Genomic DNA, 115,343 nt, shown 5'->3' with positions numbered 1-115,343 from the left:
TCAGAGGGCGCGGAGCGTTAGGGTTAATTGACCGAAAATGCGCAGGTGACAGAGGTAACATGACAACGCAATCTACGCCAACAGAGGTCTGGGTCACCGCAATGGCGAGAGTTGCCAGCTATTACGGCAACCCCGCAGATGTGAACTTTCTTGCCCAGCAAATGCGCTGGTTCGAGCAATTAAGTGGTTTACGCCAACTGGAGCGACTCAGTGGGCTGCTGGGCTTACAGTCAAATGTAATGCCATTGAAAAAAGTCCGCTGGCGCAATGAGTTACTGCCGGTGTTGCTGGAGTTAGAATCCGGCAGTGTGGCGGTGTTGGAGCACCTGTCTGATGATGGGCTGGTGAGTTATTGGCTCAGTGATGGCGGCGATGTGGTGCGTGAGGCGCAGTTGCAAGAGTTACTGGCGCGTAGTCAAGGCCGGGTGATCATGGTGGGGGTTGCCAATCGTGGCCGGGATAGCCGTATTGATGAATTTATCCGCCCCTACCGCAAGCATTGGTTTTGGCAAAATTTCCGTGGGGCGGAGCGCAAAATTGCGGAAATTTCACTCGCCTCGGTGCTGGGCAATGTGCTGGCACTGGGCGGCATCCTATTTTCAATGCAAGTTTACGACCGGGTTATTCCGGCGCAATCATATGCCACATTGTGGGTGCTGTTTTTTGGCGTTTTACTGGCCGCGTTTATGGAATATATCATCCGCCTGACGCGCACTCAGATCTCTGATTTGATGGGCAAAAAAATCGACCTCAATGTGTCGTCGATGCTATTTGTCCGGGCGATGGCGATTAAAAACGAAGCGCGCCCAAAATCCACCGGATCATTTATTTCCCAGCTACGTGAAATTGATCAAGTTCGCGAGTTACTGACCTCCACCACCGTCAGTGCAGCGGCAGATATGCCTTTTGTCTTACTGTTTTTGGCTATCATGGCGTTTATTGGCGGCCCACTGGTGGTCATCCCGCTGTTGGCGATCCCACTCATTGTTATCCCCGGTTTATTGATTCAATTCCCGCTGGCGAAACTGGCTAAAGAGGGCATGCGCGAAGGGGCTTTGCGCAATGCGATTCTGGTCGAAACCATTGAAGGTATTGAAGATATTAAAGCTTTACAGGCCGAACCTTACTTTCAGCGCCAATGGGAGCAAACCCATGAAGTGAGTGCCGCGGTAGGGATGAAACAGCGGTTATGGGGCGCTCGTCTGACGGGGTGGGCATCGACCGTCTCGCAATTGACTTATGCCGGTATGCTGGTTTTTGGCACCTATTTGGTGCTGGCCGGGGAGATAACCACCGGCACGCTGGTCGCCAGCAGCTTACTTTCCTCCAGAACTATCGCGCCATTAATGCAACTGACCATGGTTTTCTCGCGCTGGCAGCATGCCAAAAGCGCCATGGCCGGCTTGAATGAACTGCTCAAAAAACCATTGGATCGCCCCGAAGAGGGGGAATTGGCGCATTGCCCGATCCTGAACGGCCACTATCAATTGCGTAATCTGCAATACACCTACGACGAAGAAAAAGGGCAAAGTGTGGTCACCATCGGCGCACTGGACATCAAGCCGGGGGAAAAAGTGGCGATTCTGGGCAAGGTGGGGGCGGGTAAATCCACCTTATTGAAATTATTGGCCGGTCAAGCCAGCGCCACACAGGGCAAGGTAGTGATTGATGGGGTTGATATCAAACGCATTGAACCGGCAGATTTACGCCGCCAACTGGGTTTTTTATCGCAGGATTCCCGCCTGTTTTTTGGCTCGCTGCGGCAAAACCTGATGCTGGGGCACCCTCATGCTACGGAGCAGGAAATGATTCAGGCGCTGCGGATCAGTGGCGCGATAGCTATGGTGCAACAGGACGCGGCCTGTCTTGACCGGATCATTAATGAGGGTGGGCAGGGGTTATCCGGCGGTCAGCGGCAAATGGTATTGCTGAGCCGGATGATTTTGCGCAATCCGCAAGTGGTGTTGATGGATGAGCCGACGGCATCAATGGACGAGCAACTGGAAGATTATGTTATTAGCCAGATGCATACCTGGCTGGATGGTCGCATGTTGGTGTTAGTGACCCATAGGCCGGCGTTATTAAAGCTGGTGGATCGCATCATTGTTATGGATAACGGTCGGGTGGCGGCGGATGGCCCACGGGACCATATTCTCAGCGCGATGGCGAATAAATCTCAACAGGGTGCCGCCTAATAGGAGTGAGTCATGGTCAATTTGAGCTTGGAGCAAGAGAGGGCACATCAGGAACGGCGCATGTCAGCCATTGTTTGGCTGATGTTGGTCGGAATGATTGTGATGTTCATCTGGGCGTATTTCGCCATTCTGGATGAGGTCACAGTGGGGACTGGGAAAGTCACGCCATCGAGTCGCGCGCAGCTAATAGAAAGCCTTGATGGTGGGATTATCAATGAGTTGCTGGTACACGAAGGCGCCATCATCAATAAAGGACAAACTCTGGCTCGCCTTGATCCCACCCGTTTTCAATCTAATTATGGTGAAGCCGCCGCGCGAGTGCGAACGTTACGTGCCTCTTCCGAGCGCCTAAGGGCCGAATTGACGGGGGCGGCATTGGCTTTCAGTGCGGACACCTTAAAAGAGCCGGAGCTGGTGGCGCGTGAGACGCAATTTTACCTTTCCCGTCGGCAAAACCTCAATGAAACCGTAAGCAACTTACAACAATCGCTAAAACTGATGCAGCAGGAATTGCGCATGACTGAACCGCTGGTGGCTAAGGGCGCAGCCAGTCAGGTCGAAGTGATTCGGTTGCAACGCCAAATCAGTGACTTGCGCGGTAAAATTGATGAAGCTCGCAATCAATATGCAGTGAGAGCCCGCGAAGAGCAGGTTAAGAATAATGCAGATTTAGATGCACAGTTGCAGGTAGTTTCTGGCAAGCAAGACCAACTCACCCGGACAACACTGATTTCACCGGTGCGGGGGATAGTAAAGGATATTCAGGTTTCAACCGTCGGGGGCGTGTTGCAACCTGGCGGTAAATTGATGGAAATTGTCCCCATCGAAGAGCAACTGTTGATTGAAACACGGATTAACCCGCGAGATATTGCTTATATCCGGCCTGGGTTGTCAGCGACAGTTAAAATAACGGCTTATGATTCATCCATTTATGGGAATCTGGAGGGGGTAGTGGAAACTGTATCGCCGGATACTTTGCAAGATGAGGTCAAGCGAGATCAATTTTATTATCGGATTTATGTTCGCACTAATCGGGCCGACCTGACCAATAAGGCCGGTAAATTATTCCCCATACTACCGGGCATGGTGGCCAGTGTGGAGATTAAAACGGGTCAGAAAACTGTTTTGGATTATCTCATCAAGCCGCTGAATAAAGTGAAAGAATCATTACGAGAGCGCTAATATTATGGCGCATTTTTTCACCTTTATTTGTGCCACATGGTGGGCGCATCCTAGTATCATATGGCTATATATATGAATAAAAGCCAATGAGCAGCAGGATTATAGTTAGTCGATAAAGCTAACTATAATTCTTAATCATCTGAACTATTTGTGCTTAAATATAAGTGTGAAACTATATTATTCATCTATAATTTAATTGTGTAACTATAGTGAAAATTATAAATATATTTTTGACTCTATGTCGCTGGCAATAAAAAGCCGGTCAAAAGACCGGCCGTAACACTAACGAATTATCTGGCTGCGCGAGCCACAATGAAGGAAATAGTAAAATAATGATGATAGCGGATTTATTATAGTTCTTGACTGTTAGATATTTCTTATCAATTTGTGCTATGTAATTATTTTACTATCTTATTGATTAATATGGTAAAAATTATTTATTGATTATGTATGCTATATTTTTTAGTGTTTTTAAATTCTGTTAAAGTTCGCCAATATTAACATATTGAAATACTTTATAGACATATGAAACATTATCCGAAACTTCGTAGCATTTTCTGTATAGATTAATCCTAATATTATTACCACAATAGAATAACCCTATTGGGAAAATATGCTCATAAGAGCAGTGGCATAGTTAGATCTAATAATTAGAGGATAATAACGATGAAACTTCGAGTTCTTTCCCTGCTGGTTCCTGCTTTATTAGTTGCCGGTAGCGCAGGCGCGGCTGAAATTTACAGTAAAGACGGCAACAAGCTGGATCTGTACGGTAAAGTCGATGGCCTGCATTATTTTTCTGACGACAAAAGCAAAGATGGCGACCAGTCTTACATGCGTTTTGGCCTGAAAGGCGAAACACAAATTAGTGACCAACTGACCGGTTACGGCCAGTGGGAATATCAAGCAAATCTAAACAAAGCGGAAGACCAAGACCAAGGTAACTTCACCCGTGTTGGCTTTGCTGGTTTGAAATTTGCTGATTTCGGTTCTTTCGACTACGGCCGTAACTATGGTGTGCTGTACGACGTAACTTCATGGACTGACGTACTGCCAGAATTCGGTGGTGATACTTACGGTGCTGACAACTTCCTGTCACAACGTGGTAACGGCATGGCGACTTACCGTAACACCAACTTCTTTGGTCTGGTGGATGGCCTGAACTTTGCTCTGCAATATCAGGGCAAAAATGGCAGCGGTACTGAAACCAACAATGGCCGTGATGTACAAGGTCAGAATGGTGACGGCTATGGTATGTCCGTTTCTTATGATTTGGGCTGGGGCGTGAGCGCATCTGCTGCGATGGCCAGTTCTAAACGTACTGATGACCAGAATAAACTGGCATTTGGCCATGGTGATCGCGCTGACGCGTACACCGGTGGTTTGAAATATGATGCGAACAATGTCTATCTGGCCGCAAATTATGCCCAGACTTACAACTTGACTCGCTTCGGTAACTTCAACAATGACACTGACTCAGGTTTTGCCAACAAAGCACAAAACATCGAGTTAGTGGCTCAGTATCAGTTTGATTTCGGCCTGCGCCCATCCGTGGCTTACCTGCAATCTAAAGGTAAAGACCTTGGCAACGGCTATGGTGACCAGGATCTGCTGAAATATGTTGATGTCGGCGCGACTTACTACTTCAACAAAAATATGTCCACCTATGTTGATTACAAAATCAACCTGTTGGATGAAAATACCTTTACCAAAAATGCCGGTATCAACACTGATGATATCGTAGCGGTTGGTTTGGTTTACCAGTTCTAATCCTGCTGACAGGGTGGTTCTGATAAAACGCGGTCATTTGGCCGCGTTTTTTGTACCCGCGTTTTGTTGTTAGTCGGCTGAACTCCCCATTCACACATGGGCGCATTTTTAATCATTTTGCTTTTTTTTGACCACTTTTGGCATGAACTTTAACCAAACGAACTAAAATTTCATTTTTTTTGAATGAAACACTAGACATATCATCACGCTATAGATGATAATCCCGCTCATTGGAAGGATGGCCGAGTGGTTTAAGGCAACGGTCTTGAAAACCGTCGACTGTAACAGGTCCTAGAGTTCGAATCTCTATCCTTCCGCCAAATTACGCCGGCATAGCTCAGTTGGTAGAGCAACTGACTTGTAATCAGTAGGTCCCGAGTTCGACTCTTGGTGCCGGCACCAATTAAAATCCCGTTATCTGAATAAGATAACGGGATTTTTGCTTTCCGACAAATTTGCATCGCGGCAGGATTTCTCACTGCCGCTGATTGAGTCAGCTATTCTTCGCTAACTGCGCGACCAACCGATTCACGCCATCACTCATATTGGTGAATTTCGTCAGTTGCGTGCGGGTGACCACCACGAAAACTGCAATATTCTTCTCGGGGATCATCGCCATATAAGTAATAAATCCGCCACCGCCACCGGTTTTCTGCATGATGCCCGGCAGTTCAGCATTTGGTGCCATGTAGACCCAGCCTAGCCCCAGCGCATCGGCCTGACCGGCAACATCCATCCCTTTTAATGAAACCAAATCGCGACGTTGGAAATACAGCGCTTGTTCACGTTTGGCTGTGCTTTTACGTGCGTTGTTATTGGAAGCTAAGAATTGCTGCATCCAGCGCTGCATATCTTCTGGTGTCGAGTAAACCCCGCCACTGCCCGCCGCCGCTATGGTGTTTTCACAGCGGCTGCTGCCCACGCCGATCATCAAACGGCTACATTGCTCTGCCGTTGGGGTGAGGGTGGTGTTTCGCATACCCAGCGGTGCGGTGATTTTATCTCGTAATAAGCTGGTATAAGGTTTCCCGGAGGCGCGTGATAGCGCGTCTGCCAGCAAATCGTAAGCCAAATTGGAATAAGCCGCTTTCACACCAGGGGGCACAGTCATATTGGCCAGTTTCAACCATTGCCAGCGGTTATCTTTGGTCGGCCAGGTAAACACCGGCCTTTTTTGCGGGCCACCGGGCTGTTCACGAGGCAGGCCGCTGGTGTGGCTGGCCAGATTGAGCAAAGTCATCGGCTGTTTCGCATTATAAGCTGGGACTTTGGCTCCTTTAGGGGCCCATTTTTGCAAAGGGTCAGTTAATTTTACTGTGCCATCCTCAGCCAGTTTTACCATCACCTCACTGGTCATCAGCTTGGTAATAGAGGCAATGCGGATCAATGAATCTGGCCGTGGGCGCAAATTGTTACCGGGCTTGGTTTCGCCAAAACTGCGGTTAACTACTTGATTATTATCAATAACGACCAGCGCCATCCCCATGGCCCCGCTGTTATAGAAGATATGTTCGGCATATTGATCAACAACTTGTGATGTCAAAAGCTCGGTGTTGGCGTAGCCGTGCAGTGGGATAGTGAACAGAGCCGCGGCCAGTAACGGGGAAGAAAAATGTTTCAGCAATCTTTTGTCCATGATCAAAAAGCAAAATAACAGTCATAGACTTATAGTAATCGGATATTTGTATAAAACATGCTGAAATTTTCAAACAGACGAATAATTTACATTACGGGGATAAGGACGGGGATAAAAAACCGCAGCGGGCAGGGCCGTTGCGGTTTGGGGTAACTATCGAGATTAATTAACTTTCAGTGACCGGCTTAGGGATCACATTGGATGATTCTTTCATGCCAAGCGGGTTATTCCCCCAGCACTGCTCATACTTCCAGCCGGTGAGCTCTTCCGCTACCGCTCTGGCATGAGCCGGAATATCTGCCATGGCACCACCGTTTTTAATCCGATCAATTTCTTCCAGCAGAATCTTATGATTTTTGCGGTCCAGTTTCATCTGCGTAGTGTAATAGATTGCCACCAGTGCCAGTGAGATAACGCCGATAGCAAACACCCCGACAATGGCTTGCACTGCCATTTCTGGCTGGCTGGATTGGCCGGAAACAAAACCAAAGTGGCTTAATGTCCAGCCCATAGCGAAGACAATAATTGAGCGCACCATTTTGCCAGCGAATGTCATGGCGCCAGCATAAATCCCTTCACGGCGACGCCCCGTCAACACTTCGTCCACATCCGCCAAGAAAGTATAAACCGTCCATGGAATGTAGTAGATACCGCCGGTGCTTAAACCGAAAACAGCAGTGATGCAGAACAACACAATCACTGTCGTGGCTTGAGACCAACCGGTGAAATAGAGCGCCGCATAGGCAATCACACTGACAATCACCACTTGCAAGGCAATGCGGAACGGGCGAGCAAAGCCCATTTTGACGCAAATACCGATAAAGATAGCGGTAGAAATCAACTGCATGATTGAACTGAAACTGTTGAGCTGAGAAACCAGCGTTGCATCCTGGCCCAGACCAAAAATAATAAAGTATGTGAATGCAGACGCGAACAACCATTCAGCACCAAAACCGAACAGGTACATGCCCAGATGTTTGCGGAAAATACGCAGATGGAAAGTGGAGGCCATATCCACACACATTTTTTTCAAGGCTTGGCCCAAACTGCTAGTGGTTTCTCTCACCACTTCGCTGGCCGGGCGCTCCCAGGATGAGCTGTAAAGCCAAATCATGGCGCAGCACATAATCAAGCCGTAGGCGATACCGGTATAGAGGAAAGGCGTTGCGGAATCTTTACCATAAATAGCAATAAACTGGCCGGGGATAAAAGCCGCCAGGAAGTTGGCGACCTTGCCGAAAATAGCTTTAGAACCGGTTAATTTTGAGCGTTTGGCAAAATCAGTGGTCATCTCGGTCGCCAGTGTTTCATACGGCACCATGATGGAGGTATAAATCAGTTCAAACAATGCGTAGGTCAGCAAGTAATACCAGAAACCAAATCCGCTCATCCACAGCATTGGATAGACCAATACCAGTGGAATACCCAGCAAGATAAAGAAGCGCCGGCGGCCAAATAGACGGCCAAGTCGGGTATTGTAAAAGTTATCAGTGATATAACCCATTACCGGGTTACTGATTGCATCGAGAATACTGGCGATTGAAAAAATAGTGGCCGCCTCTACCACCGACAGCCCGCAAAAGGTGGTGTAGAAATACATCAGCCAGGCACCACTGATTGCCAGCGCCCCGCTCCCCAGTAAGTTAGCGCTCCCATACGCCAACGTATGTCTTGTTGTAATAGCTTTACTCATTCTTACCGCCACCTCAAATTAAAACAATGTTTCATTAATAATGGATAATCGTTTTGTTTATAAAGGAGTGTTGCCGTTAAAAATGAGCGTTGGATCACGAAAAAGGGTTTTGTCGCCAGAAATAGCGCGTATCACAGTAAAAATTGATATGAATCAATTTAGTAGAGAGGTGGAAATATTCAGTAAAAAACAAAATATCTATAAGAATATGAATGAGTGATAATGCCTGCTTATGACAATCGTGACCGTGATAAGTGTGGCAAGATTTAAATCAGTTTTCTGAAATATCATCATTGGCATTAAATCTTATTATTCTGACAACTTGCCCACCGGGTGAAAGTATTCATATTGGGCAAGTGTGAAGTGTGAAGTGTTACGGGCATGGCCCATGAATGAATTCTGGCTGCAAGAGTGGCTAGCAGTGAAGGACGTAAAATGGCGAAGAAAAACCCTTATTATGATGCCAGTAAGCCACACCATACAGAGTTTGGATTTCAGAATCTGGAGCCAGTTGTCCATCATTCGCAGGATCTGAAACGCTGGCGTGAGGAGCGAAAGCGCCAGTCCTTACCGAAACCCCCGCAGCAAGGTTATGCACAGTTTGTCACTGACTGGTGGCAACCGGCAGATTTCAGCGGCCAACAAGATGCTTTGTGGTGGCTGGGACATGCTTCGTTATTATTGCGTGTAAGTGGCAAAACTGTGCTGTTTGATCCCGTGCTGTCCAGCCGGGCTTCGCCGCTCAATTTTTACGGCCCAGAGCGCAGGACACCTGCACCTGCCAGCGTAAAGGAGTTACCGCATATTGATGTAGTTGTGATTTCTCACAATCATTATGACCATTTGGATGTCAGAACCATTACCCAATTATTATGCCGTTTCCCCGACGTGACTTTTTTAGCGCCACTGGGGCTGAAAAGTTGGTTTCTGCAGCATGGTGCTCGCCATGTTCATGAATTAGATTGGTGGGATAGCCATCTTGCCGCCGAATTTGAGTTTCATTGTGTGCCCGCGCGGCATTGGAGCATGCGCACACCTTGGGATCGTAACCAAAGTTTGTGGTCGGGCTGGGTGGTTAAGCGCGATGAAATCAATTTCTATTTCACCGGTGACACGGGGTATAGCCCGCAATTACTGACCATTGGTGAAAGATTGGGGCCATTTAACTATGCGGCATTGCCGATTGGTGCTTATGCCCCGCGTTGGTTTATGAACGCGCAGCATATGGATCCGCAGCAATCAGTGCAGTTATTTAAACAATTACAGCAACCTGTGACGGTGCCTATCCACTGGGGGGTGTTTGAGTTGGCCGATGAATCTCTGGATGAACCGCCACAACAGCTGAAGCTCGCGTTGACAGAAGCCGGGATTGCGCCAGACAATTTCGCACCGCTTAAAATTGGCGCGCGGATAGTGCTTGAGTAGGATAATGCTTGAGTAGGGCGTTGCAGCGGGTTGAATGTCACTCGCTGCAACGAAAGGGCATTAGATCTTGAATTGGTTCACGGCACTGGTCAAATCAGCCGCCTGGGCTTGTAATGCAGCAGAGGCCGCGGTTGATTCCTGCACCAATGCGGCATTTTGTTGCACCATGGTATCCAATTGAGTCACTGCGCTATTTATCTCATTAATACCGCGCATTTGTTCATCTGCCGCATTAGTGATTTCTGACATAATTGTCGTGACATCAGATACACTGCTCACAATCTCGGTCATGGTATTACTGGCTTGCCGCACCTGACCGGAGCCAGAGGCAACACTGCTCACCGTCGAGTCAATCAGGGTTTTAATCTCTTTTGCCGCTTGTGCGCTGCGTTGCGCTAAGGTGCGAACTTCTCCCGCCACCACGGCAAATCCACGACCTTGCTCACCGGCGCGCGCAGCTTCTACTGCCGCATTCAGTGCCAGAATATTGGTCTGGAAAGCGATGCCATCAATGACACTGGTAATATCCCCGATTTTGCCCGAAGCCGCCTCAATAGACTCCATGGTCGTGATAACTTTCGCGATAACTTCGCCACCACGAGAAGCATCATTGGCGGCTGAGAGAACCGCGGTATTAGCTTGCCTTGCCGCACTGGCAGATTGCGCCACGGTTGCTGAGATTTGTTCGAGTGCTGCCGAGGTTTGTTGCAAACTGGCAGCGGCTGACTCTGTTCGGCCAGACAAATCCTGATTACCTGCCGCAATTTCATTCGCCGCAATGCTGACAGATTCGCTGGTATTGCGGATCTGCGCCATAACGCCGCTGAGTTTGTCAGCAAATTTATTGAATGAAATGGCTATTTTGGCCATTTCATCACGGCCTTCTACCGGCAAGCGCTGGGTTAAATCTTCCGAGCCAGAACTGATAGCATCCATAGCCTTATGGACATGATTCAGTGGTGTCAGGGCGCGCTGGGTAATCAGGCTAATAATGACAATGGCAATTAAGATGATGACAATCAGGGTTACCAGGGATGTGGTCAATAATGAGCGCATACCGGCAGTGGCGTGGGCTTTGTCCAGCGCGACGACAGTAAACCACTGAGTGCCGGGGACCGCTTGTGCAAGTAACAACTTAGTGCTGCCATCAATCTCAGCCGCGGTAGGGGCGGTTGCGGTCAACAGGGCTTTAAGATCCAATGTCGGCGCGATTTCACTCAGCGGTTTTAGGGTTAATTGCACGTCTGGATGGGCGATAATTGTGCCGTTAGCATCAATTAACATACCAAAACTACCCTCTGTTGGATGGATAGATTTTACGTTTGTAATCACGCTGTCCATGGTGACATCGGCAGCTAATACCCCTTTCACATTGCCATCCTGAATAATAGGCAAGGCAAAAGTCACGACTAATTGATTAGTTCCTGCATCAATATAAGGGGGGGTCACCACTGGGCTACCCGCTTTCACTGCTTGTAAATACCAAGGGCGACCGGTGGGATCATAGTCAGCAGGAATGCCATCTGGATTAGAAAAAATAGCCGTCTTATTTGCGTAACCGATATAAACGTTAATAAAGTTACCCGCCGCAGCCACTTGGCGTAAAGCTGCAATAGGGTCTGCTGCCAATGCGCTTTCTTTAAGCGACACAATCATCTGTGTTTTCATCGCCACCCAATCTGCAATCCCAACCCCATGGCTGGCAGTTACCGCCTTCAAGGTATTATCGATAGCACTATTGTTATATTTGTTGGCAACGGAGTAGTTAAAATAAGTATTAATGGCAAGCGAACCAGCCACGATGATGATACAGGCAGCCAGAATACGTGAACGAATGGAATCAAGCATAGAGCGTCCTAAATGTAGGGGAGGGCATAATTCAAGTAACGGCGTGATATAGAAAAACTTGAGGTGAGTCACAGTAACAAACTTCCATTTATGCACCATTGTTAATTCTTCTTTATGTAATGGTGACAAGGTAGGAGAATTTTGTTGAGAATGATATTCAATAAAAACAGAAACTTGACTATTCTTGCAAACCTAACGTAGCCGTAAAAATTAAAATAAAGTTGAAAAAAATAGTGATATTTAAAATACAAAATCAGCATCAATACCGCTGAAATAGGCTATTTCACACGACACTGATGCTGATGATTTGTTATTACTTGTATATCGATGGGTTAAAAAGTGTACAGAAATCCCATGGCGATAGTTTGATTTTTCTGCGCGATGCTTGAGCCATCAAGATTATTTTGTGATGTGCCGGTATTCCGGTTGAGGATTTGCGTTGTTCCTTTCCCTTCGGTGTATTGATTCCAGGCAGCTTCTACAAATAATTTGGTCCTTGGGGTGATATAATATCCCGCATCCACCACGACTGCGTAATAGCGCGAGTTTTTGCTGCTGTCTTTGAAGGAAAGTTTGCGTGAATAATGTTCATCCTGTGCATTGGCATTGACCCAACGGCTATATTTCAGCGAGGTATTAAACTCAAATTTTTGATAATGATAGCTTCCAGCTAAACCAATGTAGGTCATATCAAAATTTTGTTTATAACCGATTGCTGCAACGGTATCTGAAGCTGTAAAAATATTGTTACCATTGTTGTAATGATAGTTTCCACCATAGGCGGTCCAATCATTGTTATTACGTTGATAGCCACTCATCAAACCAATACGATAATTGTCTTGTTTTAAAAACCAAAACTTTGCATTCAGATCAATTTCGTTAGCATAGTTCAAATGGGTTTTTTCATGATGAGACCAATCCGTCCACTTGGTTTGGTTTGTCTGATTCCAATCATAATCATCCATAGTGCCTTTGCTTGATGATAATGTAGACCACCCGCGAGCGGTGAAAGTTAAACGTGATAACACATCCCATGAGATATCTATTTTAACAATCGGGGTATTCTCAGCTTTCCAATCTAACTGACTTATTTTTCGGCTGTTTCGGTCATAAACATATTCATTTGATTCTGTATTTAATAACCCCAGTGAGGTACTGACAGTCAAACTATCAGTTATCTTAGTATGATAACTGGCTACCGCAGAGTGAGATAAGGCGAGTAGCATGAATATGCTGAGGTTTTTTTTTACTGTAATATTAACTTTCATTATTAACCTTTAATTTGTTTAAAGCTTCATGCGGAAGTTAACATTGAGAGGGATTTAAAATTGTTAATTAAAGATTAAAATAAAATTAAGTGTTTAAATATAATTAATTATAACGATGACTGATCAATTAAAATTGATATGAGCCGGGCTGGGTTACCCGGCTTAATCGGGGTTAAAACTCACTCACTAACCATTGATCTGCTTCATCAAACATCTCTTCTACCAAACGATTGAGCACAGATTTCTCTTGTTTACTCGCATCGGTATTAATGCCATTAGCTTGCATTGGTTTGACCTTAACCTCTGCATTGGGGAACACTTGGTGTACGCGCTTGGTCAATTCTGCTTTGATCATTTCATTGGCGTTAGCCAGGCCGGCGACATTCCGTTTGTCATAAATTAATTCAACTCGCATCGCTTCTTTCCTAAGTTAAAAATACTGTGTTAATATACAGTTCTATTTTGTGTAAAACAACCTGGTTTTCACCATGTTAGTGCAGAATGAGGTTAAATAATTGTTTTTAGATGATATCTTATCTACTTGTTTATACTGGTAATTATTTTGGCGTTAATGGCTTCTTTTTCATGAGTCAATTTTATTACCGTTAGCAATAATATCAAATTACCTGCGGTGCTGAATGTGAAACTAGAAATGAACCCGCTGATAGAAAACTTACATATTTATGAAAAAACATTAACGTGGCCTGAAAAAAGTGTATTAGTGTGATATCACTGGTTAGTTACACACTGATTGAATAACAGGAAAGCCCCGCATTGCCGGGGCTTTCCTGTTTCTGTTAGTCATACACGCCAGTGTAATGGAGAGAGGTCATAAATGAATGAACAAAGTCAGCTTCCGTATTGGTGGACTGGGTCACTGGCATTATTCTCGGCCCTGAGTTTACAAGATTATATCTTTATTCTCGGCACCGTGATTAGCATGATTTTTACTGTCAAAACCTATTATGTTAATTTACGAGAAAAAGACGCAATAATTAAAGAAGAACAACGTAGAACTGAAATGTTACGAGATTTTCTGCGCAATAAAACAGTAGAAAATATTCCAGCCGCCATTGCGGTATGTTATGACGCATTACACAAAATGGAGGACTGACATGACCCCAATGCGACGCAAAAAAGTTGTTGGGGCGGTGGCGGCGTTTCTATCAGTGACTTCAATGACCAAATCAATGCCAATATCGTGTGTTAATTAGCAACTGGCGATGATAAAGAACAACTCACAGCATGGAAAACTTATCGTGTGCTATTAAGCCGAATCGACCTGTCAACCGCCCCTGATATCAATCGGCCTGTCACGCCACAGTAATAATGCAGGATTATTTACTGTAATAGACCGGGCTGAACGGCCCGGTATGTTCACTCGCCGCCCCCCCTCCCCATTCCCGCATAACGCCCTCGTGAGTCCGCTCATTTCATGCTAAATTTACCCATCTCAAGCCATAGCATCGTTTCAGGTACCAGTATGTTTACATATAAAGAAATATCATCGCTGAACGAACTGGAATTGATCGTCTATAACTACATCATAAAAAATACTGATAAAGTGATGTACATGACCATCAGAGAATTGGCGGATGCTGCGGGAGTATCGACGACCACGGTTTTACGTTTCTGCAAAAAAATGAATTGTGATGGTTACTCTGAATTCCGTATTCGTTTTAAACTGTATTTAGAACATGATGAAAAACCACCTGTTACTTTTGGTATCAGTGAAATAATTAGCTATTTTAAAAGTATCAATAATAGCGAATTTGATGAGTTACTTGATACGGTAGCAGCTCAAATAGCCGCTACACGCCGAATAATTTTTGTTGGAATAGGAACATCTGGTGCATTAGGGAAATACAGCGCACGTTTCTTCTCTAATATAGGTAAGTACAGCACTTATATTGACGATCCCTATTATCCGATTAATAGTGACATGTATCAGGATGCGATTGCGATTATTTTCTCTGTCTCTGGTGAGACCGAGGAAATTATTCGTATTGCTAATCAGTTCAGCTTGCAGAATTGCAAAATTATTAGCTTAACCAACAGTGATAACTCAACATTGGCTAAGATGGCGGATTTAAATATTTCCTACCATATGCCACCTATTGTATTGGAAGGCCAATATAATATTACCACTCAGATTCCAGTATTATATATTATTGAGACTATCGGTAAGAAACTCTCCAAGTTAATTAATAAAAACACTCGATAAAACAGGGTGTTTTTTACATGTTACATATTCCAAGTCACGGTTTTTGTTATATCGTGACTTCGCTTTTCTTTTTGTTAAACTTCAGCCTCAATCGAAAAAGAATATTAATAATAACCCGGGAACACTCTGTTTATCTTATACTCAGCACTCGTGGCAGGAGACTAATAATGGCAATTGATTACTCATTGACCGCCCAAGAAATTATTAAATATATCGGCGGCGATAATAATGTGATTACCGTCACACATTGTGCAACGCGTTTACGCTTTATATTGAAAGATAATAAAGCTGTCGATAAAGAAAAATTAAATCGTGTTAAAGGGGTTATTACCGTCATTGAAGCGGGTGGGCAAATGCAAGTGGTTATTGGTAACCACGTCGGTGATGCTTATAAGCATGTGATGAACCTGATTAATATTGATGAAAGCGCGCCGGTGGCAGCACCTAAAGTCGGTATTGTTAGTCGCTTAATGGATATTATCTCGAGTATTTTTGCGCCGTTCCTTTATCCACTGGCTGCTTGCGGTATTTTACAAGGGATTATTTCTTTCCTTGCCGCGATAGGTTGGATGGATGCCGCCAGCGGCACTTATCGTATTCTAAACTTTGTTTCCTGGACCGGTTTTACCTTCCTGCCAGTGATGGTAGCCTTTACTGCCGCCAAGAAATTCAATGTTAACCCTTTCACCGCCGTTATTACTGCATGTGCGCTGATCAGCCCAGATTATATGAACATGCTCACGGCCAACAAAATCGTCACGGTGAACTCAGCCGATCCTGCGGTTCAGCAATTGATGCATGAAGCACTGAATAATCCGCAGGTTGCCCATATTTTGAATACCATCGCCGGTATTCCTTTGTCATCACCTACTTTGGATTTCTTCGGTATTCCCGTGCAATACCTGAGCTACACCGCCTCGGTTATCCCGATCATTTTGATGGTTTGGGCGATGTCTTATGTGCAGCGCTTCTGTGAAAAAGTGCTGCCGATGGTGGTGCGTAATCTGTTTACCCCGATGTTCTGTATTGCCATTATGGTGCCATTAACCCTGCTGGTATTTGGCCCGGTGGGTAACTTGATAGGTGGGGCTATTGGTGGTGTTTACAATACACTTTATAACCTCAGCCCAGCGATAGCAGGGTTTATGGTTGGGGCATTCTGGCAACCATTAGTTACATTGGGTGTTCATTGGGGTATCACCCCAGTCACTGTGGGTAACTATGCTACATTGGGTTATGACACTTTCACTGGTTTGCAAGCCTCTGCGGTCTTTGCTATGGCCGGAACCATGTTCGGCGTTTATTTAAAAACGCGCAACAGTGAAATGAAAGGAATTTCATTGTCAGCAGGGATTACGGCTTTATTCGGTATTACCGAACCGGCTATTTACGGTGTGGCATTACGCTTAAAAAAACCTTTCTTATGCAGTTGTGCTGCTGGGGGGATCGGCGGGGCTATTGCAGGGAGTTTTAATGCTGTGTCATGGAGTTATTGCCTGCCCGGTATCGCAGTACTGCCAGTCTTCTTTAAAGAAGGGCATATGACACAGTTCCTGGGATTCTTGCTATCAATCACTGTTGCTTTCGTCTTGGGTGCCGTTTTCACTTGGTTGGTTGGGTTTACGGATGAGACAGAAAATGTTGCACAATCAAGCAGTGCTAAAACATCCGATGCACCACTTGTTCAGGCGCAAATGAATCAGGGTTAAAATATTTAATGTTCGGACGGGCTATCACCCGTCATTGATTTCCATTTTCAGGGTGAACGATTGCCCGCAGTACTAAGGAATAAATTTATGAGCCACAAACAATTACCGAAAGATTTTTTATGGGGCGGCGCAGTTGCAGCGCATCAGGTTGAAGGCGGCTGGGATAAAGGCGGCAAAGGTATAAGTATTGCCGATGTATTGTCCGGTGGCTCACACAGTGTTGACCGTGTGATAACTGATGGTGTGCAAGACGGTTATCGCTATCCAAATCATGAAGCGGTTGATTTTTATGGTCATTACAAAGAAGACATCGCAATGTTTGCTGAGATGGGCTTCAAATGCTTCCGAACTTCCATTGCCTGGACGCGCATTTTCCCGAAAGGTGATGAGCAGCAACCGAATGAGGCTGGTCTGCAATTTTACGATGATATGTTTGATGAGCTACTGAAATACGGTATTGAACCGGTGATTACGTTGTCTCACTTCGAAATGCCATGGCACTTGGTTAAAGAATACGGTGGCTGGAAAAATCGGAAAGTGGTCGACTTCTTCGTGAAATTCAGTGAAGTGGTCATGGAGCGCTATAAAAGCAAAGTCAAATATTGGATGACATTCAATGAGATCAATAACCAACGTAACTGGAAGTATCCGTTATTTGGTTATTGCTGCTCTGGTGTGGTGTTCACTGAACAAGAAAACCCTGAAGAAACAATGTATCAGGTTCTGCATCATCAGTTTGTGGCCAGTGCCAAAGTGGTCAAACTGGGCCACGCCATTAATCCAGAATTCAAAATTGGCTGTATGGTCGCGATGGTGCCGCTATATCCATTCTCTTGCCATCCAGATGACATGATGTATTCAGTAGAAGCTATGCGTGAGCGTTATCTATTCGGTGATGTTCATATGCGTGGTTACTATCCTTCCTACATTCTGAATGAATGGGCGCGTCGCGGTTTCACTATTAATATGGAAGAGGGTGATCTCGACATTCTTCGTGAAGGTTGCGCGGATTACATGGGGCTGAGTTATTACATGAGTAATGCGGTTTCTGCAACCCATCCGGGGAGTGGACATTCTCTTTCCGGCTTTGAGGGCAGTGTACCTAATCCTCATGTTAAAGCATCTGATTGGGGATGGCAGATTGATCCTGTCGGCTTGCGTTATTCACTGAGCGTATTGTATGAGCGTTACCAAAAGCCGCTATTTATTGTTGAAAATGGCTTTGGTGCTATCGACCACGTTGCTGATGACGGCATGGTTCACGATGATTACCGCATTGCGTATCTCAAAGCCCATATTGAGCAAATGAAAAAAGCGGTGTTTGAAGATGGCGTGGACTTGATGGGGTACACCCCATGGGGCTGCATCGACTGTGTATCATTCACGACAGGTGAATACAGCAAACGTTATGGCTTTATCTACGTGGATAAAAATGATGATGGGACTGGCACGATGGCGCGTTCGCGTAAATTGAGTTTTGGCTGGTATAAGAAAGTTATTGCCAGCAATGGTGAAGAACTCTAATTCCTCGACAAGCTTTTTATCAGAGAAAGCCGCTCAACCATATGGGCGGCTTATAACATTGCCAGAATATTGTTAGCTTGAAACCCGCATTGCGCAGCAATTTGTTTAGGGGCAGCTCGCATTTCCAGGAATATTTTTTCTTTAAACCAAGTGAAATGATGGAACATATAATCAGACAGTAGAAACAATCAGTTCATTACTGACTTAACCTCGACGTATGTAGTTGGGGCTTTACCATTTTTTTACCATCACCAAACCCCACAAACAAAAAAACCAACCCTAACGGATTGGTTTTCTTAGGGTATTTTGGTCGGCATGAGAGGATTTGAACCTCCGACCCCCGACACCCCATGACGGTGCGCTACCAAGCTGCGCTACATGCCGATACAGTGGCATTTATACTACATTTTGCAGTGACTAATGCAAGACTTGTCAAAATCGTTTGCTGGTTTTTTAAGCGCCCATGGCTCGGTTTTTAGAGCTAGTTCGCAATAAAACGTTTTATATCAGTCAGCACTTGCAACAGTAATGGGAGTTGTGGTTTTTCATCTTTAATTTCATTACCTTGCTCGTCATAAGCCCGGTATCCACCATTATTATCTAACACAATCGTTTGTGTTGGTGTAGTGATAACCAGAGTGCCATTATCGCCCGTCGCTACCCAGTTGTTGTTGCGTTGTGCGGCGAATAAGTCTTCCCCTTGCGAATAATCCTCTGCTGCGGTTTTAACGTGCAATAGCCGCTGCATCAGTGTGGTCATAATATCTTCGTGGTTGGTTAACTTGTTCACTTTCTGTGCGGGCGTGCCCGGCCAATGGACGATTAACGGGACTTGCAACTGTTGACGATTAAAGCTGCTGCCAGCCCCCCAGCTATCATTGCCGCTATCATTAAATTCGACACCATGGCTGGCAGTAATAATAACTACGGTTTTATCGAGTTGTCCGCGTTGTTTTAGCGTATCCAGAATGGTCGCAATCTGCTGATCCACATCTTTTGCACCCGTTTTATAATGGCGAATAAAATCGGCTGGCGTGGCAACTTTATGACCAACAACAGGATCTTGCGCTTCAATTGACCCGTTAAGGTTAATGTATGAGAACCACGGCGTATTATTATTCAGTGTGGACAGCCATTGTTGCCATTGTGCTGTAGTTTCGCTGTCAGTTTGTTCTGCCGGGGCAGGTAAGGTGAAATCAGATAACAACGCCTGGCGATAGAGCGGCGAGGCAAAACCATCGGATGAGAACAATCCAAACTGATAGCCTTGAGCACTCAATGACGTGATGAATGCAGAAGGTTTACGTGAAGAAAGAACACCATCTAAATAGGTTGGGGAAATACCGTAAAACAGCCCAAACAGCCCGGTATCCTGACGATTACCCGAGCTGTAATGCTGGTCAAATTGGATGTTTGAATGGCCGAATTCAGCCAAAACTGGCATGTCTTTTTGCAGGCTATTGGCACGGATGCCATCAACCACAATTAATAACAGATTATAACCGCTGCCTTTGTCGCTAAAGGCGATCGGGCTGAGGGGATATTCAACGGTCAATGCATCTGGATTACCTTGTTCTACCAAGCGCCGCTGATATTCCTCTTGGTCAAGCAGACCATGTTTCTCAAGGAATTTACGCGCTGTCATCGGATAGGAGAGCGGTAAGTTCGCGCGCTGCATACTGATGGGGCGATAGAAATTAGCATCTGCCCAGATATAAATCAGATGTGAGGCAAAGAAGGCGGAAATAAACACGGCAACCAGCGGCTTTACAAAGCGCTGTCGGTTGAGACTGCGTAGTTTTTGCCATGCCCAGGTACCGAAAAGCATCTCGACAAGAAAAATGACCGGCACGGCAATAAACATCAATTGCCAATCACGCGCCAGCTCAGTTTGATCCGGGTTAACCACTAACTCCCATACTACGGGGTTAAGATGCAAGTGGAAGCGGGTGAAAACCTCGGTATCTACCAGAAGCAGGGTTAAGCCCGCAGTGGCAAAGGCGGCGGAAAGGAAACGGAGTAGCCGTTGCGACATCACCACAAAAGTCAGTGGGAATATCACCAATAAATAGGCAGCAAAAACAATAAAACTAAAGTGCCCAAGCCAACTGACAAGGGCATAGACACGGCCAATCAGCGATGAAGGCCAATCGGAGATAAACAAATAGCGGCTACCCAGCGCCAAGCTGAACAGGATGTTAAACAGGGCGAACCAGTGCCCCCAGCTGATCATCTGGGAGACTTTTTCACGATAGCGCTGACGATTTGTCACCATATTGAGATTGTAGTCTTGGCCGGTAAATTAATGAGCTTTATCTTCACGTACTGAAGCTTGGAGGGCTTCAGCGAAAGAACGAGCCAATACTTTGCGTTGCGCAGGAGCAATGCTGGTATTGATCAGATTTGTTACCATATTTCCCAAAACCATCAAAGAAAGATCGGTTGGGGTACGGTGTTTTTCCAGTACGCTGACTAATTCTGACAGCAATTTTTCAACGTGTTCGTCGCTATAACGGGATGATTGTGGCATAGAAATTGTGCTCAACACCTGACAAAGTCCCATATCTTACCGTATAGAGACGCGCTTTTCCGCTATTTTATAGCATTAAGAATCATTAGCCATTAATTGGGGGCCGAGATAGCTTTTGAGTTGCAGCTCTCAGGCATCAGTGATTGAATACGGCCCTAGCCAAAAGGAGTATTTATCATGAGTCTGGATATTGACCAGATAGCCTTACATCAGCTTATCAAACGTGATGAACAAACGCTTGATGTGGTATTGCGCGATTCGTTGTTACCAGCCAATGCTGTAGTTGAAGAAATGATGGCCGAGCTGCATCGGGTTTACAGTGCCAAAAGCAAAGCTTATGGGTTGTTTAATGAACAAAGTGAGCTGGCTGATGCGCTGAAACGGAGCCGTAAGGGTGATGAAGATTTCCTCAGCTTTAGTCGTGCGGCAACCGGGCGTTTACGCGATGAGTTAGCCAAATATCCGTTTGCTGAAGGTGGCGTGGTACTGTTTTGCCAATACCGCTATCTGGCGGTGGAATATTTACTGATTTCAGTGCTAAGCAGCTGTAATAGCATGCGGGTGAATGAGCAACTTGACCTGAGCACGACTCATTATCTTGATATCAATCGTGCTGATATTGTGGCCCGTATTGATTTAACTGAATGGGAAAACAACCCGGAATCAACCCGTTATCTGACTTTCTTGAAAGGGCGAGTAGGGCGTAAAGTATCTGATTTCTTTATGGATTTCTTGGCCGCAAGTGAAGGTCTGGATACTAAAGCGCAAAACCGTGGTTTATTACAGGCGGTTGATGATTATTGTGCGGATGCCGAGCTGGGTAAAAATGAGCGCCAGGCTTATCGTCAGCAGGTTTATAGCTATTGTAATGAGCAGTTGCAGGCCGGTGAAGAAATTGCCTTGCAGGAGCTTTCGCAAGAGTTACCAAAGTTGGGCGAAAAAGATTTCCAACAATTCTCTGCTGAGCAGGGTTATGCATTGGAAGAGAGTTTCCCGGCAGATCGCAGCACTTTGCGTCAGTTGACCAAGTTTGCAGGTAGTGGCGGTGGGTTGAGTATCAATTTTGATGCGTTGTTACTGGGCGAGCGTATTTTTTGGGATGCGGCGACGGACACCTTGACCATTAAAGGCACTCCTCCCAATCTGCGTGATCAGCTACAGCGCAATGCGGGTAAGAAGTAATTGTTTGCACCATGACTTTATTCAGCTAATAAAAAACGCCGCAGAAGCGGCGTTTTTTATTTCGGCGTCCCGAATATCGAAAGCGACGCGATTAAACGCGAACGAAGTCGATATGAGTCAGTTTTGGCTTGAAAGCGTGACGCTGAACAGCCTGTACTTTAACTTTGGTTTCTTTACCGTCGACAACCAAAGTCAGTACTGAATCATAAAAGCCCGGTTTCAATTCAAGGTTCTTGGTGGTGTCATGATCAAGAGTGATAGCGATTGCTGCCTCTGAACCACCGTAAATGATTGCCGGAAATTTATTTGCTGCACGCAGGCGGCGGCTCGCACCCTTACCCTGGTCGTTTCGTACTTCTACATTGATAGTGGTCATTTTGTTTTCTCTTAAAGAAAATTAACCCTGCTACAGGCGACCCAGCAACAGGTTCGATACTCGGCTTTACTTGGGTAAACCCAGAGCAAAGCGGGCGACATTCTAGCGAAATATCGGCCAGACAGCAAACGAAACTATGAATTTATCAGGCTTAATGCGGCTTAGGCGAGAGAGTCAGCCCGCCTAAAACGTCCCTGATAATCGAAAACCTTTTCCCTGATTTGCCACCATTGTCCACGGCGGCGGGCGACCACAAAATCCGGATAACGCAGTAGCGCCTGCTGAGCGATGATATCGGCGGCAGTTTGCCATTTCAGTGTAACCCCAGGCGCCCGTTGATGAGGGCGCAGGAAAACTTGCTCAAATGCCATCCGCTGGGCGGCGGTAGTTAAGCGAAAACGCTCACTGGTATCGGTGCCATCTTCGTCGTAATAAGTGATTTTTAGCCATTCGCCTTTTACATCCTGGCCACTTTCCAAACTCATTCCACCGCAACGCAATACCAGCGCGTCCTTTAATTTCAGGGCAGCTTTCAGCATATCATCGGGGTCGACCAGCACCTCCTGACACTGATGACAGCGGCGGGCGGCAATATCATTTTCCGCCCCGCAATGTGGGCAGGATTTAAAGCGGAAGCGGTAATCACATTGGGCTCGTGCGCCATCATCATCTTCAAACCAGCCCTGACAGCGGCGGCCATAATGCTCAATAATCTCGCCGGATTCGGTGCATTTTCCCCAGAAAATATTGGCAAAACCGCAGTCTGGGCAAAAGACTTGTACTGGCTGGCTGCCGGTGTGGGGTTTGCTGGTACCCACTTCTGGGGTGAAAAGGTCGTGGGGATTGCCGGCATAATCCAGAATCAGACAATCTTCTTTGCCCGGCGAGAGCCGCAAGCCGCGCCCAACAATTTGTTGATACAAGCTGACGGATTCGGTTGGGCGAAGAATTGCAATCAAATCAACATGTGGGGCATCAAAACCGGTCGTTAAGACCGCCACATTCACCAAATAATGTAATTTCTGCTGCTTAAAAGCAGTGATTAAAGCATCCCGCTCGGCGGGGGGCGTTCCGGCACTCACCAGCGCCGCCTGGCCTTTGGGGAGTAGCCCGTAGACTTCTTTGGCATGTTCGACAGTGGCGGCAAAAATCATCACGCCACGGCGATGGGCGGCATATTCAACTATCTGACTAACAATATGTGGGGTGATTCTTTGCTGCTGTTTAAGCTCGCGGTCTAAATCCGCTTCACGGAACATGCCGTCGCTATTGCTGGTCAACCGACTGAAATCATATTGCACGACCGGCATATCCAGCCGCTCCGGTGGCACCAGAAAACCGTGCTTAATCATATAACGCAGGGGCAATTCATAAATACAATCGCGGAATAGGGATTTCCCATCACCTCGAGTGATACCGTGATAGTGGAATTGGTAAATCCAGCCTTTGCCCAAGCGGTAAGGGGTCGCCGTCAGTCCCAGCAAACGTAAACGCGGGTTAGTCGTGCGTAAATGCTGAATAATTTGCTGATATTGGCTGTCATCTGCGTCACTGATTCGATGACATTCATCGATAATGAGCAGCGAAAAGGCACTATCAAACAGTGACAGATTCCGTGCCACGGATTGCACACTGCCAAAAACCACTTTCCCCTCACTTTGGCGTTGTTGCAGGCCAGCGGCAAAAATATCGGCCTCTAAACCGTCTGCTTCTAAACCATAAGCACAATATTTGGCATGATTTTGCGCCACCAGTTCTTTGACATGCGCTAGTACCAAAACACGCCCACGCGCCAGTTTTGCTAATTCAGCAATAACCAGACTTTTACCTGCGCCAGTGGGTAAGACAATGAGCGCCGGTTCGGTATGGCGACGAAAATAAGCTAGCGTCGCATCCACCGCTTCTTGTTGATAAGGGCGTAGTGTAAAAGCCATTAATGCGCCTGCCAGATGATTTTTGTCATTATTCTCAATTGGTTAAACTCATTCATTGCTTGCGGCACTTTCCTGTGACGTAACATTTACTTTCAACGTATAAGTGCCATTTATCTTCAAGGTTTTCTATTATTATCTTCAAGGCTTTCTATTATTATGCCCGTGTGTGGCGGCCTGCGCGAGGGGGCGATGCCGTGCAGATAAGCTGTTTCTCAATAACGGCTTTTTGCGTAACTGTTCCTAGGATGATAGGGCAACCGCCGCTATACTGTTTAATTAATTTCACACCGTATTATTAGCATTCTGTCATCATTGGCAGGTGTAAGTGCGGGTATCGCGCCCCTCTGTGGCACGACAAGACAACAGGCAAAGTAGATTTAATGCGATTGGACAAGTTTTTATCTCAGCAATTAGGGGTTAGCCGGGCGTTGGTCGCGCGCGAGCTACGGGCAAAACGCGTCACTGTTGATGGCGAAATAGTCAAAAGTGGTGCCATTAAGCTGACGCCAGAACAAGACGTGAGATTTGATGGCAACCCATTACAACAGACAGTTGGCCCACGTTATTTTATGCTGAACAAACCGCAGGGTTATGTGTGTTCAACAGAAGACCCGGATCACCCAACCGTGCTGTATTTCCTTGATGAACCCGTGGCTTATAAGCTTCACGCGGCAGGGCGGTTAGACATCGACACCACCGGACTGGTGCTGATGACCGACGATGGTCAATGGTCGCACCGCATTACCTCTCCACGCCATCATTGCGAAAAAACCTATTTGGTGACACTGGAACACCCGGTTGCTGATGATACGGCGCAGCAGTTTACTGACGGCGTACAGTTGCATAACGAAAAATCATTGACGAAACCGGCGCAGCTTGAAGTTATCGAGCCTCAGCTAGTGCGTTTGACTATCAGTGAAGGGCGCTACCATCAGGTAAAACGCATGTTTGGTGCGGTCGGAAATCGTGTGCTGGAACTGCATCGTGAACGTATTGGCGACATCAAACTTGATGATGATTTAGCACCCGGTGAGTATCGCCCACTGACTGCCGAAGAAATTGCGAGTGTCGGCGCTCCTCATCTGTAATTGATTTTCTATTGCGGCGTGGTCAATGCACATGCGGCTTGAAGTCTGACGAGTACAACCCGCAGTAGGTTAGTGAAGGAGTTGTTGAACGTGCATGCCAGTAATCAAAATGAAGCGACAAACCGGACATCCCACGTTGGTTTGATCTTTATCCTGGGCTTGTTATCAATGCTGATGCCTTTGGCAATTGATATGTATCTGCCCAGTATGCCGATCATTGCACAGCAATTTGGTGTAGAAAGTGGCGCAGTACAGATGACGCTAAGCGCCTATGTGCTGGGGTTTGCCATCGGACAAATGTTTTATGGGCCCATGGCGGATAGCATCGGGCGCAAGCCGGTCATTTTCTGGGGAACGCTCATCTTTGCACTGGCAGGAATGGCCTGTGCTATGGCGCAATCAATCGAGCAACTGATTAATTTGCGTTTCTTGCACGGCTTATCAGCTGCCGCCGCCAGTGTTGTGATTAATGCATTGATGCGGGACATGTTCACCAAAGATGATTTCTCGCGCATGATGTCTTTTGTGGTCTTGGTGATGACAATCGCGCCGTTGCTGGCACCCATTATCGGCGGCGCGTTGCTGGTGTGGTTTAGCTGGCATGCCATTTTCTGGACGATGGCGGGAGCCGCATTGGTGGGGGCGATATTGGTTGCGTTGTTTATCAAAGAAACCTTGCCGAAGGAGAAACGGCAGAAGTTTCATTTGCGCACCACTATCGGCAATTTTGGCGCTTTATTCCGCCACAAGCAAGTTCTGAGCTATATGCTGGCCAGCGGTTTTTCTTTTGCAGGTATGTTCTCATTCCTCAGCGCCGGGCCGTTTGTTTATATTGATTTAAATGGAGTTTCTCCGCAGAACTTTGGCTATTACTTTGCGCTGAATATTGTTTTCTTATTCTTGATGACATTGATCAACAGCCGCAATGTTCGCCGCTTCGGGGCACTGAAAATGTTCCGTTTTGGTCTGTGGGTACAATTTGTGATGGGCATCTGGCTGCTGGTGGTGTGCGCCACCGGGTTAGGGTTCTGGGCGCTGGTACTGGGCGTCGCGGCTTATGTGGGCTGTATCGCGATGATTACCTCGAATGCCATGGCCGTCATTTTGGATGATTTCCCACATATGGCGGGGACGGCATCTTCTTTGGCGGGGACTTTACGTTTTGGTATCGGTGCGATAGTGGGGACGCTGTTGTCGATGGCACCATCGCGTAGCGCCTGGCCGATGGTCAGCTCAATGGCATTTTGTATTATCGCCGCCATGCTGTTGTATTTTTATGCCAGCCGACCACATAAAAATGCGGTGAAATAATCGCTATCAAGAAATGTGAGGGTCGATGTTCCCAAGCGCCCTCACGTTTATTATTTGTAGCCAATTTGTCAAATCACACCTTGTTTACTTCTCCTTTTCTCCGCCCTGTGCATGATTAAATATCGCCACAATTACTACTAAAAAAGACCGAATCCTTGCGCTCAATCAACATAATAAGCATGCATATCATTATCTATTGCATAGTTGTGTTTGACACCATATTGTTAACTTTTTGAGCGATGTTATAAAAAAGACGAAACTGTTATGACGTTATTTTTACGCGTTATTCTTACTCGTCACCGGGTGATGAATATCAATAAATTTATATATTTATCAATTAATTAAATTCATTTTATTTGGTTTGATTGACACTGAATTGTTCCTTAAATGTAAAATGTTGGCTGATATTAGGTAATGGGTTTGCAAGAAAAATGGTTGAGATAGACGCGATAAAGGTATAAAAATAACGAAAAATGGGATCTAAATCCCAAACCGGCAGTTTCAGTCTTGGCGCAACGGGCTGAATAAGGGTTGAAAACAGCACAAAAAATGGCATTGTAGATTTTAAGTTTCTAAATTGTTATCAACATTGTGTTTTGATGAGCTTTGGAGCAAGCACAATGACAATTTAGCGGCTATAACTTTAATCAGTGTGAGTCATTGTGGTGCTTTGTGAGTTTTTTTGAATTTTTATTTTTACTAGGAAAAATACGTGAATAATATCCAACTTTCGGTGGTACATCGTCTGCCGCAAAGTTACCGCTGGCTATCGGGATTTATCGGCGTAAAAGTTGAACCGATACCATTGACGGCGATAGACGATAGCAATAATGACCTCATGGGACTGAAGTTACTGAGCCATGATGGCGCTCATGCGCAAATTATCATGCAGCGGCTTCATCTCTCACTGCAAGAGATTCAAGTGGACTCCGCGATTGTGGAATGGGAAGGCGAGCCTTGCCTGTTTGTTCATCGTCAGGATGAAAGTGCCACTATGTGCCGCTTGAAAGATGTTGGGGTGGCGATTGCCGAGACCATGACAGCACTTTATCCCTTCTGATTTGGGATGAAGTGTTCGTCAGTTTTTTATGCTGACGTTTTCTGTGCCCTGACATCCTGATGCGCGCCAAATTAGTCAGAAAATTGCAATAATTGTTGGGTATATTGCTGTTTTGGCGCGGCAAAGATAGCCTGACAGTCACCTTGCTCCACCACTTCCCCCTGTTTCAACACAATCACTTGGTGGCAGAGTGACCGCACCACTTGCAAGTCATGGCTGATAAACAGGTAACTGAGTTGGTAGCGCTGCTGAAGGGATTTCAGCAAAGCCAGAATTTGCGCTTGTACCGATTTATCCAGTGATGAGGTTGGCTCATCGAGGATAAGTAACTGAGGTTGCAGGATAAGTGCCCGTGCAATAGCAATGCGCTGGCGCTGGCCACCGGAGAACTCAGTCGGATATCTATAGCGGCTGACTGGATCCAACCCGACTTCTTCCATCGCCTTAATCACGCGCTGCTCGCGATGCACAGCACTGAGTTTCTGATGCACTTCCAGCCCTTCAGCAATGATCTGCTGAATATTCAAGCGCGGGTTTAGCGCTGAGTACGGGTCTTGGAAAACCACCTGAATTCGGCTGCGATAAGGTAGCATTTGTTTGGGCGAGAGGTTGTGTAGCGGCTGGCCACTAAACCAAATCTCCCCTTTAGAGGGCAACAAGCGCAGTAAAGCTAAGCCGGTAGTGCTTTTCCCCGAGCCGGATTCCCCCACCAAACCTAAACTTTCACCGGGCTTTAACACAAAGCTGAGATCTTTCAGGGCATAGTGATGCGCGACAGTGCGGCGCAATAGGCCACGTTTAATCGCAAAAGCGACTTGTAGCCCTTTGACTTCAAGCAACGGTTGCTGGTCACTCTGGAGCGGCAGTGGGTCACCCTGTGGCTCGGCGTCTAATAATTGGCGAGTATAAGTATGCTGTGGTGCGCTAAACAGCGCCTGGCGGGTATTGTGCTCAACTACGCGCCCCTCACGCATCACGGCTACGTTATCGGCCAGCCGGCGGACGATATTCAGATTATGGGTGATAAACAGCAAGCTCATGCCCATCTCTTGTTTTAACTCTTTCAGCAAACTCAAAATCTGAGCTTGCACCGAAACATCCAGCGCGGTGGTGGGTTCATCGGCAATCAGTAATTTGGGCTGGGTCAGGACGGCCATGGCAATCATCACGCGCTGGCGTTCTCCACCGGAAAGCTGATGTGGGAAATCCGCTAATCGGCCTTTGGCATTGCGAATACCCACCCGATCAAGGCACTGAATAATTTCAGCTCTGGCGGCTTCCCGGCGCATACCGCGGTGCAGTGACAGCACTTCTGCCAGCTGTTTCTCAATAGTATGCAAGGGGTTTAAAGACACCATTGGCTCTTGGAAAATCATAGAAATCTTATCACCGCGAATGGCGCGTAATGTCGGCTCATCGGCATGTAACAGTGATTTTCCGGCAAACAGAATATCGCCGCTGGGGTAAACGACCGGTGGCGAGGGCAGCAGACGCAATATCGACAGGGCGGTAACACTCTTGCCCGAACCAGATTCCCCCACTAAAGCCAGTGTCTCACCGCTCTCTATTTGCAACGAAAGGTTGCTGACGACCTGGCGATCAACTCCCGCTTGGCGAAATGCAACACTGAGATTTTGAATGTCCAGAAGTGGAGAAGTCGCCATATCAGTACACCTTACTTGGGTCAAAGGCGTCACGCACTGCTTCGCCGATAAAGATCAACAGAGATAACAGCACGGCCAACACCAGGAATGCGGTGATGCCGAGCCAGGGAGCTTGAAGGTTATTTTTGCCCTCCAATAATAATCCGCCTAATGATGGCGACCCCATTGGCAAGCCGAAACCAAGGAAATCCAGTGAGGTGAGGGTGGTTATCGAGCCGCATAGAATAAAGGGTAAGAAGGTCAGGGTAGCCACCATGGCATTGGGCAGCATATGGCGCGACATAATCACGCGGTCACGCACTCCCATGGCCCTCGCTGCGCGGATATAGTCATAATTTCGGGTGCGCAGAAACTCAGCCCGAACCACACCGACCAGCCCCATCCAGCCGAATATGACGGTGATGGCTAATAACCACCAGAAATTCGGCTGTACAATACTGGACAGTAAAATCACTAAAAATAGGGTCGGCATACCAGACCAGACTTCAATAAATCGCTGGCCCCATAAATCAACTCTACCGCCGTAATAACCCTGAATTGCCCCGGCACAAATTCCAATCACACTAGAAAATAAGGTTAACGTTAGGCCAAATAACAGTGAGATACGAAAGCCATAAATAACTTTGGCCAATACATCGCCGCCAGTGCTGTCAGTGCCGAGCAAATTAGTGCGGCTGGGGGGCGAGGGGAAGGGCACATCGGTTGCGAAATTAATGGTGTTATTACTAAAGCGGATGGGTGCCCAAATCGCCCAGCCATTATCTTTAATGCGGCCAATCACATACGGGTCTTGATAATCAGCGGCCGTGGTTAAAATGCCACCAAAGGTTGATTCGGTGTAATTAACCATAAAGGGCATGTAAAATTTGCCCTGATAGCTCACCAGCAGCGGTTTGTCGTTAGCAATTAACTCGGCAAACAGGCTGATAATAAACAGTGTCAGGAAGATCCACAGTGACCAATAGCCACGGCGGTTTTGGCGAAAACGCGCCCAGCGGGCCTGATTAATAGCACTTAGCCGTTTCATCATTGGCGGCCCTCAAAATCAATCCGTGGGTCAACCAAGGTGTAGGTGATATCGCTGAGGATATTCAGCAGTAAACCAATCAGAGTAAAAATATAAAGAGTGCCAAACATCACCGGATAATCTCGTTGCAAGGTGGCGTCATAACCCAACAACCCTAAACCATTCAGTGAAAACATCACTTCGATCAACAATGACCCGGTGAAAAACATACTGATAAATGTCGCGGGGAAGCCCGCAATCACCAGCAACATGGCATTGCGAAATACATGGCGGTAAAGGATTTTTTCTTCAGGTAAGCCTTTGGCGCGGGCGGTGACCACATATTGTTTGCGGATTTCGTCCAGAAACGAGTTTTTGGTCAGCATGGTGAGTGTAGCAAAACCACCAATCACAGTAGCCAGCACCGGTAACGTGATGTGCCACAAATAGTCGGTTATTTTGCCGTACCACGGCAGGGTATCCCAGTTGCTTGATACCAGCCCGCGCAGTGGGAATAGATCGAAATAACTGCCGCCGGAGAACAGCACCACCAGTAAAATGGCGAATAAAAACGAAGGAATGGCATAGCCAATAATAATTAAGGTACTGCTCCAGGTATCAAAAGCCGAGCCATTACGCACCGCCTTTTTAATCCCCAAAGGAATGGAAACCAGATAAATAATCAGCGTGCTCCATAGCCCAAGTGAAATAGATACCGGCAGGCTATGTTTTATCAATGACATGACAGATTCGCCGCGAAACAGGCTGTCACCAAAATCAAAGCGCGCATAGCTCCAGAGCATATCGAAATAGCGCTGATGTAGCGGCTTGTCAAAGCCAAAGCGCTGTTTGATTTCGGCAATAACTTCCGGGTCTAACCCTCGAGAACCGCGATAGTTACTGTCCCCAACTTGCGCCGCATTCAACCCGACTTTCGCACCACCTAATCCGCCATCACCACCACCGGTGCTATATCCGCTGGAATGACCCAGTTCAATGTTGGCTATCGCCTGATCTACCGGGCCACCTGGGGCGATTTGTACAATGAAAAAGTTAATAGTAATAATTGCCCACAAGGTGGGAATGACCAGCAACAATCGCCGTAATAGATATGCGCCCACACCGCCCCCTAATGATGTTCTGTTGGCAGGCGACCTGCCTTGTTGACATCCAACCACCAGCTATCAAAGCCGAGCGAATATGTGGGCCTGTCCGCTGGCATCGAAAACTTATCCCAATAAGCAAAACGAGCATGGTTGGAATACCACATTGGGATCATCAAATAATTCCAGGTCAACACGCGATCCAGTGCACGGCCAAGAGACAGCAATGCTTCTGGCTGTTCCTGATGTTTAACAATCTGTTCAATCAATTGGTCGATAGCCGGATCTTTAATACCCGAGGCGTTATAGCTGGAATCAATATAAGCCGAACTCCACAAAATTTGCAGATTTGGGCTAGGGTAAGGGAAAGCGCTATAAACCGTCGGGATCATATCGTAATCTCGGCTGCGCAGGCGGTTAACAAATTGAGAGCTGTCCACCTCGCGGATATTCATGGTTATCCCCAAACGTTGCAAATTATGCTTAAACGGCTGAACGTATTGGAAGTTACTGCCGCTGAGTAACAGCAACTCAAAGACAAAAGGTTTGCCCGTTTTGCTGTTGATTAATTGCTGATTTTTCACTTCCCAACCCGCTTCACTCAGCAATTCGCGTGCTTTTAATAGATTATCCCGCGCGTTACCGCTGCCGTCAGTTTGAGGAGGCTGATAAATTTGTGTGAAAACTTCCGGCGGTATTTTACCTTTTAGCGGAGCCAGCCACGCTAATTCCGCGCTGTTCGGATAACCTTTAGCGGCATATTCAGTGTTCTGGAAGAAACTATTAGTGCGCTGATAACTATTGAAATAAAAAGCTTTATTCATCCAGTCAAAATCAAAGGCTAATGTCAGTGCTTCACGAACTCGGCGGTCGCTAAAAATAGGGCGCTGGACATTAAATGCCAGCCAGCGGGTGTTCTGCGCAGAGTTATCGAGGATATCCTGTTTGACGATATAATTTTTCGCAAAGTTGCCGCCCACATATTGTGTCGCCCAGCTTTTTGGTGATGTTTCTTCACGGAAATCAAAGGCACCGGCTTTAAATGCTTCCAGCGCGACTTTATCGTCTAAATAATAATCATAACGGATGGTGTCAAAATTATATTGCCCACGATTGACCGGTAAATTGGCTGCCCAATAGTCTCTGACCCGCTCATAAGTAATGAATTGGCCCATTTTATATTTGCCAATACGATAGGGGCCGCTGCTAACTGGCGGTTTACTGAGCGGTTCACTGAGTTTATGGTCTTTCCAGAAATGCTCGGGCATTACCGGTAAGCCAAATAGGCCCAGCATCTTATCTTTATTCGGTTCTGGGAATTCAAAACGCACAGTCAGTCGCGAAATCGCTTTTACTTGCACACCTTTATAAACAATTCGAAATTGTGGGACACCCTCGCTCATGAATTTATTGAAAGTGAATGCCACATCTTGCGCAGTAATGGGTTTGCCATCATGAAAACGAGCGCGAGGATTAATATCCACTTCAATCCAGTGAAAGTCGGGGGCAAAACGCGCTGACTCGGCAATTAAGGGATAATAACTGCCAATCTCATCGTCCGAAGTAGAGAACAATGAGTCATACAGCCGTTCAGTACGCACCGCCGGGTTGCCACGCAGTGCATAGCGGTTGAAGTTATCAAAGGTACCAATTGCTGAGAGCGTAATGTCTCCGCCTTTGGGGGCAGCCGGATTGACATAATCAAAATGGCTAAAATCTGATGAGTATTTCGGTTCGCCCAATATGGCAAAAGAGCTACCTTCTTTAATGGTTTCAGCTTGCAGACCAAAGCTCAGGACTGATAGCGTCAAGGCAGCATATAGGCGTAACAACATATTGGTGGTGATCTCCTGCTGTTATTTGCGTAGTCATAATCTTAAATGAAATTACCAGTTTACAGGGGTAAAGCAAACATTAAGCCAATGAGTTTTTGTTACGAAGTTTTTTGCGTACAAAACTCGACTAAATCCTCAACAGATAGCGGCTTGCTAAGTAGATAGCCTTGCAGGAAGTTGACCCCGTGTTGTGTCAAATACTGGAGCTGTTGTTCCGTTTCGACACCTTCAGCGACGGTTTCAATATTGAGCTTGCTCGCTAACATTAATACTGCATCTAATACCGGTGCTGCAACAGTATTAATGCCTATAGTGCTGACAAAACCACGATCAATTTTAATATAGTCTAAAGTAAAACGTTCTAAATAAATCAGCGCGCTGTGTCCGGTGCCAAAGTCATCAACAGCGATTTGTATCCCTTGAGAGCGTAACCAAGCAAACTGTTTAATAGCTAACTCCTCTTCAACCATACCCCGCTCTGTTATCTCAAATACTGGAGAATACACATCGGTATTTAATTGTTGTAACATTTGAGTGACATCTTTGCGGAAATCATCATCAGTAAGATGAACCGGGGAGATATTAATGGCCAATTTAATTCCTGCTGGAAGGTGGGCTGCCATTAATTCACTGTCTCTAATGATTAATTCAAATAAATGCCGGGTCAGAGGTTGAATCAGATGCTGAGTTTCTGCATAGGGAATAAAAAGGTCTGGGGAAATACGTCCTTCAATCGGATGTTGCCAGCGGATAAGCGCTTCCAATCCTGATAGGGAGCGGTCATCAGACCGGAATGCGGGCTGATATTCAACAAAGAATTCACCCCGACGAATACCACGCAAAATTTCAGCTTCCGCACTTTGACTGGCAATTAAAATATAATAAGCCAAGATACCGACTAGCCCTGCGAGTAATACCCCCCCTAACAAAGTCATTCGAATATCATCCGCAGTGAGGCTGGTATGATAAATCAATATTTTAATTGGATAACCAGGTAATTGAACTTCACGCGTATCACGTATGGGTAACTGGCTGATAGGCATGACTTTAGAGTCAAATGTTGTGACTGCTAGTTCATCAATAATAATAGCTAATCCGTTGACCTGATTATTGGCGTTGTTTAGTAACAGATAGGGATGTAAATTCAGTTCGAGTGTTGCTAATACGCCGGTATTACCGCGTCCAGCTTCACGCAGCCATACGCCAATTGCCGGTTTGCTCGGCATCATTGGTGTACCTTGTTGAATTTTAAAATCCAAAGGCTGAGTGACATTCATTTTGGGGTATAACGCGCTGACAGGCGTATTCATTTCCCCCGTTGCTGAAGAGCAATAGGTAATATCATCCCGAACCAATAAGAAAGCTCGGACACCATTGGTAAATGCCGCCCGATAGTGCAGAGCTGAACTGGCCTGTTCACAACTTTTTGCACTTAGCGGGATAAGCTGAGACATAGTTGTCGTCAGTTCATTAAGGAACTGGGATGAATAGGAGATAATATGATCGCTTTGTGTTGTTAGTTTACTTTCACTGCTGCGATAAAGTAATGACAAAGTAATAACAACAAAAAATATAAAGAAACAAAGTGCTAGGATGACACTTTTTTTAACAAGATGGCGTCTGGATAAAATATTGCGGGAGAACGCACTGTTTGAACCCATGTTACGCCGCTCCTCAGCATGATCGATAAAGTGTTATGAATATAAGTAAGTTAGCAGCACAGCGCTGCCGATTTGCCAGGGAGCATTATTGACATTAATAAACTTATCGAGTTGAAATTCAATCTAATATAAAGCAAAGATACCATGTAAATGCATCAAATATGTGGTGCCAGTGAAATTCATTTGTATTGGCGTCTTTTAGAAAAACATATCCATAGAACAGATTTTCAGCTTAGTAATACAATTGACTTAATTCCAAAAAGGATAATCGTAGTTGATATGTCTTAGTGTCAGGGAACTCTTGGTTTAGCGGGGCTAATTCTACACAGAATATTCTTGAGTTTCGCTGTTTTTAGCAAAAAAGGACATTTCCTACAAAAGTGAGGCAATAGGACTACAAGAACTATATTTCGGTAATAAGAACGATTTCGGCAATAAAAAACGCTGCCAATGGCAGCGTTTCATCGTTTCGTTTGGTATCTCGGACAACAGGAATAAAATCAGTTAGCTGCGCGAACCACTACTTAGCACTCGCCGGCCATCACGATAACGCTTATTCCAATAATCTTCATTTAGACTCGATATTGTCACACCGACACTGGTCGATGCATGTACAAATTTATCGTTACCTAAGTAGATACCTACATGACGACCTGTCGATCCTGCTCGGAACAGCACCAAATCACCCGGGCGCAACTTAGTACGTTGGATTTTCTTGCCAATATCTTGCTGCTCAGAGGTTGAGCGTGGCAAATCCATACCAAATTGTTCACGGAAAGTGGTTTGTACAAACGCAGAACAATCAATACCGCGTTTGGTGCTACCGCCTAAACGATAACGAACCCCTTTCCACCCTGCATACTGTTCTAAAATTTTCGACTTGACGTCAACGTTGCGCACCATCGCTTCGAATTCATCCTGAGAGGCTTGCAGTAAAAGCCCATCTTTGTCATTAACTGCACGCATCTCAGTTTGCGTATTATGTACGTTCGAACTCTGTGGTGAACTACACGCGGATAACATTACCGCTGCTGCAACCGCAGGAATGACCCGCAGAATATATCTCATAATAGGTTGAGACTTGACCATTGTTGTTGTTTTCCCTTGCTGTCCTTACGACGGATGTCGCTACCAAAAATACCAAACGAATCGAGATTATTGATTGTGGTCTGATGAGACAATCACTTAACCAAATAAATGTGCAGGAACGCACAATATTAATCAGGATAGTGGTGAAATGCCGGTATCCGAGCACAAACGTTTTTGAGATTACCGTAATGATTAATAAAAGGCGAGAGCTTTTATGCCCATAATTTTACAAAATGTTAATGTAATATTATATATTAAATGCAGATAGCTGAATTTATGGCCGTTTGGTGATAATAAAGGTGTGTAATCATTAATGGCGGTTGGAGCAAAAAAGTCTATTTTTGCTCCAAAATAAAGCAGGGGGCGGGTTACTGACATTTTGAGCCCGGCAGATTTCGGTTAATGGCATCAATGAGTTTATCACTAAGTGGTGTCAGCAATATCCAACTTATCCCGACCAAGACGACTGAAAGCGAGCCAACAGCAATATCAGTAAACCAATGCGCGCCAATCATTATTCGTGGCATAGAGAAAACCACCACGATGACTAAAGCGATGGCAAAAGCACCCCGAGAGAAATAGCGCCACATAAAGCAGGTAAAAATAATCAGCATCATGCCATGGTCGCCGGGGAAGCTATCACTGGATGCGTCTTTGGTCGGAATACCCGTTAATTCGCTGACGCGATTAATATTCTCAAAAACCGTGGTTCGCTGGAATATACCAAGAGAAAAACAGGGCTATTCCAAGTAAATTAAGCAGTAATATTACCGGCAAATTACGACGGGTCATGCGGTGGCCTTTAATCTAAAAATGGTCAATGTAAGAATGGTGCGGTAAATAAATTTGGCAGCATTATACCTCCTTCTGTAGTCGAGCCCTGAGTAATTCATGCTGTAATACATTCCAATCGGGGTCAGTGATGCTAATGAGTTCAATCCGGCTATCGAGTGGTGGAACTTGGCGTGTTTCAATTTTCAAATCATGGCCTTGTCGGTTAACCACAAGAGTGCCCTCAGGAATACGCATCACACCTTTGATTCGCTCCACTGGATTTAACCGCACCCACTCCAATAATCGCATTGTGTCAAATACGGTATCCGCATTAAATACCCAACCACAGCTCAGATAACCTTGACCCTGATTAAGGGCGCGACGCCAAGGTTCGTTACCTTTCAAGCTCAATGCGGCCAATCCTTTTTGTCGGGTTGAGCTGTGGTGATGTGCACCGTCGGGTAATTGATCATTATTACTGTGCGGTATATCCAGCAGAGCAACATCAATCTTCCCTTGTTCTGCATAATAAAGTGGGCGTGATACCGGCTGTTGTTCATACCATTGCTGTAATACAACATAATCCGTCTCGTTATAGGCATCCTGTTTATTTGCCACGAGGATGTCGGCTGCGGCTAATTGGTCACGGAAATTTTCATTTTCTGTATAGCGGGGATCACTTAACTGGCGGGCGTCAAGCAAGCTGAGAGTGGCATGCAGAGAAATCCAGGGTTGGTAAATTTCAGAGGTTAATAAGGATAGAATCTGTTTTGGGTGGCCCAACCCCGTAGGTTCGATGAGTAAACGATCCGGTTTTGCCTGTTGGAGCAACATATTTAAACCAACTTGCATGGGAAGGCCATTCACACAGCACATGCACCCACCGGGTATTTCTTTTAATACGGCACCGCTATCAGCTAATAACGCCCCATCAATACCGATCTCCCCGAATTCATTAACCAGAACTGCCCATTTTTCATTTTCTGGTTTTTGTGACAATAAATGACGAATAGTGGTGGTCTTGCCACAGCCCAAAAAACCGGTAATCAAGTTCGTTTTTGTCATCAGAGGTCTCCTACCGTAAATTTATTTTCAATACGCTCTTAAGAAAAAGCTCAAGTGTGCCGATATACCCAGGTGAGGATATAACACTAGCCAAGCTTATTATTAAACGAAAAAGGCGAAAAGATAGACAATTTCCTAGGTGAGTTAAGAACCTTGCCTAATTGCATTGCAAAGCTCTGGAATAGAATTCACTTCTACGAGGAATCTTAGTGAGTTATAGACGGAATAGAGCAATAAAAAATGCTCTGTCATTCCCATCGCTCTGGCTGGAATCCTCTATCATTTAAAATGACGGATATGAGAGTCGAGGTGGTTATGAATAATTTTCGAGTGCTGATTATCGTAGCAATAATGTTTTCATGGATAGTATCTTTTGCTGCAAGTAGTGCGCAATCCACCCTGTCTGTAACAGGAACAATTACTTTTTCCGGTGCCATTGTAGAAAGCCCATGTGATACTTCATTCGCAAACCAAACGATAACCACGAGCTGTTATCGCAATGGTGAAACTCTGACTCAACGACAAGAACTCTCACGTAATATGTCTCTAACTTCTCGGTTGCCTAATCAGTTGGCATCTTCACGTATGGAATGGCTGAATCCACAACGTAGTTTGGGAATTTTAACCGTCAGTTACCTTTAATATTTCAGATTAATTTAATGATCCTATCATAAAGACGGCTTATCACATTGATAAGCCGTTGTCGTTTGTCGGATATATTATGCTGCAATGAAATTGTTTGACCTCAATGAAATTGTTTGACCACATGATATACTGCATGTTATTCACACACCCTTTGGTCAGGCCAATTTGGCATTTTAATGCCAATACCTGATGCAGGAAATAAGGTTATGCGGTTATATCAGGAAGTCGGCAGTCAGCTGCGTGAAGCAATTATCAGTGGGCAATACAATTTGGGCGATCGTTTACCGCCTGAGCGTGATATTGCCGAAAACTTCAGCGTCAGCCGTAGTGTGGTACGTGAAGCACTGATCATGCTAGAGCTGGAAAAGTTAGTGGAAGTGCGTAAAGGTTCGGGCGTCTACGTGGTGAATGTCCCCGATAGGTCTGCATATGGGGAGTCTGTCGTGTCAACCGACAGTGGTTACGGCCCATTTGAACTGCTGCAAGCCCGCCAATTGTTGGAAAGTGAAGTCGCTGCTTTTGCCGCCATGCAAGCAACCAAAGCTGACATTATTAAAATGCGCCAAGCCATTGAGCAGGAAAAGACCGCATTAGATGCCGGCGCAGTGGATGAAAGTGCGGACGAATTGTTCCACTGCTTATTGGCGCAATCGACGCAAAATAGTGTATTGGCGAATATGGTCGCGGAAGCATGGCAGGCGAGAAAAACCAGCGCCATGTGGCAAGGGGCACATAGTCATACCCTAGATTTTAGTTACCGCTGGCAATGGATGGAAGACCATCAAAAAATCCTGCAAGCGGTGTTGCGCCGAGATAGCAAAGCAGCCAAGCAAGCCATGTGGCAGCATTTAGAAAATGTAAAATTAAAATTACTCGAGATTTCTGATGCTGATCATCCTGATTTTGATGGGTATTTGTTTGAGTCTGCACCTTATCAGCTTGAAGAATAATTTGCCCTTCGGCCTTGAAGTTACAGGGGTGTTGGCTACGCTTACGCACTCGATTAGAAAGAATGAGCCCCATTCTTGAGGCTCATTCTGTAAGCTCGCTAAAATTAAGCCTGTTGTGCCAAACGTTTCACACTTTCTTTCGCACCAAACTGTTGTAGGCTGAGATATGCTTCTGTCACGGCACGAACAAATTCGGGTTGTTGTGGCAGGGCTTCACCAAACAGTGATTTCAGGGACAGTAAGCTCTCGACTCTGGCAATACCATCCTCGCTATTCTCAACGCATTTTTTGAAGCTATCTACCATTGGGTCACGAATATCAATAGGTTCGCCGTTGTCATCCACACCGCTTACATAACGCATCCAGCCGGCGATACCCAATGCCAGGCAACGATATGGCCCGCCGTTTTGTAAATGCCAGCGTACTGAATCCAACATCCGTTGTGGCAATTTCTGACTACCGTCCATGGCAATTTGCCAGGTGCGGTGTTTTAACGACGGGTTGCTGTAACGTTCAATCAATTGATCAGCATAAGCATTCAAATCAATGCCGGTAACACGCAGTGTTGGAGCTTGTTCATCCATCATTAAGCGACGGGCGGTCAGACGATAATTTTCATCCGCCATGCAGTCATTAATATGCTGATAACCTGCCAGATAACCCAGGTAAGAGAGGTAAGAATGGCTACCATTCAACATGCGCAACTTCATTTCTTCAAAGGGCAAAACATCATCGACTAATTGTACCCCTGCAACTTGCCAGTCAGGGCGACCTGCCACAAATTTGTCTTCGACGACCCATTGAATGAACGGCTCACAGGCAATACCACAAGGATCGGCAACCCCCAGTGTCTCTGCGATTTGCTGCAATGTTTCTGCTGTTGCAGCGGGAACGATGCGGTCGACCATAGTGTTGGGGAACGTAACATTTTGTTCTATCCAACTGGCCAGTTCGGGGTCACGGGCAGTAGCCAAACCGAGGACGGCATTTTTTACCACATGGCCGTTTTCTGGAATGTTGTCGCATGAAAGAACGGTGAAAGCTTGCAGCCCTCGTAGGCGGCGTAACCGCAGAGCCTCAACCAGAATACCGGGGGCGGAAGTCGGGGCATCAGGGATAGCCAGGTCGGCAAGTACAAACTCATTGCGCAGATCCAGTTGGCCAGTTCCCGGCTCGATGCAGTAACCTTTTTCAGTAATGGTCAGCGAAACAATGGCCACTTGTGGTTCGGCCAATTTCTCCAGAACTTGCATGACACCATCTAATCGAGCATGTACCGACTCACAAACCGACCCAACAACAATGGCTTGATTACTTTGCGCGCCTTTTTCCAGCACAGAGAAAAGATGATCCTGTTGGCGCAAATTTTGGATCAAGACATCAGCACCAAACAAGCTGACCTCACAGATACCCCAGTCGCCCCCTTGTTTATTTAAAACTCGATCAGTCAGTAGAGCTTGATGCGCGCGGTGAAATGCGCCAAAACCGATGTGAACAATACGGCTTTTCAGTGCAGTTCTATCATAAGTTGGCAGCTGTACGGTATCGGGTAGGTGGCTGTTGGCAATAGTGTTCATACGTGGCTCCAGAATCATTCACCCCATGGGTATAGCAAAGGGGATGGTGATAGATAAAAAGTTGTTAGACCAGTTTAATTTGGCTTCTGTACTAAAAAAACCACACCATACGGATCGTTTTCTTTTGTTCGTTATCATGCAATATCGGCTTGCAGTGTAAAGGCATATGACAGAAAATAAAATTGGTAAGTCCAATATTGATTATATTCGTGAAGTGGATCAACCAATGAGATTTTGCTTTTTGACACGCGGCGCTGAAAGAGTAAGGATAAAGCTGAGTGATACCTCTTGGAATCGGTATAACAACATTCTCGGTATAACAGCATTGTCGGTATAACCGCATTAGTCGGTATAACAAAATTGCATGCACCCGAACAGTTTACTTAGAAGGTAAAAATAAATGGAACAAACATGGCGTTGGTATGGCCCAAATGATCCGGTGTCGTTAGATGATATCCGTCAGGCTGGTGCAACCGGAGTAGTGACTGCATTACATCATATTCCGAATGGCCAGGTCTGGCCGGTGAGTGAAATCAAACAGCGCCAGGCAGAATTGGCGGCGAAAGGTTTGGTTTGGTCGGTAGTGGAAAGCGTACCGATTCATGAAGAAATCAAAACTCACAGCGGTAACTATCAGCAACACATTGAAAATTATCAGCAAACACTGCGTAACATTGCCGAATGTGGCATTGACACCGTGTGCTATAACTTCATGCCGATATTAGACTGGACACGTACGGATCTGGAATATCAATTGCCGGACGGTTCCAAAGCACTGCGTTTCGACCAGATAGCTTTTGCTGCTTTTGAGCTGCATATCCTTAAGCGCCCTGGTGCTGAGAAAGATTACTCTGCTGAAGAGTTGGCGCAGGCGGCAGATTATTTCGATGCCATGTCTGAGGCCGACATTGCCAAGCTGACGGGGAATATTATTGCTGGTCTGCCGGGAGCAGAAGAGGGCTATACGCTGGATCAATTCCGCGCGCGTTTAGCTGAGTATGACGGCATTGATAAAGCGCAACTCCGTGAAAATATGGCGTATTTCCTGCGCGCTATTATACCGGTTGCTGAACAGGTTGGCCTGCGTATGGCGGTTCACCCGGATGATCCACCGCGCCCAATTCTTGGCCTGCCGCGTATTGTGTCGACCATTGAAGATATGCAGTGGCTGAAAGAGACCGTTGATAGCATTTATAACGGCTTTACTATGTGCACCGGTTCTTATGGTGTGCGGGCAGATAATGATTTAGTGAAGATGATCGAAACCTTTGGTGATCGTATTCACTTCACCCATTTGCGTTCGACTTGCCGTGAAGGGAACCCAAAAACCTTCCATGAAGGCGGTCATTTGCAAGGTGATGTCGACATGTACTCTGTAGTTAAAGCCATTCTAACTGAAGAGCAACGTCGTCAGGCTGCCGGAGATATGCGTCCGATTCCGATGCGACCAGACCATGGTCACCAAATGCTGGATGATTTACATAAGAAAACCAATCCGGGTTATTCTGCTATTGGTCGCCTGAAAGGTCTGGCTGAAGTTCGCGGTGTTGAGTTAGCGCTCAAGCGCACGTTCTTCCCTGAGCTGAAGTAACCCGTCATCTTTCAATACATTAAGGGCCGAAAATCGGCCCTTAACTATTTATGTCCAAACCATACCCAATAGATTTCAAGATGCAGGAAGGCGGCAAGCGAGATACAAATCGGTCGGGAACCGATTTGAACAGCATTTATGCTAGCCCATAGGGTGAGCCTCAAGGATGAGGCTCATTAATCCCGATGAGCTTACACAAGTAAGTGATTCGGGTTACTGAGAGCAGCCAACACACCTGCAACTTGAAAGATAAAGGGTATTGGGTATTAGTCTGCACGGCCCATATAGCGGCGCTCTGCAATATGAATACGAATTTTCTCGCCAGGGCTGATATATTCCGGCACCTGAATAGATAAGCCGGTACTCATCACTGCTGGTTTGTTACGAGCACTGGCTGACGCACCTTTAATACTCGGAGCGGTTTCAACAATTTCCATATCAACAGTTTGCGGCAATTCCAACGCCAGCAATTGGCCGTCCATTGTTAGCACCTGCATCCCCGGCATCCCGCCCTCAGGAATAAACAACAATTCTTCTTCTATCTGCTCTTTTTTGAAGTTGTATGGCGTGAAATCTTCATCATCCATAAAGACATATTCGTCGCCGTCGATGTAAGAGAAATTCACACTGCGGCGGGTCAAAGTGATGGTGTCGAGGATCTCATCGCCTTTAAAACGCTCTTCAACTTTTAAACCGGTACGCACATCAGAAAAACGCATTTTATACAGAGTACTGGCACCACGGGCACTTGGACTTTGTACATCGATATCTTTCACCAGCAGTAATTTGCCGTTGAGGTTGACCGCCATACCGCGTTTTATTTCATTAGCTCTTGCCATTTATTAACCGCCAATCAGGATTGAAGATAAGTTGCGACAAGTTACTCGCGCCGCCAGTTTCAGGCAAGCCCCAAAAGAGCAAGATTTTCGCTATATACCCAAAATAATTCGAGTTGCAGGAAGGCGGCAAGTGAGTGAATCCCGATGAGTTGACGTGAGTCAATGATTCGGGTGAACGAAAGCAGCCAACACATATGTAGCTTGAAGTATGACGGGTATAAAATCGACCTTATGCATACACCGGTAATAGGCCCAATAATGCAGCAATATGTGCCACTGCATTGATCAGACCAAACAAGATAATAAAACCAATCATAAAACGCCCGCCCGGTGCCCGATAACTTGCTTGTGGGAAGCGTTTACGGCTAGCGCGCGCCATCAATGCGGGAACAATCACAGCCCAAATGGTCGCAGCTAAACCAGCAAAACCAATGGCGTAGATAAAGCCATTTGGGAACAATAGCGCTCCGATAGTCGGCGGAACAAAAGTGATTAGCGCTGATTTGGTACGCCCACCGCGGTCATCAGCGAATTTAAAGAAATCAGCGATGTAATCGAACAGCCCAAGAGAGACGCCGAGGAATGAGCTGGCCAATGCCATATAAGAGAAAGCATTCAACAGTTGGCTGGTGGCTTGACTGGCAGAGACGGTATCCATCTGTTTCAGCAGGCTGCCTATGTTACCGCCGTCAGCAATAACTTGTTTGAATGCATCCCGGGCAATATTGCCCTGAATGGCATACTGCCACAGGATGTAAATGACCAATGCTATCAAGGTGCCGCATAGCAAACTGCGCACCACTGATTTGCCGTCTTTATGGTAATACTTCACCAGCCCCGGCACATTACCGTGGTAGCCGAAGGAGGTCAGTAAGTAGGGCAGGGCCGCCAGCGCATAAGGTAAATAATGTGCATTGCTATCCGCCTGATTGAACAGAACCGCGCTTTCCACATGGCTAAACATATCACCGACGGACATGACAAACGTGATAACCATGCCGCCTATCAATATGGTACTTAAGCGGTCTACTGCGCGGGTCGATAACCAGACAATAAATGCCACTAACACCGCAAAGATAAAGCCCGCTCCGGTCTGACCAATGCCCACAGTATTTTGCAGTGTATGGGTAATGATTGAGCCGCCAGCTGAGATATAGGCGTAGGTCAGAATATAGAGAACAAAAGTGATAGATACGCCATTAATGGCGCTCCAGACTTTGCCTAGCAAGTCTTGCACCATGGTATGGAAACTGGCCCCAGTAGGGTAGTTCAGGTTAGCTTCCAGAATCATCAAGCCGGAAATTAGCATGCATGCCCAAGTATAAATCAGCAGCATGACGGAGCCGCTGAACCACACACCCGCCGTCACGATTGGGATTGAAAACATCCCCGCGCCCACTGCGGTACCGGCGACAATCATTGCGCCGCCGAGGACGGAAGGGCGTGATAGTGGTTGGGATATATCCATCGACATTTAATTTTTCTCCAAATTCTCGTCGTACTTGAGGTTGCTGGGGTGTTCGCTGCACTCGTTACTCGGTCATCCGTGGGCCTCGCCTCTACGAGGCAGCTGCTAGCAGCGTTCAAATCTGCTCCCGGCAGATTTGTCAGCCGAATCACTTACTTTTGTAAGCTCATCGGGATGAGTTCACTGGCCGCCTACCTGCAACACCAATTACCTTGAGAATATATAATATAGTTAACGGTTCTTTTGTACTAGCTTAATGGTACGCGGTGATAGTGAAACTGTAAACAGATGAATATGCTCATGTGGATAGTCTGGTCAGTGATTCGTTTTGATCTGGCATTGGGTTGTGATTGAATATCGCACAAATGAGGTTTTTTTAGGTTAAAAAATAAACTGAAAATAATGAGGTTAAAAGCTGAAGCAGTGTGCTGGGTCTGCTATTGGGCTGTTGATCAAGGATAGTGCTGGTAGTTCATTGGGCTGGTTGCTATTGTCCGCTGTTATGCCACCAGCCTACAGGAGCTTGCTGATGGACTGTCGCTCAGATTGCGGTGCTTGCTGTATTGCTCCTTCGATTTCCAGCCCGATCCCCGGCATGCCATTCGGCAAGCCCGCCAATACCCGTTGCTTGCATTTAGATGACAATATGCGCTGCGGTATTTTCCATTCTCCATCTCGCCCGGCGGTGTGTGCTAGCCTGCAAGCATTGCGGGAGATGTGTTTTGATACCCGCGAACAGGCTTTAGTGTATTTGATTCAGTTGGAAGTGGAGACTGCACCTTAGCGGGTGAAAAAGGGCGGAACTGCATGGGCGGTATTCTTCAGCACCAGCCCCGTGTATTTTTCAATCTCAAGCTGTGCCATTTGCCCGCAATTGCCCTGTGCCAAACTGGATGAGCCGATATCAAAAGTTAGGCAATTAATATTACCGTTCTTACAAATCGAACCCGGCACAGACGGCTCGACGGGATCAAACCATGCCCCTTCGCTTATCCGCACCACACCAGGGCGCACTGGCATCTTGTGGGCTTATATAGGATGGCTTCGCGATCCGCCACTGCATATTTTTCGCGCAGTGGCGTGTTATCCAATTGCGAATGCAGGCGGTTGATAGGGTGCGCCGTGTTCAGTGACAGCTGAAATCGCTGGTCATATAATATCTTATGTAGCGCTATTTTTTAGTTGAAAACGGCGTAAAACTGCTGATTCAACCATAAATCAACCGCATGGCGACTGGCTTCAAAATGAGGCTCGGGTAATTCGCGCGGATTGCACCACACCCATTGCTGACATTTATCTGGCTCTTTCAGCTCAGGTTCCCCACCGGGATGCTGTGCTAGCAAACAAACCGAAACGGTATGTTTACCCTCCTCACGCCAGGTCGCCAGGTTGTTACACAAGCCGATAACTTTCATCTCATTGATATTTAAAGCTGTTTCTTCGAGAATTTCTCGTTGAGCGGCTTGCTCAAAAGACTCGCCAACCTCCATGTGACCGCCGGGAATGGACCAGTAAGGCGCATGCTGACTGCTGCGTTTCCCCAACAGAATTTCACCATGTTGATTGACGATAATAACGCCAACACCGACAACGACAGACATTGTTTAGCTCCTTTGATATGAGTGTCAGCAACTATCAGCAAAGTGGGCTATTTTGCTGCTGACAGAAACTTGTTCAAGACGAAAATGTGCGGAGTGTCAAAAATTCATCAAGAATAAAAGCAGAAAACTTGCATATATTCTGAGTCGGAAACACACTCATTGAAACGTTTCAGCGTTATCTCGTCACCAAATGATAAAGGGTAACGCTCCTTTTTCTCATGAAAGCTGAAACGATTCAATTCAGCAAGAGAGGAGACATAATGTTCCAGTTATCGACGAAAGATATCCATCTGGCTGCACAAGCAGGCAGCAAAAACGAGGCTATCACTCAGGTAGCCGCCGCCCTGACTCAAGCTGGCAATGTTGCTGCTGGCTACCTTGATGGGATGCTAGCCCGCGAGCAGCAGACCTCGACCTATTTGGGTAATGGCATTGCCATCCCACATGGTACCACTGATACCCGCGACTTGGTGCTGAACACGGGCGTACAGGTTTTCCAATTCCCGCAGGGTATTGCCTGGGGTGAAGATCAAACCGCTTATATTGTTATCGGCATTGCAGCCCGCTCTGATGAACATCTGGCATTATTACGCCAATTGACGCACGTGTTAAGTGATGATGAGGTTGCCGCACAGCTAGCAAAAACCACTTCAGCTGAAGAGTTACGCAGTTTGCTGATGGGCGAGCAAAAAGCCGCTGAATTCCATTTTGACACCTCACTTATCGCGCTTGATGTTGCGGCTGACAATTTGATCACGCTGCAAGCACTGAATGCGGGCCGTTTACAGCAAATCGGCGCTGTTGATACGCATTTTGTCAGTGATGTGATTACCCGCGAGCCGCTGAATCTGGGGCAGGGGATCTGGCTGAGTGACAGCACCGAAGGTAATTTGGTCAGTGCTGCGGCAATCAGTCGCCCGGTAACTGCTTTTGAGCATAATGGGGAGAAAGTTGCCCTATTGCTGACATTGTCAGTCGCTAATAATAACCAGCCGCTCTCAATGTTGAATTATCTCAGTGACTTACTGCTGGCGAAAAAAGCTGACGCGTTGCTGAACGCTGATGCCGCTGCACTGTTGGCATTGCTGACCAGTAAATATGTCGAGCAAAATGAAGTATTAAGCGCAGAGTTTGTTATCCGCAATGAACATGGATTACATGCGCGCCCAGGGACGATTTTAGTCAATACAATCAAACAGTTTACCAGTGAAATCACCGTAACAAATCTGGACGGCACCGGTAAACCCGCTAATGGACGTAGTCTAATGAAAGTTGTGGCTTTAGGGGTTAAAAAAGGAAATCGCCTGCGCTTTACCGCGAGCGGTGAAGATGCACAGGCTGCGCTGGACGCCATTGGTGCCGCCATCTCCGCCGGTTTGGGCGAGGGGGCAGCATGAGCAGAAGAGTCGCAACAATCACACTAAACCCGGCTTACGATTTGGTGGGCTTTTGCCCAGAGATTGAGCGCGGTGAAGTTAACCTGGTAAAAACAGCCGGCCTGCATGCTGCGGGTAAAGGTATTAATGTTGCCAAGGTACTGAAAGACTTAGGTATTGATGTCACGGTTGGCGGTTTCCTTGGTAAAGATAACCAAGATGGCTTCCAACTGTTGTTCAGCGAACTGGGTATCGCCAACCGTTTTCAGGTGGTGCCAGGGCGTACCCGCATTAATGTCAAACTGACCGAAAAAGATGGCGAAGTGACTGACTTTAACTTCTCCGGTTTTGAGGTCACTAAACCCGATTGGGACCGTTTCGTCACCGACTCATTGAGCTGGTTGGGGCAATTCGACATGGTGGCGGTCAGCGGCAGTTTGCCAGCGGGGGTGAATCCCGATGACTTTACCGACTGGATGAAGCGTCTGCGCTCCCAGTGCCCATGCATTATTTTCGACAGCAGCCGCGAAGCCTTGGTTGCCGGTCTGAAAGCTTCGCCGTGGTTGGTGAAACCCAACCGCCGTGAGCTGGAAATCTGGGCCGGTCGCCCATTACCTGAGCTGGGTGACGTAGTAGAAGCCGCACACGCACTGCGCGACCAAGGGATTGCCCATGTAGTGATTTCGCTCGGTGCGGAAGGTGCGTTGTGGGTTAATGCCTCCGGTGCCTGGTTGGCAAAACCCCCGGCTTGCGAAGTGGTCAGCACTGTAGGTGCTGGTGACTCAATGGTCGGCGGTCTGATTTATGGATTATTAATGCGTGAGTCCAGCGAGCATACCTTGCGCTTGGCAACCGCAGTCGCTGCTTTGGCCGTCAGTCAAAGCAATGTGGGTATTACGGATCGCCCGCAATTGGCCGCCATGATGGCAAAAGTCGATTTGAAACCTTTTAATTGATTTCCGGAGGCGAAATGAAAACGCTACTAATAATAGACAGTTCGCTCGGGCAGGCCAGAGGCCACCTTGCGTCACTGATGCTGGGTGCAGCGGCGGCAAAAGCCGGTTTGAGCTGGGTTGAGCAAGCCGCAGATGCCGAACTGGTGATTGTGGCCGGGCAATCAGTCCCAGCAGACAGTGCGCTGAATGGCAAAAAAGTGTATGTCGGTGATGTGGAAAAAGCGGTGCGTGACCCAGAGGGTTTCCTGGCGCAGGCCATAACACAGGCTACACCTTATCAAGCTGTGGTCAGCGCAGCACCAGCAGCAACTGGCCCAAAACGTATTGTGGCGATTACCGCCTGCCCGACTGGCGTAGCGCACACTTTTATGGCGGCAGAAGCCATTGAAAGTGAAGCGAAAAAACGCGGCTGGTGGGTAAAAGTAGAAACTCGCGGTTCTGTCGGTGCGGGTAATACCATCACGCCGGAAGAGGTCGCTGCGGCCGATTTGGTGATTGTGGCTGCTGACATTGAAGTGGATTTGGATAAGTTTGCTGGCAAACCGATGTACCGCACCAGCACCGGCTTGGCACTGAAGAAAACTGCGCAGGAACTGGACAAAGCGTTGGTGGAAGCGGAAGTTTATCAGCCAAAAACCGGCAGCAGCACCGGCAGCAAAAAAACAGAAACCGGCGGCCCTTATCGCCATCTGTTGACCGGTGTGTCTTACATGTTGCCAATGGTGGTCGCCGGCGGTTTGTGTATCGCGCTCTCGTTTGTGTTCGGGATTAAAGCATTTGAAGTCAAAGGCACATTGGCTGCGGCCTTGATGCAAATCGGTGGCGGTTCTGCATTCGCCCTGATGGTGCCGGTATTGGCGGGTTTCATCGCCTTCTCGATTGCTGACCGTCCCGGTCTGACACCGGGTTTGATTGGCGGTATGTTGGCGGTTAGCACCGGTGCGGGCTTCCTCGGCGGTATTATTGCTGGTTTCCTGGCCGGTTATGTCGCCAAAGCCATCAGCACCAAACTGCGTTTGCCGCAGAGTATGGAAGCGCTGAAGCCGATATTGATTATCCCACTAGTGGCCAGCTTGATTGTCGGTTTGGTGATGATTTATGTGGTCGGTACACCGGTCGCACAAATCATGACTGGCCTGACTAATTGGCTGCAATCCATGGGTACCGCCAATGCGGTGCTGCTGGGCGCTATCCTCGGTGCCATGATGTGTACCGATATGGGCGGGCCGGTGAACAAAGCGGCATACGCCTTTGGTGTGGCACTGTTGAGTTCGTCAGTTTATGCCCCGATGGCGGCTATTATGGCGGCGGGCATGGTACCACCGCTGGCAATGGGGCTGGCAACACTGCTGGCGCGTCATAAATTTGACAAAGGTGAGCAGGAAGGGGGCAAAGCCGCGTTGGTATTGGGCTTGTGCTTTATCTCTGAAGGGGCGATTCCGTTTGCGGCCCGTGACCCAATGCGCGTGTTGCCGTGCTGTATTGCCGGTGGCGCATTAACGGGTGCTCTGTCGATGGCCTTCGGCGCGCAACTGATGGCACCACACGGCGGTCTGTTCGTGTTGTTGATACCAGGGGCAATTCATCCGGTGCTGCTGTATTTGGTGGCAATAATTGCTGGTACCGTCTTAGCCGGCGGCCTGTACGCGATGCTAAAACGCCCTGATGCTGTGGTGGCGAAAGTCGCGTAATAATTCAGTGAATATCAGTTAAGCTGCTAATAAGAAAAACCGGCCTCCAAGTGCCGGTTTTTTTATATCTATTGCGCCTGTGATTTCAGCCAGGCTATCTCTTCAGCCCAGATATCGGGATTCACTGTTTCCAGAATCAGCGGAATATTATCAAAGCGCGGATCGCGCATAATATAGCTGAACACGGTTTTGCCGATGTTTCCTTCACCTAAGCTGTGGTGGCGGTCGACACGGCTGTTAAATTCACTTTTGGCATCATTAAGATGCATACCGCGCAAATACTCGAAACCGACAATCTCGCCGAGCTGACTGAAAGTATGCTCACAATCTGCTTCGGTGCGCAAATCATAACCGGCGGCGAAAGCATGGCAGGTATCAATACAAACACCCACGCGACTCTTATCTTCCACTCCATCAATGATGGCGGCCAAATGTTCAAATTTGAAGCCCAGATTGCTGCCCTGACCGGCGGTATTTTCAATCACCGCAGTCACACCCTCAGAGGCATTTAGTGCGATATTGATGGATTCGGCGATGCGGGCCAGACATTTATCTTCATCAATTTGCAGTAAATGGCTGCCGGGGTGGAAGTTCAGTAATGACAGCCCCAGTTGCTGGCAGCGCAGCATTTCATCAATAAAGGCTTCGCGGGATTTCTCCAGCGCCTCGGCCACCGGATGACCGAGGTTAATCAGGTAGCTATCGTGAGGTAAAATCTGGGCTGAGGTATAGCCATATTGTTCACAAGCTTGCTTAAATTTTTCAATCACATCTTCCGCCAGCGGCGCGGCGCGCCATTGACGTTGATTCTTGGTAAACAAGGCAAAGGCAGTGGCCTCAAGTTCATGCGCTCGAATCACAGCCTGGTCTACACCCCCTGCTGCGCTGACATGTGCACCGACAAATTTCATTCCATTCTCCTTTGATATCCGGCCCATTATGGCATTGATAGCGGCGCGATTGAATGAGATAAACTGTGGCACAAAAAAGGGCCGCCGATGCAGCCCTTAAACCATCATTAGCTAGCTGGGATAGCGACTTTACGCCGCAATATGCTGCACCAGTAAGTTGATGCCAGTGCCGCCGACCAGCAACCAGACAAACAGCAACAGTGCCAGTAACAGCGGTTTGACCCCCGCCTGACGAATAGAACCCACATGGGTGGTTAGCCCCAGAGCTGCCATCGCCATTGCTAACAAAATGGTATCCAGCGTAATCAAGTGGCTAACCCATGCTGCGGGCAGCAAATTCAGTGAGTTAAACCCGGCCATCAGAATAAATATCACCGCAAACCACGGAATGGTAATGGCACTTTTCTCCCGTTTTTCACCGTGGGTTTTCATACTATTGCGGCCCAAATAAGCCGACAGTAGCAGCAAGAACGGTGCCAGCATCATGACCCGGATCATTTTGGTAATGACGGCGGCATTTTCAGCATCAGGGCCAATAGCATGCCCGGCGGCTACCACCTGTGCCACTTCATGAATAGTTGAACCGGCAAAGATACCAAAGGTTTCCTGACTAAACGGCAGCCATTGGTAATGCAGGTTTAGCTGGTATAGCCATGGGTAAACAAAAATCGCTAATGTCCCGAAAATCACCACTGTGGCGACGGCCACCGCCACTTTGCTGGCGTCCGCTTTCAGCACCGGTTCGGTTGCCATAATGGCTGCCGCCCCACAAATACTGCTACCGGCACCAATTAACATCACGGTTTGCTGGTCCAAACCAAACACGCGTTTCCCTAGCCAGCAGGCCAATATAAAGGTTGAACTAAGAGTTAGCAGGTCAATAATCATGCCGGTGGCACCGACATCCGCTACTTGCTGAAAAGTTAGCCGGAAACCGTATAAAATAATCCCCAACCGCAGTAAATGTTGTTTGGCGAGTACCACCCCGTCAGAACAGACCGGCTGCACCCAAGGGTACAACGTGTTGCCCACCAAGATACCGAATAAAATCGCCAGGGTCAGTGCCCCGAGGCCCATGTCAATAAACCACGGCATGTCACCCACTTTGAGTGCTAACCCGGTAATCACACCAGTCAATACCAAGCCCGGAATATAGCGAAACAAAGCTGGCAGCTGTGGTCGGGAGAGTTCTTTAATATGAGAAGTCGCCATGTTGATGTCCTGTGTCCTGTAAAGATTGGCGCTAGTTTACCGATTTTAGTCATAATAGATAAATTCATTATATATTTATAATCAATCGATATAAGTGGTAAGAAGTGTATTTGTGAACCAAAAGAGATGTCGGAGGAGAGTGCTGTGAGTGATGTAGGCATACACAAAGAGGTATGCCTAATAATACTACTATTGAGTGGCGGACTGATCAGTCTGCCCGGTAGGTGCTGGAGTGCCTAGCATGCAAGCGGTATAGTCAGTTATTTCTGGCTGTAAGCAGGCCTCCATGCATTCCTCTTCAGACCCTCCCGCAATTTCGCAAGCATTAGCGAACAGTGGGGTTGCTGAAAAAGTTAAGGTAAGTAATATATATTTAAGACTATTATTCATGAAAAATACCTCATAAGTGAAATGCATCCATATATTTCAGATGTGAAAAACAGACATAATATCTAAATGCTAACCTTGTTAATGATATTTATCTGAACGTATGAAATGGTTTATCACATCGCGAAAAGTGTAAGTCTATAAAGTTTAAGATTCAATGAGCTATTACTTGTGTTGATTAGCGATAAATATCGGTATAACCGCAGGTATTATTAATCATTCAATGTTTATTTTTAAGATGTGGACTGAATAGCTCGCTAAAAGACTACAAAGAGCTGTGATCCTGTGGCACCACTATGACACTGGTCATACAATCCTCATCAATATTCCCTGATGGCCATAATGTGCATGCTACTGCACACTCATAGGGAGAGCCAAGCTTCCCGTTTATTACGCAGGCATGGGCTGCAAGGGGAATGCCGGAAATAATCAAAGAAATGAGTAGTGAATTAATTATATTAATAATGAGTTCCTCAGAAAATGAAATATATCTCTATATTTAAAGTGTGAAATTTATTGGCTTAATTATTGTTCTCTATTTAATTAAGCCACGTCATGATAAATACAGATTTCCCCGCAAGAGATTCCAGTTTCGGATCTTCCGGATAACGGGATAGCAAGGGAAAGAAAACCGACTTCCCAATAATACTACGATTTGAAGAGTTTGCTGGCCTTAAACCCCACAAATTTTGATAGGTGATAGGTACCGTCTGACCTTTCCAGTCTGCATTTCCGATATAGAGCATCACATGTCCGCCGATATAAATCAGGGTAGTCAATGGCTTACCATGCGCCATAAGGTATTCTATACGTTCCTTGGTAGAGTAATGGCTCAGATCAACGTGTTTTCCACTCAAAGACTGTTGTTGCGAGTCTCTGGGAAGATAAATGCCAAAAGGCAGCATGAGGTTTCTTATTTCTGAAGAACAGTCATTAAAATCATAGATATTTCCCCAACCATAATTTTTACCCTGCATATTTTTTATTAGCATTGACATATTTTCGGGGGTTGCGGGAACAGGGGCCTGATGCATGATTTTTTCAGGTAACCTGGCATAGTGAATATTGGCATTTCCCTGTGTATTTTTTACCGGTATTGCCACGACCCTTTCGCCCTTTAATGTTGTCAGGGGGAGAAGTGTCCCGGTTCGCGCAGTAAATCTGAAGACACCTTGTTTATCCACGAAGCTGGCATGGTCATTTATCACTGCACCAAGACTTTTTTTCGCCATTGTTACCCAGCGTTGGATAAAAACATCATCGACATAAGCTATATCTGAGCTTTCAACCCAGCCTATTTTTGATGGAGAAATAACAAAACTCCATGATTTATCCTGAGTGATGCCCGCAATATAGATAGGTTCGCCGGGGTGAAAGGAGGAATCCTGTAGCATATCAAATGGATATCCCTGACCTGGACTGGGACTATCAAATGCTGGGTGGGTTGTTGGCAGTAATCTGACGGCGGTTTCTTTTAAAATAATACCGCGCGAAGTTTGGTGATATTTTTCGGTTATCACTATGGAGGCCAGGTGCCGCATCCGTTCTTTCCATTCAGAGTCGAGCAGGAGGAAGTTTTCGCCGTAGTAACGGGCGTCTGAATGCGTAAACTGAGTAATATCTTTCGACAGTTTTTCTGTTACGGCCCCCGTGTTGCTCAGCATAGTACTGATATAGTTTCTGTTCCATGGCGATGGGTCGCCGCTGTTTTGCCCAAAGTAATGATTCATCAAAGCTTTAAAAGCCATACTTTGTTGATCAGTACTCATAAAGGGAGTGTGATAATGCTTATTTTTGGGTATCCATTTTTCAGTATCTTGCGGATAGTCATGTATAGGAAAAATAGTTTTTGTTTTATCTATTCTAACAATATTAGTTTGAACTGATGGCTGTTGTGAATATAATGTGTTTGAATGTGCATGAGCAGATATACATACTGCCAGCAGAAAGAGCTTATTGTGTCTAATAATTATCTTTATCATGATAAATCCTTTTAAGTTGATTGTGGAGTAATGACCTATTCAAGTTGAACCGAGATAAACAATAACATCATATCAATCATAACAGTGGCGTAGAATATTAATATGAAAAAAAAGGTCAAATCTGAAAGGTCGCTATGGGTCATCTTGATAATTGCACTACTTATTTATTTATTGACTCCACCTTATTTAGTTGCTTATTTTTTCAAGTTATATAACTTGAATCCTTTCCATATTACACCGCTACCTCATTTTAATCCGTTTAAGAGCGAACGTGGTATTCCATTATCTCATACATTCAGCTACTTATTAATTATGTGGTTGATTTTTAATGTTATTATTTGTGCGATTGGCTCGATTATTTATCGTATTTTCTTTCGTGCCGATGATAATAAATAGTATTTTACTGCTTAAATTTATCCTTGATGATCGCCGAATTTTACTCAAGGGTGTTAGTCTTGTAGGGTAATCGGGGGTATATACTCTTTGTGTCAGAATGACTTTGGGTCAGTGCCAATTCTTATCATCCGGCCACTGACAATCAGAGTGATGATAGCGTCCTCCATTTTTTATTACAGAGACTCTTATGCACATAACCTTACGTCAACTTGAAGTCTTTACTGAGGTGCTAAAAAGCGGCTCTACGACACAAGCCTCGGTGGTGCTCGCACTTTCACAATCGGCAGTCAGCGCCGCGTTGGCGGATTTGGAAGGGCAATTAGGGGTACAACTTTTTGATAGGGTCGGTAAGCGTTTAGTGACGAATGAGCATGGGCGGTTACTTTACCCCAAAGCACTATCACTTCTTGATCAAGCCGTAGAAATTGAACAACTTTTCTTGCAGGATTTAGGCGCATTGCGCATCGCCGCCAGTAGCACCATCGGCAATTATATGTTGCCGGGTATGATTGCCAAATATCGGCGTGATTTCCCAGGAACACCGCTGGAGTTGAATATTGGTAACAGTCAGGATGTGATTGAAGCTGTGGCTGATTTTCGCGGCGATCTGGGCCTGATTGAAGGGCCGTGTCATATGCCAGAGTTGTTGACACAAGCTTGGCTGCACGATGAATTAGTGGTGTTTGCCGCTCCCGATAACCCGTTATGCCATAAAATGCTGACGTTAGAGGAGCTGGCTGATGCCGCGTGGATCTTACGCGAGCGAGGTTCGGGTACGCGTGAAGTTCTCGACCATTTATTGCTGGCAAAATTGCCGCATTTTAAATTGGTCATGGAACTGGGGCATTCTGAAGCCATTAAGCGGGCGGTGCGTTATGGCATAGGAATCAGTTGCTTGTCACGGCGCGTGATTGCCGATCAACTTGCCAGCGGTGAATTGATTGAACTTAATATTCCTTTGCCGCCACTGATTAGGACGTTATATCTGATTCATCATCGGCAAAAACACATCTCAAATGCTTTGCAACGTTTTCTAAGTTATTGCCAAGAAGAGCCTTGAGCCGTTGGATTTTATCAAAGCGAATTCGCGGTATGGGACATAGGATTTTAAGTGTTTTACACCACTACAATGGGTTGTTACGGCAAGAATACCCCGTGGGAATGTATTTATTCTGATAATTGAGCTTTTGCTAATAATTCAGCCGGGATCATGAAGGTATCTTATATCAGCGCATTGTTCCTCACACAGGCGATGGGATTTGTTACAATCCCGCCTCATTTTTAAGGGCGGATTAGGGTAAGAATGACTCAGCCACAGACTAAAATCCCCGCGCAGCAGGGTGCACAGCGCTTACGCCGAGAGCTTAAATCACGGCATCTAGCCATGATTGCTATCGGTGGTTCTATTGGTACCGGTTTATTTGTGGCCTCAGGGGCGACGGTATCCCAGGCAGGCCCAGGTGGAGCATTGCTCTCCTATGCATTGATTGGCCTGATGGTTTATTTCTTGATGACCAGCCTCGGTGAGCTGGCGGCATTTATGCCGGTATCGGGTTCATTTTCGACTTACGGTTCAAAATATGTTGAGGAAGGCTTCGGCTTCGCCCTTGGCTGGAACTACTGGTACAACTGGGCGGTGACTATCGCCGTTGACCTGGTCGCGGCACAATTAGTGATGAATTACTGGTTCCCAGATGCGCCCGGCTGGATCTGGAGTGCGCTGTTCCTCGCCTTGATGTTTTTACTGAACTACATCTCAGTCAAAGGCTTTGGTGAAGCGGAATACTGGTTCTCACTGATTAAAGTGACCACAGTTATTATCTTCATCATTATTGGTATAATGATGATTAGCGGCATCATGAAAGGCGGCGAGACTGCGGGTTGGCACAACTGGACTATCGGCGATGCGCCGTTTGCTGGTGGCTTCTCGGCGATGATTGGTGTGGCGATGATTGTCGGGTTCTCCTTCCAGGGGACTGAACTGATTGGCATCGCGGCCGGTGAGTCAAAAGATCCGGCCAAAAATATCCCACGTGCGGTGCGTAAGGTTTTTTGGCGTATTCTGCTGTTTTATATCTTCGCTATCCTGATTATCAGTTTGATTATTCCGTATACCGACCCGAGTCTGTTGCGTAATGATGTCAAAGATATCAGCGTCAGCCCGTTCACCTTGGTATTCCAGAATGCAGGCCTGCTGTCGGCGGCGGCGGTAATGAATGCGGTTATTCTGACGGCGGTATTATCAGCGGGTAACTCGGGGATGTACGCCTCAACCCGCATGCTGTTTACCTTGGCCTCAGAGGGCAAAGCGCCACGCATTTTCGCTAAATTATCTAAGGGCGGTGTGCCGCGTAATGCGCTGTATGCAACCACCGTAGTTGCGGGCTTGTGCTTCTTAAGCTCCATGTTTGGCAACCAAACTGTTTATCTGTGGTTGCTGAATACCTCCGGTATGACTGGCTTTATTGCTTGGTTGGGGATTGCTATCAGTCATTATCGTTTCCGCCGTGGTTATATGATGCAGGGCCGCGATTTGAACGATTTGCCGTATCAGTCGGGTTTCTTCCCGCTGGGGCCAATCTTTGCCTTTGTGCTGTGTTTGATCATTACTTTGGGTCAGAACTATCAGGCATTCCTGCAAGACCGTATTGATTGGTATGGCGTAACCGCCACCTATATTGGCATTCCATTATTCCTGGTGATTTGGTTCGGCTATAAGCTGAGCCGTGGTACCAAGGTTATAAAATACCAAGATATGGAATACCCGAAATGGCGTGATGAAAGTCATGACTCTCAGGAACCTAAAAAACCGGTGCTGATTTCCGACTAACAACATGATGCACTAGATGAAAGGGCGATAACATTATCGCCCTTTTTTAGGATGATGGATTGATGATTATTTAAACAATACTAAGCAAATAATTTCGCTGACTTCGCTTCATTCCCTGTGAGATATCATGAATAACTCCCCCGCATTGACTAAATAATTTTATAAAATAAGCACTTACAAAAATTAACATCAAAACACTTATAGCAATCATATTGATAATTATTATCGTTTGCTTTATTGTTAGTGCCATATTAAAAATCAGCCGCTGAAATAAATGAGTGTATCCACTGAACCCATGACAAAAACCTCTAGCCAGGCAGATGCCAGTGTTATGGGGCGTTATAAGAGCTACCGCCTGCTAATCATGGGCGTGCTGGTGTTAGCTATTTTCGGCGGCTTGTTGCTGGACTTCACTATGGGGCCATCGGGCCTGACACTGTCGTCCCTGTGGCAGATGCTAATTGACCCGACCAGTGCAGATGCAGGGACTCGGGTTATCGTCTGGGATATTCGTTTACCTTATGCCCTGATGACGGTGGTGATTGGTTTGTCACTCGGGCTTGTGGATGCGGAGATGCAAACCATCCTGAATAATCCGCTGGCCAGCCCCTTTACCTTGGACATGTCCTCTGCTGCGGCATAAGCAGAGATCGTTGGAAGCGCTATTTCTGCGTTGGTGAGCTATTGCCGGTTTTTTATAAAAATAATATTTATCACCTGCCCGTCAGGCGGCATCGCTACAGGAAAAATAACCTGATGGACAAGGAACTGAATAAGTTTATATCTCATGGAGAAAGAATAATGACTTTCAAAAAATCGCATTCTGCGGCCTTAGTTATAGCAACAATTATCTCATCTCAGGCATCTGCTGCTGAAACTAATACCCCCACAACAGATACTATGGTGGTAACAGCAACAGGCTTCCAACAACGCATTCAAGACTCGGCGGCGTCTATTTCTGTTGTGACCCGCGAACAAATTGAGAATAAAGCCTATACCGATATTACCGACGCCCTGAAAGATGTGCCGGGGGTGGTTGTCACTGGCGGCGGTAGTCACAGTGATATCAGTATTCGTGGAATGTCGGCGAAATACACCTTAATTTTGGTAGATGGTAAGCGGGTTGATACTCGTGGCACGCGGCCAAATAGCGATGGCTCGGGTATTGAGCAGGGTTGGTTACCTCCGCTGGCGGCTATTGAGCGTATTGAAGTGGTGCGCGGCCCAATGTCCTCTTTATATGGTTCGGACGCCATGGGCGGGGTCATTAACGTTATTACGCGTAAAGTGGGTAAAGAATGGCACGGCACCGTGCGTGCAGATGCCACCTTGCAGGAAGATTCTAATTCCGGCGATATTTATCAAACCAACGCCTATGCCTCTGGCCCATTAATTGATGGCTTATTAGGATTAAAAGTCAGCGGCCTGCTGTCTCATCGTAGCGAAGATAAAATTATCGATGGCTATAATGAGCAGCGCCTCAGAAATGGGGCTGCGACATTTACCCTAACACCGGATGATAAAAACGAATTTGATTTTGATATTGGCCATTATGTACAAGATAGAAATATCACTGCCGGGCGCACCGTGCCACTAAATGGTAAAAGCAGTGACGTACAATATGACCGTAATAATTATGCGATGACTCACCACGGTTATTATGACTTTGGTAATTCAACCAGTTATATTCAACGCGACGAAACTCGTAATCCATCACGCCAAATGAAAAGCGTCGATAATGTCTTTAATAGCCAAACCTCTTTCCTGTTTGATAGCCACACGTTAATTCTTGGCGGTCAATATCGCTATGAAGAGTTATCTGATGAAGGTAATCAGTTAGCTTCAGCTAAAGATCTCACCAAATTAACGCGCTGGAGTTGGGCATTATTTGCTGAAGACGAATGGCAAATGACCAATGATTTCGCCCTGACCGGTGGTATTCGGATGGATCAGGACGAAAACTATGGCACTCACTGGACGCCACGGATGTACGGTGTTTGGCATTTAGCTGAGCAATGGACATTAAAAGGTGGGGTATCCGGTGGTTATCGTTCACCGGATTTACGCCAGGCCACTGATAATTGGGGGCAAATCACCGGCGGGAAAGGCGATCCGGCCATTATTGTTGGTAATGCTAACCTGAAACCCGAAAGAAGTATCAGCCAGGAAATTGGCATTCTCTGGGACGACCAGGAAGGTATGAATGCCGGCGTGACACTGTTTAACACTGATTTTAAAGATAAAATCACTGAAGTGCGCCGCTGTACGGATACCACCGGCAATGCGTCAGGCCAATGCACTATCAATGGCACTCCTTACAAGTTTATCAGTGACCGCACCAACGTGGATAAAGCCATCACACGCGGTGTAGAAGCAACATTTGGTTGGGATATCAACAAAGGCTGGTCACTGACCTCAAACTATACTTTTACTCAATCTGAACAAAAGAGCGGGCAGTTCTCCGGTCAACCATTGAACCAAATGCCAAAACACATGTTAAACGGCACCTTGAACTGGCAAGCCAATGAAGAGCTGGCAACCTGGATCCGGGCTAACTACCGCGGTAAAACCTCGGAATACCTTAGCCGCACCAGTATGGGAAAAACCACACCGTCATATACCTTTGTTGATATAGGCGCTAACTATAAGCTGACGAAAGAAGTCCGTCTGATGGGCGGTGTCTATAACGTGCTGGATAAACGCGTAGATATCGAAGTGAATGATAAAGTTCTGGATGGCCGCCGTTATATGGTGGGTGCCAGCTACGATTTCTAATCTCCTTCGCACTTGAAGCCGCAGGGGAGCGGGAGCCAATGTCGCTCCCCTTATCTAATTAGCTCAGGCCAATATCAATGACTTTCTGGAATGCTGCTCTTTCGGTCAGGTTTTGATACCAACGCTGCAAGTGTGGTAATTGTGGGCGCTCAATCGACAAATTGAACCAGGCATACGCCAAACAGCCTAATGGAATATCACCTAGGCCGAATTTATCGCCCGAAAGATAGCTTTGTTTGCTCAGGGCTTCATCGGCAATCGCCATTAACGTATTCCATTGCACAATACCATGAGCAATTTGGGCTTTATCCTGCAATTCCGGCGCAGTGCGCACCAACCCAATAAATACACTCTTAAACGGCGCCGCAATACTGAATGTCGCCCAATCCATCCATTTTTCAGCGGCAGCCCGCTGTTTTGCATCCGGTAGGTAAAGCGTATTTGCGCCATATTGTGCCGCCAGATAGCGCACAATAGTGTTGGACTCCCACAGGATAAAATCATCATCTTGCAAGCAAGGGATCAGGCCATTGGGATTCAGTGAGCGATATAACGGATCATTTAACTGACCATATTGTCCACCGGCATCTATTCGCTCATAACTAAGCCCCAACTCTTCCAGACACCAAAGCACTTTTTTGACATTGGTCGAATTATTCCGACCCCAGATTGTCAGCATATTAAACTCCGGTCATGTTTAACGTCGTTGCCAATGATGGATATCCCAATCATGTAAAATTGCTAAGTCCACCAATTCAGTACCCGGATTGATCACTGCGGCGCGATCAACATATTCCAATAACGGTTTGTCATTGATTGAATCACTGTAACCATAGGTGCGTTGAAAGTCTAACTGGGGCGATTCCGTTAGCCACTGTTTTAGCCGCTCGACTTTACCCTCGCGGTAAGTCAGGGTGCCATAGGTCTTGCCGGTATAGCGGTTATCTTCCACCGCAACGCCGATGGCCAATGCTGCATTAGCCGAAAAACACTGTGCAATGGGGTTAACTAAATGTTCACCGGTGGCTGAAATAATGACAATGTAATCCCCTCTGTCACGGTGCCAGGCCAGCAGTTTCCTGGCTTGAGGATAAATTCGTGGCAAAATATCGCGCGCGATAAAACGCTCAACCCAACCCGCCACTTCCACCGTATGTTTTCCAACCAAGGGCGATAAGGTCGATTCCATGTAGCAGGACATCGACAAATTCCCCTGATAATACTGTTTCATTAAATACTGTTCTTGTTCTGCCAGTTCATGGGACGCAAGTCCCTCATCCACCAGCCAGCGCATCCATAGGCCAGAACTGTCATCGCTTATCAGCGTCTCATCAAGATCAAACAGGGCTAAATCCATTAAGCCACCCCCAGGTCGGCAAATCGATTGAAGTGAAACTTAACAGTGCGAGTGCTGGACATCGGGCAATTCCCCACCGGAATAACGGATATCAGTCGTTAAGCTAATACTTTCCACCCAAATAGGAAAGCGAATCAGCCTAGCGATTAAATAAGACAAAATAATGAAAGAAATAACATAGAACGGATTGATATTGGTGTGCGGCTGAATTTCGGTGTTAATTATTTATATCGTTTGGATATAGATTGTTAAGTATCTAGTCGAGAATGCTCTTAAAAAGTTTTTTAATGGCGCTAACAGCCCTAAATAATTTGAACTGCAGAAAGCAACCAACGCACATACAGCTTGATGTATGACGGGTATTTAAGGCCATAGAGAGAGTGTTGTCGACTGCCTGCTTTCACCCCACAGCTCAGGAGCTGAATATGCTGATTATTCGTTTGTATGGTTGTCCCGTTTTCATTAGTTCTGAACAAAAAAAACAGCCGATTGAACATCCTGGAGTGAAAAATGAGTCACCAAAACTTAAGCAGTCAGTTACCCGTTAATGCCGATATCTTACCTTTATTGGATCTCTCATTACTCAATGGCAGTGAAGCTGAACGTCAGGTATTTTTAGCCGATCTGCGCCATGCCGCTCGAGATATTGGGTTCTTTTATCTTACCGGACATGGGGTTGACCCCGCGTTATTACAGCAAATCCAAACTCTTTCACGTGAGTTTTTTGCTCTGCCTGATGAAGAGAAACTGGCGGTTGCTATGGTGCGCTCACCACATTTTCGCGGCTACAACCGTGCGGCCTCAGAACTCACTCGCGGCCAGCCAGATTGGCGCGAACAGTTCGATATCGGCGCTGAGCGCACGCCATTACCTCAAACTTCTGACACGCCAAGCTGGGCGCGGTTGCAAGGCCCAAATCAGTGGCCGGAAGCTCTACCTGAATTAAAACCGGCCTTATTGCAATGGCAGCGCGAAATGACCGGCATGGCATTGCGCTTATTGCGCGCTTTTGCTGTGGCATTGAATTTGGATGAAAACGCCTTTGACGAGCTGTATGGCGATAAACCCAATGAACATATCAAACTGATTCGCTATCCGGGGCGAGAGACGACTCAAAGCGGGCAGGGGGTCGGGGCGCATAAAGACTCCGGTTTCCTCAGTTTCTTATTGCAAGACCAGCAACGCGGTTTGCAGGTTGAGGTAGAAGAGGGGCGTTGGATTGATGCAGCGCCACGACCGGACACTTTTGTGGTCAATATTGGTGAACTGCTGGAGCTGGCCAGTAATGGCTATTTGCGTGCCACGGTGCATCGGGTCGAAACCCCACCGGCGGGCGCTGACCGCTTGTCTATCGCCTTTTTCCTCGGCGCGCGTTTAGACGCAGTCGTTCCGTTGTACCCGTTAACTGCAGAATTGGCGGCAGAGGCCCGTGGCCCGGCGAGTGACCCGCATAATCCGCTGTTCCGTGATGTCGGATTGAATTATCTCAAAGGGCGTTTGCGCTCTCACCCGGATGTCGCGCAGCAATTTTATCCAGAAGTGGTCGCACTATCAGCAGAAGCTAGCACAGCTTATTAATATTAATTATAAAAACTTATTTTTGGGATGGTTATCATGACTAAAACACGCATTTCTGGCTTGGTTCGCGCCGCAGTATTGACCGCTCTGGCCTCCACTTTCACTTTATCAGCGCAAGCTGCTGAGGCACTGCGGGTCGCGGCTGATCCGGTACCGCATGCAGAAATTCTGCAATTTGTGCAAAAACTTGACCCATCGTTGGATCTGAAAATCATTGAGATCCCCAATGGCGTAAACTCCAATGAGCTGTTAGCGCACGGTGATGTCGATGCTAATTACTTCCAGCATGTTCCTTATCTGCGCTCTCAAGAGCAAGCGCTAGGGCAGAAGTTTGCTGTAGCGGCTACCGTGCATGTTGAGCCACTGGGCGTCTATTCTCATAAACATAAAACCTTTGCTGATGTGCCGGATAAAGGCACCGTCGCGGTGCCAAATAATGTGACTAACCTCAGCCGTGCGCTCTATTTATTGCAAGATCAGGGCTTGATTACCTTAAAACCGGGCTTTACTGACCCGGCTAAGCATCAGGCCACGCCTAAGGATATCGCCAGTAATCCCAAAAATCTGAAAATCCTGGAGATTGAATCACCGCAGATCCCTCGCTCACTGGATGATGTTGATTTAGCTGTGATTAATGGTAACTATGCACTGGAAGCTGGGTTAAACCCGGCAAAAGATGCATTGGGGCTGGAGAAAGCGGCCGGTAACCCTTATGCGAATATTCTGGTGACAACACCCGGGTTGGAAAATGACCCGCGCATCAAACAGTTAGCGAAAGATTTACAGTCACCGGAAGTGGCGAAGTTTATTACTGAAAAATATGCCGGTTCTGTTATTCCAGTGGCAGGCATTAAATCATGATTAGCATCGAACGCCTGAGTAAAACCTATGTACAAGGGGGGCTGCCGATGGTGGCTCTGGAGGAGGTCTCGCTGGAGATCCCAACCGGCTCGGTGTTCGGTATTATTGGCCGCAGCGGGGCGGGTAAAAGTACCTTAATCCGCTGCTTAAATTTACTGGAACGGCCCACTTCGGGCCGTATTCAAGTGGATGGCCGCGAGTTAACCACCCTTTCTGATCGCGAATTACGCCTGCAACGGCAGAATATCGGCATGATTTTCCAGAATTTCCACTTACTTCATTCACGTAATGTCTGGGACAACATTGCTGTTGGGCTGGAAATTAAGGGCATTCCGAAAGTTCAACGGCAAAAGCGTGTGGCAGAATTGCTGGATTTAGTCGGATTAACGGATAAAGCCCAGGCTTTTCCCTCGCAATTATCGGGCGGGCAAAAACAGCGGGTTGGGATCGCCCGAGCGCTGGCGGCCAAACCGGCCTATTTATTATCGGATGAAGCCACCAGTGCATTGGACCCAGAAACCACTGCCTCGATATTGGCGTTGCTCAGTGATATCAATCGCCAGTTGGGGTTAACCATCGTGTTGATTACCCATGAGTTGGATGTAGTGAAATCTATCTGTAATACCGCCGCCTTATTGGAACGTGGGCGGGTAGTCGAAACCGGCGCGATCGCGGATTTACTGTCTTCTCCTCATTCCCGTTTAGGGCGGGCATTGCTGCCTGCGCGCGGCCCAGCATCATTATCCGGGACTCCGGTGGCGGAGCTGACATTCTTTGATACGCTATCGGCCTCGCCGGTACTCAGTGAATTAGCCCAGCTTCATGCGGTCGGAGTCACCCTACTGGGAGGTGGGGTCGAATCCATCGGCGGCCAGCGGGTCGGGCGCTTGCAAGTTGATTTCAGCCACCCAGACGGCGGGTTGAATTTAACGGAAGTCTTACAATTCCTGAATGAGCGTGGTGTGAGGGCTGAACTGATATGAAAAGCGGCATGAGTTGGCAGGATCTGTTGGAGTTGGTGGTCAATGCGACCGGTGAAACCATTTATATGGTGGTGGTGGCCACCTTTTTCACGGTACTGATTGGCTTGCCATTGGGGGTCTTATTATTTGTTTCGCGCCCTAATGGGGTGCTACCGGCTCCCCGCGTGAATACATTGGTCGGTGCCATTGTGAATCTGGGGCGCTCAATGCCTTTTGTGGTATTGCTTATTGCGCTCATTCCTATTACTCGTTGGATTATCGGCACTACATTAGGCAGCACCGCAGCCATCGTGCCTATCACTTTGGGGGCCATTCCATTTTTTGCTCGAGTGGTCGAAACGGCGTTGGATGAAGTTGATAAAGGGCGGATTGAGGCCATTTTATCTATGGGAGGGTCCGCGTGGCATGTAATCCAAAAAGTGTTATTGCCGGAAGCTTTGCCCGCTTTATTAGCCGGGGTGACATTAACCGTGGTGATGCTGGTGGGGTTCTCATCCATGGCCGGTGTTATTGGCGGCGGCGGTTTGGGAGACTTGGCTATTCGTTATGGTTATCAGCGATTTAATAATGAAGTGATGGTCGCAACGTTAGTGATATTAGTTATTTTAGTGCAAGGCGTACAAAGTCTGGGTGATAGGTGGGTTCGGTCATTAGCTCATCGGCGCTAAATATCGGCTCTTTTCCGACGAACACCACATTCTTCTCTTTTCTTTTCTTTTCTTCTCCTCTCCTCTCTGTCTGTTCTTGACGCCCTCCCTTTAACCTATCAAAATGATAGGTACAGAAGAGAGGGGTAATTGAATGGAATCTAATACACCTTCGCGCTATCAGGGAATTTCTATCAGAGAATTCCCGCTTAGCTCTATTTCAGCGCGTAAAATAGTGAATGATTTGGCGATGAATCATACTGGCCGCATTCGTATGAGCACACATGCTAAACAAAGGATGTCTGAACGGCGCGTAACACTGAGACAAATTTTACATGTGTTTGCCAGCAAGCACAGTCGGTTTACTGAAGTGCCGCACCAAACTGCGGCTGGCGATTGGAAGTTCAACCTGCAAGGTATTGCTGCTGGGGATGTGCTTGAAGTCGTTGCTGTACTGAAACGGCATGAGGATATACCCGCTGTGTATGTTATTACGGTGATGATTAAGTAAGGGAGAGAAAGTCATGTATCACTACACGGAAAGTGGATTAACCACAGTGTGGTTGGCTAATGGTTATCACTATGACGTTATTGATGGTGAGCAGTTTACCAGTATTGATGATGTGGATGGTTTGCATCGCCTTATTGGCAGAGTATTGGTCAATCGCTGTAATCCATTAGTTGCTGATGAAATCCGATTTATACGGATTGAAATGAATATGTCTCAAAAAGCACTCGCGACATTACTTGGCGTGGATGTACAAACAGTTGCCCGTTGGGAGAAGGGACGAACCAGTTTGCCAAGAACAGCAGATGTCGCTTTGCGGGCGCTTTATGCGGAATCTATTGAGGAAACCAGTGATGTGGGGCATTTCTTGCGCATATTGGTGGATTCTGAAGTACAACAATCTATGGAAAGATTAATTTTTGAAGAGCGCGGCCATGTGTGGCAACGTACGGCTTAGCGCTGGTACTGTTGACTTACGGTAGGAATATTGCCATTCCTACCGTATTTGTCTTATTAAACCTTAGCCATTCAGCGCTTGTCCTAAGTCTGCAATCAAATCTTCGGTATCTTCAATCCCGACGGATAAACGCAAGAGTTGCGGAGTAATTCCGTGTTTTAAGCGGGTTTCCAGTGGGATTGATGCATGGGTCATGCTATAGGGTTGGCTGATTAAGCTTTCGACGCCGCCAAGACTTTCAGCCAGAGTAAACAAATGTGAGCGCTTAATGACGGCGCGAGCAAACTCATCATCGCCTTTCAATCGCACCGAAATCATGCCACCAAAACCGGCCATCTGTTTGGCGGCCAGCGCGTGTTGCGGGTGACTTTTCAGCCCCGGATAATACACATTTTCCACCTGTGGCTGTTGCTCTAGCCATTCGGCGATGCGCTGTGCGCTCTCATTATGTCGCGCCATGCGCAAAGCCAAAGTGCGCAAACCGCGTAATGTCAGGAAGCTACTGAAAGGGTCTAAAATCCCGCCAACCGCATTGTGTAAAAAGCCCAATTGCTCTGCCAGTTCAGGATTATTCCCTACGGCGGCGACACCGGCAACAACATCGGAGTGGCCATTAAGGTATTTGGTGGCTGAATGCACCACAATATCAAATCCTAAATCTAGCGGGCGCTGAATATAAGGAGAGGCAAAGGTATTATCGGCCACACTAATCAGTTGATGTTTTTTAGCAATAGCGGCAATGGCAGCCAGATCCGCCAGTTTTAACAATGGGTTAGTTGGCGTCTCCACCCAGATCATTTTGGTATCAGGCAGAATGGCTTGTTCCAATGCGGCGGTGTCCGCAGGAGAGACATAAGTTACCCGCAAACCGGCGGTGCGGCTGCGTACTTTCTCCAGCAGGCGGTAGGTGCCGCCGTATAAATCATCCACAGCAATGATATGGCTGCCTTGATCCAGCAGTTCCAGCACAGTTGAGCAGGCGGCCAGACCGGAGGCAAAGGCATAACCACGAATGCCGCCTTCCAATTCTGCGATCGCCTTTTCCAGCGCGGTACGAGTAGGGTTGCCACTGCGGGAATATTCATACCCAGTATGCTCGCCGGGGGCGGGTTGCGCGAAAGTGGATGTCGCGTAAATCGCGGGCATCACTGCACCGGTACTATCTGGAGTATAACCGGCATGGACGGTTAGGGTATCGAACTTTGCCATGATAAAAATCCTTAATAAGAGAGAATTAAGCCAGCTTTTGACGCCAGGTATTCAAAACATCAGTGCGAGTAATCAGGCCGAGGAATCGCTCGCCATCCAGGACTACCGCCACATGACCGTCATTAAAGGTTGTCAACAGAGACTGATAATCGGCCTCTTTTTGTAATGTATTGACCTGACGAGTCATTGCGCTGCTGACGGGGTATTTGAAATGGGAAGCATCGGCTTGTACCGCATTCAGTAAATCCCATTCGTCAATCAGCCCGACGACCTTTTCGCCATCTAATACGGGTAACTGGGAGATGTCATAGAGGCGCATCCGCGCGTGAGCAACAGCCAGTGTGTCTTGCGGCGAGACCGAAATCGTCGCCCCATCCTCATGGCTATAAGTGATGTAATCGCGCAAATCACCCAACTGAGGTTTACTCAGCAATCCTTGTTCCAACAGCCAGTAATCATTGAACATTTTGGACAGGTATTTATTGCCACTGTCACACACAAAGGTGACTACCCGTTTTGGCGTGGTTTGCTCGCGGCAATAGCGCAATGCCGCCGCCAGCAAGGTGCCGGTTGAAGAACCCGCCAATACCCCTTCTTCGCGTAACAGGGTGCGCGCGGTGCTAAAAGCTTCTGCATCATCAATGCTGTAGGTTTTTTTTACCTGCGAGAAGTTACTCAGTGGCGGGATAAAGTCCTCGCCAATCCCCTCGACCAGCCAACTACCGGCATCGCCAATATGATCGCTGTCGACAAAATCCGCTAAAATGGAGCCGGCGGGGTCTGCCAGTACAAATTCAGTCGCGGGTGAAACCTCGGAGAAATAGTGGCTGAGGCCACTCAGGGTGCCGCTGGAGCCGACGCCCACCACAATGGCATCAATGTGTTCGCCCATTTGCTGCCACAGTTCCGGGCCAGTTGAGGTGCGGTGCGCCGCAGGGTTGGCCGGATTATTGAACTGGTCAATATAGAAAGAACCCGGTGTTTCCTGCGCCAAGCGCAGAGCATAATCCTGATAGTAAGCCGGATGCCCTTTGCCCACATCGGAGCGGGTCAGCAGCACTTGCGCACCTAATGCCCGCAGATGGAAAATTTTCTCTTGGCTCATTTTATCCGGCACCACCAATACCAGCTTGTAGCCTTTTAGCGCGGCGACCAATGCTAGCCCAAGGCCAGTATTCCCCGCAGTGGCTTCAATAATGGTGCCGCCCGGTTGTAGCAAACCCTCTTTTTCTGCCTGTTCAATCATCGAGAGTGCGACCCGGTCTTTAATCGAACCACCGGGGTTTTGGTTTTCTAACTTCACAAATAATTGGCACGGGCCGGTATCAAAGCGGGTCAGTTCCAAAAGGGGGGTGTGGCCGATAAGATCAAGCACCGAGCGCGGGATAGCCATTATTGACTCCAGTAAAAATTGAGTTAACAGAATGAGTTTGGTTAACAAGCTTGAGGGGATAATAGCGCTAGCGGCTTACGCACTAAAAAGAACAAATAACCCATCTATATTCCTTTTTGGAATATGTTAGTGAGTTTTTAGACGTTTAGGTGCTTAGATGTCGGAGCGTTCAGACGGGAAGATGGTTAGCCGTATAGCCATCAATATTGAGTGAAAACAGCGTCTTTACAAAACAAAACGTAAAACTATGCCCAATTGGGGTGGCAATGGGATAAATTTAGAAAAGGGACTGGAATATGGCTAAGCTATTATTTCGGTGTCAGTTAAAAAACGTGACTGTTTCGCTAATTGGACAGTGGTTTTTTCTGGAAATACCACTTATTTCCGATTACTTGCAAGGATACTCTGGCCACCTCATGATGAAATTTATCCTCCCGTTCAAGCTAAAAAAGCTGACTTTCAGTGCTGGTTTATTGCTCTTGGCACTGCCTTATGCACATGCAGCTGACTCTCCGGTGCCGCCTACAATAGAGGCTAAAGCCTATGTATTGATGGATTACAATAGCGGAAAAGTGCTGGCTGAGGGGAACAGTGACCAGCGCCTTGACCCGGCCAGCCTGACAAAAATCATGTCCAGCTATGTGATTGGGCAGGCGATTAAAGCGGGTAAAGTGCATCCGGATGATTTAGTGACTGTCGGTAAAGATGCCTGGGCCACGGGTAACCCGGCATTACGCGGCTCCTCATTGATGTTTTTGAAACCGGGCGATCAAGTGAAATTGTCCGATTTGAATAAAGGCATTGTTATTCAGTCTGGTAATGATGCCAGCATTGCGCTGGCTGATTATATTGCCGGTAGCCAGGACAGTTTTGTTGGCTTGATGAATAAGTACGCCAAAGCGCTCGGCCTGAATAATACCAATTTTATGACAGTGCATGGCCTGGATGCTCCGGGGCAGTACAGTACCGCGCATGATATGGCGGTATTGGGGCAGGCGCTCATTCGTGATGTTCCGGACGAATATGCCCTACATAAAGAGAAAGAATTTACCTTTAATAAAATTCGGCAGATAAACCGTAATCGGCTGTTATGGAACACAAATATTAACGTCGATGGTATGAAAACCGGTTTTACCACCGGTGCCGGACATAATCTGGTAGCTTCAGCGACCGACGGGCCGATGCGGTTGATTTCTGTCGTGCTCGGCGCACCCAGTGATCGAGTACGTTTCAGTGAAAGTGAGAAACTGCTGACTTGGGGCTTCCGTTTCTATGAAACCGTGGTGCCGATTAAGGCCACGAAACCTTTTGTGACGCAGAAAGTCTGGTTTGGTGACACCGGGCAGGCTGAGCTGGGTGTGGCCGAGGATGCCGCCATCACCATCCCAAAAGGGCAGATGAAAAATCTGAAAGCCAGTTATAAGCTGAATGAAACAGAATTGCGCGCGCCATTGGCGAAGCATCAAGTGGTCGGGACTATTGATTTCCAACTGAATGGGCAAACTATTGATCAGCGCCCGCTGGTGGTATTAAACGAAGTCAAAGAGGGCGGGTTCTTCAGCCGCATCTGGGATTTTGTGATGATGAAAATCAGCCAGTTGTTTAGCTAGTCTTTTAAATTATTGATTAATAAGAGAGAGGGCAGCTATCAAGCCGCCCTTTTTATGATTTTTCAGAGAAATCAGTTACAGGCTACAACCTTGATGGCCAAACCACCACGGGAGGTTTCACGGTATTTTGAGTTCATATCTTTGCCGGTTTCATACATCGTTTCGATGACTTTATCCAGACAGACACTTGGCTCACTGGTGCGGCGCAATGCCATACGCGCCGAGTTGACGGCTTGCACGGCGGAAATTGCGTTACGCTCAATGCATGGCACCTGAACTTGCCCAGCCACCGGGTCGCAAGTCAGCCCCAAGCTGTGCTCCATGGCGATTTCAGCCGCGATACAGACTTGAGCCGGGCTACCGCCCATCAATTCAGCCAGACCCGCGGCAGCCATGGAACAGGCCACCCCGACTTCTCCTTGGCAACCCACTTCAGCGCCAGAAATGGATGCGTTCATTTTATACAACGCACCAATAACACCTGAAACCAGGAAATAGCGACTGTAGGAATTCTCATTCACTGGGCGAATGAATTTATCGTAGTAAGCCAGTACCGCCGGGATAATCCCGCAAGCCCCGTTAGTCGGTGCTGTTACTACGCGCCCACCCGCGGCATTTTCTTCATTGACGGCCAAGGCATACATATTGATCCAATCGACAACCATCATCGGGTCGGCATTATGTTTGTCTGTGGTGACCAGCATACGGCGCAATGCAGCAGCACGACGCGGGACTCTCATTGGGCCGGGCAATAACCCTTCAGTATTAATACCGCGTTCAATACCGGCCTGCATGACATCCCAAATGGCAGCAAAGTGCGCGCTTATCTCGGCTTTACTGTGCAGCGCCAGCTCATTTTTCATCACTAAGCCAGATAAAGATAAACCGGTATCTTTACAATGCTTTTGCAAATCACGGGCAGAATTGAATGGGTAGGGTACAGCCACCGCGTTACTGTCTTGCTGACCAAAATGAGCTTCATCGACAATAAATCCGCCGCCGATGGAGTAATAGGTTTTGCTGAAAAGACATTCATCACCCGCGTGTGCGCTGATGGACATGCCATTTTCATGCAACGGCAAGTTGGTTTCATGGAAGTTCATCCCGCCGTTTGCCAGGAAATCAACTTCGTGGCTGCCATTGGCCAGCAACAGACGCTCGCGTGCTGCTACATCACGGATAAACCCCGGAATAGCATCAATATCAACAGTATCGGGCAAATTCCCCGCCAGACCCATAATAATGGCGATATCAGTATGGTGGCCTTTACCGGTCAGAGACAAAGAGCCGTAAACATCAACAGTGATTCGGGTGACGGCAGAAAGATGCCCCAGTGTGATTAAATCATCGGTAAACAGCTTGCCAGCCTTCATCGGGCCGACGGTATGAGAGCTGGAAGGACCAATACCAATCTTGAAAATGTCAAAAACGCTGACCATATATTAGCCTCTTAAAGGTTCTAATTATTAAATTATTTACCCCCGTCATACTTCAAGCTGCATGTGTGTTGGCAGTCTTCGCTCCCCAAAATCATTGACTGGCGTCAACTCATCGGGATTTACTCAGTAGCCGCCTTCCTGCAACTCGAATTATTTGGGGTGTACATTGCCGTGGAATAGAGAGCCGATGCGGACGCACCGGCTTTTGAAACAATTATCAGTGGACGATAATTCGCTGGCCGTGGAGGTTGGCCAGCGTCAGTATCATTTACCGAACAGGCTGAACAAGATTGCAGAGATAGCAATAAGGCCCATGATGACGACGAATACGTTACTGACTTTACCGCTGTATTTGCGCATCGCTGGAACTTTATGGATGGCGTACATTGGCATCAGGAACAACAGCATCGCGATGATTGGGCCGCCCAAGGTTTCAATCATGCCCAGAATACTTGGGTTCATGGTTGCTACGATCCAGGTGGTGACCAACATGAATATTGCAGTAATGCGGTTCAGTTTGTCATGATTGATTTCTTTGCCTTTGCTGCGCAGAGATTTGATCATCATGCCATTGAAGCCTTCACGTGCACCCAGATAGTGGCCCAGGAAAGATTTGGTGATAGCGATAAAGGCAATGACCGGTGCCATGTAGGCAATCATTGGGGTATTAAAGTGGTTAGCCAGGTAAGACAAAATGGAGATGTTTTGGCTTTTCGCTTCTGCTAAGTCCGCTGGAGACAAGCTCAGGACACAACTGAACACGAAGAACATGACGGTAACAACCATCATGATGTGAGCAAAAGCTAAAATGCGGGAGCATTTTTTCTCAGCATCAACACCATATTCTTCGCGTTTTGCTACAGCAAAGGCGGAGATAATTGGGGAGTGGTTGAATGAGAACACCATCACCGGAATGACCAGCCACAGTGTCATCCACAGGCCGCTACCGGTGCCGTTGCCATCAATGGATACATGCTCAAAAATTGCACTTGACCAGTTAGGGATCAGGTAAACAGCCAGCAGCATCAATACCGCAACAAACGGGAAGACTAGAATACTCATTGCTTTCACAATGGCGTGCTCACCAAAACGCACGATAGTCATCAGGCCGATGATAAGGATCAGCGACAGAATGGCGCGTGGTGGTGATGGCAGATGCATCTGGTGGGTAATAAAGCTATCAACGGTGTTGGTAATCGCAACACTGTAGACCAATAAAATTGGATAGATAGCGAAGAAGTAAAGCAGAGTAATCAGCTTACCGGCGCCTTGACCAAAATGTTCTTCAACCACTTCAGTGATGTCTTCACCGGGATTTTTACCTGACAGCACGAAACGGCACAGGCCGCGGTGTGCATAAAATGTCATCGGGAAAGCAATGATCGCCATAACAATTAGCGGCAGCAGGCCGCCGATACCGGCATTGATTGGCAGGAACAAAACGCCCGCACCGATAGCTGTACCGTACAGACCCAGCATCCACATGGTGTCACTTTTACGCCATGTGCTTGATGAAGTTTTTCCCGTGGAGGCAATGGTGCCCGCTTGAGTAGTGTCCATGAAAAATCTCCAATGTGAACACGTTAATTTAAAATTAAGAGCCGAAAGTTAAGTTCCTGTAATGCCTTATTTAGCGACACTATCAGGCAAAAAATTCAGTCAAAACGATTTGTTTAAAATGGGTGCCCTGGTTATTACTTGGTGTCGTAGTCGTGATTTAAGCCTAAACGTTAAAGTGCAAGATTTAACCGATTTTAAGTGAGTAAATTCGCTTCATCGGCTATTTTTGTTGTTCTGAGAGGAACAGTAGTTTTTGCTGGCGGCAAGATAGCGATTTGTAGTGAAAACTACCGTGATCATGCTCGCAAATGCTCAATAAACTCGCCCTATGTAATTTGTTGCGAATTTACAACTGATTGTTAAGTAAATGTTTGCAAGTTATCAATAAGAGTAATTAAAACGCACTTTTCTTATTGAGCAATAAACAAGCAACTATTTTTTTCATCCCCTCTTTCTTGGTGGGCAATATATTTTAACCACGCTTGTGAATCTAGTGAAAATCAGGTTTTTCACTGATTTATTGATGAATGTCATTAATTTAAAATAATCAAATTAAACTAACTTATTGATATTTATTGTTTTTATATTTTATTTTTGATTCGTGCGGGCAACTGAAGTTGATGGTGATATAAGCAAGGAAATAAGAATATAACAATATATCTCATTGTTCGGCAGAATAAGTCAGAGGGTGACTATTGGCATTTTATGGTTTATTTGTCATATAAAAAATGGCAGCGGGTTATTTGTCTGACAATAAGATAACGCTATTCTTTTACTCGATCGTATTAAAATAACGCCAAATGTTAAATTAATTTACCTTAAATTAAAATATTAGCGGATATTAATTCTACAATGGAATTGCGTTTTAAAAATATTATAAGTAAAAATGACTTATAACCATAATTAAAAAATGGTTATTTTGATTAAATATAATTCAATTTTTAGCTGAGAAATGTACGGGTAGGACTGCCCACCCGGTATTTAAGCGGTTAAGATTTTGCTGCAATATCAAGCCTAACAGTAGGTTTTGATATTATGCTGTAAAAAAAACTGACTAAATTCACTATTAGGTTGGCGGTTGGTCACGACAGAGTCAAACAGTGTTAATGCGCCGATACTGGCGGGTTTTATTTTGCCAAACTTACTGTGGTCAGCCACCAGGATTTTATGCTGAGATTTGGCAATGGCTCGGTGCTTTACCAGGATTTCGTCGAAGTTGAAACAGGTGGCGCCATACTCAATGGAAATACCAGCCGCAGAGATAAACGCTTTGTTCGGGCAAGCATTATCCAGCTCATTATGCTGGCTGATAGGTGTGAAAATGTAGTTATTAGGTTTGAATTCACCACCACATAAAATCACTTTGCAATTAGGTTTATCTTGTAGGGACAGGAACGTATTGAGGGAATAGCAGATGGCAGTAAAATGCAGCTCTTCATCTATCTCGTCGATTATCGAAGGAATTGTGGTGCCACAATCGAAAAAAACGGTGTCATTTTCCACGATAAGAGGTGCCGCCAACTGGCCGATTCGGCGTTTTTCTTCGACTTGTTTGGCTTGCTGGTCAGAGACAAAGTAGTTATTGGCATTATTGCTCTTAGGGTCCATCACCACATAACCACCGAGTAAAATGACGGAGGTGGGTTCAGCACTCAGATCCCGCCGAATCGTCATTTCTGAAACATGCAGCAGATTAGCGGCGTCTTTCAGATGGATTTTGTCGGAACGCTTAAGGGCCTGACTAAGTTTATTGATACGTTCTGCACGGCGAGTTTCCATAAGCTTTCCCTGACGAGTTATTTTCAAGACCATTAAATGTAAAGCAAAGAGTGCCAGACAGTGCATGACAAATACAGTACATAGCCAATAAATAAGCCCGGCAATAACCGGGCTTGATATCCATCATCCTCCAAGTTGCCCGCTTATTGACTGCCGCGTGTCAGCACCTTGAAATCTATTAGAGATATACTAAGTTAGTAGCTTGATGCAGATGCTTGCTGGCCTGAGACGATTGCCACACCAGAGCTGGTGCCAATTCGTGTCGCTCCCGCTTTAATCATTGTTTCTGCTGTAGCGCGATCACGCACCGCGCCGGAGGCTTTAACACCCATTACTGGGCCTACTGTGGCGCGCATCAATTTGACATGGTCTTCTTTAGCGCCGCCGGTGCTGAAACCTGTTGAGGTTTTAACAAAGGCGACATCAAGCTCACGGCACATTTCACAAACTTGTACGATTTGTGCATCACTGAGCAGACAAGTTTCTAATATTACTTTCAACGGTGTGGAGGCGCAATTATCTCGCACCGCCTTGATGTCGGCTTTAACTTCGGCAATTTTGCCACTTTTCAACCAGCCAACATTGATAACCATATCAATTTCTTGTGCGCCAGCTTTGATGGCCGCCTGAGCTTCAAAAGCTTTTGCTTCGGTCAGACCAGCACCCAGTGGGAACCCAATGACTGAGCACACTTTAACCGCAGTGCCCGCTAACTGCTGAGCCACGACCGGAACATACCCAGAGTTAACACATACAGCATAAAAATGGTGCTGTTTAGCTTCTTCACACAGTTTAATAATTTGTTCTTCAGTGGCATCCATTGCCAATAGGGTATGGTCAATATAATTAGCGTAATTGATCGTCATGATTATTATCCTTTATTCGTCTGTAAGTTGGCTCTTTTGTTATAATAGTAACATTTACAGTAAAAAACAAAGCCATTCTCACATTATTAGCTATTTTTGATTTTATTTTGTTATTTAAATTACATTTCTGAGTGGCTAGCTAGTGCGTGAATATATTGGGATGGATATAATTGATTGTTTTTAATCATGATGTTTGGCGACATTGCCAGCATTTAAGCTGCTGGCAATGTGAGATGAATAACGCGAGGTATTAGCTTCTGACCCATCCTCTGCGGATAGGCAAGGCAAAAATTACATAATAAATGCGCTTCAGCCCATCTGAAATAGCCTCGCCGAACAAGTTCCACACCAACTGTGCGAACAGGCAGCCGACAATTCCCAGTAAAAATCCACCCACCATATCTAATGGCCAATGCACACCCAAATAAATACGTGACCATGCAATCGCAGCGGCGATAATCATCATGCTGATAGCGGACCACAGTTTGTGCCAGAACACAAAGGCGAGAGCAAAAGTGAAAATAGCGGTGCCGTGATCACTGGGGAAAGAGCTATCAGGTGCATGGATCAGAAAATTATAGCCAAAACCGACGACAAAAGGCCGGTCATGAGGAATAAGCATCCCGATGCAAGCGGCTGAAAGCATAGAAAAAGCCAGTGCGATGGCGGTTTTGGTCACTAAGGCTCGCTGTGAATCCATGGCGCTTTTCGGCCCCCATAACCACAATCCCACCAATGATATGGGGATAATCATAATCAAATCGCGTGCGATAAAAGTCGCAAAAGAAATCATCCATGGTGATGATGCTGGAGTCGCATTTATCATGGAAAAGAAAAAGTAATTCATTTGTTCAATCATTCTATACCCTTAGCACGGTTGTAATAACCGCTTATCATCCAATACACAGCCAACTGACTAAGCCAAACCCACCAACCTGCCCACAAGTTATGGCTAAGAAAATGCGCTCCGCGCATGATTTGCCCAAAACCCATTAACATGCCAAGACTCACACCGGCGAACCAACACAATAAAGCCCACTGTGGACGCTCGGGGTAAAACAAGAAAAACAATGCCATTACTGCAAAACCACTGGATGCATGGCCGCCAGGGAAACAGTGACCAGGGCCAGCACCGATCGGAGCAGTCCCCATCAGCAGATAGCTGAGGGATTTACCGCCATACTCCACAAGATCCCAAGGGCATGAATGCGCGCTGGTAGCTTTTAGAATCCCTATCACCAGCGGGCCGACGCCAAATAACAACATCGCGGCCACTAAGCGCCCATTGCGGCGATAAATGCCCCATAGCAATGTGATGATGGCAGCACTGATAATGGTGATTTTCAATAACCGATGGTTCAGTAAATCCAGCCAATAATTATTTTCCCATGGAAAATGTTGTGAGGCGGGATCAAACCAATAATTACTGATAAGCCAATCCAGCTGTGCGTTGCGGGATAACCAAAGAAACAGTAATCCACTGATCAAAAATGCAAAAGCCTGCCAAAAATAAAAGGATAACGGCAGCGAGTAAAGGGAGTTTGTCCTAATTGTTAGTGTTGTTGAGGTATTATTTAATGTCGATGTAATGGCGTCAGATAGAGAGGCGGGTTTATTGGTCTTCACAAAATAGCCCGGAGCAGAAGTAGTGGTGGTCGTACTGTAATAATTTCGTCTTAAGAAAGCCTTAAGGGCGATGAGAATGGGGGACTCAAATTCCAGACAAGAAAAAACCCGATAGTCTCATTACTCTATATAAAACAACAATATACAATAAATACAATGAGTTGGTTAGTTATTGAGGGGTAGTAAATACTAGGGAAGGGTAACCTCCGCCGCCACTTTGTCGCCAGCTTTCATGGTGGTTAGCGGGTTGAACTGCACTGCGGTTTCTAAGTGTTCTGGCGCAAAGTGAGCATAACGCATTGTCATTTGAATATCACTGTGACCAAGGATACGTTGCAATACCAGAATGTTACCCCCGGACATCATAAAGTGAGCGGCAAACGTATGGCGCAAAACATGTGTGAGCTGGCCAGCGGGTAGCTTAATATCTGTGGTGTTGATTGCGGCCATAAAGCGAAAATAGCATTCACTAAAAAGTCGGTCTCCCTCTAACGCGATTAACTCGTCATGAAGTTCTTTGCTGATTGGCACACTGCGGTTCTTTTTGCCTTTGGTTCTGACAAAGGTAATTTTGTGCGGGCTGACTTGTGAGCGGGTGAGTTTTTCCGCTTCATTCCATCGCGCCCCGGTACTGAGGCAAACTTTAACTACCATAGGCAAATCTGCCCGGCCAAAACTACATGCGGCCAATAGTGTTTTAATCTGCTCATGAGTGAGCCACGCCATCTCTTTTTCTGCCACGGCATACTTGCGCAGATTGTCTAATGGGTTCGGTAGGTTCCATTCACCTAATCTGGCCAACTCGCTAAACATACCGCTCAAAAAACTTTGTTCTAGATTCACGGTAACCGGTTTTGCACCTTTCTTCCATTTCTCAGAAAAGTAAATTTCGCCAGACAAACGCTTAGAACGATAGTGAGCAAAATCTTTGCCACTCAAACTGTGAGCGGGGGGATTACCTAGCGCAGCAACTATCAATTTCAGTTTCTTATAAACCTTTTCACCGGCTTCCAGAGAACGACCATGCAGGTTGTACCAAAGTTCGGCAACCTCGCTTAATGTACGTCGGTCTGGTGCATCTCCTAACCAAGGCTTATTGCTCACCTGATCCATGGTGTAACGTTCAAAGGCTAAGGCTTCACCTTTAGTCGCAAACATTTTTCTTACCCGGCGACCTGTACGGCCTGCCGGGTAGCACTCACATAACCATTGGCCTGTTGGTTGTTTGCGTACTGACATTGAGAACCCCCTTGGAAGATAAAGGGGGTATTTAACTGTATGGATAGACAGTGGTCAATGTTTGTTTGTTTATAGTTAAACAATAGAAATTTTTCACTTTTTAAAGAATTGTATTATTTCTTTTAGCCATTCGGGTGTACTTATATCAGGATCATCATTGGCGTTTTCTAACAACGAGATATATGTGTCACAAAAGACATCTTTCATCCCTGGCCTTGAAAAGAAATCAGCTATTTTTTTCTTTTGAGTTGGGGTGATTTCGAATGCATTAAATGATGGGCCGGGATAATATTCCATTCCTTTTTTAATAAAATCAAAATCTATTTCATTTTCATTTTTTAATTTAATGAGTGTACGTGCGAATAACAATGCATCAAGAGTATCCTCAATTTCTGTTGCGGGGCTAACTTTACTATCAGACGCTTTTACTAAATGTATTTTATTTGCATCACCATCATAAAGTATTCGCCTTAATGTTATTTTTGGGATGGAGTCATTAGCATCAAACTTATCATATTGAATGTCTGTATCCATAAGGCAGTAGACTTTACCAGAAATTGTTTTCTTTCTATCTTCTAGTGCCAAAAGAAGATAATTGAATATTTTTTTTAATACTATACAGCCACTTACAGGCAGAACAATTAAATTACTTATATTTTCATTTTTTAAATGAGCCTGAAGGTATTTTTTATCGGTCCGTCCTTCACATATTAACCAATTATAACTGTTCCCTGACGTGATCGATGAAATGATCGACTGAACTAAATCATAATTACTTTTAACCTCTAAAGTATCTAAATATGAACCATTTGATTCAGTGACTAATCTTATCGACTCTTCTCGAAAATACTTTAAATTCAATGGTGATATATGTGTTTGATTTGGCGATATGTACACTGCTGTTCCATCACCTACAACAGGTAAAAAACCATACCAGTGCGTTGTAACTAAGGTTTGAACTCCTAATTCACTTATATGTCTTATTTTTTCAAATTGCTTAAAACATGCAGTAGCATGTAATGATAGTTCTGGCTCATCAATTGCAAAAATGGTCTGTAACTGGGCTTTTTTAGGATTAGCTTTTAAAAATGCAGTTGCTAAATCTAATAATGCCCGCCTTTTTTCACCAGAGCTTAGATTATATGCTGGAACTTCTTTTTTGTTTCCATCTCGGAAGTGTAAAACTTTATCGCTGAAATATGACTCTATAATTTTTATTATCATATGACGTTGCGTAAACTGACTTTGTCTTTGTGATGGTTTTTTAAATTGATAATTTCCATCTAAAATCTTTGACACATCTTCAATGAAAGTATTTAAATATCGATTGATTTCGGTTATATCACTTTTTTTAATTACTTTACTTATTTTTTGCTGAATGTCCTCACCTAATAGTGATTGTAAGAGTTCACCCTCTAGTTTTGAATAACTATCAACAGTTATCTCTGCTGGGAGATATATGTAATTATATAATTCTTTTATTGATTGCAATGTTTTAGATAACGTATCTTTATGATTGTATTTTTTTTGCCAAGAGGTATTTGTTGGTTCGAATGATGATTCTAACTGTTCTTCATAATCATCAATAGAACCAAAGAATGACATATAAGGAATAGGCATGTCACTTGGTCTTTCTTTTGTAAATCCTAAAGGAATTAAGTAATGAGTTTTGTCGTTATAATATTTAGATAATTTACCTCGATGTGCGACAAATTTCTCTGCAATAGGTCTTTGAAGTAGTTTGAAATCCTCGGATTCTATCTGCCATGTAATATTGCTGATTATTTCTAGTGTTTTAGAAACGCTAGAAGTACCTTTTATTTTTTCTTTGTCGATTAAGAATATAGGAACAATAAACGGTTCTCTAGTATCATATCCTTGACTTCTGACTTCATTATTTACATCTAATTTATTGATGTCACTGTTGTTAAGCAAAGCGTCTAGAGCACAGAGTATTGTACTCTTACCAACACCATTCTCTCCAATGAACCAGCTTAGCCTCCCATCAAGAGATATCGGGATGTAATGCTGATTTTTGAAAGTCTTAAAATTCCTTATTATTAAGCCTACAATCATGGTCAGTTATCCAGAGTTTAATTATAAATTAAATTTAATTGTTTTTATAATTCCTACTACGATGATATCGACTAAATTACAATCAAATGCAAACTTCCCGCCCTCAACTCGCACTTTGCCACCGGGAATACGAATAATATCTCTAACGCTGATTGTTCCCTCTATATCAACAACCCATTTACCATCCTGAACTTCATCGAACTGGCGATCAGCAATATAGGTGACATCACCATCAAGGATAACAACCGGGTCTTTTAATCCGTCAGGCAAGAATGCCTTATCGAACATATAAAAATTCGAGTCGTAGAGTTTTCCATCCAATAATTTTTTGCGCGGAATTTGTACAACATCGTTCAGTTTGGCGTTTTCAAACATCACACCTTCACCGGTTGTTAACCATGATAGGGAAACACCGGTTTCAAGTGCACCTTGAATAATCCATTCCGCAGGGAATATATCCCGCATATATCGGGTCGCGAGGGTACTTTTTGAAACCCCTAAATGATCACATAAAGCCTGCCGTGTAGTGAAGCCATAGGCCTCAATCAGACGGTCAATTGCTTTACGCCCTCCGCTTTTGAAATCCATAAAGTACGCCTCAACGAACAAAATCCATTGACAGATTCCTAAAGCGAACTTAAAGTGCATTCGTGAGTTCGTTTTGGGAATCACAACTGTTAAAAACTACTTATTACGGCTCACCACAAGCCAATCGGAGATGTTGCACTATGAGACCTAACATTTCAATCACTCTTCTGACCCCCCATGTCACAGTAGAGAAATATAGTGAATTAACGGGCTTAGATTCAGACACCATTAGAGCAATGCTTGCTGATGGTCGTCTGGTGCGTCACCGCCTGCGTAAAGATATGAAGCGCGAAAAAGTCATGATCAACATGGCCGCACTCACCGTAGATGCTCTCTCGAATTGTGATATTGCAATCGCCTAGTTCGATATTGCGTTATTGGGAGGGTATCGACCATGTTTGATTTCCAGCTTTCTAAACACCCGCGCTTTGATATGTCATGCCGTGCTTTTGCCCGGAACAACAATTTAACGGCGGTTGCAGAGCAAATAGGTATGAAGCCGCAAATGCTGCGTAACAAACTTAACCCTGACCAGCCACACCAGTTGAGCTGCATCGAACTGTTGACGCTCACTGACATTACCGAAGATCCAACGCTGTTAGATGGCTTGCTGTCTCAACTGCAATGTTTACCAGCGGTACCGGTTAATGAAGCCAATCCCGCAAATTTACCTGTTCATACCCTGAGCGCTACGGCGGCAATCGGCGCAATTGCCGGTGAAACCGTAACAGCCGGGCCTATGACGCAATCCCGTAGAAACGCCATTCTTGACCGTGCGAATCAGGCCATTCGTGACCTGTCGCTGATTGTTGTATCGGTTGATGCTCGTTTCCAATCCACGCCGATGATGGTCGCTGCTGTTGATGTAGTGAATGCCATCTTACCTAACGTTATGTAGGAAGTTTTGGGATGGAAAAATTAAATAAAAACGACGAAAACACGCAAAACGTATTTCGTCGTCGGTATTCAGAGCATGGAAAAAAAGTTAATTCGGTTTGTTCCCACCTTGAATGTAACCAGAGGCTAGACGAGCACGTTGAATGTACTCCTGTAGAAACTGAACGGTATCTACAGCCTGTTCGAGAGTTAGACCAGTAAACAGCTCACCCGCTTGTGGTACTTGAGATGGGTCTTCTAAGTGGTAGTGGAAGCGCAAACAAGCTAGGTGGTTATGTTCACGGTATTCCAATTCCGCAGGAATGATTACAGGTATGGCCTTGTTACTCATTAGATTTCCTTATTTTGGTCGAGTGGAATCACCAGAATATCACGGTCAGGAGTAACGACAAATCCCGTCAATTATTTCATGGATATATAAGGGTGATATGCAGATTTTTATCAGATATCTAAAACGCCAATCACCAACACCTCAATTGGCCTCAGATTCTCATGGCTGGCTTGAGTTACCAGATGGTCGCCGCTGGTCACCATGTGTTAGTGAATTCATTTTTAATAAGCTACAGCAGGCCAAGCGCCGCCGGTGGTGGTTTCGTTTGATGGGCTTAAGGGGGTAACCATGTCAGCCAATAACAGTAAATGGTTGGCTATTGTCCGTAACAAAGTGACCGGTAGTCACAGCCGGGCAAGGGTGATATGGGAAAAACTCCCGGCACAGCACCGGGGAATTTTACTCCACTCCGCAGGTATGAAATCAGAGCACTGCCGGTATATGTGGGATGATTTTTCCCGTGAAGAATTACACCAGTTACAGCGGGGAATTCAGCGATTACGGGTGTTGGTGGATACGTTCGGCCAAGTAGGTTCGTTGGATTTTGTAAAAGAAAGCAAATGTAGCGGGAAGTTGCCCAATCAACCGGCCCCTATCAAGACTTACGGCCCGGAAATGATTGCAGCCCAATCGATGGCCAATATGCATTACACCGATAATTAAGGGAACACTATGAAAGCAATATCAGTAGATAGAAACGGCCTGTTAGACGATTTTAGCCATTGGGGCGTGGCCCATAATTACGCGCAATTCTTCTTGGGTAAATGTCGTTTGGCGGGTAACAGCGTCGAATTACAGCCAATTATGTTTAATGACACCATTCATCTGACCAACCCACACCAATGGTTTTCTGCTCATGCTGCATTTTGGTGCCGGGCATACCGTGAGGCTGAATCAAATAGTGATCAGGTCGAAGCGCTGGCCTCTATTCGCGCCATTTATCATATGTCCGGTTGGCTGGGGTTAGGTTCTTTAACCTGCATGATTAATAACTGGTGGAATAGAACCATTGAGATCCACGGCTTGACGCAAATCAACCACTCTTGTGCGTCAGCCAGCACTACCAAACAACTGCATTAATTAACCCAAAACCATAAATACCAACGGCCTCCCATCAGTGGCCGGGGATTTTTATTACTTAAATTCGGAGCAAACAACATGCATATGCACAAAACAGTAGGGCAGGAAATGAGTAATCGGGCCGCGGCTGACTCCCGCGAACATGCTTTGCTGATAGCCAGAAAAGAGGCCCGAATAGATACCCTTGTTAAGTTATCTGGCCATTTTGACCGGTTAGCCACTGACATTGCTAATCAGGGAATGTCTTCAACTGAGATTGTCGAGTTACTGCGGCAGGTTGCGGAAAACATGAGTCGTGGGCGGGTCTGGAGCGAATGACCGCCACCATTCAGCGCCCGGTAAATGACTTTATGGACGGGGATATTTTATCCCTGTCTTTACCTTTTAATGGTGAGTTCAGCCGGGAGCCAGAGGGGCCGCGCCGCCCGCAAGATATCAGTATCACCGAAGATGAACTCTTTGTTCAGAACCCTACCGACCATCAATGGCGCAGCCAGTATTTAGGCGGGATGCCCCAATTTCTGGCTCGTTATTTTGGTGATCGATACTCCAACCTGTACCAATCAAAAGGCCGTCGCCATGCCAATACATTCTTACGCACTACGGTGGGCGAGAATGTATTGCCACGTCTACAGATGGTTAATCGCCAGTATCAGCCAGTCATTAAAGCGCCCGGTTTTTTGCCGTGGCCTTTTGCTGATGATTTAGAACGCCTGCCATCGTTTGGCCGGGATGAGTTACGCAACCTGTCCCACCGGGTGGCTGATTTTATGTCTGAGAGTTTTACCGACTATATCGAACGCAATTTCACCGGGCAGAGCAGCGACCCAACAGAACTTTGGAAGCGCACCCAGCGGGCATACAGATGCCTTGTTGGTTTATGCAAACAAGTGGGAACTGAACCGCCGTACTGGCGGGAATTTACTTCCAGCCGCAAGAAAATCAACCCGCGCAAACTTGAATCTGGCCTGCTGCGCATGATGTCGCCGGATTGGTGGCGTGTGCGTTTAAAACGCCTGCGCGATGTGCGCCGTGAACATATGGCCATTGCGGTGGGGCAAGTACAGAAATCAGCGTCAGCCTATGTCAGCCGGTCAACCATGGCCGAATGGATAGAGCAAAAACGGCGTAACCGGGAGTTTTTCAAAGCGTTTGAACTGGAAAATCAGGACGGCGAACGGGTTTCGTTAGAAGACATGGTGAACGGCAGCAACGCCAATCCCGCAATACGGAGATGTGAACTGATGGTCAGAATGCGAGGTTTTGAAGATTTAGCCAATGAAATGGGCTGCGTTGGGGAGTTCTACACCATCACCGCGCCGTCTAAATATCATGCGGTGTATCACGGTGGCGGCTTTGTCACCAACTGGAATGGGGCCAGCCCACGGCAGACACAAAAATACTTATGCAGCGTATGGGCCAAATCTCGCGCCGCTATTGCCCGTGCCGGGATTAACGTCTTTGGCTTTCGGGTGGTAGAGCCGCATCACGATGGCACCCCACACTGGCATGTGTTGCTGTTTATGTTGCCGCAAGACATTGATCAGGTGCGTGACATTCTCTGCTATTACGCCCGGCTGGAAGATTCAGAAACGTTACAAAGCCCCGAAGCACTGAAAGCCCGTTTCCATGCTGAACCCATTAATCCAGCTAAGGGAAGTGCAACCGGCTATATCGCTAAATATATCTCAAAGAATATCGACGGTTACGCGCTCGACGAAGAAGCAGACGGTGAGACGGGCGGTAATGCGCGAGAGATGGCCAAAGCCGTTACCGCATGGGCTAGCCGTTGGCGTATCCGGCAGTTTCAGCAAATCGGTGGTGCGCCGGTCACTGTCTGGCGCGAGTTACGCCGCTTGCCCGGAGACGGACAAATACTACCGGATCAGGATATGGATAATGTGCGCTTTGCTGCGGATGTGGGCAACTGGTACGCCTACACCGAGTTTCAGGGCGGGCCGATGGTGAGCCGGGATTGTTTGACCGTGCGCCTGTCATATGAAATCACCGAAATGGGCAATATCTACGCCGAAGACGTTAAACGGGTTTTGGGTATCTATTCGCCGTTACTGGGGGAGGACTCCGCTGTCTGCACCCGTTTGGTTAAGTGGCAGATTGTGCCGAAGTTGGCCGAAAGCGCAGCGCAGGCCGGGGGTTTGGCTTTTTCTGGCGGCAACGCCGCCGCTAGGAGTTCTGTCAATAACTGTACGCCGGAGTACCGGCAACGATTAACGCAGGAATTACGCAGTCGGGGTTTTGTTGGTGATGAGCAAGAAATAGCGATACTGGAACGGGGCAGCAGCCTGAAAGTTTACGGTGACCGCTCAGTAAGGCTAAATAATGGTCGGTTAGAAGAAGTAGCCCCACGGCCAGAACACCAGCGCTGGCCGGGCTGGAATTGATTTCGCTCATGAAATTCTGAGGAAACAGGCAGTTAGCTGTTTCCTATTTTCTTAATTTTATTATACTGTATATAAACACAGTATAAACATAATGAGTGGAGGGAGTCGTGACGGATTTATTTTTTGAATCTTTAGCGTTGCAGCGTATTGATTTGGTTGCAAGGTTGGTCACGAATAACCAGTGCAATGAAGAGGACAGGGATTTGGCATTAGTTTGGATTGCCGAAATGACTACCGCATTGACCATTGAACTGGATAAGCAGCAACAAAAAGGCCTCCATATTGGAGGCCAGTAGTCAGGCGGCTGATGCGCTACCTTGCAATAGGTTAAGCATCATTTGCCGCTGCTGTGGATTCATTGAATCGACAACGGTTTTAATCAGTTTATCCCCGGTTTTGGCGCTGGGGCTAATGGTATGTGAAAAGGTCACATTCATCACGAAAGTGTGACCACATTCCACATCATTACAGGCGCAATATAAATCTGAAATTTGCCGGTGTTTACGGTTGGTTTTCCGGATAATGGCCGCGCCACCGCATTCAGGGCATAAGACTTTCATTACTCGCATGTTTCTGGCTCCAAAAGTGGCGAACTTCTGGAATTTTAACGTGTTTCTGCTCATAACGCACCCGAGTTTGCTGTTTGCGCATCAAAATTTAGCTGTAGATGTGCCGGGATCTCTGGATCGGCACTGATAGCCGCACTAAAGCGCCGTTGTACAGGTAAAATCTCGTCTTTTCGGTACGTGTTCCGCGCTTTTTCCGGGTCACCTAATCCCGCCGCATTTTCCGGTATCTGCCCGGCTAACCCTGCAGGGAAGCGGTGAGCATTGAGAATGTCCTGCGCACTGATATTTTTCACATTGGCAAATTCATCTTTGGCACTGATATCCCCCATTTGAATAAATTTCACCGCCTCCGGGTCACCGTTCGGGATGTTGACCAAGATTGTGCTGAAATTACCAATCCCTTTGCTGTCCGCTAACTGGCGTTCAATCTCTTCTTCCACTTCATCGGTCATTGACGGGTCACTGGTATACAAAATGCCGCCAGTGTGCGCCCCGTTGTGGTAATAGCGGCGGCGGAAAATCACCGCTTCACTGTTTAGTAATGCGGAGTGAATACCACCAATATAATCCGGCAGGCCATAAACCTGTTGTTGTGGGTCGTATTGTTTGAGAAAAACCACGTCATTTTCCGGGTAAATAATAGGTTCACCCTCCTGCAATACCACGTATTCACCGCTTTTGCGGATACGGGTATACAGCGCTGGTAAGGGGGCCAGACCAATGACATTGCCCCAGCCATTACGGATTTTAAGAATACCGACATCACCAAAGGTAAAATAATCAAAAATAGCGGCTTCAATCTCTTCATGGCTCAGGCCACCGCTCTGGTAATCGGATGCCACCATATTTTTACGGGCATAAATGACGCCGCCATGTTGGCCATTGAGGTTAACCAACTGTGCCAGTGCCAGCCGGTCAATCGGCAGGGTGTAATGGTCATAGTCATTGTCATACCAGATATCGCGGTAATCGGTGCCGGTGGTGAGTATCGGCTCTGGTTTGCCGAAGCTGATAATGCTCATTTTGCGGCTTTTGCCGTGGTTATCTTGGCGCTTCATAGCGCGTTTGTTTGGGCGTTTCATGCTGCTTTCTTCAGCCTCCAGCGGGATGTTAATTTGTTTTCATAGTTAAGTGGCTCATTGTCGAGGGCGTGAGCAATAGCAAAGAACGCCTCCGCATGGCCGGTTTCCGCGCTGCGGTCTGCAACAAATGTCATGGCATTGCCGCTGGCGGTAGTGGTGTGACGGATGGCCATAAAACTGGCCGGAATTTCGGTGCGGTCTTTGTCCCATTCGATACGTTTGCTTTCCACCACATCGGCGGCTTTCATCACCAGCCGGTTTTTGGTTTCTACGCCATAGCGGATGGCCACCGCCTGCCGGATGGCAAAGTGTTGGATGTTTTCAAATACACCCTGGCCGATGCCGGTCACATCCACACCGATATAGGTAATGTGATATTGCTGGAACAGTTTTTTAATTTGGTTAGCCTGATAGCGGAAATTCATCCCCTGCCAATGGATCACCCTTAATACCCGGAATTTTTCGCCCTCATAGAGTGGTGGCGCGATAATCACAAATGTAGACAGGTCACCAGAGCGTGCCGGGTCAAAACCGCCCCATACCTCGCGATTACCAAAGGGCCGGGCGGCTTTTTCGTCGTGATCCTGCCAAGTGGCAGCATCCACCCCGGCTTGTTGCAAGTCGTCAAAAGAGAACACTGCATCTTTGCTGTCAACAAACACACACATGTACAGCATGTTGAATGCATCGACGTTATAGCGGTTACGCAGCTTTTCAAGACTGGCCAGATTAAAGCCATTGCGGATGGCATCTTCCATGGTAATGACATAACGCCATTGGCCATCTGGGCAGCGGCGACCACCATCGCGCATTTCATCAAATGGTGGGAAGATAACTTTGGCGCGTTTCTTACTGCCGCGCTTCCATTCATCACCTGTCCAGAACGGATAAGCCTGATGAGTTTTGGCGCTGGGTGTCGAAAAGTAGGTAGTGCGCCACTTATCATGAGTGGCCATAGCACTGGCCACTTCATTTAATTTGGCAAAGTTAGGCACCCAAAAATATTCATCGCAATACAGATGGCCGCTGTAAGACTGGGCAGTGTTTTTGTTGGTGGACAGGAAACGCAGCTCTGCGCCGTTACTCAACCGGATAGGGTTACCGGTTAGTGAAATATCAAAATACTGCTGGGCAATATTGACGATATACGAGCGGAAAACCTCTGCCTGAGCGCGAGAGGCAGACAGGAATATTTGCGGGTCACCGGTCAACACCGCATTTTCAAAGGCTTCAAAAGCAAAATACCATGTTGCGCCAATTTGGCGGCTTTTCAGGATATTGCGTACCTGTTCACCAATATTTAGCCGCAGGTGCTTTTGATAGCCAAACAGGTGTTCTTCTGCCCAAACGTCAAAATCTTCTTTTGATAGCCCGGAAATATCATTTTTGCGGTACTGGCGTTTTTTTACCGGGCGTTCATCATCAAAATCACCGCTATCACCCTGTGCCTGTTTACTCCCTTTGGCGGCGGCGAGTTTTTCTTTATGCTTATTACTCTGCGCCCGCAGTTTCACCGCATGAGTAATCAGAATATCCAGCTCTTTTAATTCAATATCACTTTTATTATCGCGCCCCACTAATAATTGATAGCGGCGCTCAATGGCTTCCTCCGTGCTTTCATGGCTGAGTAAATCAGCCCAATTCCATTTTTGCGCCCAATAGTAAACAATCCGCACATTCGGCAGATTTAAATCACTGGCGATTTCTTTGGGTGTTGACCTTTTTAAATAAAGCGCCCGTGCAACACCAATGAGTTCATCTGAATATTTAGCCATAGCCTTTATTATTCCGAGATACCGTTAAATAAACGTCCGTAATAATTCGTTTCTATTCGGCTAACGGGCTATATCCGAATATATAAGAATTAAAGCGAATGCAGAGCTGGTTTTAATTAGCCATACTGAATATCACAAATCAGGGAGAACGGTTGAATGTCAGTTTCACATTTAACAACGACATGGTTGTGTGTTTGTGCCGAGGGGAAAACGTTAGATGGGCGTAATATTGAAAGGCAATGGATATTAGAGGCCGTAGAGCTATATAACCCTCGAATGTATACCGCACAATTATGGCCGGAACATTCGCGTACTTATGGCCCGGTAGGGCAGGTATTAGAATTAAAGGCGGAAGAAGATGAGGACGGTGTATTAAAAATGTTTGCCCGGCTTTGTCCTGCATTGTCACTCATTGCGGCTAACGGCGAGGGTAAGTTGCTTTTTACTTCCGCTGAGTTTACCGAGGATGGCAATTTTAGAGGAACGGGGAAAAGCTATCTTGAGGGCATGGGGGTAACGGATGAACCTGCCAGCGTATATACCGACCAAATGAAGTTTAACAAGCGATTGCGTAATAAACGTTATAGCCAATATCGGCCAATTGTTTTCGATGATATTAAAAAGACAGTCAAGGGGAACCGTGTGAAAGGTAAAAAGAAATGGTATCACAAGTTTGGTTTGGTTGATGAGAATGACACCATTACCGACACCGATAATAATATTACTGATGATGCTGCTACGGTGCTGGCTGAGCAGTTAAAAGCTGCGCAGGATAAAATCAGTGAATTGGAAACCCAGCTTGCTGAATTAAAAACCAGTCAGGAAGAAACGGATTCCGATGTTGAAACGATTAAAGAAGTCGTGGACACCAAAGAGTTTGCGCAATTGCGTGATAATTTACCACAGTTTATTCAGAAGTTGGGTAGCTTAGATAAAAAATTCACTAAATTACCCAGTAAAAAGCCGAGCGATTCACGTAAGCCGTTTGAGTATCTTTAATTAAGCATTGGCTTAATGGGTTTTCGTATTTCTGATTAAAGAGAGTGCAATAAATGCTACTTAATAATAAAGCGCGAGGTTATTTAAGTAATTACCTCGATGGGCTGGCACAGGCAAATGATGTGAAAGAGACGTCACGTTATTTCTCATTGTCTGATCCCAAAGAAACCAAATTGCGCGACGCCATGCTGGAAAGCAATGAGTTTCTTAATTTCATTGTGGTTGAGGATGTCGACCAGATAAAAGGGCAGGTGGTTAACATTGGTAATCCGGGGCTGTTTACTGGCCGCACGGATGAGGGCCGTTTTCGTCGCAAAGTGGGTGTAGATGGTAACAACTATGAGCTGTACGAAACAGATTCCGGGGCGGCACTGACTTACCAAATGCTATCCGTTTGGGCCAATGCCGGGAGTGAAGAAGAATTCTTCCAGCGTATGCAGGCATTTACCAATAAGTCATTCAGTCTGGACGTGTTACGCATTGGTTTTAACGGTAAATCGGCGGCGAAAACCACCAAGCCGACGGATAACCCGAACGGTGAAGATGTCAATATTGGTTGGCATGAGCTGGTGCGCAGCTATGACGAAAATCAGATTATTACAGATGCCATCACGCTGGGCAGCAGTGGTGATTTTAAGTCATTAGACGCCATGGCTTCTGACCTGATTAACGCCAAAATCCCGCAGGAATTCCGTAATGACCCGCGACTGGTGGTGTTGGTTGGGGCTGATTTAGTGGCTGCGGAGCAATACCGCCTCTATCAGGCCGCAGACCGCCCAACGGAAAAAATTGCCGCGCAAATGCTTTCGCAATCCATTGCCGGACGTCAGGCCATGGTGCCGCCGTTCTTCCCCGGTAAGCGTATGACGGTCACCATGTTGAGTAATCTTCATGTTTATACCCAGCGGGGGACGCGTTACCGCAAAGCGGAGTTTTCCGATGACCGTAAGCAGTTTGAGAACAGCTACTTGCGTATGGAGGGCTACGCCGTGGAAACGCCAGAGCTGTATGCGGCCTTTGATGAAACCGCCGTCACCATCGGCAAGGTTGAAGAAGCCAAAGACGGGCCAGAGGTATAAGTCATGCTATCACCCGCGCAGCGTCATTCTGCCCGTATTAAGGCTGAAAAGCAGTTAAGTGAGTGTCAGGTGTTGGACGCTGGCCACAGTCTGCACGTCAAATTACGGGCATTGGAAAATGATGTGGGTCGGGTGCGTAGTCTTGATGTCACCAGTGACCGGGTGGCCATGAAGCGCAGTGAACTGTTACCGCGTTGGCTTCCTACGGCACAGGCGTATCTGGACAGCGGTGAGGTGTATCAAAACCCGATTTTGGTGTACTGCATTATCTGGCTGTTTGATGTGGATGAGTTTGATCAGGCGCTGGAGTGGGCTGATATCGCCATTGGGCAGGGGCAGAAAATGCCGGGCAATTTCCGCAGTAAGTTACCGGCATTTGTTGCAGATACCGTGATGAAGTGGGCCGAAATTGCCGCCGCCAGCGGGGAAAGTGTCGAGCCGTATTTTTCTCGCACATTCAAAAATATTCGCGAGAAATGGCGGCTGCATGAAGAGATTAACGCCAAGTGGTACAAGTTCGCCGGGTTGTTGCTACTGCGCGATAACGATGGACAGCCACGGGCTACCGCGCTGGATGATGTGGAGTTATTACAACAAGCGGATGCCTTACTGGCGCAGGCGGTAGGGTTTCACCGGCAGATTGGTGTCACCACCTTGCGCCGTAATATCGCCGCCCGTATTCGGGCATTGCTAAAAGAATAAAAGACTACCGTAAGCCGAGCGGGCGCGGCGGAGGCAATACACATTAGTGTTATGTGCCGTGGAAGCCGGTCAGCCCGCTTTTCGGGAGAACATATGTTTAGCGGAAAACCGATTGATTATCAGGATGCCACCTTAAAAAACGTGGGGTTCTGGCCAGACTTGAGCCTTAAAGAATTTCAGGTTCAGCGCACTATCCCGGCTGATGTTGATGCGGGAACTGTTGCACAGGCATTGATTACCGCAGCGGGAGAGGTGAACAGCGATTTAGCCAGCGTTGAAGCTAAGCACCATGCGAATGGTTATAGCCATGCCGCAGAGGTGCCGGGCGTCAGTATCGACGCTGAAAACCTGTTATGTGCGCAGTACAAAAAAGCGGTTTATGCCCGTGCTAAAGCCGATCTGTTAGGGGAGTTTGCCACGATTGGCCGCAGGGAGTCACATCCAGGGCAGGAGAGTGACGAGACACGCAAGGGATTGCTGGCGGAGTCATCCATTGTTATCCGCCGTATGAAAGGGTTGAAGCGCGTCACCGTGAGGCAAGTATGAGCCAATTACAGTCATTAACCGCCTTTGTGCAGGGCAACTTGCCGGAACGGCTGCGCAAGCTGGAATTTAACAGCGACATGGACGAGTTGCGCTTTATTCCGGCGCAGCGAGATTTAGGGCTGGATCAGTATCAACTGGCGTTGATGCAGTTTGATGCGGTGCTGTCATGGGGCCGTTTCCCTTACCGTGACTATGACCCGCGCAATCTGTGCGCTTTGTTGCTGGTGTGGATGATTGAGAATGCCCCCGACCACGGCCCGGAGCCGGAATTGCCGAACATTGATATCGATGTGATCGACGATAAAACCGCAATGGTGGTGGTGTCGATGGGACTCACGGAATCACTGAGCATTAAGAAAGACGCGGCCGGGGATATTCCCTTTCAGGGCGCTAAATGGCGACTGACCGATCCGGAGTTATGGCTGGCTACCGAGGGCGTGATATTTGGCGCAGATGCTAGCGGCGCACCACTGGGTGAAAGCTGATGATTATCAACGGTGAGCTGAGTAAAAAACAGTTAACCGAGCTGCAACAGGCACTTAAACGGCTGGAGTTACCGCCACCAAAACGCCAACGGTTGTTATGGCGGCTGGCCAAGTATGGGGTGATTGTTGCGGCCAAGCGCAATGTGCGTAACCAGCAATCACCTGATGGCACTCCGTGGCAGGGACGGCAGACCAACCAGCGCGGCAAGATGCTGCGCAACATGCCGAAATTGCTGCATATCCGTGAAATGCCGGAGATTAGCGCGGTCAGGTTGTATTTACAGGGCGGTGGCTACCGTAACGGTGAAAAACCGGTACCGGCGGGTGTGGTGGGATATGGCCAGCAAAATGGTATGCACGTGACCATTAACCGCAGCGCAGTGGCTAAATCGGTACCCCCGGAGCGGCCCGCCACTATCAAGCAGGCTAAGAAATTGCGGGCCTTGGGCTACCGGGTGAAAAAGGGTAAGCGCTGGCGCAAGCCACCTTACAAAGAAATTATCGAAAACATGCGTTTCGCCCAAGCGGGTTTGCTGATTAAAAAACTGAGTGGCAAGGCGGCTAAATCAGCGTGGACAGTGGACGTCCCGGCGCGTGAGTTCTTGGGCATGAGCGACGACGATTTTAACAAAGCCTTAGCGCGTCAGTTACAGGCCATCGGGTTTGGCTGGGACGTCAAAGCACAGGATATGAAGAGGTAACGATGAGTTGGCCACAAGTCAATATTGACCAAAAAAACCAGCTACAGGGCGAAACCAAAGAGATTGAACGGGCCGTGCTGTACATCGGTACCGGCAAGGTTAACACCGGGAAAACGCTGGCCGTGAACACGCAGACCGATTTTGATGTATTGCTGGGAACGGACGCCAGCGCGATAAAAAGCTGCACTACGGCGGCGATGCTCAATGCGGGCCAGAACTGGAACGGTTTTGTGCATGTGCTGGCAGAGCCTGCTAAAGATGCCGAACTTGACCCACTGGCATGGGTGGAGGCCGTCAGAGCCGCCCAATTGGTGGCCAGTGTTGAGGGCGTAGTGGTGGTGTTACCCACCGATAAAGCCACTCTCACCGCCGCCGCCAGCTTGCGGGCTGAATTGCTGGCCAAGTTTGGCCGCTGGGTGTGGTTTGTGCTGGCCGTTGATGGCCCGCAGGCTGATGAGGGCTGGCCGGAGTATTTAGCCCGTCTGGCAGCATTACAACAGGGTGTTGCCGCGTCTGCGGTGCAACTGGTGCCACGGTTATGGGGCAATGAGCCGGGGGTGTTGGCCGGGCGTCTGTGTAACCGCGCCGTGACCATTGCTGACAGTCCGGCCCGTGTGGCCACTGGCCCGCTACTGGACATGGGCAGTGATGCGCAACCGGTGGATGGTAAGGGCGTGGTGCTGGATTTGGCCACCTTGCAAGCGCTGGAAACCCTGCGCTACAGCGTCCCGATGTGGTATCCGGACTATGACGGCATGTATTGGTCAGATGGCCGCACACTGGATGTGGAGGGCGGGGATTATCAGGCAATTGAGAGTCTGCGGATTGTCGATAAAGCGGCCCGCCGTATTCGCTTGCAGGCGATTGCCAAGATTGCAGATCGTTCGCTCAACAGTACCCCCGGCAGCATTGCCGCGCATAAAACCTATTTTTCCAAGGTGTTGCGCGAAATGGCCCGCAGTACGCAGATTAACGGCATTACATTCCCCGGCGAAGTAAAACCGCCGAAAGAGGGGGATGTGGTGATTACGTGGCGCACTGCCACCAAAGTGGAGATTTATATTGTGGTTCGCCCGTATGAATGCCCGAAAGGTATCACTGTCAGTCTGATGTTGGATACCGCGCTGGAGGATAGCCAATGAGTACCCGTATTTCTGGTCAGTCGGTTGATGTGAATATGGACGGTGACCTGATCCATGTGGAAAAAATGGGGCTGACCATTACCGACAACAGCGGCCCGGCACAAACCAATGGCGTGCCGGATGGGGATGTGAAAGGCGATGTTGGCGGTGAGGGGGATATTGAAGTCAGTACCAAGGTGCTGCAACAGTTGACCGCCAAAGCCTCACGCGCCGGTTCATGGCGCGGTATCCCGCCGTTTGACGTGTTGTTCTACGCCAAGGCTGGGGACGAAGAGTTAAAGGTGGAAGTGTTCGGCGTGAAATTGAAGTTTGATTCCATTCTGGATGTTGACCCGAAAGGCGGCGCGGTACTGACCCATAAAATTAAGTATTTCATTACCAGCCCGGATTTTGTGCGTATTAACGGTATTCCTTATTTGGAATCGGAAGCCACGCGCAATCTGATCGGCTAGGGGGCAAGGATGCAGGAACATGAAAAAGCCATTATTTCGCTGGGGGTTATCGGTGCCTTACTGGCTTTAGGCAAGATTCTGGCCAGCGATGAGCCGATCACCGCCCGGCTGTTTATTGGTCGCGTTATTTTGGGTTCGGGTACCTCAATGGCGGCAGCGGCGGCACTGGTATGGGTGCCGGGCTTGTCACCGCTGGCCATCAACGGATTGGGGGCTGCGCTGGGCATTGCCGGTTATCAGGCGGTTGAGGTGTGGTTGCGCCGCCGGGGCAGCAGTTTGCTAAAGGGAAAGAAATCATGACATTAAGTGAGAAACAGCAGTTATTTACCCAACTGATTGCGCAGTTAATTAGTTGGGCTGGGGAACGGGGCTACCGTCTGACTTTTGGTGAAGCCTACCGCACCCCGGAGCAGGCCAAACTGAATGCCAAGGCGGGAAGCGGTATCAGTAACAGTCTGCATACCTCGCGGCTGGCAGTGGATTTTAATCTGTTTATCAACGGGGTGTATCAGACCAAAACTGAAGCTTACACCCCTTTGGGTGAATACTGGGAAAAGTTGGGCGGCAGTTGGGGCGGGCGTTTTAAATCCAATCCCGATGGCAACCATTTCAGCCTTGAGCATAACGGGGTTCGCTGATGGCCAAGATATTGGCGCTGATTGCAGCGGCATTTGTTGCCGGGTGGTATCTCAATGATTTGCAGCATGATCGCCTTGAACTGAGTATTACCCGCGCAGCCAACACAGCGGCAGAACAGGGCCGGACAATTTCGGAGGGCATAGCCAGTGATTCAGCCCGGCAACTGGAAGATAAGCTGGAAGCGTTGCGCCAGCAGAGGGATAAATACAAACCGGTTATTCACACGGAAATTATTAAGCCGGTGTTTACTAATGTGTGTGCTACTGATGAATATGTCCGGCTGTTCAACGAAAGTACCGATGCCGCAGAGCGTACCTTATCAGGAAAATCAGCTCACTAAATGCAGCACCCTATTACCCCGATTAACCGGCACGACCGGTAATGATTTTGATAACGCATTACGCGCCTATCGCAGTATTTATACTTTATGCGCGGCGCGACACAATCAACTGATTAATGAAATATATCTGAGACAAGGAAATAAATAACATGGCTGACAAAAGCAAGATTGTATTAGTGGTAGGTGGCGTTGAACTTATTTTCGAACCGAATACTACCGCTTATAACGGTTTTATTAATGAAGTGGGGATGGAAAATAAAATTGCCCCGGCATTTAAATACCTGCGCCGTATTATCAGTAAAGAAACCAAAGAAGCCTTGGACGAGATTTTAAAAGCACCGGGTGCGGCGCTGCAATTAATTGAAAAGGTCAATAAGGTTTACGCGCCAGAGCTGGAAATCGAAGTAAAAAACTAACCCAACGGTTACGGGCGATTGAAAATAATTCTATTGAGCAGTTTCTTATTCTGCGCCGTCATTATTTACCACATGAAAATGACGATATAGAAAGTCTGGCCCGTGCCGTTTGGCTGGATAACCGTTATTGGGAAAATACCCGAATATCAACCGCCAATGGTATTGGCTTGGCATTTAAAGGCGATTAATGAAACACCTCGATTTTACTTTAAGCATGATTGATAAAATCACGCGCCCATTAAAGCAGGTGCAATCCTCTGTGAAAGGGTTCGCGGATTCATCACAGGCCGCTTTCGGTAAAATCGCGGTGGGTGGTGCCGCATTATTTGGTGTGGTGCAGGGGATTAAGGGCGCACTGGGGCCTGCGGCTGAATTTGCCGGGGTGCTCAATGAAGCCAGCGCCAAGGGGGTGAGTGATAGCGCCTTGCAAAAGATGAGCACTGACGCCCTGAAATTCAGTATGCAGTATGGGCGCAGCGCGGTGGATGTGGTGCGCTCAAGTGCGGATGTGCGCAGTGCCATTGGCACGCTGTCTGACCGTGATTTGCCCCGTTTTACGCTGGCCACCAATGTGCTGGCCGCAGGCATGAAAACCACCGGTAGCGAAGCCGCCGCCTACATGGGGCAAATGTATAACCAGTTTGACGGCTACGCAGACCGCATAGGCAAAGTGAAGTTTGCCGAAGAGGTAGCCGGTAAAACGGCGTACATGGTGCAGGCCTTTGGCGTCAATATGCAGACTATGGCTGACCTGATGCAGGGTTCCAAGGGGGTTGGCGCTAACTATGGCGTGGGCATGGATGAACAATTTGCCGTGTTGGGCCAGTTGCAAAAAACCTTGGGAACCGAAGCCAGCGGCAGCTATGAAACATTCATGAAAGGGGCGGCGTCCGGGGCCAAAACCCTTGGCCTGAGTTTTGTGAATGCTTCCGGCCAGATGTTGACCATGCCGCAAATGCTGGAAAAATTACAGGGGCGTTACGGGAAAACCATTGAGGGCAATTTAAAGGCACAGGTCGAGCTGGATAAAGCCTTTGGTGACGGGGCGAATGTCATTAAACAGCTTTATGGCAATGTCGATTTGCTGAAACGCAATATTACTGAGTTGGGCAGTAATGACGGTATGAAGCGGGCCGGTGAGATGGCCAAGAAAATGGCTGATCCGTGGGAACGGCTGATAGCTATCTGGACAGGGATGCGGGTCATTTTGGGCTTAACCCTGTTACCGGTGCTGTATCCGATCATGAACCGGGTGTCTGAAATTGGCGAGAAATTCGCCCGCTGGATGCAGCTATTCCCCAATATCGCCCGGTTGATCGGCTATGCCATGTTGGCGCTGTTGAGTTTTGCTGCCGCCGGTGCCATCGCCAATATGGTTGTGGGGATCAGCATGTTTATCTGGATGGGGCTAAAACTGCTGTGGGGTGCATTGTGTGCGGTAACCCAAATCCACACCGCTGCTATCTGGCTGTATAACAAGGCGATTATCGCTGCCAATGCCACCATGCGCATTATGCGCGGGGTATTACTGGCGCTACGGATGGCGGCAATTTCTGCCGGGATTTCATTTAGTTTTCTGACGTGGCCAGTGTTGTTAGTGATTGTGGCCATTGCCACGTTGGCGGCGGGTATCTATTACCTGATTAAGCATTGGGATGAGATAACCGCGGCCATTGCCGATACCGCCGCTTTCCAGTGGTTATCTGAAGTGGTAACCGCCGTGGGGAACGTGTTCAACGGGGTATGGCAAAAGATTGTATCCGGCTGGCAATGGCTGGTATCGGCTATTACGGGGTTATCGCCGCTGGCTGGGTTCAGTGCCATGGCTGACAGCATCGGCAATGTGTTCAGTGGATTATGGGACTGGCTGAAAAGTACCTTTGCCGAAACCTATAATTGGATCATCGATAAGCTGAATTATATTCCCGGTGTCAGTATTGAGGCGAAAACAATTGGGGCTGATCCGATGATGGCCCCGGCTTATAAAATGGCTTCCCCTGTGGATAATCCGATAATGGCCCCGGCCTATAAAATGGTTTCCCTTATGGATAATCCGATGATGGCCCCGGCCTATAAAATGGCTCCCCCTGTGGATAATCCGATGATATCCCCAGCGTATCAAATGCCATTACCCGCTGATAACCCGCTTAATTCAGCCAATAACTTATTAACCGGTGGCCAGATGCGGAATATTGAAAAAGGCGGAATTAATAAAGAAATTAATGATAATTCAAAATCGGTCACGGATAACAGCAAACGCATTGAGAATGTACATATTAGTATGCCGGGTGGCATGACGCCGGGTGATTTAATGGAATGGCAGGAATTAAATTAATGACGGAATTAATGTATATCGACCTGCTGATAAAAGACGGCGACTTTGTATTAAATACCGGTAATGAGCCAATGTTGTGTAATAACCGGATTAGCATTGGTCAGGATTGTATCCATGCCATTATTGAAAGTGGCTTAACCACCCAATTAATTGCTGAACGTAGCCCGACATTACGCGCTGATGTTATCACCCAATTAATTATGTTGATTGAAGATGATGAACGCATTATTCCCGGCACGGTGTTAGTGAATGAAGAAAGCGCTACCCGGCTATGGGTCACGGCGGATACCTACGATTTCGGCCCCATTACGGTAAGTGCGGATGTAGCGCGGCGAATTTTTTTGCATAGATTAGCGACCATTCTTGCATAAGGTCGCCGCGCGATAATTGTCGATTTTGCATAATGCAAAATAGAACGCTAGAAGTTTCTAATGATTAATTCACTCGCCTGTTTTTTATTGTCCCCTAAAGAGTATTTCAGGCTCACAGTATCCATATGCAATCCCTTGAAGGTTTCCCGCATCTCAGGAATATCATTGACTGATATTATCATTCGGCCCTGAATTGAGTGGGCCAACTGTGCCATATGGGCATACTGTTCCAGACCGAACTCAACCCCATAGCCGCATGTCTGCCAGTAAGGGGGGTCTAGATAAAATAAAGTATGTGACCGGTCATACTTCTCAATGCAAGCAGCCCAGCCGAGGTGCTCTATCATTGTCCGAGATAATCTTAGATGCGCGGTTGGTAATGTTTCCTCCAAGCGCAACAGGTTTAATCCAACAGAATGGGTAGTAGATGTACCGAACGTCGGGCCATCAACCTTGCCGCCAAATGCTGTTGTTTGAAGATAGTAAAACCGCGCCGCCCTCTGTATGTCAGTGAGCACCTCAGTCGGCGTGGTTTTCGTCCGCTCAAATACCTGACGGCTGGTTAGCGCCCATTTAAACTGCCTTACAAACTCCTCTAAATGGTTCTTAATGACACGATAAAGGTTGATTAACTCACCATTAACATCATTAATAACTTCTACTTTAGATGTCTCTTTGAGAAAATAGAGAGCCGCACCGCCACAGAATGGCTCGATATAGCATGTATGTGCAGGGAATAGCGGCAAAATATGCTTTGCCAACCGACGCTTACCACCCACCCACGGGATAATTGGGCTACTCATGGACATGCTCCTTAACTTGTGAACGATTATACGAATCAGTTATGGTTTATTGATCGATATAAACGATCAATAAACATTGGGTACTAAAAAAGCCGCATTCGCAGCTCTTCTAGAAGTGATTTTATTTACAATGTTTATTTTAAATATTAGTTAGGCAATTCAGGCCACTCATGTTTTGAAGGATCCACTTTAGTCAGCTCATAACGATATTTTTGCCATGCAGCCAGACGCGGAATGTCTTCATCATCAATATAACCGCCGTCTTTTGCGTCACGAAGCGGGTCAATAACCTCTGATGCATGTGCAATAAGTTCTGCCTTTTTTTGCTGAGCTATCAGAATAAGTTCGGCGGGAGTTGGCGGTGGGTTAGTCATCAGCATGGCTTCTTCTTCTGTGATTGATACAAGCCCCTCTTTAATAAACTTATCTGCGCAATCATCTTCATACGCATACACTTCATTTTTCTTATCTTTGTAGTATTTCATTATCTCAACTCCTTCCAAATCCCAATGGTTCCAGCAGCAGTGACACGATATGTATCGCCCGGCACCACGATAAATGTCGCATTGTGCTGTATGTACTCTGAACCACCGCCGCGTGGGTAAGCAATCGTGCCAGCAGAGCCAGTCTGACAATTTAACGCCGCATTTGGCCCATAGTCTGTTGTGACGGAGACCATTATCGCTTTGCCCGTATTATTCGTATACCACGTCCCGGACACACGGCCTGACAGCACATCCGTCCATGCCTGACCGACACCGAACTTAGAATATCTTGCGTCAAAATTTGAATAGTCACCGGGCGATATTGCGCCTGTTGATGATATTGGCCGTCTGAATGACATTAACGTTGGACTCAAATCTGCAGCGTAACCTGAATTGTCATTCCAAAAGTAAATTACTCCGCTTGAATGCAATCCAATACCTGCGCCGCCTGGGTTTGTGATGCCGCCATTTGCCGGGGTCAAGAGACAACTTCTGTATCCGCCTGGCCCCAACGGCTCACTATGTGTGCCGTTGATTGCTAACGGCCCAGTCAGTGTTCCGCCAGCGATGGGTAATGCCCCAACATCATCAGCACCAATTGATATATTCGCTGTCCCATCAAACGACTTACCCGCAATAGTACGAGCAGTGGCCAGTTTTGTTGCAGCGGCGGCGGTGCCGTTTGACGCTAAGGCACCAACATCTGACGCAGCAATAGCAATGTTTGCCGTCCCATCGAACGACTTACCCGCAATAGTACGAGCAGTGGCCAGTTTTGTTGCTGCTACAGCAGTGCCGCCAACAGGTAACGCACCGATATTTGAAAGCGTTGTCGCGACCGCCCCCGCGCCTAACGCTTTAATTTCGCCGAGATAACCTGCGGCTTTAAGGTAGCCATCATTCCCCGTGACAATTAATTTCTGAATTGCCGTTAATAATTGATTCTGTTTCGTCTCATCTATCGCTATTCCTGCCTGGCTTAATACTGATGCCAGCTCTTGCTGAGTGCTTATGACCCCGCGTTGAACGTCATTAAGCCACAGGGCTGATACAATCGTCCCTTGTTCACCCGTCGCCGGATTGCCGTCATGAAATAATTTATCGGGGGTATTAATTGGCGGCATGATATTTTTCATTATCAGCTCTCCTGGTACGTGAAATAACAAAAGGTATGGGCAGGCTTAAGGTTGTTAAATACGGTTTCAAGCACCGTGTCTGAGAATGACGATAAACGCTCGCCTGCTGTCGATATGCCCGCTCTAAACCGGAATGTTTGGGTCTTTGAACCGAACACATTCACGCGCCATACCCAGATAATTTCTGGCGTCATGAGCATGTCCCCAGCGCGATTAATCCCCGCCCTGAAAGGTTCTAATTCATCGATAGTTATTTGATATCCCGCACTCGCGGCAATGCGTTTAAAATAAGGAATACTGAGCCCGCCGGACTCTGACAGTTTGATAAGAACAACTTGCAAGCGTTGCTGATAACTGGCTTCCGGCTCTGCCGTGATGTCCAGAACGCGCTCCCAATCACTCAACAGGTCGTTGGCATAAAAGGGAGTGACGCCTCCTAGGACGGCATTGGCGAGAATAGATGCTGTATCAAGGGCGTTACCCTCGGCCTGAATTTCAGCATTGATTTTCGGCTGCTGAGCGTCATATGCAACAGGCGGTAATAACAACCCCAATAAGGTTGAGAATGTCATAGTAAGGACACCGTAATTGCACCGACCCGTAACCACTCAACAACAGAGCCATCAACTTGTGGTACAACGTTATTAGCAGGCGTTATTATTTTTCGGTCAGTGACGCCGGTAATAAGAGAAACCAACATTTCAGCCTGACTGCGAATAAATGTTTCACCCGGTATAAGGCGGTTTATATAATTATTTAACGTATCTTTAATTAGCGTGGCGGCAACATCTAAAGTCATACCGCTTAATGCCACTTTGACATCAATATCAAATGTCTTAATCGTCGGAGACATAACGAGTGAACTTTTTGCGGTCACCGGACGAACGTCATCAATGTGAGCTTGTGTTGCAGCAATAATGGCTTCTGAGGGCAAGCCATCAGCGGAGGTGATAACAATATCAACCGTCCCCAGTCCCCGGCGTAACGGATAGACATACGCCGCTGTTACGCCGGGGATTTCCAGCGCCCAGCGTTTGTAGTCATATTTATTACCACCTGCTGGCGGGCGACGGATGATATCCAGCAGACGGGCCAGCAGGTCTTCCGGGCTTTCGGGGTCAGTGCCACCGCGCATGAGGCCAATAATGACCGTTGTATCTACACCATCGGGCGTTGACGATAATGTGCCAGACATCAGTTGGGCGGTATTTCCCGCTGAACCCTGCACGGTAGACTGGGCTGTAACAGTTAATTTGCCATCAAGTCCGATAGTCTCCTGCTCAGTGGTTACAAATGAGAGGGCGTCGCGGGTCACGGTGAGCCCGCTGGCAACGGTTGCACCCGGTTCACCCGTTAGATTAATTGTGCCTGTCGCAGTATTCGCGGGTTTGCGAACGACGCCCCGTGTCCGGCAATGCAACTCCAGAAACTCAATATCAGCGGTATCCGGGAATATCTGACGAACAATCCAGCCTTGATCCTGATATATTCCCGTCGCACAACTGGCCACAGATGAAGCCCGAATAAAGTAATCACTGTCTTGTGAAATATCGGCATCTGCTAATAAATTGCGTATATCTCGCAATATATTATCGCGGACGACTTCTACGGTAGGCGTAATATGAGGCATATCAGGCAACCCTCACTGGATGGCGAAACGTTTCTGATTGATTGGAGGCGGTTTCCACGACGATATGCAGTAATAACCAACCGGGTGTTGTCCTGGCGGTTGTCACGGTAATGACAGTTGCACGGCCATCATCAATCAGTCGTTGTAATGCTTGTTCGCTATATTGACGCGCCAGCGTGGCAACACGGGGAACATCTTTCTCGCGAGCCAGTTCATGCAAACGTGAACCTAGCGTGACATCGGCCCACCACGAACCGAGCGGCACCATCAGGCACAGGTAGACGGCATTGGCCAGCGTATTGATACGTTCGCCAGTGTAGTCGCGGGTTGAGGGGTCAATTAGCATGTCCATGCCGCCACTATGGCGGCACAGAGCAAGAAAATTCAGGTGAAGAGGTTCAGTGGGTTAGGCTTTGGCGTCTGAAGTGTTGCCACTCACGCTGTCGATATGATGATGTCCGGTCAGGGAAATTTTACCTGCTTGCACATCACCATTGGTGACGTAATTGCCATCAAGCTGCCCGATATTACCCTCAAATGTTGCTCCAGCGCCACCCTTGATGGCCATGCCGCCATTGCCGGTAATTTTAGCCTGAGCGGTAACCTGCTCACTGGCGGTCACCATCGGGGTATTAAAATCGGCCTTTTCCTCGGCGTTGACCTCGTAGTTCTTGCAAGTCACGCGATAGGTATCACATGCCACATCAATGATGCGGCCACGTTTGAGAACGATTTTAGCCCCCTCATCGGTATAGAGAGCGACTTCACCAGACTTAAGCCCGGCAAGCCGGTAAGCACCATGCTCGGTAGCAATAATCACACCGTGGGAAGTATTGCCGCCGAGCGGTAATATCACCGCCATGGTGCCGGGCAGAGGATTAGACGTGAAACCGTAGTGCTGGAACAATTCATTGTCCTGCAACCGTTCTCCCGCCAGTCCACGCGCCTGGACAGTTTGAACCTGTCCGCCACTATTAACCCGAGTTAACACCGCTCTAAACGCTCTTCGAATGCGGTTTAAAGCCGCTGAAATACGACTATCAACATTATTCCACATCGACTATCCCCAGCTCTTTATTCTTTTTAGTCTTTCTTTTCCGGCCTTTTTTCTTTTTCGGGAAAGCATCAGGTATCCAGATCCCATCCTCTTTTAAGCGTAACGTGGTGGTCTCACCCTCGGCGCGGCCACCCACGAACTCACGCCCCATCAGAAAGAAAATGGCGTCTATGGCATGGGGTTCACTGCGCACATGAATACGCTGGCCTGGCTCCCACAATACGCCATCAGAATTACGGTGACCGGCAACCACTGCTGTTAAGCTGTAGCCTGCCAGACAGGCATCCGCCATCGCCTTGCGTCCGCGATAGCGCACCTGATCCAGATTATCAGCGTCACCGACAACCATGATTTGTGGTCGATAATATGGCACGGTAGGGTCTTTGATGACGGCTTTTAGGCCATGAGTGCCAGTCTCGGCTGTACCAACGTCTTGATTGGCATCATCGTCAGGCTCATCACTGGCGACGCTTTGGATGCTGGCGCTGTCGACGTCAACAATACCCAAGTCAGTTGAGGACTTGGAGCCCTGGCCATGCCCCTGTGCCAACACAGTAAGCTCGGAGAATGAGCTATTGATTGACGAGTTATCATTCAATGACAGCAGATTATTACCTTCGCCATCAAATCGCATAATCAACGTGGCCACCGGGGACGTAGTATAATCCGGGCCACCCACCACTAAAGTGCCATCTGGCTCAAACCATGGCCACAAGCCTCGGCCCGCGGCAGCACGGACTAATGCATCCCAGGCGCGTTCGCCGGGCTCGATGCTGACTTTATCATTGCGGATAGCGCTCTCGGCATTAATCCGAATCTTAGTGATACCCAACGGCCGCACGATATTGGCAATCACTTCCTCCAGCCCCAACTGGCGGGAGGTAAAGACTGGGGCGGCGCAATCCACCAAAATGGCCGCGCCGTCACGACCCGACAATGAGAGGGTGCATTGCTTGCGGGCAATGTTTCGCTGGATGCTGTCGATACGTCCCACCATCACGGTATCAGCCCCGACCTTGACCTGAACGGGGACGCCGCGAGTAATGCCGGGCGGAAATACGCCATCAGGCAGACCCAACGAAACAGACCAGGCATCGGCGGGGATCAAGAAATCAGAATCAATCTGATAGCGACTCCACGCGCTATGGACTTTGCCATTAATCAAAATGCTAACGCGGTTATCCTGCTCTTTCTCAGATGGCGTAGGCATAGAGCATATCCCCCGGTTTAAGGTTGTTCGGGTTACGCAACTGAGGGTTGAGACGCTGCAACTCAACGGCACGACGATAGTCACCGTACCAACGGTGAGCCACTAAATGCAGATTACTGACCCCATCGACCTGACGCTGAATAAGCGGTGGCCTTGTGGTGATGATATTGGTGGCCAGCTGTTGCACCGCCAACGCGATATCTTTTAACCCATCCACCACCGGTTGCCAGGCGATACCCAGAGGGGTTGAGCTTGAACTCACTTCCTGCGTCGCATCGGCATACTGAGCCCGATGTTGGTCAATGGCTGCCTGGATAAACTGGCGGGTATCGTTAGCAATGCGCTCAATCTCTATGGGAGAAAGCAGACTATTGATATCTTCATCACTGAAGATATCAGCGGCATCTTGCGCCAGCTCGCCTGCAACAACGATTGTCACCATGGCAATCAACTCAGCAATGTCTGCTGCAGACACCCCAGCAGGCATATCAACCGGGGCAGACTTTTCACCGGATACCAGAGCGGCGGGCATGTTGGCAATGGCCGTCAACTGGCGATGGGATTCACCCCAGTCAGACATCGTGACATTGGTCTGGCTAATCACGCCGGCCGCAGAAATACCACTGCCACTGCTGATACGACGACTGCCACTAGTGATGGTTCCGCCACTACTGATACCGCCGCTCCCTTTGACATTCAGTGAGGTCAGGCTGACAGCACTTTGTAAATCACGCATAAACGCGCCAGGGTATTGCACAAAGTCGGTGGTATTCCCAACAAAACCGGTTATCTCGGAACGGAGGATAATCAGCATATTTAAGGCCGCAGACGCCAACGCCTTTGATTTTGACATCAGCTTTTTAGCATCACGCAATGGGGCCAGCGCGCTATCCATCAGGCTCTGCTCAGCATCCATCAGCGACTGTACCTGATTAAAAATGACATCGGCCTGGGCGGTAGGATAGTCCTGACTGAAGAAGGGATTACCTGTTTTTGACTCGAGGAAAACCAACTCAACGGTGCAATAGTCGACGTTCTCGGCATCGTGACCAACTTGGCACTCGATGACCTGCATATTTGGCATCGAGCCGTAAATGGGGTGGATCAACTCACCCGCGCCGCGCTTATCCAGCTCTGCAATAAAAGATTGCAACCGGCTATCGTAATCATCCCCCCAAAACAGCGCAGATAAACGGATGTTACGGGCTTTGCGGCCCATGTCCTGAACATCCGCCCCATCAATATAGGGGTACTCATGCTGTGCGGTGTCACGGCTCCAGCTATCGCGGGTATTAATTACATCAAATTTCACCCCACGAAATGAAGCATCTAACATGCTATCTGACCAGCTCATTGAGGGCTCCCTGTTGGGCCGCGCACGGCTTGCGTACCGTTAACATCATTGACGACTTCAGCCAACACTCGGCCATCAACTTCCAATTTAGTGGTGAGCTGGATGGGCTGATTCTTTTGTCCCTGCTGGCCCGCGAGCAGATAAGACGGCACACCAAAACCGGCAAGGTTATTGGCTTGCGCATTAAAGGGGTTCGCATCGCCCGTCGTAATATTGGAGGGGATAGAAATAGATGAACCTTTTTTACTGAATTTGTCTTTAGCTATTGCCCAGGCAAAATCAACAAAGGAATAGCCCGAGGTGCCAGTGGATATGGAGTCCACTTTCTCGGCCATATTTTTCTTGGCAAAATCTTCACGCAATACATCTTGCATGGTAGAGATGGCGACTGAACCAGCGGTGATATACAACGCCGAAACAGCCATACCGCTGCCCGCTATTTTACCGAGTGTACCGGGGGCGCTAATTCCGCCACTGCCCGTACCCGGTACGCCACCACCGCCCATGCCTCCCATAAGAAAACGGAGCCCAGCAAATGCCGCTGCCGCTGCTCCCATGGCTTTAATGCCGTCGGTGGCACCGACGACAGCAGTAGTGAGCCCTGGATATTCACGGGAATAATCGGTTAAGTTTTTAGATAATGAGCCCAGAATATCGGATAGCGGTTTAATGGCATCCATCTCAGCAAAGTCTTTCGCATTATTAAACTGTTCAGCTTTAACATCATTGGCATTAGACATCACTGAGAAATTAATATCGCCAGCAGATTCACCTGCTGTTAAATTCCGTTGCTCATTACTCTTTTTGACAACGTCTTTGGCATAATCTCTATTAGCGCGATAGCCAATGAGTGCCTTGAGCGCCTGCTGATCGGCAATGACTTTACCAACAGATGAACCTTCCAGAATTTTAGCCATTGATTCTAATATTTGAGCGCGCTCACCCCCTTTGGTATTACGGAGCTGATTCTGTAATCCCTGATACTTTTTATCACCCGAAACGACCTTATCGACAATACCGACAAAAGCGTCAACAGAATTAATGCCTTTGTCTTTCGCATGAGCGAGAGAACCGGGGAGGTCAATACCTTTACCGTTGTACTTTATTTTCGCCAACGCCATGGAAGTATCGCGGCTATTCAATTTAGCCAGCAGGTTTGCCGTGTTATTGCCCGCTTCATCGCTATTGCCCGCAGTAATGGCTGATGTCTGATTCAATGCTAGCAGGGTTGAAAAATCATCTAATCCCCGCATCCCTGCACTTGAAGCTGATGCCAATTGCCCGGGTAAATACTTGGCCATATCAGCCAATTCAAAGCTACCTTCTTGACCTGCAACAATAGCCATATTCAATGCTTTGCCGATATCCTCATCTTTAACATCAAAGGTCTGCTTTAAGCGGATAGCAATATTAGACAGGTCTTTGGGGTCAGCGCCTGTTGCAGTGGCATACTTCTGAATCACAGGCAATAACGCCTTGACTGAATCCATACTAACCGCACCCGAGGCTAGCATGGCGTCCAAAGTGTCAGCAGCAGATTCTTTTGTACCACCACCGACGGTTACTGCATTCCTGACCAGACCGCCCAGTTCTTTTTTACCCTCCAGTCGGCCTTCAACGCCTCTTTCTGCATAGGCTGTATTCGCCATCATGGATAGGCGACGGTCATAACTCATCTGGTTACGAACCGGTTGCGCCAACACCGCACTGGCGGCGGTAATACCCCCCACCACCGCTGCCGCACCTGAGCCCAGCACTTTGGCCCGCTGCAAGCCAGTCATGCTGTGGTTGGCTCCATTCAATTCATTTTTTAATCGACTAACTTTATCGGTCATCGTACTGAATGCGCGGGCCTGCTCATTGGCAGACATCACACCGCTGCGGGTCAAACGATTATAGGCGGCCTGGGTTTGTTGGATTTCGCGCTGAATATCCTGCTCAGAGCGCACACCCAATGTAGAGCGAGCTGTGGCCTGGCGCTTGAATTCAGCTTGTAAACTGCGGGAGGCTTTAATACCCTTTTCAGCACTCTTTGAATCGGTATCACCCAACTTTTCAGAGGCTTTCGCTGCATCGGTGGTTTGTTTCACCGTATCTTGCAGGGTCTTTTTGAGCACTTTAGAGGCGTTATCGCGGGCGAATAACGTCAACGCCAGATTGAGTCCACGTGACATTTATCGTCCCCGCTTTTGTCGTTTGGATTTAACCCGTCGGGTTGTTGTCGTCTTGTTATTTCCGGCTGACGTTTTCTTGCCATTCAGCCGGGTTAACGCGTCGAGATGAGCATCCAACTCCGTATGGGTCATCGCGCTTATTTGTTGTTCGCTGACTCCACATCTGCCGAGAGCGAGGGTGATAAGTCGGTATCCGGCAAGGAGCTCTTCGCGGGCAAGCGCTTTTTTTTAATCTCGGCAATATGAGCATCAATAATATCGAAATCATCATCGGTTAATTCATTCAATAATAATTCCGTGGTGATATCTTCTTTTGTCAGATTGCCCAGGCTAATTAATGCTGACGCAATAATCGCCACTTTATAATAAAGCTGTGCTGCCGGGCCTTCGGTTGTACCTTGTGATTCCTGCGTGTCGGTTAATGCGGTAATGGTGTCTTTGACTACCGGCAACCGAATAGTGAAATCACGGTGAATAACATCACCGACAGCAACCCCGTAAACTAAAAAGCCTTTTTCGCTCATTATTCAATTACCTTACGCAATGCATTCATGGTGATATCAATAATTGCTTCATTGTCGACGGTATATTTCTTACCCGTTTCTGTCGTGAAGCAGTCAATGTAACTGATACGTTTACCACCACTGCCAGAAAGCGGGTATTCAGTCACCTTAGCGTTCTCAATAGCATCCCAGTCAATATCGCCATCCAGCGGTATCACAGCGGACAGGCTGAGTTTGTATTCCGCAATACCCCGACTAAAACCTTTAGCTCGCCCGGTCTTATTCATGGTTTTCACCAGCTTGCGGCCCGTAGTGGTGTCGACATTCAGAGAAGTAACTTCAATTTCCCGACCGTCAATTTCCAACACGATTGAGCCAATATATTCTTCTGCTGCCATGTGATGGCTCCTTACAGTAAGAGGTCAATACGGCCAGCAAACACATGCAGGCCATTAACAATATCAACGGGGATTGCCGCATTAAGCCGGTTAACGTCCTGAGAGTCGTGCTCAACAATCAGACCGGATTTATTCGCGCTGACTTCTTCGACTATCTCCAACTCTTCCAGTTTGAGCAGTACGTCGAGCAATTCACTGCGTACCTTTGGCCCCGTCCTGGCATTCAGCTTGTCGCGAGGGAAGCGTAAATCGATACGCTCACGACAGGCTTTACGCACATAATCCAGCGTACGAATGGTGGTGATATCCAGTAGTGCCACATCCGACGTACCGGCGAGGTTCTCGGTATAAGTGCTGATAGCGCGGACGATTTGCACGGTGTTGCCGGGGCCAACCTCAAACGGGGTTAACCCATTATGAAGTGCGTTTTCTTGCTCATTGCGCCCAGGCCGGTCAGCCAGTGCGGTCACATCCAGACTGCTCATCACCAGCGTATTGAGTGGCCGCGCCGGGTCTTCTTCGCTGGCAATCACCGCCGCGTAAGCTGCCGCAATTTGGCCCGGTAATTTTACCGAGCCGTTATGCCAGCCCAAGGTCACGCGCCCATCGTTGATATCACCGCTCAATGTAGTGCCAGTAGACAACGACTTAGGCCAGCCCGCTACGCCAATAGCCCCTCGTTGCTCCAGCGGCCCGCTCACATCATCAAGGTGTTGGCGTAGCGTGGTTAACGCGTCAGTCGTGGAATACGGGCAAACAATAATGTTATGGCCAGCAGCAAAGACAGCTGCTAACACCGGGGCAATATCGGGATCGACTTCCCCACCGGACATGGCTGTCACCGCCGTGGTGACACCTCGCGCCGTTGATTGAGCCCGTAACCGGATATCATTACCCAGCGCACCTTTATGGCGGCAAGTCAGTGTGATAACCCCCGCTTCAGCTTCCGCACTCACGGGCAATGCTGTTTGACTGGCCATAGTGGCAATCAGGTTGCTGGCAATCATCTCCGGGGTATCGGTTGCCGCGACGGCAGTATCGATACGGATATCACCGACCCACAAACTGACCACGCCACTGGTTGATGCGGTGCCTGTCAGTGTTAAAGTGCCTTGGGCGGTCTGACCAGCTGTGGCATCCGGCACACCGATAATCTGCAACTGTAGATTGCGATTGCTGGTAATCGCATCGATGGCCATCAAATGTGCCAGCGAGCCATAACCAAACAATTCAGCCGCCTGCGTATCCGAAAACACACTGGTGGCGACAAGCGGTAATGCGCTACCAGTGGATAACATCTGACCAATAATCAAAACCAACTGCGGGTTACCCGGCAACGTCCGCACCGCCAGCCGGGTATTGAATTCAAAGTATTTACCCGGTTTGCGGATGCTCGACGGGATGTTATCAAATGCGACATTAGGACTGGCCACGGGATGCCTCCACTTTGGTTTTGGCTTTCAGTTCAACTGCATCAACGGCGGTCTCTGTTACCGGCGCATCTTCAGTCGCAACGACAACTTTCGTATCCGCCACGACAATCAGGTCACCGGCGGCGATTTGGCGCAGGTAGTAGGCGGTATTGGGAACATCTACCGGGTCGCCTTCAATGTATTTTCGGGCGTTGTGTTGATAGGGAACACGAACCCCTTTAACCGCGTTAACTTTCAGTATGGTCATGATAAATAATGTCCTCAGCATCCGGCGAGCGCGTAGTCTGCGGGATGTCATAACGGAGATGAGTGGTAAGCCAGTCAGCTTCCGGCCCACTTCGGTTACCCAGATAGCCGTTAAAGATAGTGTCAATGGAATCAGCAGGCGGGCTAACATCAGGGAATAAGCCATTCTCCAGCGCCTCCTCAACCCAGTAAGTGTCGAACTCACAGGCGAAAACGGACAATGCTGCATCACCCACTTTAGTGTTAAACAAGGTACGAACGCGCCCAGGCACCAAATGCGCAATCCCGAGCCCCAAGTCCTGGCCGGATAACAAACGGCGCACGGCCTCGACCATTTTATAGGTGCCAACCTCCGCCAGTCCGGGGCCACCCTGACGGGTGGCTTCCTCGCTACGCACGTTGCGTTCACCCACAATCACCACAAAACGCCCATAGGTTTTATATTTGCGTTTAGTGATACTTGTATTCTCAGTCTTCTGGATACCGCCGAACGTCACCCAGACTCCCGGTAAGCGGCGGATCACGTCGGCGGGTTCTGCGTCCATTTCGCCCCCGTAGGAGTGGACGCCTTGAACCATGCGGCCCATACCCTGACGTAACCGTTCACAAATGGCTTTTTCAGTGAGTGCAATAATCAAAATGCACCCCCATTGGTCGAATCTCGGCCAAAGTTACGACCCGCAGAGGAGAAGCGAATACGCGGGCTGGATTCGACCACTTCCCCGTTAGGCAATTTACCCAGGGTAATTTGTCCAGCAGCAACACGCTCCAAGTAACGGATAGCATCCTCATAACGTTCGCGAATTTCGTCAGTGCTTTGGGTTCCGGCCCCGCACAGCAAGTAACGAGCGATATCACAGCACCGGCCCACCAAAATACCGGGGGTATCTGGCCAAGGGGTTGGATAGCGACCCGCCAGATAACCGTCAATCTCAGCGCTGGCTTGTGTCAACTTGACGACCATCACATGGTCATCAATCTGTCCACTGAAATTGCGGTCTGTAAGGGCGACACATTCTTTCTCACCGAATGCATCAACCATATTTTGACGAGTCGCATACATGGCGCGTTACCTTATTTAGTCGTTTTGGCAGGTTTAGTGCTTTCGGGCTCTTTGGACGCCGCATCAGGAGCAGGCGTCAGGCTGGCAATCTGCGCGTTGAGAGCGTCTATTTCCTGCAACTGGTCGGCAATGGTGGCGTTAGCACGCTCATTATCTGACTTCAACGCATCAGCATCTTTCGAAAGCTGTTGCAGGCTGTTTTCCAGTTCCCAATTACGGGCCTGTAGCGTTATAACGCTGCCCTTTAACTCTATAATCTGGCCTAAGGCCTCGCTTTGGTCTGTATTCGCTGACTGGCCATCAGTCACATGCGACACAACCAGCATGGGCTCAGCCTTGAGCTCAGCGAGAACCGAGGGACTAAAGTGGTCATCAGCGTAAGTCTGGGTTTTA

General features: G+C 47.3%; 110 protein-coding genes, 3 tRNA genes and 4 pseudogenes (1 of these 117 cut by a window edge). 57 read left to right on the top strand and 60 right to left on the bottom strand.

Features of this window, described 5'->3' with window-relative positions; translation table 11 throughout:
- Nucleotides 1–59 precede the first annotated feature (59 nt).
- The 5 genes from OVO64_RS02550 (at nucleotide 60) to OVO64_RS02530 (ending at nucleotide 5,549) form a co-directional block, all read left to right on the top strand.
- A complete protein-coding gene (locus OVO64_RS02550) occupies nucleotides 60–2,195 on the top strand; it encodes a type I secretion system permease/ATPase (protein WP_050291320.1) in 2,136 nt (711 codons plus the stop codon).
- 12 nt (nucleotides 2,196–2,207) lie between these two features.
- On the top strand, nucleotides 2,208–3,377 hold the full coding sequence (locus OVO64_RS02545; protein WP_042562391.1) for an HlyD family efflux transporter periplasmic adaptor subunit: 1,170 nt from the start codon (nucleotides 2,208–2,210) through the stop codon (nucleotides 3,375–3,377).
- A gap of 666 nt (nucleotides 3,378–4,043) precedes the next feature.
- Entirely contained in the window at nucleotides 4,044–5,147 is a 1,104-nt protein-coding gene (locus OVO64_RS02540) for a porin OmpC (RefSeq protein ID WP_267248597.1), read from the top strand.
- A 232-nt stretch (nucleotides 5,148–5,379) separates the two neighbouring features.
- Nucleotides 5,380–5,467 (top strand) — tRNA-Ser (locus OVO64_RS02535).
- Between the two features lie 6 nt (nucleotides 5,468–5,473).
- Nucleotides 5,474–5,549 (top strand) — tRNA-Thr (locus OVO64_RS02530).
- A gap of 91 nt (nucleotides 5,550–5,640) precedes the next feature.
- Here the strand turns inward: OVO64_RS02530 and ampH are convergent.
- On the bottom strand, nucleotides 5,641–6,783 hold the full coding sequence (gene ampH, locus OVO64_RS02525; RefSeq protein ID WP_038631904.1) for a D-alanyl-D-alanine-carboxypeptidase/endopeptidase AmpH: 1,143 nt from the start codon (nucleotides 6,781–6,783) through the stop codon (nucleotides 5,641–5,643).
- A gap of 166 nt (nucleotides 6,784–6,949) precedes the next feature.
- Complete coding sequence (locus OVO64_RS02520; protein WP_038631906.1) at nucleotides 6,950–8,476, bottom strand: MFS transporter; 1,527 nt, start codon at nucleotides 8,474–8,476, stop codon at nucleotides 6,950–6,952.
- Nucleotides 8,477–8,911: 435 nt separating this feature from the next.
- Between OVO64_RS02520 and OVO64_RS02515 the strand changes: the two genes are divergently transcribed.
- Nucleotides 8,912–9,901 (top strand): MBL fold metallo-hydrolase, encoded by a 990-nt coding sequence (locus OVO64_RS02515; protein ID WP_186377414.1) that lies wholly within the window; start codon nucleotides 8,912–8,914, stop codon nucleotides 9,899–9,901.
- Between the two features lie 60 nt (nucleotides 9,902–9,961).
- On the opposite strand, the gene OVO64_RS02510 is transcribed toward OVO64_RS02515, so the two are convergent.
- The 3 genes from OVO64_RS02510 to OVO64_RS02500 form a co-directional block, all read right to left on the bottom strand.
- The gene (locus OVO64_RS02510) at nucleotides 9,962–11,749 is read right to left on the bottom strand and encodes a methyl-accepting chemotaxis protein (RefSeq protein ID WP_038631910.1); all 1,788 of its coding nucleotides are present in this window, start codon (nucleotides 11,747–11,749) and stop codon (nucleotides 9,962–9,964) included.
- A 332-nt stretch (nucleotides 11,750–12,081) separates the two neighbouring features.
- A complete protein-coding gene (locus OVO64_RS02505; protein ID WP_038631912.1) occupies nucleotides 12,082–13,017 on the bottom strand; it encodes an omptin family outer membrane protease in 936 nt (311 codons plus the stop codon).
- Nucleotides 13,018–13,189: 172 nt separating this feature from the next.
- Nucleotides 13,190–13,432: a DinI family protein gene (locus OVO64_RS02500; protein WP_038631914.1), complete on the bottom strand. Its 243-nt coding sequence runs from the start codon at nucleotides 13,430–13,432 to the stop codon at nucleotides 13,190–13,192.
- 420 nt (nucleotides 13,433–13,852) lie between these two features.
- On the opposite strand from OVO64_RS02500, the gene OVO64_RS02495 reads away from it, so the two are divergent.
- The 5 genes and pseudogenes from OVO64_RS02495 (at nucleotide 13,853) to OVO64_RS02475 (ending at nucleotide 18,474) form a co-directional block, all read left to right on the top strand.
- Nucleotides 13,853–14,131, top strand: coding sequence for a hypothetical protein (locus tag OVO64_RS02495; protein WP_038631916.1), 279 nt, complete (start codon nucleotides 13,853–13,855; stop codon nucleotides 14,129–14,131).
- A gap of 111 nt (nucleotides 14,132–14,242) precedes the next feature.
- Nucleotides 14,243–14,344: pseudogene (locus OVO64_RS02490) on the top strand (tail fiber assembly protein); the annotation flags it as partial.
- A gap of 156 nt (nucleotides 14,345–14,500) precedes the next feature.
- On the top strand, nucleotides 14,501–15,241 hold the full coding sequence (locus OVO64_RS02485; RefSeq protein WP_038631917.1) for a MurR/RpiR family transcriptional regulator: 741 nt from the start codon (nucleotides 14,501–14,503) through the stop codon (nucleotides 15,239–15,241).
- Between the two features lie 167 nt (nucleotides 15,242–15,408).
- Nucleotides 15,409–16,950: a PTS transporter subunit EIIC gene (locus tag OVO64_RS02480; RefSeq protein WP_050291319.1), complete on the top strand. Its 1,542-nt coding sequence runs from the start codon at nucleotides 15,409–15,411 to the stop codon at nucleotides 16,948–16,950.
- A gap of 87 nt (nucleotides 16,951–17,037) precedes the next feature.
- Nucleotides 17,038–18,474 carry a 6-phospho-beta-glucosidase gene (locus OVO64_RS02475; protein WP_038631921.1) on the top strand — a complete coding sequence of 479 codons (1,437 nt, stop codon included), beginning with the start codon at nucleotides 17,038–17,040 and terminating at the stop codon, nucleotides 18,472–18,474.
- A 307-nt stretch (nucleotides 18,475–18,781) separates the two neighbouring features.
- Here the strand turns inward: OVO64_RS02475 and OVO64_RS02470 are convergent.
- The 3 genes from OVO64_RS02470 to OVO64_RS02460 all read right to left on the bottom strand — a co-directional run bounded on the left by OVO64_RS02470 (nucleotide 18,782) and on the right by OVO64_RS02460 (nucleotide 21,004).
- Nucleotides 18,782–18,858, bottom strand: a tRNA-Pro gene (locus tag OVO64_RS02470).
- Between the two features lie 97 nt (nucleotides 18,859–18,955).
- Nucleotides 18,956–20,749 (bottom strand): LPS biosynthesis-modulating metalloenzyme YejM, encoded by a 1,794-nt coding sequence (gene yejM, locus OVO64_RS02465; RefSeq protein WP_038631923.1) that lies wholly within the window; start codon nucleotides 20,747–20,749, stop codon nucleotides 18,956–18,958.
- A 27-nt stretch (nucleotides 20,750–20,776) separates the two neighbouring features.
- Complete coding sequence (locus OVO64_RS02460) at nucleotides 20,777–21,004, bottom strand: YejL family protein (RefSeq protein ID WP_004389481.1); 228 nt, start codon at nucleotides 21,002–21,004, stop codon at nucleotides 20,777–20,779.
- A gap of 177 nt (nucleotides 21,005–21,181) precedes the next feature.
- Between OVO64_RS02460 and yejK the strand changes: the two genes are divergently transcribed.
- A complete protein-coding gene (gene yejK, locus OVO64_RS02455) occupies nucleotides 21,182–22,186 on the top strand; it encodes a nucleoid-associated protein YejK (RefSeq protein ID WP_038631926.1) in 1,005 nt (334 codons plus the stop codon).
- A 91-nt stretch (nucleotides 22,187–22,277) separates the two neighbouring features.
- Here yejK and rplY read toward each other — a convergent pair whose 3' ends face one another.
- Both rplY and OVO64_RS02445 read right to left on the bottom strand, forming a co-directional pair.
- Nucleotides 22,278–22,562, bottom strand: coding sequence for a 50S ribosomal protein L25 (rplY, locus tag OVO64_RS02450; protein WP_038631928.1), 285 nt, complete (start codon nucleotides 22,560–22,562; stop codon nucleotides 22,278–22,280).
- Nucleotides 22,563–22,723: 161 nt separating this feature from the next.
- On the bottom strand, nucleotides 22,724–24,496 hold the full coding sequence (locus OVO64_RS02445) for a DEAD/DEAH box helicase (protein ID WP_038631930.1): 1,773 nt from the start codon (nucleotides 24,494–24,496) through the stop codon (nucleotides 22,724–22,726).
- Between the two features lie 380 nt (nucleotides 24,497–24,876).
- Between OVO64_RS02445 and rsuA the strand changes: the two genes are divergently transcribed.
- From rsuA to OVO64_RS02430, 3 genes are all read left to right on the top strand, one after another.
- The gene (gene rsuA / locus OVO64_RS02440; protein ID WP_038631932.1) at nucleotides 24,877–25,584 is read left to right on the top strand and encodes a 16S rRNA pseudouridine(516) synthase RsuA; all 708 of its coding nucleotides are present in this window, start codon (nucleotides 24,877–24,879) and stop codon (nucleotides 25,582–25,584) included.
- Between the two features lie 90 nt (nucleotides 25,585–25,674).
- A complete protein-coding gene (locus OVO64_RS02435) occupies nucleotides 25,675–26,895 on the top strand; it encodes a Bcr/CflA family multidrug efflux MFS transporter (protein ID WP_038631934.1) in 1,221 nt (406 codons plus the stop codon).
- Nucleotides 26,896–27,607: 712 nt separating this feature from the next.
- Nucleotides 27,608–27,955, top strand: a complete 348-nt coding sequence (locus tag OVO64_RS02430) for a YejG family protein (protein ID WP_038631938.1) — start codon at nucleotides 27,608–27,610, stop codon at nucleotides 27,953–27,955.
- A gap of 71 nt (nucleotides 27,956–28,026) precedes the next feature.
- Here OVO64_RS02430 and yejF read toward each other — a convergent pair whose 3' ends face one another.
- The 8 genes and pseudogenes from yejF to OVO64_RS02390 all read right to left on the bottom strand — a co-directional run bounded on the left by yejF (nucleotide 28,027) and on the right by OVO64_RS02390 (nucleotide 38,152).
- Entirely contained in the window at nucleotides 28,027–29,619 is a 1,593-nt protein-coding gene (yejF, locus tag OVO64_RS02425) for a microcin C ABC transporter ATP-binding protein YejF (protein WP_050291315.1), read from the bottom strand.
- Nucleotide 29,620: 1 nt separating this feature from the next.
- Nucleotides 29,621–30,646, bottom strand: a complete 1,026-nt coding sequence (locus OVO64_RS02420; RefSeq protein ID WP_050291414.1) for an ABC transporter permease — start codon at nucleotides 30,644–30,646, stop codon at nucleotides 29,621–29,623.
- Nucleotides 30,646–31,746 (bottom strand): microcin C ABC transporter permease YejB, encoded by a 1,101-nt coding sequence (locus OVO64_RS02415; RefSeq protein WP_038631942.1) that lies wholly within the window; start codon nucleotides 31,744–31,746, stop codon nucleotides 30,646–30,648. Before OVO64_RS02415 ends, OVO64_RS02420 begins: the two co-directional genes overlap by 1 nt.
- 8 nt (nucleotides 31,747–31,754) lie before the next feature.
- Nucleotides 31,755–33,563, bottom strand: a complete 1,809-nt coding sequence (locus OVO64_RS02410) for an extracellular solute-binding protein (RefSeq protein WP_038631944.1) — start codon at nucleotides 33,561–33,563, stop codon at nucleotides 31,755–31,757.
- 98 nt (nucleotides 33,564–33,661) lie between these two features.
- Nucleotides 33,662–35,224 (bottom strand): cyclic di-GMP phosphodiesterase, encoded by a 1,563-nt coding sequence (locus tag OVO64_RS02405; protein ID WP_038631946.1) that lies wholly within the window; start codon nucleotides 35,222–35,224, stop codon nucleotides 33,662–33,664.
- Between the two features lie 504 nt (nucleotides 35,225–35,728).
- Complete coding sequence (mepS, locus tag OVO64_RS02400) at nucleotides 35,729–36,313, bottom strand: bifunctional murein DD-endopeptidase/murein LD-carboxypeptidase (RefSeq protein WP_038631948.1); 585 nt, start codon at nucleotides 36,311–36,313, stop codon at nucleotides 35,729–35,731.
- 368 nt (nucleotides 36,314–36,681) lie between these two features.
- Nucleotides 36,682–37,105, bottom strand: a pseudogene (locus OVO64_RS02395) (phosphatase PAP2 family protein).
- 63 nt (nucleotides 37,106–37,168) lie between these two features.
- Entirely contained in the window at nucleotides 37,169–38,152 is a 984-nt protein-coding gene (locus OVO64_RS02390) for a CobW family GTP-binding protein (RefSeq protein ID WP_038631952.1), read from the bottom strand.
- 315 nt (nucleotides 38,153–38,467) lie between these two features.
- Here OVO64_RS02390 and OVO64_RS02385 point away from each other — a divergent pair, with 315 nt between their 5' ends.
- A complete protein-coding gene (locus tag OVO64_RS02385) occupies nucleotides 38,468–38,794 on the top strand; it encodes a type 1 fimbrial protein (RefSeq protein ID WP_038639433.1) in 327 nt (108 codons plus the stop codon).
- A gap of 209 nt (nucleotides 38,795–39,003) precedes the next feature.
- Nucleotides 39,004–39,747, top strand: a complete 744-nt coding sequence (locus tag OVO64_RS02380) for a GntR family transcriptional regulator (RefSeq protein ID WP_038631954.1) — start codon at nucleotides 39,004–39,006, stop codon at nucleotides 39,745–39,747.
- Between the two features lie 104 nt (nucleotides 39,748–39,851).
- Here the strand turns inward: OVO64_RS02380 and OVO64_RS02375 are convergent, their stop codons facing one another.
- The gene (locus OVO64_RS02375) at nucleotides 39,852–41,324 is read right to left on the bottom strand and encodes a mannitol dehydrogenase family protein (RefSeq protein WP_120011326.1); all 1,473 of its coding nucleotides are present in this window, start codon (nucleotides 41,322–41,324) and stop codon (nucleotides 39,852–39,854) included.
- Between the two features lie 400 nt (nucleotides 41,325–41,724).
- Here OVO64_RS02375 and uxuA point away from each other — a divergent pair, with 400 nt between their 5' ends.
- Nucleotides 41,725–42,915, top strand: a complete 1,191-nt coding sequence (gene uxuA, locus OVO64_RS02370; RefSeq protein ID WP_038631958.1) for a mannonate dehydratase — start codon at nucleotides 41,725–41,727, stop codon at nucleotides 42,913–42,915.
- A 266-nt stretch (nucleotides 42,916–43,181) separates the two neighbouring features.
- On the opposite strand, the gene yeiP is transcribed toward uxuA, so the two are convergent.
- Both yeiP and mtr read right to left on the bottom strand, forming a co-directional pair.
- Nucleotides 43,182–43,754: an elongation factor P-like protein YeiP gene (gene yeiP, locus OVO64_RS02365; RefSeq protein WP_004389501.1), complete on the bottom strand. Its 573-nt coding sequence runs from the start codon at nucleotides 43,752–43,754 to the stop codon at nucleotides 43,182–43,184.
- A gap of 229 nt (nucleotides 43,755–43,983) precedes the next feature.
- A complete protein-coding gene (gene mtr, locus OVO64_RS02360; RefSeq protein WP_038631959.1) occupies nucleotides 43,984–45,228 on the bottom strand; it encodes a tryptophan permease in 1,245 nt (414 codons plus the stop codon).
- A gap of 523 nt (nucleotides 45,229–45,751) precedes the next feature.
- On the opposite strand from mtr, the gene OVO64_RS02355 reads away from it, so the two are divergent.
- Entirely contained in the window at nucleotides 45,752–46,006 is a 255-nt protein-coding gene (locus OVO64_RS02355; protein ID WP_038631961.1) for a YkgJ family cysteine cluster protein, read from the top strand.
- Here the strand turns inward: OVO64_RS02355 and OVO64_RS02350 are convergent.
- Nucleotides 46,003–46,370: pseudogene (locus OVO64_RS02350) on the bottom strand (trimethylamine-N-oxide reductase TorA); the annotation flags it as partial. The gene OVO64_RS02355 and the pseudogene OVO64_RS02350 sit on opposite strands and share 4 nt — an antisense overlap.
- 30 nt (nucleotides 46,371–46,400) lie before the next feature.
- On the bottom strand, nucleotides 46,401–46,823 hold the full coding sequence (locus OVO64_RS02345; protein ID WP_038631963.1) for a nucleotide triphosphate diphosphatase NUDT15: 423 nt from the start codon (nucleotides 46,821–46,823) through the stop codon (nucleotides 46,401–46,403).
- A gap of 260 nt (nucleotides 46,824–47,083) precedes the next feature.
- Between OVO64_RS02345 and fruB the strand changes: the two genes are divergently transcribed.
- From fruB to fruA, 3 genes are read left to right on the top strand one after another with little or no spacing between them, the layout of a single operon-like run.
- The gene (gene fruB, locus OVO64_RS02340; RefSeq protein WP_038631965.1) at nucleotides 47,084–48,220 is read left to right on the top strand and encodes a fused PTS fructose transporter subunit IIA/HPr protein; all 1,137 of its coding nucleotides are present in this window, start codon (nucleotides 47,084–47,086) and stop codon (nucleotides 48,218–48,220) included.
- A complete protein-coding gene (gene fruK, locus OVO64_RS02335) occupies nucleotides 48,217–49,155 on the top strand; it encodes a 1-phosphofructokinase (RefSeq protein ID WP_005171387.1) in 939 nt (312 codons plus the stop codon). Before fruB ends, fruK begins: the two co-directional genes overlap by 4 nt.
- Before the next feature lie 14 nt (nucleotides 49,156–49,169).
- Nucleotides 49,170–50,846 (top strand): PTS fructose transporter subunit IIBC, encoded by a 1,677-nt coding sequence (gene fruA / locus OVO64_RS02330; protein WP_038631968.1) that lies wholly within the window; start codon nucleotides 49,170–49,172, stop codon nucleotides 50,844–50,846.
- Nucleotides 50,847–50,914: 68 nt separating this feature from the next.
- On the opposite strand, the gene nfo is transcribed toward fruA, so the two are convergent.
- From nfo to OVO64_RS02315, 3 genes are all read right to left on the bottom strand, one after another.
- Nucleotides 50,915–51,757 carry a deoxyribonuclease IV gene (gene nfo, locus OVO64_RS02325; RefSeq protein WP_038631969.1) on the bottom strand — a complete coding sequence of 281 codons (843 nt, stop codon included), beginning with the start codon at nucleotides 51,755–51,757 and terminating at the stop codon, nucleotides 50,915–50,917.
- A 129-nt stretch (nucleotides 51,758–51,886) separates the two neighbouring features.
- Complete coding sequence (locus tag OVO64_RS02320) at nucleotides 51,887–52,969, bottom strand: YeiH family protein (protein WP_050291311.1); 1,083 nt, start codon at nucleotides 52,967–52,969, stop codon at nucleotides 51,887–51,889.
- A 926-nt stretch (nucleotides 52,970–53,895) separates the two neighbouring features.
- Nucleotides 53,896–55,338, bottom strand: coding sequence for an SH3 domain-containing protein (locus tag OVO64_RS02315; protein WP_072088976.1), 1,443 nt, complete (start codon nucleotides 55,336–55,338; stop codon nucleotides 53,896–53,898).
- Nucleotides 55,339–55,921: 583 nt separating this feature from the next.
- On the opposite strand from OVO64_RS02315, the gene yieE reads away from it, so the two are divergent.
- From yieE to OVO64_RS02295, 4 genes and pseudogenes are all read left to right on the top strand, one after another.
- Nucleotides 55,922–56,794, top strand: coding sequence for a DNA-binding transcriptional regulator YeiE (yieE, locus tag OVO64_RS02310; protein ID WP_038631979.1), 873 nt, complete (start codon nucleotides 55,922–55,924; stop codon nucleotides 56,792–56,794).
- A gap of 243 nt (nucleotides 56,795–57,037) precedes the next feature.
- Complete coding sequence (locus OVO64_RS02305; RefSeq protein WP_038631981.1) at nucleotides 57,038–58,564, top strand: amino acid permease; 1,527 nt, start codon at nucleotides 57,038–57,040, stop codon at nucleotides 58,562–58,564.
- A 274-nt stretch (nucleotides 58,565–58,838) separates the two neighbouring features.
- A pseudogene (locus OVO64_RS02300) lies at nucleotides 58,839–59,204 on the top strand (iron chelate uptake ABC transporter family permease subunit); the annotation flags it as partial.
- A 161-nt stretch (nucleotides 59,205–59,365) separates the two neighbouring features.
- Complete coding sequence (locus OVO64_RS02295; RefSeq protein WP_145509667.1) at nucleotides 59,366–61,339, top strand: ligand-gated channel protein; 1,974 nt, start codon at nucleotides 59,366–59,368, stop codon at nucleotides 61,337–61,339.
- Between the two features lie 58 nt (nucleotides 61,340–61,397).
- Here the strand turns inward: OVO64_RS02295 and OVO64_RS02290 are convergent, their stop codons facing one another.
- A complete protein-coding gene (locus tag OVO64_RS02290) occupies nucleotides 61,398–62,018 on the bottom strand; it encodes a glutathione S-transferase family protein (RefSeq protein ID WP_038631983.1) in 621 nt (206 codons plus the stop codon).
- 18 nt (nucleotides 62,019–62,036) lie between these two features.
- On the bottom strand, nucleotides 62,037–62,696 hold the full coding sequence (locus tag OVO64_RS02285; RefSeq protein ID WP_038631984.1) for an HAD family hydrolase: 660 nt from the start codon (nucleotides 62,694–62,696) through the stop codon (nucleotides 62,037–62,039).
- Between the two features lie 510 nt (nucleotides 62,697–63,206).
- Here OVO64_RS02285 and OVO64_RS02280 point away from each other — a divergent pair.
- The 6 genes from OVO64_RS02280 to OVO64_RS02255 all read left to right on the top strand — a co-directional run bounded on the left by OVO64_RS02280 (nucleotide 63,207) and on the right by OVO64_RS02255 (nucleotide 67,730).
- Nucleotides 63,207–64,274, top strand: coding sequence for an isopenicillin N synthase family dioxygenase (locus tag OVO64_RS02280; protein WP_038631986.1), 1,068 nt, complete (start codon nucleotides 63,207–63,209; stop codon nucleotides 64,272–64,274).
- 36 nt (nucleotides 64,275–64,310) lie between these two features.
- Nucleotides 64,311–65,135 (top strand): MetQ/NlpA family ABC transporter substrate-binding protein, encoded by an 825-nt coding sequence (locus OVO64_RS02275; RefSeq protein ID WP_038631988.1) that lies wholly within the window; start codon nucleotides 64,311–64,313, stop codon nucleotides 65,133–65,135.
- Nucleotides 65,132–66,118 carry a methionine ABC transporter ATP-binding protein gene (locus OVO64_RS02270; protein WP_038631990.1) on the top strand — a complete coding sequence of 329 codons (987 nt, stop codon included), beginning with the start codon at nucleotides 65,132–65,134 and terminating at the stop codon, nucleotides 66,116–66,118. The genes OVO64_RS02275 and OVO64_RS02270 overlap by 4 nt, the downstream gene beginning before the upstream one ends.
- Nucleotides 66,115–66,786 (top strand): methionine ABC transporter permease, encoded by a 672-nt coding sequence (locus tag OVO64_RS02265; protein WP_038631992.1) that lies wholly within the window; start codon nucleotides 66,115–66,117, stop codon nucleotides 66,784–66,786. Before OVO64_RS02270 ends, OVO64_RS02265 begins: the two co-directional genes overlap by 4 nt.
- A gap of 133 nt (nucleotides 66,787–66,919) precedes the next feature.
- On the top strand, nucleotides 66,920–67,276 hold the full coding sequence (locus OVO64_RS02260) for a DUF4258 domain-containing protein (RefSeq protein WP_038631994.1): 357 nt from the start codon (nucleotides 66,920–66,922) through the stop codon (nucleotides 67,274–67,276).
- A 13-nt stretch (nucleotides 67,277–67,289) separates the two neighbouring features.
- Nucleotides 67,290–67,730: a helix-turn-helix domain-containing protein gene (locus OVO64_RS02255; RefSeq protein ID WP_038631996.1), complete on the top strand. Its 441-nt coding sequence runs from the start codon at nucleotides 67,290–67,292 to the stop codon at nucleotides 67,728–67,730.
- A 63-nt stretch (nucleotides 67,731–67,793) separates the two neighbouring features.
- Here the strand turns inward: OVO64_RS02255 and OVO64_RS02250 are convergent, their stop codons facing one another.
- Together OVO64_RS02250 and OVO64_RS02245 are read right to left on the bottom strand one after the other, a co-directional pair.
- A complete protein-coding gene (locus OVO64_RS02250; protein WP_038631997.1) occupies nucleotides 67,794–68,939 on the bottom strand; it encodes a trans-sulfuration enzyme family protein in 1,146 nt (381 codons plus the stop codon).
- Nucleotides 68,940–68,964: 25 nt separating this feature from the next.
- Nucleotides 68,965–70,332 carry a pyridoxal-phosphate dependent enzyme gene (locus OVO64_RS02245; protein ID WP_145586898.1) on the bottom strand — a complete coding sequence of 456 codons (1,368 nt, stop codon included), beginning with the start codon at nucleotides 70,330–70,332 and terminating at the stop codon, nucleotides 68,965–68,967.
- A gap of 416 nt (nucleotides 70,333–70,748) precedes the next feature.
- Here OVO64_RS02245 and OVO64_RS02240 point away from each other — a divergent pair, with 416 nt between their 5' ends.
- On the top strand, nucleotides 70,749–71,942 hold the full coding sequence (locus OVO64_RS02240) for a serine hydrolase (protein ID WP_050291304.1): 1,194 nt from the start codon (nucleotides 70,749–70,751) through the stop codon (nucleotides 71,940–71,942).
- A gap of 71 nt (nucleotides 71,943–72,013) precedes the next feature.
- On the opposite strand, the gene OVO64_RS02235 is transcribed toward OVO64_RS02240, so the two are convergent.
- From OVO64_RS02235 to OVO64_RS02195, 9 genes are all read right to left on the bottom strand, one after another.
- Complete coding sequence (locus OVO64_RS02235) at nucleotides 72,014–73,381, bottom strand: L-serine ammonia-lyase (RefSeq protein WP_145509669.1); 1,368 nt, start codon at nucleotides 73,379–73,381, stop codon at nucleotides 72,014–72,016.
- A gap of 264 nt (nucleotides 73,382–73,645) precedes the next feature.
- Complete coding sequence (locus tag OVO64_RS02230) at nucleotides 73,646–74,941, bottom strand: HAAAP family serine/threonine permease (protein WP_038632005.1); 1,296 nt, start codon at nucleotides 74,939–74,941, stop codon at nucleotides 73,646–73,648.
- Between the two features lie 1,014 nt (nucleotides 74,942–75,955).
- Complete coding sequence (deoR, locus tag OVO64_RS02225; RefSeq protein ID WP_038632007.1) at nucleotides 75,956–76,720, bottom strand: DNA-binding transcriptional repressor DeoR; 765 nt, start codon at nucleotides 76,718–76,720, stop codon at nucleotides 75,956–75,958.
- A 194-nt stretch (nucleotides 76,721–76,914) separates the two neighbouring features.
- The gene (deoC, locus tag OVO64_RS02220) at nucleotides 76,915–77,586 is read right to left on the bottom strand and encodes a deoxyribose-phosphate aldolase (protein ID WP_038632009.1); all 672 of its coding nucleotides are present in this window, start codon (nucleotides 77,584–77,586) and stop codon (nucleotides 76,915–76,917) included.
- Between the two features lie 250 nt (nucleotides 77,587–77,836).
- Nucleotides 77,837–78,442: an undecaprenyl-diphosphate phosphatase gene (gene ybjG, locus OVO64_RS02215; RefSeq protein ID WP_186377445.1), complete on the bottom strand. Its 606-nt coding sequence runs from the start codon at nucleotides 78,440–78,442 to the stop codon at nucleotides 77,837–77,839.
- The gene (locus OVO64_RS02210; RefSeq protein WP_186368490.1) at nucleotides 78,442–79,113 is read right to left on the bottom strand and encodes a phosphatase PAP2 family protein; all 672 of its coding nucleotides are present in this window, start codon (nucleotides 79,111–79,113) and stop codon (nucleotides 78,442–78,444) included. The genes ybjG and OVO64_RS02210 overlap by 1 nt, the downstream gene beginning before the upstream one ends.
- A 288-nt stretch (nucleotides 79,114–79,401) precedes the next feature.
- Nucleotides 79,402–80,451 (bottom strand): tyrosine-type recombinase/integrase, encoded by a 1,050-nt coding sequence (locus OVO64_RS02205; protein WP_267248596.1) that lies wholly within the window; start codon nucleotides 80,449–80,451, stop codon nucleotides 79,402–79,404.
- Between the two features lie 93 nt (nucleotides 80,452–80,544).
- Entirely contained in the window at nucleotides 80,545–82,527 is a 1,983-nt protein-coding gene (locus tag OVO64_RS02200; protein WP_267248595.1) for an AAA family ATPase, read from the bottom strand.
- A 21-nt stretch (nucleotides 82,528–82,548) separates the two neighbouring features.
- Nucleotides 82,549–83,115, bottom strand: a complete 567-nt coding sequence (locus OVO64_RS02195) for a phage repressor protein CI (protein ID WP_267248594.1) — start codon at nucleotides 83,113–83,115, stop codon at nucleotides 82,549–82,551.
- A 140-nt stretch (nucleotides 83,116–83,255) separates the two neighbouring features.
- Here OVO64_RS02195 and OVO64_RS02190 point away from each other — a divergent pair, with 140 nt between their 5' ends.
- The gene (locus OVO64_RS02190; protein ID WP_005171278.1) at nucleotides 83,256–83,477 is read left to right on the top strand and encodes a hypothetical protein; all 222 of its coding nucleotides are present in this window, start codon (nucleotides 83,256–83,258) and stop codon (nucleotides 83,475–83,477) included.
- 32 nt (nucleotides 83,478–83,509) lie between these two features.
- Entirely contained in the window at nucleotides 83,510–84,013 is a 504-nt protein-coding gene (locus OVO64_RS02185) for a phage regulatory CII family protein (RefSeq protein WP_267248593.1), read from the top strand.
- Nucleotides 84,014–84,100: 87 nt separating this feature from the next.
- Here OVO64_RS02185 and OVO64_RS02180 read toward each other — a convergent pair whose 3' ends face one another.
- Nucleotides 84,101–84,343, bottom strand: coding sequence for a hypothetical protein (locus tag OVO64_RS02180; protein ID WP_145509514.1), 243 nt, complete (start codon nucleotides 84,341–84,343; stop codon nucleotides 84,101–84,103).
- Between the two features lie 97 nt (nucleotides 84,344–84,440).
- Between OVO64_RS02180 and OVO64_RS02175 the strand changes: the two genes are divergently transcribed.
- The 6 genes from OVO64_RS02175 to OVO64_RS02150 all read left to right on the top strand — a co-directional run bounded on the left by OVO64_RS02175 (nucleotide 84,441) and on the right by OVO64_RS02150 (nucleotide 88,121).
- Nucleotides 84,441–84,629, top strand: coding sequence for a phage filamentation protein Fil family protein (locus OVO64_RS02175; protein ID WP_267248592.1), 189 nt, complete (start codon nucleotides 84,441–84,443; stop codon nucleotides 84,627–84,629).
- A 2-nt stretch (nucleotides 84,630–84,631) separates the two neighbouring features.
- Nucleotides 84,632–85,006 (top strand): hypothetical protein, encoded by a 375-nt coding sequence (locus OVO64_RS02170; protein WP_219641901.1) that lies wholly within the window; start codon nucleotides 84,632–84,634, stop codon nucleotides 85,004–85,006.
- 9 nt (nucleotides 85,007–85,015) lie between these two features.
- Nucleotides 85,016–85,423 carry a hypothetical protein gene (locus OVO64_RS02165; RefSeq protein WP_145509517.1) on the top strand — a complete coding sequence of 136 codons (408 nt, stop codon included), beginning with the start codon at nucleotides 85,016–85,018 and terminating at the stop codon, nucleotides 85,421–85,423.
- Between the two features lie 78 nt (nucleotides 85,424–85,501).
- Nucleotides 85,502–85,741, top strand: a complete 240-nt coding sequence (locus OVO64_RS02160) for a DUF2732 family protein (protein ID WP_050292014.1) — start codon at nucleotides 85,502–85,504, stop codon at nucleotides 85,739–85,741.
- Nucleotides 85,738–87,825 carry a replication endonuclease gene (locus OVO64_RS02155; protein ID WP_267248591.1) on the top strand — a complete coding sequence of 696 codons (2,088 nt, stop codon included), beginning with the start codon at nucleotides 85,738–85,740 and terminating at the stop codon, nucleotides 87,823–87,825. The genes OVO64_RS02160 and OVO64_RS02155 overlap by 4 nt, the downstream gene beginning before the upstream one ends.
- A 107-nt stretch (nucleotides 87,826–87,932) precedes the next feature.
- A complete protein-coding gene (locus tag OVO64_RS02150; protein WP_004389555.1) occupies nucleotides 87,933–88,121 on the top strand; it encodes a hypothetical protein in 189 nt (62 codons plus the stop codon).
- On the opposite strand, the gene OVO64_RS02145 is transcribed toward OVO64_RS02150, so the two are convergent.
- From OVO64_RS02145 to OVO64_RS02135, 3 genes are read right to left on the bottom strand one after another with little or no spacing between them, the layout of a single operon-like run.
- Entirely contained in the window at nucleotides 88,122–88,394 is a 273-nt protein-coding gene (locus tag OVO64_RS02145; protein ID WP_004389556.1) for an ogr/Delta-like zinc finger family protein, read from the bottom strand.
- 50 nt (nucleotides 88,395–88,444) lie between these two features.
- Nucleotides 88,445–89,476, bottom strand: coding sequence for a phage portal protein (locus OVO64_RS02140; protein ID WP_267248590.1), 1,032 nt, complete (start codon nucleotides 89,474–89,476; stop codon nucleotides 88,445–88,447).
- Entirely contained in the window at nucleotides 89,473–91,251 is a 1,779-nt protein-coding gene (locus OVO64_RS02135) for a terminase large subunit domain-containing protein (RefSeq protein ID WP_267248589.1), read from the bottom strand. Before OVO64_RS02135 ends, OVO64_RS02140 begins: the two co-directional genes overlap by 4 nt.
- A 156-nt stretch (nucleotides 91,252–91,407) precedes the next feature.
- Here OVO64_RS02135 and OVO64_RS02130 point away from each other — a divergent pair, with 156 nt between their 5' ends.
- The 16 genes from OVO64_RS02130 (at nucleotide 91,408) to OVO64_RS02060 (ending at nucleotide 101,458) form a co-directional block, all read left to right on the top strand.
- Nucleotides 91,408–92,250, top strand: a complete 843-nt coding sequence (locus OVO64_RS02130) for a GPO family capsid scaffolding protein (protein ID WP_267248588.1) — start codon at nucleotides 91,408–91,410, stop codon at nucleotides 92,248–92,250.
- Between the two features lie 53 nt (nucleotides 92,251–92,303).
- Nucleotides 92,304–93,329, top strand: a complete 1,026-nt coding sequence (locus OVO64_RS02125) for a phage major capsid protein, P2 family (protein ID WP_267248587.1) — start codon at nucleotides 92,304–92,306, stop codon at nucleotides 93,327–93,329.
- A gap of 3 nt (nucleotides 93,330–93,332) precedes the next feature.
- Nucleotides 93,333–94,031 (top strand): phage terminase small subunit, encoded by a 699-nt coding sequence (gene gpM / locus OVO64_RS02120; RefSeq protein WP_267248586.1) that lies wholly within the window; start codon nucleotides 93,333–93,335, stop codon nucleotides 94,029–94,031.
- A 93-nt stretch (nucleotides 94,032–94,124) separates the two neighbouring features.
- Nucleotides 94,125–94,577 carry a head completion/stabilization protein gene (locus OVO64_RS02115; RefSeq protein WP_005171232.1) on the top strand — a complete coding sequence of 151 codons (453 nt, stop codon included), beginning with the start codon at nucleotides 94,125–94,127 and terminating at the stop codon, nucleotides 94,575–94,577.
- Complete coding sequence (locus OVO64_RS02110; protein WP_267248585.1) at nucleotides 94,574–95,062, top strand: phage tail protein; 489 nt, start codon at nucleotides 94,574–94,576, stop codon at nucleotides 95,060–95,062. Before OVO64_RS02115 ends, OVO64_RS02110 begins: the two co-directional genes overlap by 4 nt.
- Nucleotides 95,062–95,763, top strand: coding sequence for a phage virion morphogenesis protein (locus OVO64_RS02105; protein ID WP_219646117.1), 702 nt, complete (start codon nucleotides 95,062–95,064; stop codon nucleotides 95,761–95,763). Before OVO64_RS02110 ends, OVO64_RS02105 begins: the two co-directional genes overlap by 1 nt.
- A 2-nt stretch (nucleotides 95,764–95,765) precedes the next feature.
- Entirely contained in the window at nucleotides 95,766–96,905 is a 1,140-nt protein-coding gene (locus tag OVO64_RS02100; protein ID WP_267248584.1) for a DUF2586 domain-containing protein, read from the top strand.
- A complete protein-coding gene (locus OVO64_RS02095) occupies nucleotides 96,902–97,357 on the top strand; it encodes a phage protein (RefSeq protein WP_032819435.1) in 456 nt (151 codons plus the stop codon). The genes OVO64_RS02100 and OVO64_RS02095 overlap by 4 nt, the downstream gene beginning before the upstream one ends.
- 9 nt (nucleotides 97,358–97,366) lie before the next feature.
- Nucleotides 97,367–97,657, top strand: coding sequence for a phage holin family protein (locus OVO64_RS02090; RefSeq protein ID WP_004389568.1), 291 nt, complete (start codon nucleotides 97,367–97,369; stop codon nucleotides 97,655–97,657).
- Nucleotides 97,654–97,995 carry a M15 family metallopeptidase gene (locus OVO64_RS02085; protein ID WP_032819436.1) on the top strand — a complete coding sequence of 114 codons (342 nt, stop codon included), beginning with the start codon at nucleotides 97,654–97,656 and terminating at the stop codon, nucleotides 97,993–97,995. The genes OVO64_RS02090 and OVO64_RS02085 overlap by 4 nt, the downstream gene beginning before the upstream one ends.
- Nucleotides 97,995–98,336, top strand: a complete 342-nt coding sequence (locus OVO64_RS02080) for a hypothetical protein (RefSeq protein WP_050289569.1) — start codon at nucleotides 97,995–97,997, stop codon at nucleotides 98,334–98,336. The genes OVO64_RS02085 and OVO64_RS02080 overlap by 1 nt, the downstream gene beginning before the upstream one ends.
- Entirely contained in the window at nucleotides 98,296–98,484 is a 189-nt protein-coding gene (locus OVO64_RS02075) for a hypothetical protein (protein ID WP_080986964.1), read from the top strand. Before OVO64_RS02080 ends, OVO64_RS02075 begins: the two co-directional genes overlap by 41 nt.
- A 1-nt stretch (nucleotide 98,485) precedes the next feature.
- Nucleotides 98,486–98,752: a putative phage tail assembly chaperone gene (locus OVO64_RS02070; RefSeq protein WP_004389570.1), complete on the top strand. Its 267-nt coding sequence runs from the start codon at nucleotides 98,486–98,488 to the stop codon at nucleotides 98,750–98,752.
- A 17-nt stretch (nucleotides 98,753–98,769) separates the two neighbouring features.
- Nucleotides 98,770–98,940 carry a DUF6890 family protein gene (locus OVO64_RS20595; protein WP_373919177.1) on the top strand — a complete coding sequence of 57 codons (171 nt, stop codon included), beginning with the start codon at nucleotides 98,770–98,772 and terminating at the stop codon, nucleotides 98,938–98,940.
- Nucleotides 98,940–101,087 (top strand): phage tail tape measure protein, encoded by a 2,148-nt coding sequence (locus OVO64_RS02065; protein ID WP_267248583.1) that lies wholly within the window; start codon nucleotides 98,940–98,942, stop codon nucleotides 101,085–101,087. Before OVO64_RS20595 ends, OVO64_RS02065 begins: the two co-directional genes overlap by 1 nt.
- Complete coding sequence (locus OVO64_RS02060; protein WP_267248582.1) at nucleotides 101,087–101,458, top strand: DUF2590 family protein; 372 nt, start codon at nucleotides 101,087–101,089, stop codon at nucleotides 101,456–101,458. Before OVO64_RS02065 ends, OVO64_RS02060 begins: the two co-directional genes overlap by 1 nt.
- A 47-nt stretch (nucleotides 101,459–101,505) precedes the next feature.
- Here OVO64_RS02060 and OVO64_RS02055 read toward each other — a convergent pair whose 3' ends face one another.
- From OVO64_RS02055 to OVO64_RS01975, 17 genes are all read right to left on the bottom strand, one after another.
- Entirely contained in the window at nucleotides 101,506–102,261 is a 756-nt protein-coding gene (locus tag OVO64_RS02055; RefSeq protein ID WP_099529122.1) for a DNA adenine methylase, read from the bottom strand.
- 146 nt (nucleotides 102,262–102,407) lie between these two features.
- Nucleotides 102,408–102,746 carry a tail fiber assembly protein gene (locus tag OVO64_RS02050; RefSeq protein WP_099529123.1) on the bottom strand — a complete coding sequence of 113 codons (339 nt, stop codon included), beginning with the start codon at nucleotides 102,744–102,746 and terminating at the stop codon, nucleotides 102,408–102,410.
- Nucleotides 102,746–103,882 carry a hypothetical protein gene (locus OVO64_RS02045; RefSeq protein ID WP_099529124.1) on the bottom strand — a complete coding sequence of 379 codons (1,137 nt, stop codon included), beginning with the start codon at nucleotides 103,880–103,882 and terminating at the stop codon, nucleotides 102,746–102,748. Before OVO64_RS02045 ends, OVO64_RS02050 begins: the two co-directional genes overlap by 1 nt.
- A gap of 2 nt (nucleotides 103,883–103,884) precedes the next feature.
- Nucleotides 103,885–104,454: a YmfQ family protein gene (locus OVO64_RS02040; protein ID WP_099529125.1), complete on the bottom strand. Its 570-nt coding sequence runs from the start codon at nucleotides 104,452–104,454 to the stop codon at nucleotides 103,885–103,887.
- Nucleotides 104,451–105,512: a baseplate J/gp47 family protein gene (locus OVO64_RS02035; RefSeq protein WP_267248581.1), complete on the bottom strand. Its 1,062-nt coding sequence runs from the start codon at nucleotides 105,510–105,512 to the stop codon at nucleotides 104,451–104,453. The genes OVO64_RS02040 and OVO64_RS02035 overlap by 4 nt, the downstream gene beginning before the upstream one ends.
- A gap of 1 nt (nucleotide 105,513) precedes the next feature.
- Nucleotides 105,514–105,864, bottom strand: a complete 351-nt coding sequence (locus OVO64_RS02030; RefSeq protein WP_172439468.1) for a phage GP46 family protein — start codon at nucleotides 105,862–105,864, stop codon at nucleotides 105,514–105,516.
- A gap of 54 nt (nucleotides 105,865–105,918) precedes the next feature.
- On the bottom strand, nucleotides 105,919–106,569 hold the full coding sequence (locus OVO64_RS02025) for a phage baseplate assembly protein V (RefSeq protein WP_099529128.1): 651 nt from the start codon (nucleotides 106,567–106,569) through the stop codon (nucleotides 105,919–105,921).
- Complete coding sequence (locus OVO64_RS02020; protein WP_267248580.1) at nucleotides 106,559–107,779, bottom strand: phage baseplate assembly protein; 1,221 nt, start codon at nucleotides 107,777–107,779, stop codon at nucleotides 106,559–106,561. The genes OVO64_RS02025 and OVO64_RS02020 overlap by 11 nt, the downstream gene beginning before the upstream one ends.
- Entirely contained in the window at nucleotides 107,763–109,133 is a 1,371-nt protein-coding gene (locus tag OVO64_RS02015) for a DNA circularization protein (RefSeq protein ID WP_267248579.1), read from the bottom strand. The genes OVO64_RS02020 and OVO64_RS02015 overlap by 17 nt, the downstream gene beginning before the upstream one ends.
- Complete coding sequence (locus OVO64_RS02010; protein ID WP_267248578.1) at nucleotides 109,130–111,307, bottom strand: phage tail tape measure protein; 2,178 nt, start codon at nucleotides 111,305–111,307, stop codon at nucleotides 109,130–109,132. Before OVO64_RS02010 ends, OVO64_RS02015 begins: the two co-directional genes overlap by 4 nt.
- A 137-nt stretch (nucleotides 111,308–111,444) precedes the next feature.
- A complete protein-coding gene (locus OVO64_RS02005) occupies nucleotides 111,445–111,831 on the bottom strand; it encodes a hypothetical protein (protein WP_267248577.1) in 387 nt (128 codons plus the stop codon).
- A complete protein-coding gene (locus tag OVO64_RS02000) occupies nucleotides 111,831–112,208 on the bottom strand; it encodes a phage tail protein (RefSeq protein WP_267248576.1) in 378 nt (125 codons plus the stop codon). The genes OVO64_RS02005 and OVO64_RS02000 overlap by 1 nt, the downstream gene beginning before the upstream one ends.
- Before the next feature lie 11 nt (nucleotides 112,209–112,219).
- Nucleotides 112,220–113,641, bottom strand: coding sequence for a phage tail sheath C-terminal domain-containing protein (locus OVO64_RS01995; RefSeq protein ID WP_267248575.1), 1,422 nt, complete (start codon nucleotides 113,639–113,641; stop codon nucleotides 112,220–112,222).
- Nucleotides 113,628–113,888: a DUF2635 domain-containing protein gene (locus OVO64_RS01990; protein WP_099529135.1), complete on the bottom strand. Its 261-nt coding sequence runs from the start codon at nucleotides 113,886–113,888 to the stop codon at nucleotides 113,628–113,630. The genes OVO64_RS01995 and OVO64_RS01990 overlap by 14 nt, the downstream gene beginning before the upstream one ends.
- Nucleotides 113,869–114,525, bottom strand: coding sequence for a DUF1834 family protein (locus OVO64_RS01985; RefSeq protein ID WP_267248574.1), 657 nt, complete (start codon nucleotides 114,523–114,525; stop codon nucleotides 113,869–113,871). Before OVO64_RS01985 ends, OVO64_RS01990 begins: the two co-directional genes overlap by 20 nt.
- Nucleotides 114,522–114,950 (bottom strand): gp436 family protein, encoded by a 429-nt coding sequence (locus OVO64_RS01980; RefSeq protein ID WP_267248573.1) that lies wholly within the window; start codon nucleotides 114,948–114,950, stop codon nucleotides 114,522–114,524. Before OVO64_RS01980 ends, OVO64_RS01985 begins: the two co-directional genes overlap by 4 nt.
- Before the next feature lie 11 nt (nucleotides 114,951–114,961).
- On the bottom strand, nucleotides 114,962–115,343 hold the 3' portion of the coding sequence (locus tag OVO64_RS01975; protein ID WP_267248572.1) for an HI1506-related protein. The gene runs 62 nt beyond the window's last position; 382 of the gene's 444 nt are visible here — the last part of the coding sequence; its start codon lies beyond the right edge, outside the window; its stop codon occupies nucleotides 114,962–114,964.

Origin of the sequence: Yersinia sp. Marseille-Q5920 (genome assembly GCF_946902935.1) — a bacterium.
GTDB classification, from domain to species: Bacteria; Pseudomonadota; Gammaproteobacteria; order Enterobacterales; family Enterobacteriaceae; genus Yersinia; species Yersinia rochesterensis.
Note: the sequence above shows the minus strand (reverse complement) of the source record. Positions and strands in the feature narration are given on the sequence as shown.

Excerpts from the sequence above, each read along its gene's own strand:
- OVO64_RS02550 (WP_050291320.1), top strand. The coding sequence starts at position 60 with ATGACAACGCAATCTACGCCAACAGAGGTCTGGGTCACCGCAATGGCG.
- OVO64_RS02545 (WP_042562391.1), top strand. The coding sequence starts at position 2,208 with ATGGTCAATTTGAGCTTGGAGCAAGAGAGGGCACATCAGGAACGGCGC.
- OVO64_RS02540 (WP_267248597.1), top strand. The coding sequence starts at position 4,044 with ATGAAACTTCGAGTTCTTTCCCTGCTGGTTCCTGCTTTATTAGTTGCC.
- ampH (WP_038631904.1), bottom strand. The coding sequence starts at position 6,783 with ATGGACAAAAGATTGCTGAAACATTTTTCTTCCCCGTTACTGGCCGCG.
- OVO64_RS02520 (WP_038631906.1), bottom strand. The coding sequence starts at position 8,476 with ATGAGTAAAGCTATTACAACAAGACATACGTTGGCGTATGGGAGCGCT.
- OVO64_RS02515 (WP_186377414.1), top strand. The coding sequence starts at position 8,912 with ATGGCGAAGAAAAACCCTTATTATGATGCCAGTAAGCCACACCATACA.
- OVO64_RS02510 (WP_038631910.1), bottom strand. The coding sequence starts at position 11,749 with ATGCTTGATTCCATTCGTTCACGTATTCTGGCTGCCTGTATCATCATC.
- OVO64_RS02505 (WP_038631912.1), bottom strand. The coding sequence starts at position 13,017 with ATGAAAGTTAATATTACAGTAAAAAAAAACCTCAGCATATTCATGCTA.
- OVO64_RS02500 (WP_038631914.1), bottom strand. The coding sequence starts at position 13,432 with ATGCGAGTTGAATTAATTTATGACAAACGGAATGTCGCCGGCCTGGCT.
- OVO64_RS02495 (WP_038631916.1), top strand. The coding sequence starts at position 13,853 with ATGAATGAACAAAGTCAGCTTCCGTATTGGTGGACTGGGTCACTGGCA.
- OVO64_RS02485 (WP_038631917.1), top strand. The coding sequence starts at position 14,501 with ATGTTTACATATAAAGAAATATCATCGCTGAACGAACTGGAATTGATC.
- OVO64_RS02480 (WP_050291319.1), top strand. The coding sequence starts at position 15,409 with ATGGCAATTGATTACTCATTGACCGCCCAAGAAATTATTAAATATATC.
- OVO64_RS02475 (WP_038631921.1), top strand. The coding sequence starts at position 17,038 with ATGAGCCACAAACAATTACCGAAAGATTTTTTATGGGGCGGCGCAGTT.
- yejM (WP_038631923.1), bottom strand. The coding sequence starts at position 20,749 with ATGGTGACAAATCGTCAGCGCTATCGTGAAAAAGTCTCCCAGATGATC.
- OVO64_RS02460 (WP_004389481.1), bottom strand. The coding sequence starts at position 21,004 with ATGCCACAATCATCCCGTTATAGCGACGAACACGTTGAAAAATTGCTG.
- yejK (WP_038631926.1), top strand. The coding sequence starts at position 21,182 with ATGAGTCTGGATATTGACCAGATAGCCTTACATCAGCTTATCAAACGT.
- rplY (WP_038631928.1), bottom strand. The coding sequence starts at position 22,562 with ATGACCACTATCAATGTAGAAGTACGAAACGACCAGGGTAAGGGTGCG.
- OVO64_RS02445 (WP_038631930.1), bottom strand. The coding sequence starts at position 24,496 with ATGGCTTTTACACTACGCCCTTATCAACAAGAAGCGGTGGATGCGACG.
- rsuA (WP_038631932.1), top strand. The coding sequence starts at position 24,877 with ATGCGATTGGACAAGTTTTTATCTCAGCAATTAGGGGTTAGCCGGGCG.
- yejF (WP_050291315.1), bottom strand. The coding sequence starts at position 29,619 with ATGGCGACTTCTCCACTTCTGGACATTCAAAATCTCAGTGTTGCATTT.
- OVO64_RS02420 (WP_050291414.1), bottom strand. The coding sequence starts at position 30,646 with ATGAAACGGCTAAGTGCTATTAATCAGGCCCGCTGGGCGCGTTTTCGC.
- OVO64_RS02410 (WP_038631944.1), bottom strand. The coding sequence starts at position 33,563 with ATGTTGTTACGCCTATATGCTGCCTTGACGCTATCAGTCCTGAGCTTT.
- OVO64_RS02405 (WP_038631946.1), bottom strand. The coding sequence starts at position 35,224 with ATGGGTTCAAACAGTGCGTTCTCCCGCAATATTTTATCCAGACGCCAT.
- mepS (WP_038631948.1), bottom strand. The coding sequence starts at position 36,313 with ATGGTCAAGTCTCAACCTATTATGAGATATATTCTGCGGGTCATTCCT.
- OVO64_RS02390 (WP_038631952.1), bottom strand. The coding sequence starts at position 38,152 with ATGACAAAAACGAACTTGATTACCGGTTTTTTGGGCTGTGGCAAGACC.
- OVO64_RS02385 (WP_038639433.1), top strand. The coding sequence starts at position 38,468 with ATGAATAATTTTCGAGTGCTGATTATCGTAGCAATAATGTTTTCATGG.
- OVO64_RS02380 (WP_038631954.1), top strand. The coding sequence starts at position 39,004 with ATGCGGTTATATCAGGAAGTCGGCAGTCAGCTGCGTGAAGCAATTATC.
- OVO64_RS02375 (WP_120011326.1), bottom strand. The coding sequence starts at position 41,324 with ATGAACACTATTGCCAACAGCCACCTACCCGATACCGTACAGCTGCCA.
- uxuA (WP_038631958.1), top strand. The coding sequence starts at position 41,725 with ATGGAACAAACATGGCGTTGGTATGGCCCAAATGATCCGGTGTCGTTA.
- yeiP (WP_004389501.1), bottom strand. The coding sequence starts at position 43,754 with ATGGCAAGAGCTAATGAAATAAAACGCGGTATGGCGGTCAACCTCAAC.
- mtr (WP_038631959.1), bottom strand. The coding sequence starts at position 45,228 with ATGTCGATGGATATATCCCAACCACTATCACGCCCTTCCGTCCTCGGC.
- OVO64_RS02355 (WP_038631961.1), top strand. The coding sequence starts at position 45,752 with ATGGACTGTCGCTCAGATTGCGGTGCTTGCTGTATTGCTCCTTCGATT.
- OVO64_RS02345 (WP_038631963.1), bottom strand. The coding sequence starts at position 46,823 with ATGTCTGTCGTTGTCGGTGTTGGCGTTATTATCGTCAATCAACATGGT.
- fruB (WP_038631965.1), top strand. The coding sequence starts at position 47,084 with ATGTTCCAGTTATCGACGAAAGATATCCATCTGGCTGCACAAGCAGGC.
- fruK (WP_005171387.1), top strand. The coding sequence starts at position 48,217 with ATGAGCAGAAGAGTCGCAACAATCACACTAAACCCGGCTTACGATTTG.
- fruA (WP_038631968.1), top strand. The coding sequence starts at position 49,170 with ATGAAAACGCTACTAATAATAGACAGTTCGCTCGGGCAGGCCAGAGGC.
- nfo (WP_038631969.1), bottom strand. The coding sequence starts at position 51,757 with ATGAAATTTGTCGGTGCACATGTCAGCGCAGCAGGGGGTGTAGACCAG.
- OVO64_RS02320 (WP_050291311.1), bottom strand. The coding sequence starts at position 52,969 with ATGGCGACTTCTCATATTAAAGAACTCTCCCGACCACAGCTGCCAGCT.
- OVO64_RS02315 (WP_072088976.1), bottom strand. The coding sequence starts at position 55,338 with ATGATAAAGATAATTATTAGACACAATAAGCTCTTTCTGCTGGCAGTA.
- yieE (WP_038631979.1), top strand. The coding sequence starts at position 55,922 with ATGCACATAACCTTACGTCAACTTGAAGTCTTTACTGAGGTGCTAAAA.
- OVO64_RS02305 (WP_038631981.1), top strand. The coding sequence starts at position 57,038 with ATGACTCAGCCACAGACTAAAATCCCCGCGCAGCAGGGTGCACAGCGC.
- OVO64_RS02295 (WP_145509667.1), top strand. The coding sequence starts at position 59,366 with ATGACTTTCAAAAAATCGCATTCTGCGGCCTTAGTTATAGCAACAATT.
- OVO64_RS02290 (WP_038631983.1), bottom strand. The coding sequence starts at position 62,018 with ATGCTGACAATCTGGGGTCGGAATAATTCGACCAATGTCAAAAAAGTG.
- OVO64_RS02285 (WP_038631984.1), bottom strand. The coding sequence starts at position 62,696 with ATGGATTTAGCCCTGTTTGATCTTGATGAGACGCTGATAAGCGATGAC.
- OVO64_RS02280 (WP_038631986.1), top strand. The coding sequence starts at position 63,207 with ATGAGTCACCAAAACTTAAGCAGTCAGTTACCCGTTAATGCCGATATC.
- OVO64_RS02275 (WP_038631988.1), top strand. The coding sequence starts at position 64,311 with ATGACTAAAACACGCATTTCTGGCTTGGTTCGCGCCGCAGTATTGACC.
- OVO64_RS02270 (WP_038631990.1), top strand. The coding sequence starts at position 65,132 with ATGATTAGCATCGAACGCCTGAGTAAAACCTATGTACAAGGGGGGCTG.
- OVO64_RS02265 (WP_038631992.1), top strand. The coding sequence starts at position 66,115 with ATGAAAAGCGGCATGAGTTGGCAGGATCTGTTGGAGTTGGTGGTCAAT.
- OVO64_RS02260 (WP_038631994.1), top strand. The coding sequence starts at position 66,920 with ATGGAATCTAATACACCTTCGCGCTATCAGGGAATTTCTATCAGAGAA.
- OVO64_RS02255 (WP_038631996.1), top strand. The coding sequence starts at position 67,290 with ATGTATCACTACACGGAAAGTGGATTAACCACAGTGTGGTTGGCTAAT.
- OVO64_RS02250 (WP_038631997.1), bottom strand. The coding sequence starts at position 68,939 with ATGGCAAAGTTCGATACCCTAACCGTCCATGCCGGTTATACTCCAGAT.
- OVO64_RS02245 (WP_145586898.1), bottom strand. The coding sequence starts at position 70,332 with ATGGCTATCCCGCGCTCGGTGCTTGATCTTATCGGCCACACCCCCCTT.
- OVO64_RS02240 (WP_050291304.1), top strand. The coding sequence starts at position 70,749 with ATGATGAAATTTATCCTCCCGTTCAAGCTAAAAAAGCTGACTTTCAGT.
- OVO64_RS02235 (WP_145509669.1), bottom strand. The coding sequence starts at position 73,381 with ATGGTCAGCGTTTTTGACATTTTCAAGATTGGTATTGGTCCTTCCAGC.
- OVO64_RS02230 (WP_038632005.1), bottom strand. The coding sequence starts at position 74,941 with ATGGACACTACTCAAGCGGGCACCATTGCCTCCACGGGAAAAACTTCA.
- deoR (WP_038632007.1), bottom strand. The coding sequence starts at position 76,720 with ATGGAAACTCGCCGTGCAGAACGTATCAATAAACTTAGTCAGGCCCTT.
- deoC (WP_038632009.1), bottom strand. The coding sequence starts at position 77,586 with ATGACGATCAATTACGCTAATTATATTGACCATACCCTATTGGCAATG.
- OVO64_RS02205 (WP_267248596.1), bottom strand. The coding sequence starts at position 80,451 with ATGTCAGTACGCAAACAACCAACAGGCCAATGGTTATGTGAGTGCTAC.
- OVO64_RS02200 (WP_267248595.1), bottom strand. The coding sequence starts at position 82,527 with ATGATTGTAGGCTTAATAATAAGGAATTTTAAGACTTTCAAAAATCAG.
- OVO64_RS02195 (WP_267248594.1), bottom strand. The coding sequence starts at position 83,115 with ATGGATTTCAAAAGCGGAGGGCGTAAAGCAATTGACCGTCTGATTGAG.
- OVO64_RS02190 (WP_005171278.1), top strand. The coding sequence starts at position 83,256 with ATGAGACCTAACATTTCAATCACTCTTCTGACCCCCCATGTCACAGTA.
- OVO64_RS02185 (WP_267248593.1), top strand. The coding sequence starts at position 83,510 with ATGTTTGATTTCCAGCTTTCTAAACACCCGCGCTTTGATATGTCATGC.
- OVO64_RS02180 (WP_145509514.1), bottom strand. The coding sequence starts at position 84,343 with ATGAGTAACAAGGCCATACCTGTAATCATTCCTGCGGAATTGGAATAC.
- OVO64_RS02175 (WP_267248592.1), top strand. The coding sequence starts at position 84,441 with ATGCAGATTTTTATCAGATATCTAAAACGCCAATCACCAACACCTCAA.
- OVO64_RS02170 (WP_219641901.1), top strand. The coding sequence starts at position 84,632 with ATGTCAGCCAATAACAGTAAATGGTTGGCTATTGTCCGTAACAAAGTG.
- OVO64_RS02165 (WP_145509517.1), top strand. The coding sequence starts at position 85,016 with ATGAAAGCAATATCAGTAGATAGAAACGGCCTGTTAGACGATTTTAGC.
- OVO64_RS02160 (WP_050292014.1), top strand. The coding sequence starts at position 85,502 with ATGCATATGCACAAAACAGTAGGGCAGGAAATGAGTAATCGGGCCGCG.
- OVO64_RS02155 (WP_267248591.1), top strand. The coding sequence starts at position 85,738 with ATGACCGCCACCATTCAGCGCCCGGTAAATGACTTTATGGACGGGGAT.
- OVO64_RS02145 (WP_004389556.1), bottom strand. The coding sequence starts at position 88,394 with ATGCGAGTAATGAAAGTCTTATGCCCTGAATGCGGTGGCGCGGCCATT.
- OVO64_RS02140 (WP_267248590.1), bottom strand. The coding sequence starts at position 89,476 with ATGAAACGCCCAAACAAACGCGCTATGAAGCGCCAAGATAACCACGGC.
- OVO64_RS02135 (WP_267248589.1), bottom strand. The coding sequence starts at position 91,251 with ATGGCTAAATATTCAGATGAACTCATTGGTGTTGCACGGGCGCTTTAT.
- OVO64_RS02130 (WP_267248588.1), top strand. The coding sequence starts at position 91,408 with ATGTCAGTTTCACATTTAACAACGACATGGTTGTGTGTTTGTGCCGAG.
- OVO64_RS02125 (WP_267248587.1), top strand. The coding sequence starts at position 92,304 with ATGCTACTTAATAATAAAGCGCGAGGTTATTTAAGTAATTACCTCGAT.
- gpM (WP_267248586.1), top strand. The coding sequence starts at position 93,333 with ATGCTATCACCCGCGCAGCGTCATTCTGCCCGTATTAAGGCTGAAAAG.
- OVO64_RS02115 (WP_005171232.1), top strand. The coding sequence starts at position 94,125 with ATGTTTAGCGGAAAACCGATTGATTATCAGGATGCCACCTTAAAAAAC.
- OVO64_RS02110 (WP_267248585.1), top strand. The coding sequence starts at position 94,574 with ATGAGCCAATTACAGTCATTAACCGCCTTTGTGCAGGGCAACTTGCCG.
- OVO64_RS02105 (WP_219646117.1), top strand. The coding sequence starts at position 95,062 with ATGATTATCAACGGTGAGCTGAGTAAAAAACAGTTAACCGAGCTGCAA.
- OVO64_RS02100 (WP_267248584.1), top strand. The coding sequence starts at position 95,766 with ATGAGTTGGCCACAAGTCAATATTGACCAAAAAAACCAGCTACAGGGC.
- OVO64_RS02095 (WP_032819435.1), top strand. The coding sequence starts at position 96,902 with ATGAGTACCCGTATTTCTGGTCAGTCGGTTGATGTGAATATGGACGGT.
- OVO64_RS02090 (WP_004389568.1), top strand. The coding sequence starts at position 97,367 with ATGCAGGAACATGAAAAAGCCATTATTTCGCTGGGGGTTATCGGTGCC.
- OVO64_RS02085 (WP_032819436.1), top strand. The coding sequence starts at position 97,654 with ATGACATTAAGTGAGAAACAGCAGTTATTTACCCAACTGATTGCGCAG.
- OVO64_RS02080 (WP_050289569.1), top strand. The coding sequence starts at position 97,995 with ATGGCCAAGATATTGGCGCTGATTGCAGCGGCATTTGTTGCCGGGTGG.
- OVO64_RS02075 (WP_080986964.1), top strand. The coding sequence starts at position 98,296 with ATGCCGCAGAGCGTACCTTATCAGGAAAATCAGCTCACTAAATGCAGC.
- OVO64_RS02070 (WP_004389570.1), top strand. The coding sequence starts at position 98,486 with ATGGCTGACAAAAGCAAGATTGTATTAGTGGTAGGTGGCGTTGAACTT.
- OVO64_RS02065 (WP_267248583.1), top strand. The coding sequence starts at position 98,940 with ATGAAACACCTCGATTTTACTTTAAGCATGATTGATAAAATCACGCGC.
- OVO64_RS02060 (WP_267248582.1), top strand. The coding sequence starts at position 101,087 with ATGACGGAATTAATGTATATCGACCTGCTGATAAAAGACGGCGACTTT.
- OVO64_RS02055 (WP_099529122.1), bottom strand. The coding sequence starts at position 102,261 with ATGAGTAGCCCAATTATCCCGTGGGTGGGTGGTAAGCGTCGGTTGGCA.
- OVO64_RS02050 (WP_099529123.1), bottom strand. The coding sequence starts at position 102,746 with ATGAAATACTACAAAGATAAGAAAAATGAAGTGTATGCGTATGAAGAT.
- OVO64_RS02045 (WP_099529124.1), bottom strand. The coding sequence starts at position 103,882 with ATGAAAAATATCATGCCGCCAATTAATACCCCCGATAAATTATTTCAT.
- OVO64_RS02040 (WP_099529125.1), bottom strand. The coding sequence starts at position 104,454 with ATGACATTCTCAACCTTATTGGGGTTGTTATTACCGCCTGTTGCATAT.
- OVO64_RS02035 (WP_267248581.1), bottom strand. The coding sequence starts at position 105,512 with ATGCCTCATATTACGCCTACCGTAGAAGTCGTCCGCGATAATATATTG.
- OVO64_RS02030 (WP_172439468.1), bottom strand. The coding sequence starts at position 105,864 with ATGGACATGCTAATTGACCCCTCAACCCGCGACTACACTGGCGAACGT.
- OVO64_RS02025 (WP_099529128.1), bottom strand. The coding sequence starts at position 106,569 with ATGTGGAATAATGTTGATAGTCGTATTTCAGCGGCTTTAAACCGCATT.
- OVO64_RS02020 (WP_267248580.1), bottom strand. The coding sequence starts at position 107,779 with ATGCCTACGCCATCTGAGAAAGAGCAGGATAACCGCGTTAGCATTTTG.
- OVO64_RS02015 (WP_267248579.1), bottom strand. The coding sequence starts at position 109,133 with ATGAGCTGGTCAGATAGCATGTTAGATGCTTCATTTCGTGGGGTGAAA.
- OVO64_RS02010 (WP_267248578.1), bottom strand. The coding sequence starts at position 111,307 with ATGTCACGTGGACTCAATCTGGCGTTGACGTTATTCGCCCGCGATAAC.
- OVO64_RS02005 (WP_267248577.1), bottom strand. The coding sequence starts at position 111,831 with ATGAGCGAAAAAGGCTTTTTAGTTTACGGGGTTGCTGTCGGTGATGTT.
- OVO64_RS02000 (WP_267248576.1), bottom strand. The coding sequence starts at position 112,208 with ATGGCAGCAGAAGAATATATTGGCTCAATCGTGTTGGAAATTGACGGT.
- OVO64_RS01990 (WP_099529135.1), bottom strand. The coding sequence starts at position 113,888 with ATGACCATACTGAAAGTTAACGCGGTTAAAGGGGTTCGTGTTCCCTAT.
- OVO64_RS01980 (WP_267248573.1), bottom strand. The coding sequence starts at position 114,950 with ATGTATGCGACTCGTCAAAATATGGTTGATGCATTCGGTGAGAAAGAA.